Origin of the sequence: Nonomuraea sp. NPDC050202 (genome assembly GCF_040656115.1) — a bacterium.
In the GTDB taxonomy this organism is placed as follows: Bacteria; Actinomycetota; Actinomycetes; order Streptosporangiales; family Streptosporangiaceae; genus Nonomuraea.
On the sequence record NZ_JBFALF010000011.1, the window covers coordinates 1 to 111,532 of the forward strand.

General features: G+C 72.4%; 102 protein-coding genes (1 of these 102 cut by a window edge). 34 read left to right on the plus strand and 68 right to left on the minus strand.

Annotated elements, in window-relative coordinates; translation table 11 throughout:
- Positions 1-273 precede the first annotated feature (273 nt).
- On the minus strand, positions 274-882 hold the full coding sequence (locus AB0I79_RS27560) for a carboxymuconolactone decarboxylase family protein (RefSeq protein WP_357878275.1): 609 nt from the start codon (positions 880-882) through the stop codon (positions 274-276).
- A 71-nt stretch (positions 883-953) separates the two neighbouring features.
- The gene (locus tag AB0I79_RS27565) at positions 954-1,817 is read right to left on the minus strand and encodes an alpha/beta hydrolase (RefSeq protein WP_357878278.1); all 864 of its coding nucleotides are present in this window, start codon (positions 1,815-1,817) and stop codon (positions 954-956) included.
- Positions 1,818-1,988: 171 nt separating this feature from the next.
- Here AB0I79_RS27565 and AB0I79_RS27570 point away from each other — a divergent pair, with 171 nt between their 5' ends.
- On the plus strand, positions 1,989-3,074 hold the full coding sequence (locus tag AB0I79_RS27570) for a prephenate dehydrogenase/arogenate dehydrogenase family protein (RefSeq protein ID WP_357878281.1): 1,086 nt from the start codon (positions 1,989-1,991) through the stop codon (positions 3,072-3,074).
- A gap of 180 nt (positions 3,075-3,254) precedes the next feature.
- On the opposite strand, the gene AB0I79_RS27575 is transcribed toward AB0I79_RS27570, so the two are convergent.
- A complete protein-coding gene (locus tag AB0I79_RS27575; protein ID WP_357878284.1) occupies positions 3,255-4,406 on the minus strand; it encodes an acyl-CoA dehydrogenase family protein in 1,152 nt (383 codons plus the stop codon).
- 435 nt (positions 4,407-4,841) lie between these two features.
- Between AB0I79_RS27575 and AB0I79_RS27580 the strand changes: the two genes are divergently transcribed.
- From AB0I79_RS27580 to AB0I79_RS27590, 3 genes are all read left to right on the plus strand, one after another.
- Entirely contained in the window at positions 4,842-5,456 is a 615-nt protein-coding gene (locus AB0I79_RS27580) for an isochorismatase family protein (protein ID WP_357878287.1), read from the plus strand.
- A gap of 67 nt (positions 5,457-5,523) precedes the next feature.
- Positions 5,524-6,066 (plus strand): hypothetical protein, encoded by a 543-nt coding sequence (locus tag AB0I79_RS27585; protein WP_357878290.1) that lies wholly within the window; start codon positions 5,524-5,526, stop codon positions 6,064-6,066.
- A 7-nt stretch (positions 6,067-6,073) separates the two neighbouring features.
- Entirely contained in the window at positions 6,074-6,574 is a 501-nt protein-coding gene (locus tag AB0I79_RS27590) for a hypothetical protein (RefSeq protein WP_357878293.1), read from the plus strand.
- A 78-nt stretch (positions 6,575-6,652) separates the two neighbouring features.
- Here AB0I79_RS27590 and AB0I79_RS27595 read toward each other — a convergent pair whose 3' ends face one another.
- The 5 genes from AB0I79_RS27595 to AB0I79_RS27615 form a co-directional block, all read right to left on the minus strand.
- Entirely contained in the window at positions 6,653-7,405 is a 753-nt protein-coding gene (locus AB0I79_RS27595; protein ID WP_357878296.1) for a 4'-phosphopantetheinyl transferase superfamily protein, read from the minus strand.
- An 8-nt stretch (positions 7,406-7,413) separates the two neighbouring features.
- Entirely contained in the window at positions 7,414-7,695 is a 282-nt protein-coding gene (locus AB0I79_RS27600; RefSeq protein ID WP_357878299.1) for a hypothetical protein, read from the minus strand.
- Positions 7,696-8,055: 360 nt separating this feature from the next.
- On the minus strand, positions 8,056-9,666 hold the full coding sequence (locus AB0I79_RS27605; protein WP_357878302.1) for an acyl-CoA carboxylase subunit beta: 1,611 nt from the start codon (positions 9,664-9,666) through the stop codon (positions 8,056-8,058).
- Positions 9,667-9,753: 87 nt separating this feature from the next.
- On the minus strand, positions 9,754-10,740 hold the full coding sequence (locus tag AB0I79_RS27610) for a helix-turn-helix transcriptional regulator (RefSeq protein WP_357878305.1): 987 nt from the start codon (positions 10,738-10,740) through the stop codon (positions 9,754-9,756).
- A gap of 83 nt (positions 10,741-10,823) precedes the next feature.
- Positions 10,824-11,846 carry a hypothetical protein gene (locus AB0I79_RS27615; RefSeq protein WP_357878308.1) on the minus strand — a complete coding sequence of 341 codons (1,023 nt, stop codon included), beginning with the start codon at positions 11,844-11,846 and terminating at the stop codon, positions 10,824-10,826.
- Between the two features lie 197 nt (positions 11,847-12,043).
- Between AB0I79_RS27615 and AB0I79_RS27620 the strand changes: the two genes are divergently transcribed.
- Positions 12,044-13,540, plus strand: coding sequence for a benzoate-CoA ligase family protein (locus AB0I79_RS27620; protein ID WP_357878311.1), 1,497 nt, complete (start codon positions 12,044-12,046; stop codon positions 13,538-13,540).
- Between the two features lie 53 nt (positions 13,541-13,593).
- On the opposite strand, the gene AB0I79_RS27625 is transcribed toward AB0I79_RS27620, so the two are convergent.
- The 5 genes from AB0I79_RS27625 to AB0I79_RS27645 are packed head-to-tail and all read right to left on the minus strand — an operon-like array spanning position 13,594 to position 18,359.
- Positions 13,594-14,400, minus strand: coding sequence for a TIGR03084 family metal-binding protein (locus AB0I79_RS27625; RefSeq protein WP_357878314.1), 807 nt, complete (start codon positions 14,398-14,400; stop codon positions 13,594-13,596).
- Positions 14,397-15,629 (minus strand): carboxymuconolactone decarboxylase family protein, encoded by a 1,233-nt coding sequence (locus AB0I79_RS27630; RefSeq protein WP_357879032.1) that lies wholly within the window; start codon positions 15,627-15,629, stop codon positions 14,397-14,399. The genes AB0I79_RS27625 and AB0I79_RS27630 overlap by 4 nt, the downstream gene beginning before the upstream one ends.
- Before the next feature lie 10 nt (positions 15,630-15,639).
- Entirely contained in the window at positions 15,640-17,277 is a 1,638-nt protein-coding gene (locus tag AB0I79_RS27635) for a GMC family oxidoreductase N-terminal domain-containing protein (protein ID WP_357878317.1), read from the minus strand.
- A complete protein-coding gene (locus tag AB0I79_RS27640; protein ID WP_357878320.1) occupies positions 17,274-17,846 on the minus strand; it encodes a DUF5987 family protein in 573 nt (190 codons plus the stop codon). The genes AB0I79_RS27635 and AB0I79_RS27640 overlap by 4 nt, the downstream gene beginning before the upstream one ends.
- Before the next feature lie 9 nt (positions 17,847-17,855).
- On the minus strand, positions 17,856-18,359 hold the full coding sequence (locus AB0I79_RS27645; RefSeq protein ID WP_357878323.1) for a SigE family RNA polymerase sigma factor: 504 nt from the start codon (positions 18,357-18,359) through the stop codon (positions 17,856-17,858).
- A gap of 440 nt (positions 18,360-18,799) precedes the next feature.
- Here AB0I79_RS27645 and AB0I79_RS27650 point away from each other — a divergent pair, with 440 nt between their 5' ends.
- Positions 18,800-19,567 (plus strand): AraC family transcriptional regulator, encoded by a 768-nt coding sequence (locus AB0I79_RS27650; protein WP_357878326.1) that lies wholly within the window; start codon positions 18,800-18,802, stop codon positions 19,565-19,567.
- A gap of 72 nt (positions 19,568-19,639) precedes the next feature.
- On the opposite strand, the gene AB0I79_RS27655 is transcribed toward AB0I79_RS27650, so the two are convergent.
- From AB0I79_RS27655 to AB0I79_RS27715, 13 genes are all read right to left on the minus strand, one after another.
- The gene (locus AB0I79_RS27655; RefSeq protein ID WP_357878329.1) at positions 19,640-21,013 is read right to left on the minus strand and encodes a cytochrome P450; all 1,374 of its coding nucleotides are present in this window, start codon (positions 21,011-21,013) and stop codon (positions 19,640-19,642) included.
- On the minus strand, positions 21,013-21,531 hold the full coding sequence (locus AB0I79_RS27660; RefSeq protein ID WP_357878332.1) for a flavin reductase family protein: 519 nt from the start codon (positions 21,529-21,531) through the stop codon (positions 21,013-21,015). The genes AB0I79_RS27655 and AB0I79_RS27660 overlap by 1 nt, the downstream gene beginning before the upstream one ends.
- A 21-nt stretch (positions 21,532-21,552) precedes the next feature.
- The gene (locus AB0I79_RS27665) at positions 21,553-21,981 is read right to left on the minus strand and encodes an acyl-CoA thioesterase (protein ID WP_253744904.1); all 429 of its coding nucleotides are present in this window, start codon (positions 21,979-21,981) and stop codon (positions 21,553-21,555) included.
- A 2-nt stretch (positions 21,982-21,983) separates the two neighbouring features.
- Positions 21,984-27,830 (minus strand): SDR family NAD(P)-dependent oxidoreductase, encoded by a 5,847-nt coding sequence (locus AB0I79_RS27670; RefSeq protein WP_357878335.1) that lies wholly within the window; start codon positions 27,828-27,830, stop codon positions 21,984-21,986.
- Positions 27,827-28,801, minus strand: a complete 975-nt coding sequence (locus tag AB0I79_RS27675; protein WP_357878338.1) for an enediyne biosynthesis protein — start codon at positions 28,799-28,801, stop codon at positions 27,827-27,829. The genes AB0I79_RS27670 and AB0I79_RS27675 overlap by 4 nt, the downstream gene beginning before the upstream one ends.
- Before the next feature lie 4 nt (positions 28,802-28,805).
- Complete coding sequence (locus AB0I79_RS27680; RefSeq protein WP_357878341.1) at positions 28,806-30,776, minus strand: CRTAC1 family protein; 1,971 nt, start codon at positions 30,774-30,776, stop codon at positions 28,806-28,808.
- Positions 30,773-31,819: a DUF1702 family protein gene (locus tag AB0I79_RS27685; RefSeq protein WP_357878344.1), complete on the minus strand. Its 1,047-nt coding sequence runs from the start codon at positions 31,817-31,819 to the stop codon at positions 30,773-30,775. Before AB0I79_RS27685 ends, AB0I79_RS27680 begins: the two co-directional genes overlap by 4 nt.
- A gap of 166 nt (positions 31,820-31,985) precedes the next feature.
- Positions 31,986-32,951 (minus strand): DUF1702 family protein, encoded by a 966-nt coding sequence (locus tag AB0I79_RS27690; protein WP_357878347.1) that lies wholly within the window; start codon positions 32,949-32,951, stop codon positions 31,986-31,988.
- An 11-nt stretch (positions 32,952-32,962) separates the two neighbouring features.
- Positions 32,963-33,880, minus strand: a complete 918-nt coding sequence (locus AB0I79_RS27695; protein ID WP_357878350.1) for a hypothetical protein — start codon at positions 33,878-33,880, stop codon at positions 32,963-32,965.
- A 79-nt stretch (positions 33,881-33,959) separates the two neighbouring features.
- Positions 33,960-34,184 carry an acyl-CoA carboxylase epsilon subunit gene (locus tag AB0I79_RS27700; RefSeq protein WP_357878353.1) on the minus strand — a complete coding sequence of 75 codons (225 nt, stop codon included), beginning with the start codon at positions 34,182-34,184 and terminating at the stop codon, positions 33,960-33,962.
- A gap of 156 nt (positions 34,185-34,340) precedes the next feature.
- Positions 34,341-37,109, minus strand: a complete 2,769-nt coding sequence (locus AB0I79_RS27705) for an AAA family ATPase (protein ID WP_357878356.1) — start codon at positions 37,107-37,109, stop codon at positions 34,341-34,343.
- 16 nt (positions 37,110-37,125) lie between these two features.
- The gene (locus tag AB0I79_RS27710; protein WP_357878359.1) at positions 37,126-38,898 is read right to left on the minus strand and encodes a 2-isopropylmalate synthase; all 1,773 of its coding nucleotides are present in this window, start codon (positions 38,896-38,898) and stop codon (positions 37,126-37,128) included.
- Positions 38,899-38,903: 5 nt separating this feature from the next.
- Positions 38,904-39,248: a hydroxyisourate hydrolase gene (locus AB0I79_RS27715; protein ID WP_357878362.1), complete on the minus strand. Its 345-nt coding sequence runs from the start codon at positions 39,246-39,248 to the stop codon at positions 38,904-38,906.
- Positions 39,249-39,547: 299 nt separating this feature from the next.
- On the opposite strand from AB0I79_RS27715, the gene AB0I79_RS27720 reads away from it, so the two are divergent.
- Both AB0I79_RS27720 and AB0I79_RS27725 read left to right on the plus strand, forming a co-directional pair.
- Positions 39,548-39,769, plus strand: a complete 222-nt coding sequence (locus AB0I79_RS27720; RefSeq protein WP_357878365.1) for a hypothetical protein — start codon at positions 39,548-39,550, stop codon at positions 39,767-39,769.
- A 331-nt stretch (positions 39,770-40,100) separates the two neighbouring features.
- Entirely contained in the window at positions 40,101-43,130 is a 3,030-nt protein-coding gene (locus tag AB0I79_RS27725) for a BTAD domain-containing putative transcriptional regulator (protein ID WP_357878368.1), read from the plus strand.
- 3 nt (positions 43,131-43,133) lie between these two features.
- Here AB0I79_RS27725 and AB0I79_RS27730 read toward each other — a convergent pair whose 3' ends face one another.
- From AB0I79_RS27730 to AB0I79_RS27775, 10 genes are read right to left on the minus strand one after another with little or no spacing between them, the layout of a single operon-like run.
- On the minus strand, positions 43,134-44,288 hold the full coding sequence (locus tag AB0I79_RS27730; RefSeq protein ID WP_357878371.1) for an aminotransferase class I/II-fold pyridoxal phosphate-dependent enzyme: 1,155 nt from the start codon (positions 44,286-44,288) through the stop codon (positions 43,134-43,136).
- Positions 44,288-45,028 carry a class I SAM-dependent methyltransferase gene (locus tag AB0I79_RS27735; RefSeq protein WP_357878374.1) on the minus strand — a complete coding sequence of 247 codons (741 nt, stop codon included), beginning with the start codon at positions 45,026-45,028 and terminating at the stop codon, positions 44,288-44,290. The genes AB0I79_RS27730 and AB0I79_RS27735 overlap by 1 nt, the downstream gene beginning before the upstream one ends.
- A gap of 10 nt (positions 45,029-45,038) precedes the next feature.
- A complete protein-coding gene (locus AB0I79_RS27740) occupies positions 45,039-46,310 on the minus strand; it encodes a class I SAM-dependent methyltransferase (RefSeq protein ID WP_357878377.1) in 1,272 nt (423 codons plus the stop codon).
- 18 nt (positions 46,311-46,328) lie between these two features.
- On the minus strand, positions 46,329-47,312 hold the full coding sequence (gene rfbB / locus AB0I79_RS27745; RefSeq protein ID WP_357878379.1) for a dTDP-glucose 4,6-dehydratase: 984 nt from the start codon (positions 47,310-47,312) through the stop codon (positions 46,329-46,331).
- 32 nt (positions 47,313-47,344) lie between these two features.
- Positions 47,345-48,697 (minus strand): nucleotide disphospho-sugar-binding domain-containing protein, encoded by a 1,353-nt coding sequence (locus AB0I79_RS27750; protein ID WP_357878382.1) that lies wholly within the window; start codon positions 48,695-48,697, stop codon positions 47,345-47,347.
- Positions 48,698-48,702: 5 nt separating this feature from the next.
- A complete protein-coding gene (locus AB0I79_RS27755) occupies positions 48,703-50,070 on the minus strand; it encodes a condensation domain-containing protein (RefSeq protein WP_357878385.1) in 1,368 nt (455 codons plus the stop codon).
- A complete protein-coding gene (gene hppD / locus AB0I79_RS27760; RefSeq protein WP_357878388.1) occupies positions 50,067-51,146 on the minus strand; it encodes a 4-hydroxyphenylpyruvate dioxygenase in 1,080 nt (359 codons plus the stop codon). The genes AB0I79_RS27755 and hppD overlap by 4 nt, the downstream gene beginning before the upstream one ends.
- A gap of 3 nt (positions 51,147-51,149) precedes the next feature.
- Positions 51,150-51,362 carry an MbtH family protein gene (locus tag AB0I79_RS27765; protein WP_357878391.1) on the minus strand — a complete coding sequence of 71 codons (213 nt, stop codon included), beginning with the start codon at positions 51,360-51,362 and terminating at the stop codon, positions 51,150-51,152.
- A 10-nt stretch (positions 51,363-51,372) separates the two neighbouring features.
- On the minus strand, positions 51,373-53,136 hold the full coding sequence (locus AB0I79_RS27770) for a non-ribosomal peptide synthetase (protein ID WP_357878394.1): 1,764 nt from the start codon (positions 53,134-53,136) through the stop codon (positions 51,373-51,375).
- An 11-nt stretch (positions 53,137-53,147) separates the two neighbouring features.
- Positions 53,148-54,365, minus strand: coding sequence for an NAD(P)/FAD-dependent oxidoreductase (locus AB0I79_RS27775; protein WP_357878397.1), 1,218 nt, complete (start codon positions 54,363-54,365; stop codon positions 53,148-53,150).
- 147 nt (positions 54,366-54,512) lie between these two features.
- Here AB0I79_RS27775 and AB0I79_RS27780 point away from each other — a divergent pair, with 147 nt between their 5' ends.
- From AB0I79_RS27780 to AB0I79_RS27795, 4 genes are all read left to right on the plus strand, one after another.
- Positions 54,513-55,805, plus strand: coding sequence for an extracellular solute-binding protein (locus AB0I79_RS27780; RefSeq protein WP_357878400.1), 1,293 nt, complete (start codon positions 54,513-54,515; stop codon positions 55,803-55,805).
- A 66-nt stretch (positions 55,806-55,871) separates the two neighbouring features.
- A complete protein-coding gene (locus AB0I79_RS27785) occupies positions 55,872-57,359 on the plus strand; it encodes a multicopper oxidase family protein (protein ID WP_357878402.1) in 1,488 nt (495 codons plus the stop codon).
- A 17-nt stretch (positions 57,360-57,376) separates the two neighbouring features.
- On the plus strand, positions 57,377-57,784 hold the full coding sequence (locus tag AB0I79_RS27790) for a DoxX family protein (protein ID WP_357878405.1): 408 nt from the start codon (positions 57,377-57,379) through the stop codon (positions 57,782-57,784).
- Between the two features lie 76 nt (positions 57,785-57,860).
- The gene (locus AB0I79_RS27795) at positions 57,861-58,331 is read left to right on the plus strand and encodes a DUF1579 family protein (protein WP_357878408.1); all 471 of its coding nucleotides are present in this window, start codon (positions 57,861-57,863) and stop codon (positions 58,329-58,331) included.
- A 56-nt stretch (positions 58,332-58,387) separates the two neighbouring features.
- Here AB0I79_RS27795 and AB0I79_RS27800 read toward each other — a convergent pair whose 3' ends face one another.
- Positions 58,388-59,668 (minus strand): acyltransferase, encoded by a 1,281-nt coding sequence (locus tag AB0I79_RS27800; protein ID WP_357878411.1) that lies wholly within the window; start codon positions 59,666-59,668, stop codon positions 58,388-58,390.
- Between the two features lie 182 nt (positions 59,669-59,850).
- Between AB0I79_RS27800 and AB0I79_RS27805 the strand changes: the two genes are divergently transcribed.
- Both AB0I79_RS27805 and AB0I79_RS27810 read left to right on the plus strand, forming a co-directional pair.
- Complete coding sequence (locus tag AB0I79_RS27805) at positions 59,851-60,636, plus strand: tryptophan 2,3-dioxygenase family protein (protein WP_357878414.1); 786 nt, start codon at positions 59,851-59,853, stop codon at positions 60,634-60,636.
- The gene (locus tag AB0I79_RS27810) at positions 60,636-61,832 is read left to right on the plus strand and encodes a kynureninase (RefSeq protein ID WP_357879035.1); all 1,197 of its coding nucleotides are present in this window, start codon (positions 60,636-60,638) and stop codon (positions 61,830-61,832) included. The genes AB0I79_RS27805 and AB0I79_RS27810 overlap by 1 nt, the downstream gene beginning before the upstream one ends.
- A 43-nt stretch (positions 61,833-61,875) precedes the next feature.
- Here AB0I79_RS27810 and AB0I79_RS27815 read toward each other — a convergent pair whose 3' ends face one another.
- The 3 genes from AB0I79_RS27815 to AB0I79_RS27825 are packed head-to-tail and all read right to left on the minus strand — an operon-like array spanning position 61,876 to position 64,885.
- Positions 61,876-63,441 carry a CoA-transferase gene (locus AB0I79_RS27815; protein WP_357878417.1) on the minus strand — a complete coding sequence of 522 codons (1,566 nt, stop codon included), beginning with the start codon at positions 63,439-63,441 and terminating at the stop codon, positions 61,876-61,878.
- An 8-nt stretch (positions 63,442-63,449) separates the two neighbouring features.
- A complete protein-coding gene (locus tag AB0I79_RS27820; protein ID WP_357878420.1) occupies positions 63,450-64,196 on the minus strand; it encodes an enoyl-CoA hydratase/isomerase family protein in 747 nt (248 codons plus the stop codon).
- Positions 64,193-64,885 carry an FkbM family methyltransferase gene (locus AB0I79_RS27825; protein ID WP_357878423.1) on the minus strand — a complete coding sequence of 231 codons (693 nt, stop codon included), beginning with the start codon at positions 64,883-64,885 and terminating at the stop codon, positions 64,193-64,195. Before AB0I79_RS27825 ends, AB0I79_RS27820 begins: the two co-directional genes overlap by 4 nt.
- Before the next feature lie 164 nt (positions 64,886-65,049).
- On the opposite strand from AB0I79_RS27825, the gene AB0I79_RS27830 reads away from it, so the two are divergent.
- Positions 65,050-65,922, plus strand: coding sequence for an arylamine N-acetyltransferase (locus AB0I79_RS27830; RefSeq protein ID WP_357878426.1), 873 nt, complete (start codon positions 65,050-65,052; stop codon positions 65,920-65,922).
- A gap of 76 nt (positions 65,923-65,998) precedes the next feature.
- Here the strand turns inward: AB0I79_RS27830 and AB0I79_RS27835 are convergent, their stop codons facing one another.
- Positions 65,999-67,381, minus strand: coding sequence for a cytochrome P450 (locus AB0I79_RS27835; RefSeq protein ID WP_357878429.1), 1,383 nt, complete (start codon positions 67,379-67,381; stop codon positions 65,999-66,001).
- A complete protein-coding gene (locus AB0I79_RS27840) occupies positions 67,378-68,370 on the minus strand; it encodes a methyltransferase (protein WP_357878432.1) in 993 nt (330 codons plus the stop codon). Before AB0I79_RS27840 ends, AB0I79_RS27835 begins: the two co-directional genes overlap by 4 nt.
- A 136-nt stretch (positions 68,371-68,506) precedes the next feature.
- Here AB0I79_RS27840 and AB0I79_RS27845 point away from each other — a divergent pair, with 136 nt between their 5' ends.
- Together AB0I79_RS27845 and AB0I79_RS27850 are read left to right on the plus strand one after the other, a co-directional pair.
- Positions 68,507-70,036 (plus strand): 4-hydroxyphenylacetate 3-hydroxylase N-terminal domain-containing protein, encoded by a 1,530-nt coding sequence (locus AB0I79_RS27845; protein WP_357878435.1) that lies wholly within the window; start codon positions 68,507-68,509, stop codon positions 70,034-70,036.
- A gap of 14 nt (positions 70,037-70,050) precedes the next feature.
- On the plus strand, positions 70,051-71,193 hold the full coding sequence (locus AB0I79_RS27850; protein WP_357878437.1) for an epoxide hydrolase family protein: 1,143 nt from the start codon (positions 70,051-70,053) through the stop codon (positions 71,191-71,193).
- A gap of 52 nt (positions 71,194-71,245) precedes the next feature.
- On the opposite strand, the gene AB0I79_RS27855 is transcribed toward AB0I79_RS27850, so the two are convergent.
- From AB0I79_RS27855 to AB0I79_RS27865, 3 genes are read right to left on the minus strand one after another with little or no spacing between them, the layout of a single operon-like run.
- Positions 71,246-72,607: an FAD-dependent oxidoreductase gene (locus AB0I79_RS27855; RefSeq protein WP_357879038.1), complete on the minus strand. Its 1,362-nt coding sequence runs from the start codon at positions 72,605-72,607 to the stop codon at positions 71,246-71,248.
- 1 nt (position 72,608) lies between these two features.
- Complete coding sequence (locus AB0I79_RS27860) at positions 72,609-73,013, minus strand: SgcJ/EcaC family oxidoreductase (protein ID WP_253744941.1); 405 nt, start codon at positions 73,011-73,013, stop codon at positions 72,609-72,611.
- 20 nt (positions 73,014-73,033) lie between these two features.
- Positions 73,034-74,215: an acyl-CoA dehydrogenase family protein gene (locus AB0I79_RS27865; protein WP_357878440.1), complete on the minus strand. Its 1,182-nt coding sequence runs from the start codon at positions 74,213-74,215 to the stop codon at positions 73,034-73,036.
- Positions 74,216-74,381: 166 nt separating this feature from the next.
- Here AB0I79_RS27865 and AB0I79_RS27870 point away from each other — a divergent pair, with 166 nt between their 5' ends.
- On the plus strand, positions 74,382-75,584 hold the full coding sequence (locus tag AB0I79_RS27870) for an acyl-CoA dehydrogenase family protein (protein ID WP_357878443.1): 1,203 nt from the start codon (positions 74,382-74,384) through the stop codon (positions 75,582-75,584).
- 263 nt (positions 75,585-75,847) lie between these two features.
- Here the strand turns inward: AB0I79_RS27870 and AB0I79_RS27875 are convergent, their stop codons facing one another.
- From AB0I79_RS27875 to AB0I79_RS27890, 4 genes are all read right to left on the minus strand, one after another.
- Complete coding sequence (locus AB0I79_RS27875) at positions 75,848-77,401, minus strand: MFS transporter (protein ID WP_357878446.1); 1,554 nt, start codon at positions 77,399-77,401, stop codon at positions 75,848-75,850.
- Between the two features lie 25 nt (positions 77,402-77,426).
- On the minus strand, positions 77,427-78,482 hold the full coding sequence (locus tag AB0I79_RS27880) for a glucose-1-phosphate thymidylyltransferase (RefSeq protein WP_357878449.1): 1,056 nt from the start codon (positions 78,480-78,482) through the stop codon (positions 77,427-77,429).
- Positions 78,483-78,562: 80 nt separating this feature from the next.
- Entirely contained in the window at positions 78,563-79,342 is a 780-nt protein-coding gene (locus AB0I79_RS27885; RefSeq protein WP_357878452.1) for a thioesterase domain-containing protein, read from the minus strand.
- Between the two features lie 120 nt (positions 79,343-79,462).
- On the minus strand, positions 79,463-80,236 hold the full coding sequence (locus tag AB0I79_RS27890; RefSeq protein WP_357878455.1) for an alpha/beta hydrolase: 774 nt from the start codon (positions 80,234-80,236) through the stop codon (positions 79,463-79,465).
- Between the two features lie 224 nt (positions 80,237-80,460).
- Here AB0I79_RS27890 and AB0I79_RS27895 point away from each other — a divergent pair, with 224 nt between their 5' ends.
- Positions 80,461-80,769, plus strand: coding sequence for a hypothetical protein (locus AB0I79_RS27895; RefSeq protein WP_357878458.1), 309 nt, complete (start codon positions 80,461-80,463; stop codon positions 80,767-80,769).
- A 320-nt stretch (positions 80,770-81,089) separates the two neighbouring features.
- Here the strand turns inward: AB0I79_RS27895 and AB0I79_RS27900 are convergent, their stop codons facing one another.
- From AB0I79_RS27900 to AB0I79_RS27910, 3 genes are all read right to left on the minus strand, one after another.
- Entirely contained in the window at positions 81,090-82,403 is a 1,314-nt protein-coding gene (locus tag AB0I79_RS27900; protein WP_357878462.1) for a cation:proton antiporter, read from the minus strand.
- A gap of 77 nt (positions 82,404-82,480) precedes the next feature.
- Positions 82,481-83,935, minus strand: coding sequence for an AMP-binding protein (locus AB0I79_RS27905; RefSeq protein ID WP_357878465.1), 1,455 nt, complete (start codon positions 83,933-83,935; stop codon positions 82,481-82,483).
- Positions 83,936-84,045: 110 nt separating this feature from the next.
- Positions 84,046-84,939, minus strand: a complete 894-nt coding sequence (locus AB0I79_RS27910) for a DMT family transporter (protein ID WP_357878468.1) — start codon at positions 84,937-84,939, stop codon at positions 84,046-84,048.
- A gap of 252 nt (positions 84,940-85,191) precedes the next feature.
- On the opposite strand from AB0I79_RS27910, the gene AB0I79_RS27915 reads away from it, so the two are divergent.
- From AB0I79_RS27915 to AB0I79_RS27945, 7 genes are all read left to right on the plus strand, one after another.
- On the plus strand, positions 85,192-85,602 hold the full coding sequence (locus AB0I79_RS27915; RefSeq protein ID WP_357878471.1) for a hypothetical protein: 411 nt from the start codon (positions 85,192-85,194) through the stop codon (positions 85,600-85,602).
- A 104-nt stretch (positions 85,603-85,706) separates the two neighbouring features.
- Positions 85,707-85,976, plus strand: coding sequence for an acyl carrier protein (locus AB0I79_RS27920; protein WP_357878474.1), 270 nt, complete (start codon positions 85,707-85,709; stop codon positions 85,974-85,976).
- A complete protein-coding gene (locus AB0I79_RS27925; RefSeq protein WP_357878477.1) occupies positions 85,973-86,347 on the plus strand; it encodes an ectoine synthase in 375 nt (124 codons plus the stop codon). The genes AB0I79_RS27920 and AB0I79_RS27925 overlap by 4 nt, the downstream gene beginning before the upstream one ends.
- 15 nt (positions 86,348-86,362) lie before the next feature.
- Positions 86,363-87,517 (plus strand): acyl-CoA dehydrogenase family protein, encoded by a 1,155-nt coding sequence (locus tag AB0I79_RS27930; RefSeq protein WP_357878480.1) that lies wholly within the window; start codon positions 86,363-86,365, stop codon positions 87,515-87,517.
- On the plus strand, positions 87,514-88,185 hold the full coding sequence (locus AB0I79_RS27935; RefSeq protein WP_357878483.1) for a transglutaminase family protein: 672 nt from the start codon (positions 87,514-87,516) through the stop codon (positions 88,183-88,185). Before AB0I79_RS27930 ends, AB0I79_RS27935 begins: the two co-directional genes overlap by 4 nt.
- An 8-nt stretch (positions 88,186-88,193) precedes the next feature.
- Positions 88,194-89,570, plus strand: a complete 1,377-nt coding sequence (locus tag AB0I79_RS27940; protein ID WP_357878486.1) for a TrpB-like pyridoxal phosphate-dependent enzyme — start codon at positions 88,194-88,196, stop codon at positions 89,568-89,570.
- Between the two features lie 144 nt (positions 89,571-89,714).
- Complete coding sequence (locus AB0I79_RS27945) at positions 89,715-90,908, plus strand: flavin-dependent oxidoreductase (protein WP_357878490.1); 1,194 nt, start codon at positions 89,715-89,717, stop codon at positions 90,906-90,908.
- Between the two features lie 36 nt (positions 90,909-90,944).
- Here AB0I79_RS27945 and AB0I79_RS27950 read toward each other — a convergent pair whose 3' ends face one another.
- From AB0I79_RS27950 to AB0I79_RS27985, 8 genes are all read right to left on the minus strand, one after another.
- Positions 90,945-91,406: a DUF1772 domain-containing protein gene (locus tag AB0I79_RS27950; protein ID WP_357878493.1), complete on the minus strand. Its 462-nt coding sequence runs from the start codon at positions 91,404-91,406 to the stop codon at positions 90,945-90,947.
- Between the two features lie 49 nt (positions 91,407-91,455).
- Positions 91,456-91,911 carry an SRPBCC family protein gene (locus AB0I79_RS27955; RefSeq protein ID WP_357878497.1) on the minus strand — a complete coding sequence of 152 codons (456 nt, stop codon included), beginning with the start codon at positions 91,909-91,911 and terminating at the stop codon, positions 91,456-91,458.
- A 1-nt stretch (position 91,912) separates the two neighbouring features.
- Positions 91,913-92,188 (minus strand): acyl carrier protein, encoded by a 276-nt coding sequence (locus AB0I79_RS27960; protein WP_357878500.1) that lies wholly within the window; start codon positions 92,186-92,188, stop codon positions 91,913-91,915.
- A 92-nt stretch (positions 92,189-92,280) separates the two neighbouring features.
- Positions 92,281-92,733 (minus strand): DUF1772 domain-containing protein, encoded by a 453-nt coding sequence (locus tag AB0I79_RS27965; protein WP_357878503.1) that lies wholly within the window; start codon positions 92,731-92,733, stop codon positions 92,281-92,283.
- Positions 92,733-93,668 carry an NAD(P)-dependent oxidoreductase gene (locus tag AB0I79_RS27970; RefSeq protein WP_357878506.1) on the minus strand — a complete coding sequence of 312 codons (936 nt, stop codon included), beginning with the start codon at positions 93,666-93,668 and terminating at the stop codon, positions 92,733-92,735. The genes AB0I79_RS27965 and AB0I79_RS27970 overlap by 1 nt, the downstream gene beginning before the upstream one ends.
- Positions 93,665-94,045 carry a SchA/CurD-like domain-containing protein gene (locus AB0I79_RS27975; protein ID WP_357878509.1) on the minus strand — a complete coding sequence of 127 codons (381 nt, stop codon included), beginning with the start codon at positions 94,043-94,045 and terminating at the stop codon, positions 93,665-93,667. The genes AB0I79_RS27970 and AB0I79_RS27975 overlap by 4 nt, the downstream gene beginning before the upstream one ends.
- Positions 94,046-94,060: 15 nt before the next feature.
- Positions 94,061-94,918 (minus strand): LLM class flavin-dependent oxidoreductase, encoded by an 858-nt coding sequence (locus AB0I79_RS27980; RefSeq protein WP_357878512.1) that lies wholly within the window; start codon positions 94,916-94,918, stop codon positions 94,061-94,063.
- Positions 94,919-94,922: 4 nt separating this feature from the next.
- A complete protein-coding gene (locus AB0I79_RS27985) occupies positions 94,923-95,660 on the minus strand; it encodes an SDR family NAD(P)-dependent oxidoreductase (RefSeq protein ID WP_357878515.1) in 738 nt (245 codons plus the stop codon).
- A 216-nt stretch (positions 95,661-95,876) separates the two neighbouring features.
- Between AB0I79_RS27985 and AB0I79_RS27990 the strand changes: the two genes are divergently transcribed.
- Positions 95,877-96,884 carry a methyltransferase gene (locus AB0I79_RS27990; RefSeq protein ID WP_357878519.1) on the plus strand — a complete coding sequence of 336 codons (1,008 nt, stop codon included), beginning with the start codon at positions 95,877-95,879 and terminating at the stop codon, positions 96,882-96,884.
- Here the strand turns inward: AB0I79_RS27990 and AB0I79_RS27995 are convergent.
- A complete protein-coding gene (locus AB0I79_RS27995; protein ID WP_357878522.1) occupies positions 96,861-97,259 on the minus strand; it encodes a SchA/CurD-like domain-containing protein in 399 nt (132 codons plus the stop codon). The two genes, AB0I79_RS27990 and AB0I79_RS27995, sit on opposite strands and share 24 nt — an antisense overlap.
- Positions 97,260-97,465: 206 nt before the next feature.
- On the opposite strand from AB0I79_RS27995, the gene AB0I79_RS28000 reads away from it, so the two are divergent.
- The 3 genes from AB0I79_RS28000 to AB0I79_RS28010 are packed head-to-tail and all read left to right on the plus strand — an operon-like array spanning position 97,466 to position 99,944.
- Entirely contained in the window at positions 97,466-98,524 is a 1,059-nt protein-coding gene (locus AB0I79_RS28000; protein WP_357878525.1) for a methyltransferase, read from the plus strand.
- Between the two features lie 23 nt (positions 98,525-98,547).
- Positions 98,548-99,744, plus strand: coding sequence for a cytochrome P450 (locus tag AB0I79_RS28005; protein WP_357878527.1), 1,197 nt, complete (start codon positions 98,548-98,550; stop codon positions 99,742-99,744).
- A 2-nt stretch (positions 99,745-99,746) separates the two neighbouring features.
- On the plus strand, positions 99,747-99,944 hold the full coding sequence (locus AB0I79_RS28010; protein ID WP_357878530.1) for a ferredoxin: 198 nt from the start codon (positions 99,747-99,749) through the stop codon (positions 99,942-99,944).
- A gap of 64 nt (positions 99,945-100,008) precedes the next feature.
- Here AB0I79_RS28010 and AB0I79_RS28015 read toward each other — a convergent pair whose 3' ends face one another.
- The 5 genes from AB0I79_RS28015 to AB0I79_RS28035 all read right to left on the minus strand — a co-directional run bounded on the left by AB0I79_RS28015 (position 100,009) and on the right by AB0I79_RS28035 (position 103,838).
- Positions 100,009-101,010: an NAD-dependent epimerase/dehydratase family protein gene (locus AB0I79_RS28015; RefSeq protein ID WP_357878532.1), complete on the minus strand. Its 1,002-nt coding sequence runs from the start codon at positions 101,008-101,010 to the stop codon at positions 100,009-100,011.
- Positions 101,011-101,025: 15 nt separating this feature from the next.
- Complete coding sequence (locus AB0I79_RS28020) at positions 101,026-101,226, minus strand: ferredoxin (RefSeq protein WP_357878534.1); 201 nt, start codon at positions 101,224-101,226, stop codon at positions 101,026-101,028.
- Positions 101,227-101,248: 22 nt separating this feature from the next.
- On the minus strand, positions 101,249-102,436 hold the full coding sequence (locus tag AB0I79_RS28025; protein ID WP_357878537.1) for a cytochrome P450: 1,188 nt from the start codon (positions 102,434-102,436) through the stop codon (positions 101,249-101,251).
- A 43-nt stretch (positions 102,437-102,479) separates the two neighbouring features.
- Positions 102,480-103,271, minus strand: a complete 792-nt coding sequence (locus AB0I79_RS28030) for an SDR family oxidoreductase (protein WP_357878540.1) — start codon at positions 103,269-103,271, stop codon at positions 102,480-102,482.
- Positions 103,272-103,355: 84 nt separating this feature from the next.
- A complete protein-coding gene (locus AB0I79_RS28035) occupies positions 103,356-103,838 on the minus strand; it encodes a hypothetical protein (protein ID WP_357878543.1) in 483 nt (160 codons plus the stop codon).
- Between the two features lie 184 nt (positions 103,839-104,022).
- Here AB0I79_RS28035 and AB0I79_RS28040 point away from each other — a divergent pair, with 184 nt between their 5' ends.
- Complete coding sequence (locus AB0I79_RS28040) at positions 104,023-105,051, plus strand: LLM class flavin-dependent oxidoreductase (RefSeq protein WP_357878546.1); 1,029 nt, start codon at positions 104,023-104,025, stop codon at positions 105,049-105,051.
- 5 nt (positions 105,052-105,056) lie between these two features.
- Positions 105,057-106,544 (plus strand): DHA2 family efflux MFS transporter permease subunit, encoded by a 1,488-nt coding sequence (locus AB0I79_RS28045; protein ID WP_357878549.1) that lies wholly within the window; start codon positions 105,057-105,059, stop codon positions 106,542-106,544.
- Here AB0I79_RS28045 and AB0I79_RS28050 read toward each other — a convergent pair.
- Positions 106,492-107,511 (minus strand): methyltransferase, encoded by a 1,020-nt coding sequence (locus tag AB0I79_RS28050; RefSeq protein WP_357878552.1) that lies wholly within the window; start codon positions 107,509-107,511, stop codon positions 106,492-106,494. The genes AB0I79_RS28045 and AB0I79_RS28050 overlap by 53 nt on opposite strands.
- A gap of 167 nt (positions 107,512-107,678) precedes the next feature.
- Here AB0I79_RS28050 and AB0I79_RS28055 point away from each other — a divergent pair, with 167 nt between their 5' ends.
- Together AB0I79_RS28055 and AB0I79_RS28060 are read left to right on the plus strand one after the other, a co-directional pair.
- A complete protein-coding gene (locus AB0I79_RS28055; protein ID WP_357878555.1) occupies positions 107,679-108,809 on the plus strand; it encodes a cytochrome P450 in 1,131 nt (376 codons plus the stop codon).
- A gap of 14 nt (positions 108,810-108,823) precedes the next feature.
- The gene (locus tag AB0I79_RS28060) at positions 108,824-110,836 is read left to right on the plus strand and encodes a carbamoyltransferase C-terminal domain-containing protein (protein WP_357878558.1); all 2,013 of its coding nucleotides are present in this window, start codon (positions 108,824-108,826) and stop codon (positions 110,834-110,836) included.
- Between the two features lie 9 nt (positions 110,837-110,845).
- Here AB0I79_RS28060 and AB0I79_RS28065 read toward each other — a convergent pair whose 3' ends face one another.
- Positions 110,846-111,532, minus strand: the 3' portion of a protein-coding gene (locus tag AB0I79_RS28065) for a nucleotide disphospho-sugar-binding domain-containing protein (protein ID WP_357878560.1). The gene runs 534 nt beyond the window's last position; the window shows 687 of its 1,221 coding nt (coding positions 535-1,221); its start codon lies off the right edge, out of view; it ends in the stop codon at positions 110,846-110,848.

A 111,532-nucleotide genomic window follows, 5' to 3' on the forward strand; every position in this document is an offset into this window, starting at 1 on the left:
GGGGGGGGGGTTTTTTTTCGCGGGGGTGCGTTTCTCCCGCACCCTCCACATCTCTGTGCTTGTTTTTTCCGGGGGGGGGGGGGGGGGGGGGGGCGGGGGGCCCCCCCCCCACGGCCCTTTCCATGGCCTTCCCATGGCCTTCCCCATGGCCTTCCCCACGGCCCTCTCTGTGGCCGATTCTGTGGCTGACTCCGCGACCGCCTCCGTGACCGTCCCGGCGGCCGTGTCTGTGGCCCGTCTCCGTGCGGTCGTCTTCGCAGCCCTCTTCGCGGCTCAGCAGGCCTCCTCCAGCGCGTCGTTCCACGTGGCCACGTACCCGCCGGTGAGCCGGGCCCGCTCGGCGTAGTGCTCGGGGTCGTCACAGGCCAGCGTGGCCAGGCCGTCCACGTAGCGGTTGTACATGCAGAACGCGGCGGCGATCAGCACCGTGTCGTGGATCTCCTCGTCCGTGGCCCCTTCCCGCCTGGCGGTGTCCACGTGCTCGGCCGTGACGTCCTGGCCGCTGCGCTGCACGGCCGCCGCGATCGCCAGCAGCGCCTTGAGCTTGCCCGGGACGGGGGCGTTGTCGAGGTCGGCGCGTACCTGGTCGACCAGGTCCATGCCGCCCGGGACGCGGACGGCGGCGAAGGCGGCATGCGTGTGGTAGCAGAACCGGCAGCGGTTGAGCGACGACACGTACGCCGCGATCAGCTCGCGCTCGCCCCGCGTCAGCGGGCCGTCGCCGCAGAGGAGCACTTCGGAGAGCAGGGTCAGCGGCTGCGCCGCCTCCGGACGGTAGCGGAACAGGCCGCGGATTCCCGGCTCGTCCGAACGTAACGTGATGTGCGCGGAGCCGCCGCCCGCGTGGTTGACGAATTCCCGCCAGCGCGGTGGCCAATTCACGGTATTGGGCTTATCCAAAAAAGCAACGTTCGTCATTTTGTCCCTTTCGGACTCGTCGATGTTCGGCTCTTTCAGTGTGCGGTGGTCACCTCCGCTGAGGCCTGTCGTGCGCGGCCAGCAAGGTGCAGGACGCTGGCCGCTTCCTGCCAGGCGGCCAGTGGCCGGGCCAGTGACAGGGCCGGTGACAGGGCGCGGGTCACCGCGGGCCAGGCGGCGGAGAGCGGGTCGATGAGGGCGAAGTGCCCGGCGTCCTGGATCTCGGTGAGCGCGGCGCCCGTCCGCGCGGCGAACCTGCGGCTCATGTCCACGGGCACCAGCCGGTCCCGGACGCCGTGCACGAGCGCGAGCCGGGTCGCGGGGGCCGGCGGCAGCAGCCGTACGGGGTCGGTCAGGTCGAGGAGCTCGGCGCGGCCGTCCACCAGACGCGCCGCCGCCCCGTCGCCGAGGCCGGCGGTGAACGCCTCCCCCAGGTCCGACAGCGCCGCCAGCGCCACCACCGCGTCGATGGCGGGCTCGCCGTGCCAGGGGCAGGACGCGGGCAGGCGGTGGCGCGCGGCCGACCACAGGGCCAGCTGGCCACCCGCCGAGTGACCGGCCACGACGATCCCGCCGCGCTCGCGCCGTTCGGCGATGACGAGATCGACCGCGGCGGCCACGTCGTCGAAGGTGCCCGGGTAGCCGCCGCCTGCCTGGCCGAGCCTGCGGTACTCCGGCACGTACACGGGGTGCCCCAGGTCGGCCAGCGCGGCCGCCATGGGGCGCGTGTGCGACCTGTCGTACCGGGACAGCCAGAAGCCGCCGTGCAGCAGGACCACCGCCGGTGAGGTCTCCCGCGGCGGGAGGTAGACGTCGATGACCTGGTCGGGGTGCGGGCCGAAGCGGATGACGCGGTCGGGGGCCCTGACGGCTCTGGTCAGCAGCTCGTGGAAGGACATGCCGCGAGCGTAGGCCGGGCCGGGGGCCGCGGCCCTGGCCCGGCATGGCAGGAAGGTGCCGTCCCTGTGCAGCAAGGGGACCCGGCGGGGCGCTGCCCGCCGGCGTGGGAGTCGCGCACCATGGTCGGGAACGTGAAGCCACGTCAGGGAAGGCCCAGGGAAGGCGCTGCCATGTCAGGATCTGGCACCTCAACGACGCCCGGGTGGGCGGTCCGCAAGGTCACGGTGATCGGGTGCGGGTTGATCGGCACGTCCGTGGGGCTCGCCCTGCGGCGGGCCGGTGTGCGCGTGGCGCTCGCCGACCGGGACCCGCGAGCGGTGGAGACTGCCGCACGCAGAGGCGCGGGTGTGCCGTTGGCCGGGGAGGCGGCGTTGGGCGTGGGCGGGCCGTTGGCCGGAGAAGCGCCGCTGCGCGCGGGCGGGCTGTTGAGCGTGGGCGGGCCGTTGGCCGGGGAGGCGGCGTTGAGTACGGGCGGGCCGTTGGATGCGGGCGGGCCGTTGAGCGGGGAAGCGCCCTGGGGGCAGGGACCCGCCGATGTGGTGGTGATCGCCACGCCGCCCTCCACCGTCGTGCCGGTGTTGCGGTGGGCGCAGGAGCGTGGGCTCGGCGTGCTTTACACGGACGTGGCCAGCGTCAAGGCGCGGCTGCTCGCGGGGGCCGAGGCCGCCGGGTGCGATCTGGCGTCCTTCGTTCCCGGGCATCCGATGGCCGGGCGCGAGTCGTCCGGGCCCGCCGCGGCGAGTGCCGACCTGTTCGAGGGGCGGGCGTGGGCGGTGTGTCACCATCCGGCGCTGTCGCCGCAGGCCGTACGGGCCGTGACCACGCTGGTGAGCACGTGCGGTGCGCGGGTGGTGCCGATGGAGGCGGAGGCGCACGACCGGGCCGCCGCCGCGGTGTCGCACGCCCCGCACGTGGTGTCGTCGTCGCTGGCGGCGCGCTTCGCCGGCTCGGGGGAGGCGGCGCTGATCCTCGCCGGGCGCGGGCTCCTGGACGTCACGCGCGTGGCGGGCGGGCCTTCCGGGCTGTGGCGCGACATCCTGGAGCACAACGCCGAACCCGTCGCCGACGTGCTGGAAGCCGTCGCCGATGACCTCAGCTCCGTGGTGGCCGCGCTGCGCTCGGGTGACCCCGCACGCCTGCGTGCCCTGACCGACGTGCTCGGGGCCGGCAACGCGGGCCGCTCCCGCATCGTCAGGTCATGGCCCGGCACGGCGGGCGACCCGCACGGCAGGCGCGAGACGGCCGCGACCGGCTGACCCAGGAACGCGCCCAACGTGGGTCCTGGCCCGGCCCGGCGTGGAACGGACCGGCGCAGGACCCTGGCCCGGTGTAGAACCGACCGGCACAGGACCCGGCCGGAAGAGGGCGGGCCCGCCCGCTTGCGACAGGCCCGTGTCGGGCACTCGCGGTGGTCGCCGCGGTGCCCCGGGACGCTGTCAGACGTAGAGCGTGTGAGGGGGGAGGCCGCACAGGGTCCGGCCGTACAGTTCGGCACCGGTCGCGGGATGGGTCAGGCTGTGCAGGGACATGGTGGCCAGGTCGCGGGCGATGCGGTGGAGGGGCTCGTCGTCACGGATCGACGTCTCGTCGCCCGCCGCGGCCAGTGTGTCGGCCGCCCGCCTGGCGAGCCTGCACACCTCTCCCGCCTCCCCCCGCGCCCGGGCGCGCTCGGCCAGGCTCCACGCCTCCGCCCGCGCCGCCTTGCCGTCGATGAGCCCGGCCAGGCGGCGCGTGTGGAACTCCGCCTCGTCGATCTTCATGGTGGCGTCCGCGACCTGCAGGTGGGTCATGGGGGCGGCGGCCCGGCTCTCGTAGTCGGTGTCGGCCAGCCGGCCGTACGTGACGCGCTCGGAGAACGCCTCGCCGGCGGCGCGCGCGAGGCCGACTGCCGCGCCGGCCGCGCAGACGGAGGCGAAGGGCACCAGCGGGGCGCGCGGCGCGGCACCCCGCAGGGCGTCGCGCAGCGGCAGCACGCGGTGGGCGGGGACGAACAGGTGGTCCGCGACGGTGCCGGCGCCGCCGCAGCCGCGCAGGCCCGGGGCGTCCCACCCGTCCACGAGCCGCAGGTCGGACGTCCGCGCCAGGGCCAGGACGTGCGTGGGCCTGCCGTCGGCGCCCACCCGCATCGCGGCGATGAGCTGCCACTGGCTGTGCGCCGCACCGGCGATCTGTCCCCACCTGCCGTTGATCTCGATGCCGTCACCGGTCTCGAAGGCCATCGCGGTGGGGCGCAGGGTGCCGCACATGCGCACGTCCGCGTCGTGGAACACGTCCTCCTGCGCCTGGCCGGGGAACATCGCGCAGGCCCACGCCGCGCTCCACGAGGCCGCGGCGGCCCAGGAGGCGGCGCCGTCGGCCCTGGCCAGCTCGGCCCCGACCGCGGCCACGGTGGCCGCGTCCGCCTCGTAGCCGCCGAAGCGCGCGGGCACGCACAGCCGGTACACGCCCGCCAGCGTCATGGCCTCGACGGTCTCGGCGTGCAGCGTGCCGTTGCGCTCGGCCCACGCCGCCTTGCCGCGCAGGGCCCGCGCCAGATCCGCCGCGCGGGCGACGAGCTCCGCTCCGCTGGGCGTCGGGAGATTCAGCATCGCGCCTCCTCGTCGGCCGCTGGGATCGCGTCGCCACCGTCGCCGGCGCCCTGCGTGCCCGTCGTCAACGAGGCTCGCACTCCCCCGCCGCGCGTACATCTCCGAAAGTGCGCTCTTCCGCGCTGGGCAAGACATGAGAACACCGCGTTCGCGCGGGCGGTTACCGTCGCTGGCAGGGAATCCGAACGGAGTTCATCATGCGACGTATTCGCGTTTCCAAGCCCACCAAGAAGCCTGCGCCCACCCAGCTCGACCTGCGCACACCCGCCGGCAGGAAGCTGCCTTTCTAGGCTGGCAAGAAACGGCGACAGGAAGGCAGCTTCCTGCCGCCGTACCACCTTTCCGCGGCATTCACCTGAGGGCGATCATGAAAGAAAGTCGAGATTCGACGGGTGATCTGAAATGACGATTGTTGCGGAATTCGAGCCTTATCCGATGCCGGACACGGGCGAGCTGCCCGACAACACCCCGCCGTGGACGCCCGATCCGCGGCGTGCCGTCCTCCTGTTGCTCGACATGCGCAACACCGTGCTGGACGCCTTCCCGCACGGCGAGGCCCCGCTGCGCGACCTGCTGAGGAACGTGGCGGAGCTGCGCGAGCGGTGCACGCGGTTGCGCATGCCCGTGGCGTACGCGGCGCAGCCCGGCCTCATGACCGAGCAGCAGCAAGGATTGCTCAAGGACTTCCAGGAGGAGCGCGGGCTCAGGCTGGATCCCGCGCAGCGGCGCTTCCCCGAGTGCGTGGCACCGAGGTCGCACGACTGGCTCATCGCCAAGAAGCGCTACAGCGCCTTCCACGACTCCACGCTGCTGTGGCGGCTGCGCGAGTCCGGCCGCGACCAGCTCATCATCGCGGGCGTGTACGCCCACGCCGGCGTGCTGGCGACGGCGCTCGACGCCTTCACCCACGACGTCCAGCCCTACATCGTGGCCGACGCCATCGCGGACCGCACCGCGGCCGAGCACCTGCAGACGCTCCGCTTCGTGGCCGGTTCCTGCGGCGTCACGATGACCACCAAGCAGCTCCTGACCCAATTGCGCACGCTCTGAGATGCCGCCTCCCGTGCCTCGATTCAGGCTGGGGTGAAGATCCCCAGGTCAGAATCGAGGTACGCGCATGCGCACTGAAGCGGTGCCCGCCGGTCTCAACGCGCGGCATCACAAGGCCGCGCTCGGAGCGTTCATGGTCGTCGTGGTCGCCCACTGGGGCGAGCACATCGCGCAGGCCGTCCAGGTGTACGCGCTGGGCTGGCCGCTGAAGGAGGCGCGTGGCCTGCTGGGCGTGCCGTTCCCGTGGCTCGTCTCCTCCGAGTGGATGCACTACGGCTACGCGTTGCTCATGCTGATCGGCCTGGTCCTGCTGCGGGGCGGGTTCGTCGGCAGGTCCCGCACGTGGTGGAACGTCTCCCTCGGCATCCAGGTGTGGCATCACCTGGAGCATCTGCTCCTGCTCGTCCAGGCGCTGGCGGGCGCGAACCTGCTGGGCCGTCCCGCGCCGACGAGCCTCGTCCAGCTCCTCGTGCCGCGCATGGAGCTGCACCTGTTCTACAACGCGCTGGTGTTCGCCCCGATGGTGGTGGCGGTGCTCCTGCACCGGCGTCCCCGCGTGTCCGAGGGCGCCGGCATGCGGTGCACGTGCGCGGTGGCGCCGAGCTGGTGACGAGCCGATGACGACGCCGATGACGACGCCGCCGACGCCGACGCCGGTGACGACCAGGCGCGCGCGCCCGTCCGCCTTCACCGTGACCCTCACGCTCTTCGCGGGCCTGCTGGTCTTCCTGGGGGCGCAGAACGCCGGCACGGTCCTGCGCGCCGCGTTCGCGGACGGCGAGCCCGGCCGTTTCGTGCCGCGCGCGCTGAGCTGCGTCCAGCACCCCGGTCACGAGTCGTGCGTGTGGACCGGCGACTTCGGCTCCCACGACGGGACGGTCCTGCTGCGCGGCGTCGAGCTGTACGGCAGCGACCGCACCACGCACCGGGCCGGCCTGCCCGTCCCCGCCGTCGACGTGGGCGCGCCCGCCCGCGTGTACGGGCCCGGCGGCTCCGGCGAGTGGATGTTCCGCGCGCTGCTGCTGGCCGCCGCGGCGGCCATCCTGTGGTCCCTGTACGGCAGGCGGCCCCGCCGCACCCCTGCCCCTGACCCGGCGCCGCCTGCCACGCGCTCGTGACAGGCGGGACACGGCGGGGCCCCGCCCTCCGGCTGCCACACGGTCCGTGACAGCCGGAGATGGCGGGGCCCCGCGCCTTCAGGCCGCCACGAGCAGGGCGTCGTCCGCCACGCGCGTCGTCCGCCCCGGCAGCGCCCGCCTCTCGGCGACGGTGATGGCGCTCTCCTCGGTGATGACCGCCACCGTGGCGACGTACCCCTCTCCGGGATGCAGCGAGCGGAAGCGCACGTGCGCGGGCGGGATGTCGAGCGGCCAGCTCAGCAGCGCCGGCTCGGCGAAGGGGCCGCTGACCTCCACGTCCTTGGGCGAGACCCGCAGGCCGTGCCCGGTCGCCTTGAGCGCCGCCTCCTTGCGCACCCAGAGCCTGACGAAGGCCTCGTAGCGCTCGTGCCGCGGCAGCGACTCGAGCTGGGCCTGCTCCCACGCCGTGAGCGCGCAGCGCGCCAGGTCGTCCACGGGCTCGGCGGGAACGGCCTCCACGTCCACGCCCAGCGGGCCCTCCTCGGTCAGCGCCACCACGACCCTGTCACCGGAGTGCGAGATCGACACGTGCAGGTGGGCGCCGTCGCCCTTGAGCTCCGGCTTGCCGTGATAGCGGTCGCAGTCCGGGCATGAACGGTCGACCGCCACCTCCTGCGGGCTGGTGCCGAGCTGGGTGGCGCTCGCCGTCCGCAGCAGCCACGCTCCCGTGACGAAACGGCGGCGGTCGGCCGCGCGGCGGAACCTGGCGGCCCTGCCCAGCTCGCGCTCGCTCAGCACCACGGCCATGCTCTCCTCGGTCCGGTCGTCCGGACCCGCCCACCAGATCTGGCACTGTCCCTGTGTCAGCACCGAAGCAATCATCTGTCGTCCTCCCTGGCGTTACGCGTGACAAGGCGGTGGCAGCCCACCAGTTCCCACCGGTTCACTTCCGGGCTGGCGAGGATCTCCCGCACCCGATCGCCCACCTGCGCGCTCGTGAGCGGCTCGTCGGGGCGTACGCGGATGACGATGGCACCGGTGGCCTGCGCGAGGTCCTTGTGCCATCCGGCGGGCAACAGCGCCATGATGCGAATGCCGTCCACCGGCGAGGCCGGCAGCGGCAGGCCGTGCGCCTGGCGCATCGTCAACTGGATCACCATGGCGGCATGCACCTCCGTCTGCGGAGGAAAGTGCGCTTCATGTCGTGCCTCCCTGCTCTGAGCCATGTCTTCACAGCTCTACTGTGCGGTCGCGGAGGCGGCCGATCGAGGCGTAGGGGAGGCAGGAAGCTGCATGCCGGGCACCGCATGCTGTCAGGAGGCCCGGAGCGGCCCGTCAGGAGCGGCCCTCATGAGGGGTCCTCAGGGAGGGCTGTGAGGAGGGGCCCTCATGAGGGCTTGGGCAGCCGGTCACGGAGGCCGGCGAGCACGCGAAAAGCCCGGCCTCGGGCACGCCGGGGCCGGGCTGGAGCGCGGCTCGTCAGCCCCGCCGGTGGGCGGGGCCGGGGAAGGACGGGATGGTCAGAGCGGGACGTTGCCGTGCTTGCGCGGCGCGCTGTGCTTGCGCTTGTCGCGGAGCATGGCCAGGCCGCGGGCGATCACGGCCCTGGTCTCCACGGGGTCGATCACGTCGTCGACGAGCCCGCGCTCGGCGGTGTAGGTCGGGTGGATGAGCTCGCGCTTGTAGCGTTCGAGGAGCTCGGCGCGCTCGGTGACGGGGTCGGCGGCCGCGGCGAGCTGCCTGCGATGGATGATGTTGACGGCGCCCTCGGCACCCATCACGGCCACCTCGTTGGTCGGCCAGGCCAGCGACAGGTCGGTGCCGATGGAGCGGGAGTCCATGACGATGTAGGCGCCGCCGTACGCCTTCCTGACGATGACCGAGATACGCGGCACCGTCGCCTCGCAGTAGGCGTACAGCAGCTTGGCGCCGTGCCTGATGACGCCCTCGTACTCCTGGTCCTTGCCGGGCAGGAAGCCGGGCACGTCCACGAGCGTCACCAGCGGGATGGAGAAGGCATCACAGAATCTCACAAAGCGCGCCGCCTTCTGGGCGGCCTTCGCGTCAAGCACGCCGGCCAGCACGGTCGGCTGGTTGGCCACCACGCCGACCACCTCACCGTCGATCCTGGCCAAGGCGCAGATCACGTTGCCCGCCCAGTTCCGGTGCGTCTCCAGGAACTCCCCGTCGTCCACCAGCTCCGCCAGCACCTCACGCATGTCGTACAACTTGTTCTGCTCAGCGGGGACGATCTCGGCAAGCCTGGGGCGCAGGTCGGTGGTCGCGCCGCAGGGCGGCGCCGCGGGCGGCCTGCCCAGGTTGTTGCTCGGCAGCATCGACAGCAGGTCACGCACCGAGGCCAGGCACTCCTCCTCGTCGTCGTGGACGAACGTGGCCACGCCCGAGCGGCTGCCGTGCACCTGGGCGCCGCCGAGCTCGGCGTGCGTCACCCGCTCGCCCGTGACCGCCTCGACCACGTCGGGCCCGGTCAGGTAGAGCTGCGCGGTGTCGCCGGCCATGAACGTGAAGTCGGCCAGCGCCGTGGAGTAGGCCGCGCCACCGGCGCACGGGCCGAGCACCACGCTGATCTGCGGGATCACGCCGGACGCCTGCACGTAGCGCTGGAAGATGCCGCCGTAGCCGTTCAGCGACATGACGCCTTCCTGGATCCTGGCGCCGCCGCTGTCGTTCAGCCCGATGAACGGCGCGCCCGTGGACAGCGCCAGCTCCATCACCTTCTGGATCTTCAGGGCGTGCGCCTCGCCGAGCGAGCCGCCGTAGATGGTGAAGTCCTGCGCGTAGACGAACACGCGGCGGCCGTCGATCGTGCCCGAGCCGGTGACGACCCCGTCGGTGTGCGGCCGCTGCCGCTCCATGCCGAGCCCCTGCGCGCGGTGCCTGCGCATCATGTCGAGCTCGACGAACGAGCCCTCGTCCAGCAGGAGGTCCAGCCGCTCGCGCGCGGTGCGCTTGCCCAGGGCGCGCTGCCGCTGCACTCCCCGGTGGTCGCCGTCGGCGATGTCCTGGCGCAGCCTGCCCAGGTCGTCGCGGAGCCGGTCCATCGAGGGGGGCGCCGGCCGTACGGCCCGTTCGAGTTCTTCTGCGGTGATGTCCAGCTCAGAGATGCTCATCGTCTTCTCCTAACAGGCGTCTCCGATTCCTTCAGTGAAAGATCGGAGCGCGCCTGGTGTCACCTCTTCGTGTGCCGGACCGCACCGTCAGATCCAGTTCTCCTCCTTGGCCCGCAGCGCCGCCTGGAAGCGGTTGTTCGCGCCGAGCCTGGCCATGAGGTCGGCGACGTAGCGGCGGTAGGTGCGTACGGAGATGTCGAGCTCGCGGGCGGCGATCTCGTCCTTGTCGGCCGTCGCCATCACGGTGAGGATCCGCTGCTCCATCTGGGACAGCGCCGGCTCCTCCTCGGGCGGGTCGAGGTGGTGGCGCAGGTCCACGGCGCCCTTCCACAGGCCCTCGAAGTAGATGCAGAGCTGCGAGATCAGCCCCGGCTCGCGCACCAGGAGCGCTCCCGCGGAGTGGTGCGAGGGGTCGATGGGCACGACGGCCACGCTGCGGTCGTACATCAGCATGCGGTCCATGTGCTGGTCGGTGACGCGGATCTCGGCGCCGAGGTTGACCAGCTCGCGCAGGTAGGACAGCATGCGCGGGTCCTCGACCGCCTTGGGGTGGAAGATCTGCTTGAGCGCCAGGCCGCGGCGCAGCGACCGCTGGTCGAGCGGCAGCGCGGACTCGATCATCACTTCGGTGAACGGGCCGCCGGGGTGCAGGCAGAGCGTCTCCTTGTAGCAGAAGAACGCCAGGTCGTCGAGGCGCTGGCGGACGCGTGCCCCGTCCTCGACCCGCTCGATGTCGAGGATCGAGGCGACCTTGTCGCCCTCCCGCTTGTCCTCCTGGAAGGAGGAGATGGCGTCGCGGGCGCTGAACACCCGGCGGATCTCCGCGTTCAGCTCCTCCAGGCGCTGCTCCACCAGGCGCTCGATGGCGACGCGCGGATCGGTGGCGGTGACGCGGTAGCGGTCGGTGAGATCGAGCATGGACAGCCTGCCGAGCAGGTCCACGGCCTCCTCGACCGTGTCGGGGTCCATGCCGAGCGCCTCGGGCACGGAGCCGACGCCCTCGCCCTTGTGCTTGAGGAAGAAGCGGTAGACCTGTTCCGCCTGCGGGGTGATGCCGATGACCGAGAGATCCATCGCGCGCCTCCTGCCTGCACATGGAGCTCCTGACTCCATCATCGGAGCCGGGGACGCGCCGCGTCCCCTCGCAGCGTGCGGTGTCAGGGAATCGGGCAGGGCAGCACGGTCGCCGACCGGGTGGCGCGGTAGCAGGCCGCGCCAGGGCACACCACCTTGACCACCTGCCCGGCCGGCTCCGGCTCCACCGCGACGGGCTCGTGGCCGAACCGGTGGCCCGCGATCTCCGGCCAGCTCGCCGGGCGCAGCCCGCCGAGCTCGTGCACCAGCGACGTGTCGGCCTCGACGGCCATACTCTCCAGGTAGGCCGCGTAGTCCCCCTCGCGGTGCCACACCGCGAAGCGCCGCATCGAGTCGGGCAGGGGGAGCGTGTGCCACGGCTGCGCCCTGGACGCCATGGCCGCCAGGAACGCCTCGCTCACCGCCGACTTCACCGTACGGTCGGCGGCGACGGCCAGCGCGCCCGCGTCCCCGCCGACGGTCACCAGGGCGACGCTGGCGTCCTGCGCCGACAGCACGAACGCCGACACCCGCAGCCCCAGCCCGGTGGCCGCCGCCATCACCCCTGGTGGCAGCAGCCGGTCGAGCTGCTCCGAGACCCGCAGCAGCGGCCGGCGCGGGTCGGCCCACCACCGCGCGACCACGTCGTGGGCGAAGATCTCCGCGATCGCCTCGGCCACGCCGTGGTCCACCACCCCGCTCGTGGCCGGCTCGACCCGGCACTCCTGCCGCTCCAGCCACACCACCTCGGCGGGCAGCAGGTAGCGGTTGCCGCTCAGCAGGCCCACGCCCGGCACCATGACGCCCGCGCCCTCGGGCGGGCCGTCGACGAAGTCGTCCAGCCGCAGCTCCTTGCCGGAGCGTGCCCGCGTGCCCCGGTCCGGCCGCTCGGCCAGCTCGCGCAGCGCGCGCACCGCCGCGGCCCTGGCCCGTGCGCGGGCCCGCGTGCGCGTCTCGTGCCCGGAGAAGCCGGCCACGATCACCGCCACCTCACCGGTGCCCTCGCCGGCCGCCTCCGCGTAGGCCAGGTGAACGGCGCCGCCCAGGCAGTCGACCACCTCGCCCACGCCGGCGGTCGACCACGAGCCTGCGGACATGGACGCCATTGCCACTCCTCAGCCGGGAACAAGGGATGCCTGCGTGCCTTCAGTACAGGTGGCGCCCGCCACGGCAGTCAACGTGCCGCCCCGCATCGAGCAATCGCAGAGAAGCCCGGCCGCTGACAGCAACCTGCCAGCCACGCCCAGCTTGCTGCCCGGTCCGCCGCTGTCGTTGCGCGGGCGCCCGCGTGCACCGTGGAGGCATGGAATCCTTCAACATCACCACGCGGTTCCTCGGCGGAGGCCGGGCGGACGCCACCGCGCTCATCACCCGTGCCGGCCCGATCAGCTACGGGGAGCTGCGGGCCCTGGCCGGCCAGGCCGGCAACGCGCTGCGCGCGCTCGGGGTGCGCCGCGGCGACCGCGTCCTCATCGCGGCCGGCGACGGCCCGGAGTTCGTCGCCACCTGGTACGGCGCGCAGCAGATCGGCGCGATCACCGCCGAGGTCTACACCTACCTGCGGCCCAAGGACTACCGCTACTTCGTCGGCTACACCAGGCCCAAGGTCATCCTGGCCGACCCCGCCGTCCTGGAGAACCTGCGCGCCGCGGGGGCGAGCGACCTGCTGGTGACGGGATACCCGCGTGGCGGGCTGCGCGCCGGCGAGCACCACTTCGACACGCTCGTCGGCGCCCAGTCCGACAGGCTCGACCCCGTGCGCGTGGCGCCGGAGGACCCGGCGATCTGGAAGTTCACCACCGGCAGCACGGGAGCGCCGCGCGCGTGCGTGCTGCCGGCGCGCAGCCCGCACCGCAGCTTCGAGTGGTACGCGCGCGGCGTGCTCGGCATCCGGGAGGACGACGTCGTGCTGCCGGTGCCGAAGCTGTTCTTCGGCTACGCCCGGGACCTGGCCGCGCTGTTCCCCTTCGGCGCCGGCGCGGCCGGCGTGGTCTTCCCCGAGCGGAGCAGGGCCGAGACCATCTTCGAGCTGATCGCCGAGCACCGCCCGACGATCCTCGTGAACGTCCCCACCATGATGAGCGCGATGCTCGCCCACCCCGATGCCGCCAGGCAGGACCTGAGCTGCCTGCGGCTGTGCACGTCCGCGGGCGAGCCGCTGCCTCCCGAGCTGCACCGGCGCTGGCTCGACACCTTCGGCGTCGAGGTGGTCGACGGGATCGGCTCGTCGGAGGCGTACCACATCTACCTGTCGAACCGGCCGGGGCGGGTGCGTCCCGGCACGCTGGGCGAGCTGGTGCCCGGTTACCGCGCCAGGGTGGTGGACGAGCACGGCGCTGAGGTCGGCGACGGGCAGGTCGGCCGGTTGGAGATCACCGGTGACACGGTGGCGGCGGAGTACTGGCAGGAGCCGGTCAAGTCGGCGCGCACGTTCGTGGGCGAGCGCACCGTCCTGTCCGGCGACCTGGTCAGCAGGGACGCCGACGGGTTCTACCGCTTCCACGGCAGGGCCGACGACATGCTGAAGGTGGGCGGGGTGTGGATCGCGCCGGCGGAGATCGAGAACTGCCTGCTGACGCATCACGCGGTGCGCGAGTGCGTGGTGGTCGGCGAGCAGGCAGGCGGCCTGAGCAGGCCGCGTGCCTACGTGGTCGCCACCTCGCCGGTCTCCGCGGAGGAGCTGAAGGCGTACGTGCGGGGCAGGCTGGCGCCGCACAAGTTCCCCAGGGAGATCACCCTCGTCCCCAGCCTGCCGCAGACGGCCAACGGCAAGGTCGACCGCCGCGCCCTCGCCGCCTGACCCGCGCCCGCCGCAGGCCCCGAGCCCACGACGTGCCGGAACAGGGAACGCTCTCAGGCCGCGTTCCGGCGCGGGAACTGGCCGGGACGGCGCCCGGCGCCCGCGGGACCGCGGTAGGCCTGGGCGATGTCCAGCCACCGGTCGGCCTCCTCGCCCACCGCGGTGACCGCGACGTCGGCGCGGTGCCTGCGCCTGGTCACCAGCAGGCAGAAGTCCTCGGCGAGCCCGCTGACACGCTGGTCCGCGTCCTCCGGCCCGTAGGCCCACAGCTCGCCGGCGGGGCCGGTGATCTCGAAGCGGAACTCGGTGGCCGGCGGGGTCAGGCCGCGCGACAGGTAGCCGAAGTCCTTGGTGAGCACGGCGAACACCACCAGGTGCTGGAGGCTGGCGCCGCGCCGGAGCGACACGCCGAGCGCGTCGGCGATGTCCTGCCCGTGCGCGAACTGCTCCATGATGCCCGCGCAGGCGAGCACGATCGGCGGGAGCGGGTTGACCAGCCACGGCACGGTCAGGTCCGGCGGCACCGCGCCCAGCCCGGTGACCGCGGCCGCGCGCTGCGCGCGCCACTTGGCCAGCAGGGTGCCGGGCGTGTCGTCGGCGAAGGCCTTGAGCGCGGCGTTCACCGCGCCGTCGAAGTTGTGCTGCGCGTCCTTGGTCATGGCCTGGAACGCCTCGGCGTCCGTGGCCGCCGTGGCCGCCAGCCGGAACACGAACGTCAGGTGCGCGATCTGGTCGGCGATCGTCCACCCTGGAGCGGGCGTGGGTAGCTGCCACTGGGCGGGTTCGAGGCCCGCCACCAGGCTGTCGAGCTGGTCGCCGTCCGAGGCCAGGTCGCCGAGCACGGCGTGGAGTTCGCTCACGGGTTTGTCCTTTCCACCGATGAACCGTTGACTGGAGAAGGCGCGGGCTGCCGGCCGCCGACGCGGCGCGCGGCTGACAGGCTCGCCCACGCGGTGAGCTCGATGAGCGAGCGGTCGTCCTGGCCGGCCCTCCGGCAGGCCTCGACGACGCCGTCGTCCACCTGGTACGGGGCCAGCGCGGTCAGCAGGGCCAGCGTCGCGGCCGGGCGCAGGCCGCCCGGCAGGGCAGCCGTCGCCTCGGTGACCCAGGCCCGGCTCGGCGGCCCCGCCTCTTGAGCCCGGGCGCGGCCGGGAGGTACCGGGGGTGGGCCGCCCGTCCAGGCCGCCAGCCGTTCCGTCACCAGGTCGCGTACCGGGCCGGGCACCGAGCGCAGCCCGCACGCCTCGATGGCGGCCGACGCCCTGGCGAACGCGTCGGCCAGCGGGCCGCTGCCCGCCCACGCCAGGTCCGGCGGCAGGGGGGCGGCGGGCAGCAGCGGCAGCGACGCGCCGGCCGGCACCGTCCTGCGCGCGGCCGGGCGCATGAGCCGGCCGAAGGCCCACAGGGCGGGCCCGCGCGCGCGGCGGGGCACCTCCGGAGGCAGCGGCGAGTCCCCGAGGAACACCGTCACCATCCTGTTGAGGTAGTGGAAGGTGACCGCCACCGCGATGAGCTCGGCCTCCAGCGCCGCTGACCGCTCTCCCACCGCCGTGAGCCCGGCCCCCGGTGGCGGCCACTCCCTCTCCGCGAGCAGCCGTGGCTGCAACGCCGGCAGCCGCTGCCCCACCGCGACGGGCTCGCAGGACGGCTGCTGCCCCGCAGCGAGCGGGCCGGCCCGCGACGCCGGCGGCTGCTCCGCCACCGATCGCCGCTCGCCCGTGGCCCGGGCCCACGCCGCCACCGCCGCGAGCCGGGGGTCGTCGTGTCCCCGCAGGCCGCGCAGCGTGGCGTGGTGCACGTCCACGCAGTACGGGCAGGCGTTGGCGGCCGAGACCTCGCTCGCCACGACCTCCTTGACGACCCGCGCCGCCGCGTCCCCGCACAGCAGGGACTCGCGCAGCATCATCCAGCACGCCGCCAGCGCCTCGGGCGCGGGTGAATGCAGCAGCACCGGCGGGGCGGCCATGCCGAAGTCCCGTACGAGCTGCGCGTACACCCGCGCCACCAGGCCGCGTGCCGCGCGCGGCGGCACGGGGGACACGTGGCGCACCTGAGCGAGCACGCCGCGCGCCGTCACCAGGGCGAGCATCCTGCCCACGTCACCCTCCCAGGGCGGGCACCAGCGGCGCGGTGCCACGACGGCCGCTGGTGGAGCCGTCGGGTGCCGGCGCGCCGTACGCGACCTCGACCCCGCGTTCCCGGGCCGCGCGGACGATCGCGGGCACCGCGCGCTCGGCGAGCGCGGAGATGGTCATGGCCGGGTTCACCGTCAGCGCGGCCGGCACGGCGGAGCCGTCGGTGACGAAGATCCCCGGGTGGCCGCGCAGCTCGTGCCGGTCGTCGAGGGCGGAGGTGCGCGGGTCGTCGCCGATGCGGCAGGAGGCCAGCGGGTGCACCGTGTACGCGCCGACCAGGTCGTTCGTCCACGGCGTCACGGTGGCCAGGCCGTCGCGCTCCAGGATGTCCTTGCACTCGGCGTCGGCCATCGCCCACGCGGCCTGCGTGTTGAGCGTCGGCTTGTAGCTGAGCGTGCCGAGGCCGAGCATCTGCTGCGAGAGCCTGTCGGCGTTGCCGCGCGCCGGCGGCGGGCCGAACACGCCCTCGTTGTCGTCCTCGATCATCTGGAAGATGATCAGCCACTTCTGCCAGTGGCTCAGCATCTCCTTCTTGCTGAGGCCGAACCAGCGCGGGTCCCGGCCGCCGGGCATCGCGAGGATCGTGCCGAGCCCCGGCGGGAAGTAGAGCTGCTCCAGCGAGAAGCGGGTGTACTCGGGCAGCGAGCCGTCCAGCCGGTCCCAGTTGGCCACCGTGGGGCCCTTGCCGATCTGGAACGCCGCCGGGTCGAGCTCCAGCCCGAGCACCTCGCGGACGCGCTCCTCGTTCAGCACGGCGGTGTTGAGCCGCTCGCCGTTGCCGGAGAAGTAGCGGCCCACGGCGTGCGGCATCGGGCCGAGCGCGGCGGCGCTGCGCTGCAGGATGACCGGCGTGGCCGCGGCGCCCGCCGCCAGCACGACCACCTTGGCGTCGATGCTGCCCTCGCCGGCCGTGATCCGGTAGTCCTCGGCGTCGACGAGCTGGTAGTGCACGCGGTAGCCGCCGTCGGGGCTCTTGGCGATGCTCTGCACCTCGTGCAGCGGCCTGATCCGCGCCCCGTGCGCGAGCGCGGCCGGCAGGTAGTTCAGCAGCAGCGACTGCTTGGCGTCGAAGCGGCAGCCGGCCATCATCCAGTTGCAGTTGGTGCAGGCGGCGGTGTCCACGGCGGCGGGCACGGGGTTGGCGGTGCGGCCGGCGTGGCGGCAGGCGGCGGCCCAGAGCCCGCCGGAGTACGACACGTCCTCCCAGCCCTGCCGGGTGATCGCGATCGACTCCGCCACGCGGTCGTACCAGGGGTCGAGCGTGTCCCGGTCGATGGACGACGGCCACATGCGCCGGTTGACGCTGCCGCGGCGCTCGAACACGAAGCGCGGCGCCCTCGGCATCGCGGCGAAGTAGACGACGCTGCCGCCGCCCACGCAGTTGCCGCCGAGCACGCTCATCCCGTCGCCGACCGTGAAGTCGAAGATGCGCGTGTAGGACGAGCCGAGCTTGAAGTCGTGGTCGTACTCGTCGGCGGTCAGCCACGGGCCGCGCTCCAGCATGACCACGCGGGCGCCGCCCGCGGCCAGGTGGTAGGCGGTGATCGCGCCGCCGAAGCCGGTGCCGACCACGAGCACGTCGGTGCGCTCGACGCTGTTCATTCGGGACTCCCTGTGTCGGTGGTGCGGGGGTGCAGGTCGGCGAGCTGCCTGCCGTACGACCAGGAGGAGAAGCGCCACAGGCCGTCGGCGCCCGGCCGGGCCAGGCGCATGGAGGTCAGGCCGGGATGCCCGGCGGCGAGCGCGGCGGCGGTGCTGGTGTGCGCCGCCGAGTCGTAGGCCATGTAGCAGAACAGGGACAGCAGCACCCACAGCGACTTGTCGGGGTGGCCGGGCGCGGTGAGGACGCGGACCAGGTCGGTGCGCTGCTCGAAGCTGAGCGCCACGAACGGCGGGACGTCCCCGTCGAGGCCGAGCCCGTGCTGCCCGGCGTGCTCGCGGGCGTGGTCGTTCAGCGCGCGGGCGTAGTCGTCGAGGCTCTGGCTGATGCCGGTGGCGTCCCAGCGGATCAGCTCCATCGCGCCCGCGGCCACCGCGCCGCCGGTGGGGCTGGCGCCGGCCACCGCCCTGTCCTGGCCGGAACGCTTGGCGCCGGGGATGATCGTGTCGGCGAACGCCTCGAGCGTGGTGACGACCGTCGTCTCGTGGTCCGCGGGGAGCTGTGCGCTCATGGGCCTTCCTTAGGTGGATGAGGCGTCCAGCGCGTCCCTCAGGGTGTTCAGCGCGCGGACGGTCTGGCTGCGTACCGTGGATGACTCGTTGCCCAGGACCTGCGCGGTCTCCTCCACGCTGCGGTCCTCCCAGAAGCGGAGGAAGATCGTGGCGCGCTGCCGGGGGCCGAGCCTGGCCAGCGCGTCCCTCAGCACCATGCGCTGGCTCACGGGGATGTACGGGTCGTGGGCGGCGCCGGCCTCCGGCGGCACGCCGAACAGGACCTCCCTGGTCCACCGCGACGACCTGCGGTCGCTGATGAGCAGCCGCGTCATGACGCGGCGCGCGTAGGGCGCCATCCTGTCCCGCCGGTCGAGCTCCCGCCAGCGCAGGAAGATCGTCATGAGTGTCCGCTGGACCAGGTCGTCCGCCTCGTGCCAGTCGTCGGACAGCGCGAAGGCGATGCGTCTCAGCGTGGGCCTGGTCTGCTGGACGAAGCGCGTGAATTCTTGTTCGCCCCGCCCTTCAGCCATAATCGCTCCCCCGGTTTTTCCCGTCGGTGATATCCAGAGAATCGATCGGCGTACTGTGCGGCACAACCCCTATCCGCGCGCCTCGCGCCCTTATTCGGGCGGGCACCCCTAATTGCGACCGCTCGACCCCTAATTTCACGCCGTGGCCGCATCTTCCCGCAGAGGGCGCTCATACGCTCGGATGATGGGCACCTTGCCGGGCCGCCACCGCGGCCCTCCCGCGCGCTCCGGCCTTCTCCGCCAAGTTGACAACAATCAACAGGGTTTTGCAAGGAAAAACCACCGCGAGATACCGGACAATGACCCAGCGATTTTCCCCGAAATAATTTCGCGAACCATGCAGCATTGCCGCGGGCTCAGCGCGTGTACCTCCGAAAGGCATTTATCGACGCGTTTCCGGAAAGCACGCCTCACCGGCCGATCCGGAAGCGGGAGGCCACATGGACGACGTCATTGAACGAGCGGTCATGCGAGTGATCGAGGACATCCAGCAGAACTTCGGTGAGCAGATCACCATCGACGACATGGCGCACACCGCGATGTTCAGCAAGTTCCACTTCTCGCGGGTCTTCCAGCGGGTCACGGGGCTGTCGCCCGGCCGGTTCCTGTCGGCGGTGCGGCTGCGGGAGGCCAAGCGGCTGCTCGCCTCGACCTCGCTGAACATCGCCTACATCAGCCACCAGGTCGGCTACTCCAGCGTCGGCACGTTCAGCAGCCGGTTCACGCGGAGTGTCGGCCTGTCACCCAGCCGGTACCGCCAGGTCCTGAGCGTCTCGGGGAGGAGCCTGGTGGGCGGGGCGAGCCGGTCGCGCGGCGGCGGCACCGCCACCGTCCACGGCACGGTCACCTCGCCGCTGCCCGACAGGCCGGTCTTCGCGGGGATGTTCGTGGGGCAGCTCCTGGAGGGCAAGCCGGCCAGCTACACCGTGCTCAGCCGTCCCGGCCCCTTCGTCATGGACGACGTGCCGGCGGGCCACTGGTACCTGCTGGCGCAGTCGGTGGCCGAGGGCTGCGACGACGCCGTCAACCGGCCGCCCGGCGCCGAGGGCTCGCTGTGCGTGGCGCGCCGCGGGCCGATCGCGGTCGGCGAGCACGGCGACACCCACCGGGCCGACATCACGCTCCGGCCCATGAGCAGCTTCGACCCGCCCCACCTGCTCGCGCTGCGCGACGTGCTGTCCGCGTGGAACCAGGAGGGCGGCGGGTGAAGGCGATCGCTGACGCGCGGGGCCGCGGGCGGTGAGGAGATCACCGCCCGCGGCCCTTTTCAGCACCCGTTCTCAGAGGATCCCGACGGTCATCGGCAGCCCGCCGCGCACCCGCAGCGACAACATCGCCTCGGGCACCGCGGGCCGCCCGGGCAGGCCGGTCAGGCGCAGCTCGCGCGCCACCGAGGCCAGCACGAAGACGGCCTCCATCATCCCCAGGTGACTCCCGACGCAGAACCGCGGCCCGGCGCCGAACGGGATGTAGGCGTACCTGGGCCGGTCCGACCGCGCCTCCGGAGCGAACCGCTCGGGGTCGAACCGCTCGGGCTCCCGCCAGCAGTCCGGATGCCGGTGCAGCGTGTACGGGCTGATCAGCACGTCGGCCCCGGCGGGCACCCGGTACCCGCCCACCTCGTCGCCCGTCACCGCCACGCGGGTCAGCGCCCACACCGGCGGGTAGAGCCGCATGACCTCCTCCAGCACCATCGTGGTGTAGGTGAGCCTGGGCAGGTCGCCGACGGCCGGCGGCCGGTCGCCGAGCACGGAGACGGCCTCCTCGCGCAGCCGCTCGCGCACGCCGGGATGGCGGTCGATCAGGTGGAAGGCCCACGACAGCGTGCTGGCCGTGGTCTCGTGCCCGGCCAGCAGGATCGTGATCAGCTCGGCGCGCAGGCGGTCGCGGGCGGGCGGCGCCTCGGGGGCCGGGTCCGCGGAGGCGATCAGGCGGGACAGCAGGTCGTCCCCGCCGGTCGGATGCTCGATCCGGTGGGCGATCAGGGCGTCGGCGATCCTGTGCAGCGCGCGGCGTGAGCGGCGGAAGCGCAGGTGGAGCGGGAGCGGCAGCCACAGCGGCACCGCGCCGAGCGTGACCATCTCGAACATCGCCTGGTCCTGGACGCCCTCGAAGGCGTGCCCGATGGACTCGTACGCGCCGAGATCGGCCTCCAGCAGCGTCCTGCCGAGCACGCCGAGCGTGAGCGCGGTCATCTCGTGCGCCACGTCCACCGGCCCGGCTCCGGCCCGGGCCCGCAGCCGCGCCACGAGCCTGCCCGTCTCCTCGGCGATGACCGTGTCCTGCCTGGCCAGCCGCTTGTTCTGGAAGAGCGGCTGGATCGACTTGCGCTGGTCGCGCCACACCTGGCCGTGGCTGGTCAGCAGGCCGTCGCCGAGGACCCGCCTGGCCTCGGCCAGGCCGAGGCCCTTGCGGTAGCCGGCGTTGTTGTCGGCCAGCACGTGCTTGGCGTGGTCGGGGTGGTTGAACAGGTAGAGGCTCTTGGGGCCGATGGTGAGCTTCACGGCGTCGCCGTACCGGGACACGGCGCCGGACAACATCCCGAGCCGGTCCGAGACGAGCTGCCTGAACAGGGCGGGGCCGGCCCACAGCGGCGGGCCTGGCGGCGCGGCACGCACGCGTGCCCGCGCCGCCTGCGGGAGTTGGGCGACCATCACGCCGCGACCTCTTCGAGCGAGGCGAACCTGCCCCGGTACACCAGCAGCCCGTCACTGCCGGGGCGCTGCCGCATCGACAGCACCTTGCCCAGGAAGATCGTGTGGTCGCCGCCGTCGTAGGCGCGCCACAGGTCGCACTCGAAGCACACGGCGGCGTCCGCGATGAGCGGGACGTCCGTGAGCTCGCCCGGCACCACGTCCACCGCGGCGAACTGGGCCGCGCCCGTCTCGCGGTAACGGTTGGCGAAGTGCCTGGCCTCGTCTTCCTGGTGGGCGGCCAGCACCGAGACGCCGAAGAAGGAGCTGGCGCCGAGGAAGCGGTGCATCGAGGCCGATTTGGCGACGCAGACCAGCAGCAGCGGCGGGTCGAGCGAGACCGAGGTGAAGGAGTTGGCCGTCATGGCATGAGGGACCGGACCGCCCGTCGTCACCACGGTGACGCCGGTGGCGAAGGCGCCGAACGCGTGACGCAGCGCCGCGGTGTCCGTCAGTGCGGTTGATGAGGAGACGTGCACGCTGACCTCCTGGATCGGCGTCTAGGCTGCGTACGGTTCGAGCGCGCCGACCAGGGCGGGCGGGACCCTGGCCGGGACGGTCCTGGTGTTCGGCCCCCGCATGCAGGCGACCCGCTGCCGGCCACGCGCGACGAGCAGCTCGCCGTCGCCGGGGCCGACACGCACGTAGTCGAAGCCGAACTCGAGCTGGGTCTGGGCGAGCTCGATCAGGCGCATCCTGATGGACAGCTCGTCGAAGGCCGTGATCTCCGCGAAGAACTCGCAGTCGACCTTGAGGGTGAACAGCTTGAGGTCGTCCTGGAGGTCGGCGAGCACCTCGGGCGCGCACTCCTTCAGGAAGATCTCCCTGCACCTGCCCTGCCAGCGCAGGTAGTTGACGTAGTAGACGTTGCCCACGAGGTTGGTCTCCTCGAAACCCACCGTGTGGCGATATTCGAAGTACTTCTCCATCGTCAGGACCGCCCTTCGGTGAGAACGGCGACCACGACGGGGTCGTTCAGGCCCCGTACGGTGGTCGCCAGGGTCGCGATGCGCGTGCCCGCGGCGGCCAGCACGATCCAGCCGTCGCCGGCGTCCGCGTGCAGTTCCGGCGGCCCGTCGGGCTGGGCCGCGGTGAGCTCGGCACCGCGCAGGCAGGCCACCGCGGCGCGGACGCGGGCGGCGGCGACGTCGCCGCTCTCCCCCGCCTGCGCGGCGATCCGCTCGGCCAGCGCCGCGTGCGCCGCGGCCTCCGGCTCCGCGTGCTCCTGCGCTCCGGTGCCGACCGGGGTGATGGCGCAGGCCACCGGCTGCGCGGCGGCGACGCAGAGCGTCAGGCCCGGCACGTGGGCGAGCGCGCTGTTGGCATGCGGCGTGCCGGCGGGCGCACTGCCGCCATCCGGCCTGCCGGCGACCGCGGTGGTGCCATGCGGCGTGCCGGCGAGCGCGCTGCCATCCGATCTGCCGGCGACCTCGGTGGTGCCGGCGGGTGCGGCGTGCAGGCGCTGCCGGGCGAGGTCGGTGAGCTCGTCGCCGGGTTCCGTGACGACCGCGACGCTCGCGCCGACCAGGTCGCCGAGCCGCCGCTCGACGTACGGGCCGAGCAGCGGCGCCGTCCACGGCCCGCGGCCGTCCTGCTTGCGTACGGCCTGCAGGCGCAGCCCCTCCCAGCGCTCGACGAGCTCGCCGGTCTTGGTGCGCACCGCGATGTCGTAGACGTAGGTGTCGCCGTCCCTGCTCCGCTCGGCGGCGCAGTAGCGCACCTCGTCCAGGTCGTCCAGCGCGCGACCGCCGGGACGTACCCGGTCGATGGCGGTCGGCAGCAGCGTGGCGTCGGGCACGCAGACCTGGTTGCCGTGCATCAGCGCGTCCCGCATGCCGGGGTCGCCGAGCAGCAGCTCGCCCGGCAGGTACCCGGCGAACCACGAGCCGTCCCGCTCCACCGCGAGGTCGGCGTCCACGTGGCGGGCCGCGGCCCGGTGGTAGCGGCGCAGCCGCTGGAAGCGGCTGCCCTGGAAGAGCACCTGGCCGTACAGGTCGGCGTCGGGTTCGAGCGCCACCGGGGGCAGCCCGTCCGGGATCTGGCCGGGCGGCCCCTCCGGGCAGGGCTCGGCGTCGAAGCGGAGCACGGCGCTGAAGTGGTCCACCTCGAACCCGGTCTCCGCGCTGCGGATCGTGACGGCGACCGTGTCGTCGCCGGTGGCGGCGGCGGCGATCCTGAGCGTGGTGCTCCCCTCGGGCGGCACGATGATCGGCCGGGTGAAGGCGGCCCGTTCGATGACGGGCGCCTCCTGGCGGCCGGTGGCGGCGCACGCCACCTGGCTCATGGCCTCCATGCCGATCACGGCGGGGAACAGGAGGTTGCCGTCGAGCAGGTGGTCGGCCAGGTAGAGGTCGGTGCCGGCGTTCAGCTCGACCTCGCTGACCAGCTCCACCCCGTGGTAGCGGATCAGCGGCGTGCCGACGAAGCGCAGCAGCGGCAGCTCGGGTTCGTCGCGCCTGACGGTGGCGACGCCCTCGGTGCGCCCGCTGATCACCACGACGCCCTCGGTGGCGGGGTCGGTGACGAGCCTGCGCATGATCTCCACGCCCTGCTCGACCGGGATGGGCGTGATGCCCTGCTCGGTGAGCCGGTCCACGACCGACAGCCGCTCGCCCATGCCGACGTCGGACCACACCGACCATTCCAGGCACAGGCTCCTGCAGGCCGGGTTGGCCGCCCCGGCCTCGGCGGTGAGCTCGGCCAGCCACTCGTTGGCCGTGGCGTAGTGCGCCTCGCCCTGCAGGCCCGCCCTGCCGATGATGCTGCCCAGCGTGACCAGCAGGCGCAGCCGGCCGGGGTCCACCGCGGCGAGCACGTTGCGCAGGCCGTCCACCTTGGGGGCGAACGTGCGGGCGAAGTCGTCCAGGCCGAGGCCGGCGATGCCGGCGGGGGCGTTGTAGCCGGCGCCGTGCAGGATCGCGGTCACCGGGCCGAGCACCTGCTCGGCCTCCTCGACGGCCTGCCGCACCTGGCCGGGGTCGGCGGCGTCGGCTCTGGCGTAGTGGACGGTCAGGCCGCACTCGGCCATGCGGCGCAGGTTCGCGGCCAGCTCCTCGTCCTGGGCCGGGTCGGAGCGGCCGAGCAGGGCCAGCTTGGCGCCACCCGCCCGACCGCCTGCCGCACCGCCTGCCGCACCGCCTGCCGCACCGCCTGCCATGGCGATCGCGCACTCGGCGGTGATGCCCTTGCCGCCGCCGGTCACCAGCAGCACGTCGTCCGGTGAGAGCGGGTGCTCCTCGCGCTCCTGGCGGGCGGGCATCGCGCGCAGGGTGGGGACGCGCCGCACGCCGTCGGCGTCGTAGCAGACCTCGGAGAAGTCCGAGGTGGCGGCCACCTCGGCGACCACCTGCCCGATCATCTCGGGTGCCTGCGGTACGTGCACGACGGTGGTGCGCAGCCCGGCGGCCTCCAGGTGGAGCGTCTTGGCCAGCCCGGCGGCGCCCCTGCCGTGCTGGACCAGGACGAACCGGGTGCCGGGGCCCGCCGCGAGCGCGGCCTTGGCGCCGAGCAGTGCCTGCTCCAGGTCCTCCATCGCGCAGTGCGGCGGTAGGCACACCAGCACACCTGAACCGACCTTCTCCTGTTCGAGCGCCTCCCGCAGCGGCTGCGCGAGCGCGGAGCCCGCGGGCGCGAACACCTCCCACCGGCCCTGCTGCTCCTTGGCCACCCGCTTGGGCGCCGGCAGCTCGTCCAGGTCGACCGTGAACGGCCGCACCCACGTGGCCGCGGCGGCGACGCCGCGGGCCCGCTGGTCGCGCGGCTCGGCCGCGAGCCGGTCCAGCGCCTGGCCGAGCTCGCCCAGGGTGGCGGTGGCCACGTTGGGCAGGTGCACGGCGGGCATGCCGAGGTGCTGGGTGGCCTGGTCGAGGATGTGCATGACGGTGACCGAGCTCAGGTGCAGGCCGTCCAGCGGCTTGCTGTCCGCGGTGACCATCTCCAGCGGGAGCTCCACGCGCTCGGCGGCCAGGCGGCGCAGCAGGTCCGTGGTGGACTCACCGGTCCGCTCCGCGCTCTGCTGCGCGGGCTGCTCCTTGGTGACGGGTCGGGCGACCGCCTTGACGACGGTTTTCGGCGCGGACTCCGCGGGGCTGGCGAAGAACGAGAACTCCGTCCCGATCTCCAGGGGGTGGACGAGGCGGCCGTGGAACAGCTCCTCGTGCGCGACGGGCACGCCGCTCACGTGGGCGGCGGCGACCACGCCGAGCAGCCCCGTCAGCGACTCGCCATCGGTGTCCAGCGCGACCGCGGGCACGTCGGTGAGCTCTCCGGCCAGCCCGCTGAGCACCCGTCCAGGCCCCACCTCGACGAGCAGGTCGAGCCCGGCGGCGGCGACCCGTACGGCCTGGGTGAACAGCACGGGCGCGGTGATCTGGCGCAGCAGCAGCGCGGTGACGTCGGTGTCGCCGTTCAGCTCGGCGCCGGTGACCGTGGAGACCACCCGGCGGGCCGGCGGCGTGAACCGCTCGCCCTCCAGGGCCTGCTCCAGCGCCTGCGCGGCGGGTGCCACCAGCGGCGAGTGGAAGGCGTGCGAGACGTTGAGCTTGGTCCAGGTGAGGCCCTCGCGCGTGGCGGCCTGCCCGACCCGCTCGACCGCGTCGACGGGCCCGGCCACGACGGTCTGGCCGGGCGAGTTGTATCCGGCGATCACCACGGGCAGGTCGCCGATCAGCCGGCGCGCGGCCTCGGGACCGGCGCGCAGCCCGGCCATGGTGCCGGAGTCGCTGTGCCGCTCCATGGCCTTGCCGCGCTTGCCGGCCACGCGCAGCAGCGCGCCCTCGTCCATCGCGCCGGCCCAGCACAGGGCCGACAGTTCGCCCAGGCTGTGCCCGACGCCGACCTCCGCCTCGATGCCGAGCGCGGACAGCGCGCGGACGCCGGCCATGGAGCCGGTGGCGATGCGCGGCTGGGCGACCGAGGTGGCGACCATGTCGCCGGTGGCGGGCAGGGCGGCCGTCCGGTAGAGCTCGTCCACGCACGGCAGGCGCCTGCGCAGCGCGCCGCCGCCCGTCCCGCGTCCCGAGCCCTGGCCGGGGAAGAGGAAGCCCACGCGGGGCCTGGCCGCGGCGCGGCGCAGCCACGCCTTGCCGTCCGGCGTGAACAGCTCGCTCTCGCCGGAGTCGAGCGCCGTCAGCACCCGCCCGAGCTGCCGCTCGGCGTCCTCGGGCGAGGCGACGACCGCCGCCGCCCGGTACGGCAGGCCGCGCAGCCTGCCGCGCAGCGTCTCGGCCAGGTCGCCGAGCTGGGCGTAGGACACGGCGGGCACGAACGCGGCCGCCTCGGCCACGTGGCCGCGCAGCTCCTCCCAGGAGGCCGCGTCGAAGAGGAAGAGCTCCGCGTCCTGCTGGGCGGTGGCAAGCGCCCTGGTCCTGCTGGACATCCGCCGCCTGGGCGCCTCGGCCTCCAGCACGACGTGGGTGTTGATGCCGCCGAACCCCATGGCGGTGACGCCGGCGCGCAGCGGGCGGCCGTCGGGCCACGGCTCGGCCTGGCGCAGCACCCGCAGCGCGGCGGGCTCCTCGGCGAGCACGGGGTGCGGGTCGACGCAGCCGATGGTCGGCGGCAGCACCTGCTCGTGCACGGCCATGGCGGCCTTGATGAGGCCGGCCACCCCCGCAGCCGCCTTGGCGTGGCCGATCATGCCCTTGATCGAGCCGACGGCGGCCGGCGGCGCCGCCGGGTCGGCGGCGGCCCTGGACTGCGACAGCGCGGTCAGCTCGGTCGCGTCGCCGATGGCCGTCCCCGTGCCGTGCCCCTCGAACAGGGACACGGTCTCGATGCCGAACCCGGCCCGCTCGTACGCGCGCTCCAGGGCCAGCCGGTACCCCTTGACCTCGGGGCGCGTCATCCCGCCCTTGCCGTCGGAGGAGATGCCCCACCCGGCGACCGTGGCGTAGATCCGGTGCCCGGCCGCCAGCGCGTCGGCCTCGCGCATCAGCACCACGATGCCGCAGCCCTCGCCGGGCCAGAACCCGTTGGAGTGCCGGTCGTAGAGCCGGAACTCGCCCTTGGCCAGCGCGCCGGTCTTGGCGAAGCCGATCACCTCGAACGGGTCGATGGACAGGTCGACGCCGCCGGCGACGGCCACGTCGAGCTCGCCGTCACTGAGCGCCTTGGCCGAGGTGACGACCGACAGCAGCGAGGAGGAGCAGGCGCCGTCCACGATGTAGCCGCCGCCGTGCAGGTCGTAGTGGTTGCAGATGCGCCCGGCGATGGTGTTGGCCAGCCCGCCGGCGAGCGTGTCCTCGTCCACGGGCGGGAACGGGTCCTTGTAGACCTCCTCGTAGCCGGCCAGGAACGTGGCCAGCCGGTCGTCGTCCCAGCCCTGCTCCTTGAGCGCGGCGGCGAGCGTGCGCCTGACGTACGGCCAGCGCAGCCGCATGACGTTGGCGCGGGTGAACTCGCCGGTCAGCGTGTTGCCCATGACGACGCCCGTGCGGGCCCGCGGCAGCCCGCTGCCCTCGGGGAAGCCGGCGTCGGCCAGGGCGCGGCCGGCCATGTCCAGCGCGAGCCAGTGGGTCAGGTCGGTGGAGCGGTACGTACTGCCCGCGATCCGGTGCGCCAGCCTGTCGAAGGTGTACCCCTCGATGACCGCGGCCGTCCTGGCGTAGAAGGTGTCGGGCGCGGCGGGATCGGGGTTCCAGTAGTCCTCCAGCCGCATGCGCGTGTCGGGCAGCCGGCGGAAGGCCCGGCGCCCGGCGACGGCGTTCTCCCACAGCTCGCGAGGGGAGGCCGCGTCGGGGTAGCGGCAGGCCATGCCGACTATCGCGATCTTCGTCATGCCTTCGCGACCTCTCTCCCTGTGGCGGCGACCGCCTGCTCGGCGGCTGCGGTCACCCTGGCGGCGTCCAGCGCCCTGGACTGGTCCACGATGTGCAGCGCCCAGAGGAAGCCGCCGCGGATCAGGCAGACGGCCGCGGTGGCGAAGAAGATCCCGTAAGGGATGTTCATGCCCATCAGCAGGCCGTACACGAGGGCGACGCCGCCGCCGAAGGCCACCTGGGACAGCGGCCTGGACGGCGTGGTGCCCGGGTCGGTGATCATGTAGTTGGTGAAGAGGATGAACGCGACCCCCGTCATCATGGACAGGCCGCCCAGGATCGAGATGTCGTCGATGAGCAGCCCGCGCACGATCGCCTGCAGCGCGAAGCCGCCCACCCACGCGCCGATCAGCCACATGCGGTTGGTCAGCTTGCCGTTGAGCATGGTGCCGCCGACGATGATGATCGCCGGGATGATCCAGTCGATCGGGTTGTAGACGTTCTCGGTGAAGTGGTACGGCGGCGCGATGCTGGCCCAGGGGAAGACGAGCAGAATCACCGCGATGCCGAGGTTGGAGGGGTTCATGAAGTGCCGCAGCCGGCCGCGGACCGGTGCTCTGAGCACCCACTTGGCCCCGACGGCCACGGTGACGCCGAACATCATGACCAGCACCTGGTCGTTGACGTAGGTCAGCATGTTGAGGGCGATCGAGGTGATGTGCGCGGGCAGGAGGAACTCCATGAGGCCGCGCGCGCCGTTGCCGAGGAAGCGCGGCGCCCTGCCCTCGGCCCGGGCGCCGATGATCTCCAGCACGATCTCGACGGTGTAGCCCGTGGCCAGCGCCACGAACGGCCAGGTCCACGGCTGCTCGAAGCCGAACCAGGTGTAGCCGAGGATGTTGAACACCGTGATGGAGATGGCGAACCTGCGCAGCGCGGTGATGACCTTCGGATCGTGACCCGGCTTTTTGGTGACCGCCTTGTCTGCCATGTCGTCACTTCTCCTTCGCGGACGTGCCGAGCTGGACGGCGTGCCAGCCGGGGGTGAGCTGGAGGTCCTGGCTGCGCGGCTGGCCGGTGCGGTCGCGCCAGGTCAGGCGCACCTGCAGCGGCCCTGTCACGTTCTGGCCCAGGCCGAGGTGGATGGCGTGCGCGCGCTTGCCGGAGTGGCCGCTGCCGCCGTCCACGCGGCCGACGAGGGTGCGCCCGTCCTGGGTGGTGACGGTGGCCTGCGCGCCGATCGCCGGGGAGCCGGCGGCAGATCCGGCGGCAGATCCGACGGCGGGGTCCTCGTGGGTGAGCCGCAGCCCGAGGAAGGCGCCCTTGGAGGTGCTGGTGTTCTGGTAGAAGATCGGCGCGTCGAACTGCCGCGCCACGGCGAAGTCGATCAGGCCGTCGCCGTTGGCGTCACCGGTCGCGATGCCGCGCGTGGGCACCGGCACGGCCAGCCCGAGCTCCTGCGACAGGTCGGCGTAGCGCCCCTTCCCGTCGGGCGCGAAGAACGCCAGGTGCTGGCTGCCGGCGATGTCGCCGCCCTCGGTGACGTTGGGCCACGACTTCGGGTTGCTGGTGATCTGGTCGTTGGCGGCCGCCAGCTCCTGCAGGGGCGGCCAGCGGTTGACGTCGCCCTTGACGAAGCCGGTCGCCTGGACGATCTCGAGCTCGCCGTCGTTGTCGAAGTCCTCGATCTTGGGGTCCCAGCCCCAGCCCGACCAGGCGGTACGCAGCTCGGCGCTGAGGTCCTGCCAGGGGGCCGCGCCGCTCTTGAGCTGGGCCCGCAGGTCGTCCTTGCTCTTCGCCGTGGAGATGAACTGGAAGTTGCTCTCCTGGATGCCGTACGGCGTGGTGATGTTGCTGACGAAGAAGTCGAAGATGCCGTCGTGGTTGAAGTCGCCGGCGTCGGAGCCCATGCCCTTGAAGGAGTCGTCGCCGAGGACCTTGGACTTGGGCACGCCGGGGCCGCGCACGGCCTCGACCCGGGAGAAGGAGATCGTGCCGGGCTTGGAGGTGTTGTAGAGCAGGTGGTCGTGGCCGAAGTCGTTGTTCAGCATCAGCTCGGGCAGCGTGTCGCCGTCCAGGTCGACGGAGGTCGCGCCGAGCTCCCAGCCCGTGGACAGGTCCTTGGGCAGCACGTCGCCGAGCGTGGTGAAGCTCGCGGTGGGCCGGTCGCCTGACGTGCCCGCCGTCCACCGGAAGAAGTAGTTCCTGCCGCCGTTGACCGCGTTGGACAGCGAGTCGTTCATCTCCACGCCGCCGTCCTTGCCGCTGTCGAGCACGGGGCTGCCGTCGGGGAAGTAGTTGCCGACGAAGATGTCGGGCCTGCCGTCGCCGTCGAAGTCGGCGACCGTGGCCACGTTGCTGTTCCACAGCTCGCCGCGGTAGGCGCCGCCGCCCGGGGACGCGGGCACGAGCTCGGTGGCGTGGAAGGCGTCCGCGCCGAGCGTGGTCGCGGTCGAGCGCTGCAGGTGCAGCGTCGGCGTGCGGCCCCACCAGTACACCAGCAGGTCCATCCTGCCGTCCTGGTTGTAGTCGGCGGGGACGGCGCCCATGGGGGCCATGGCCTCGTTCATCGGCAGGGAGCCGTAGGCGAGCTCGAACGGCTGGTACCGGGCGGTTCCCTGGCCGGGGGCCGGGGTGACGACCACCTGGTCGGTACGGGTGTCGACGATGACGAGGTCGTCGTCGCGGCCGTTGCCGTCGAGGTCGTTCATCGCGATCGCCGCGCCGACCGAGGAGATCCACGCGTCGATGTGCTTGTAGGCCTTGTTCACCTTGCGGATCGTCTGCTGGGGAGCCCCGCCCGGCATCGCGATGCTCATGGGCGCGAAGCCGTACGCGCCGGCCAGTTGCTCCCGGTCCGCCTGCGACGCGAAGGTCGGGCGGCCCACGAGGAACACGGCGATCATCAGGACCAGGGCGATGACGCCCGCGAGCTGCTTGCGCAGCCATGCGGCCACCACTGTCACGGGGTAACACCTCCAAAGGAGTGAAGACTGTCGGCGATGCGCGCGCGCCACGTCTCGTACGCGGGCAGGGCGCCGGGCGCCGGCGCGACGCCGGCCTCTCGCACGGCGGCGGGCTCCGGCGCGACGCCGGGCTCCCGCACGGCGGCGGACTCCCGCACGGCGGCCGGTTCCGGCGCGGCGGGCCGGGTCTCGCGGCAGAGCGTGGCCGCCCGCAGCGCGCTCGTCCCGCACAGCACGTGCGCGGCCAGCTCGTTGTGCGGGGACAGCAGGCCGGCGCGGATCCTGGCCTCGGCGGCGAACGCGCTGCCCTGGGCGAGCTGGGGAGCGTGCTCGCCCGCCCGCCGGCGCAGCTCGCGCAGCTCGGACTCGCCGGCGCCGCCGGCGTAGGTGGCCGCCAGGCCGGTCCCGCTGTACAGGTCGGCCCTGCGCTCCCGGGGGAAGCCCTCGATCAGGGAGGTGACCCTGTCCACGTCCGTGCCGCCGACGAACCACAGCGCACGTCCGATGCCCTGGTCGATGGCGCGGGCGGCGTAGCTCTCGTACCCGGGCGGCCAGGAGAAGCGCGGCTCCTGGTACTGCTCGTACACGTACCGCCGGGTGTGGAAGTAGGCCTGGTGGAAGCCGTAGCCGTCGTGCACGAGCCACAGCAGCAGCGGGTCGAGCCGCCGGCTCGACGGCCACAGGAAGCGGGGCAGCCGCGCCATGGCCCACCCGATCCCGACGTAGATCATGTAGTTGTGCCTGTCGCCCGCGCCGCTCAGGAACTGCCGGGTCCTGCGCAGGTCGGAGAAGGCCAGGCAGTCCAGGACGGCCAGGCCCATGCCCGCGCCCTCGTAGGCGAAGCCCTTGAACCTCGCCGGCACCTGCTCGAGTCGCTGCTCGGCCTCGGCGAGGCTGCCCGCCCCCACGGCGTGGGCGTAGCCGGCGAGAAAGCTCTCGCCGACGGTCTCCAGCAATTCTTTGGCCGCCGCGTCCTTGACCGGGAAACCACGCCTTTCGAGCGTGGTCTCCCGGACGTTGGGCGTCAGAATTTTCTGCCTCAATGACCGCAACACACTGGCCAAAATCGCCCTCCAACCTTGTGGTCAGATAAACTCTTACTAATTAGCCCATCCGGTCCAACAGTCGGACAACTCCGGATTTGCTCAGCTCAGAGGGCGTTTCCGCGCAGCGTCGAGCCACGCACCGAGCCAGGTGGGAATGTCGCGGTCAGCGGCCGGCTTTTTCCGTGGAGAAATGCGCGCGGATGCGGCCGCGCCAGATCTCGTAGTCGTCATCGGCCGTGTCGTCCGCGAGCGCGACTGTGTCCGGCACGGAAAGGCCGGTGAGCACCGCGCCCGCCGCTTCGCTGTGCGCCGGCAGGAAACCCGCGTAATGGCGCGCCTTCACCGCGAACACCGATCCCTGGGCCAGGTGCGCCCGGTGCTCGCCCGCCTCCTCGCCCAGCGCGTCCAGCGCCGCGCCGTCGCAGCCGCCCGCGAACGTGGCGGCCAGGCCGACGCCGCTCCACAGGTCGGGCTGCCGGTGGGAGGCGAAGGCCCGCACCGCCGCCGACACGTCGCCGGCCCGCGCCCCGTGGATGAACCACAGCGCGCGCCCGATCCCCTGGTCGGCCGCGCGCGTGAAGTAGCCGGGATCGCCCAGCCACGGGTACGGCTCCGGCACCCGCTGCCCCTCCACCCACGTGCGGGTGTGGAAGTAGGCCAGGTCGAAGCCGTACCCGTCGACCGCCAGCCAGCTCATCGTCGGGTGGTACGGCGTGCCGGACAGGTCGGGCAGCACCTTCTTCCACAGCGGCCTGGGCAGGCGTGCCATGGCGAAGCCGATGCCGATGTAGGCCAGGAAGATGTGCGGCTGGCCGGGGCCGAGCAGCAGGTCGCGGGTGCGGCGGGCGCCGCCGCCCGGCATGACGTCGCGCACGGTGAACGCCATGGTCGCGCCCTCGTAGGCGAAGCCGCGCAGCTCCGGGTCCACCATGGCCAGCCTGCGCTCCACCTCCCACTGGTCACGGGCGTCGATGCCCCATTCGAAGCCGCACACCACGGCCTGGGGGATGGCCTCCAGGCGGGCCGTCGCCGCCGAGGTCGCGCCGGGGAAGCCGCGCCGGGCGAACGTCACCTCTTCCAGGGAAGGGGCCAGGACGAGCCTGCGCAGCGAGCCGAGCAACGTGGACATGGTCGCCTCCTTTAGGACCACGGCGCTACGGGGTACCAGGGGATGATCTCCCTGCGGGCCAGCAGCCGCAGGTCCCAGTACAGGAAGGTGAACACGCCCGCCACGATCAGGGTGGCCGCGGTCACCGCGGCGACGCGGCCCGGCCTGGCCTGCAGCCAGCGCCGAAGGCCGCCGCCGAACCGCGCCACGATCAGGAACAGCACCGCCATGAGCACGACGTTGCCCAGGGACTGCAGGGTGAAGGCGGCCGCGCCGTACAGGGGGTTGCCGCCCTCCGCCGCGTGCCTGAACAGGTGTCGGAACAGCGGGAAGGGACGCCCGATGAGGAAGCCGCCGATCAGCGCGCCCAGGAACACCAGGCGGGCGCGCGGCGCGCGGGCGAACGGGTCGGGCACCAGCCCGATCGCGGCCAGGCCCAGGTAGAGCATGGCCAGGCCGATGACGCCGAAGACCACCATCGACTGGATGCTGCGCGGCGACAGGGCGCCGGCGACGTTCTGGGCGGTGGAGAACTGCGGCATCGCGACGCCGACGGCGCCCACGACCGCGCCGTAGAGCGCCGACACGGCGGTCATGCCCGCGCCCAGCCACCCCAGCGGCGCCAGCAGGCGCCTGGTCTGCCCGCCCTCCGACACCATCGGCGCCACCGCGCCGAAGACCGCGATGTTGCAGGCGGTGAACGTGCCGGCCAGGCCGCTGACGAAGGCGAAGACGACACCGGCCGCGACGCCCGCGAGGGGCCGCTCCCCCGCGCCCTCGCCGAGCAGGGTGTCGGTCACGGTGCCGCCGATGGTGGTGTCGACGAAGCTCGCCGACCACACGACGGTGAGCAGGAACCCCGCCAGGCAGCTCATCGTGACCAGCAGCCATCTCCTGCGCGGCGCCTGCGCGCCCGCCGGTGGTGCCTCGACCCTCGCCGTCTCGCTCATCCCGGACCTCCGCGGTTGCCGATCGTCGCTCTCAGGATGAGCCGGAAGGTGATCTCGGGCAACGGCCCGCCACTGCTGATCACCACAGATCGCGCCCGGCTGACCAGCCGCTCAGCCGCCAGCCGTCGCGCCCGCCCGCGGGCAGCGGCCCGCGCGACGGCCGCCCGGACGCGGCCCATCGCGTGTCCCGGTCCTCCTCGCCCCGCGCCGCGCGGGCGTTCCGCGTCACGCACCGGGCGATGGCGGCGGCGATCGCCTCCAGCTCCTCGGGGGTCGCCATGCCCCGCACCACGGTCAGCTCCATACCATCGACGATCACCCGCGCGGGCGGGCGGCGGCAACTTCCCGCATGCCCTGCCGCCAGGGCCCTGCCATCGGGGACCCTGCCATCGGGGGCCCTGGCGTCGGGGACCTGACTTCAGGACCCTGCCGTCAGGACCCTGCCGTCAGGACCCTGCCGTCAGGGCCGGGGCTGGTTGCCGAACTCCTGGATCAGGGGGAGGTCGGCGCGCCCGGTGATGTTGAGCTTGCGGTAGGTCCTCGTCAGGTGCTGCTCGACCGTGCTGACGGTGATGTACAGCTTGTCGGCGATCTCATGGTTGGTGTATCCCGCCGCCGCCAGGGCCGCCACGCGCCGCTCGGCCCCGCTCAGCGCGCCGATCATGGCGCCGGACAGCGGCGCCGGCACGTCGTCCGACTCCGTCGCCCGGCTCAGTGCGGCGAACATCGGGGTGGCGTGGCACTCCTCCGCCGCGGCCAGGGCCCGGCCGGCGATGGTGCGGGAGCGCCTGCTGTCGCCCAACGCGTCGTAGGCCTCCGCCAGGTCGGACAGGGCTCTGGCCAGCTCGTACTTGTCGCCGGCCAGTTGCAGGTACTCCGTGGCCTGCCTGAGCAGCGCGGGGCGGCGCTGCGGCTCGGCGCCCGCGGCCCGCAGGCGCAGGCCGATGCCCCTGGCGCGGTGCGCGGCGTGATCGCAGGCGTCCAGGTGAGCCTCGATGAGGTGCATGGCCTCCTCCGCCTGGCCCACGCGCAGGCACGCCTCGCCCGCGTCCGCCCGCCACGGGATCATGGACGGGTTGTCCAGGCCCCAGGCCGTCATCAGGTCGCCGCAGCGCAGGAAGTCGTGGATGGCCAGCGTGAAGCTCTCGGCGGCCAGGTTGTAGCGGCCGCGGGCGTGCAGGTAGTGCAGGCCGTACCGGGTCTGGAACATCGCCTTCGGCACCGGGCGGTCGAGGTACTCGCGCACCGCGTCCTGGCGGCCCATCGCCGTGAGCGCGTTGATCATGCTCGCCAGCGGGCCGCCGATGGCCACGCCCCAGCTGCTCATCGGGATCGTCTCCAGCGCGGTGCGGGCGTGCCGCTCGGCGGCGGGCAGGTCGCCCTGCCGGATCGAGATCTCGGCGCGGATCGCCGCCAGCCTGGCCTGCCTGCTCGGCGCCTGCCTGGCCGAGGCCTCCGCGCTGAACTGGTCGCACAGCGGGGCCGCGCGCCCGCAGCGGCCGGCGTAGGTGAGCGCGAGCAGCGAGTTCTCCACCACGTCCATGGACATCTCGTCCAGGTGGGTGTTCTCCAGGATGCGCTCGACGGTTGCCAGGCTGGCCTCGCGCGGGCCGCGGGTGACCACCTCGGCCAGGGCCAGGGTCGACTCCATCCGCCTGCTGACGGCCCCCGACACCATGCCGGCCAGCACGTCCGCCTTGCGCGGGTAGCGCGTGTGCGCGACGAGCGGCGGGTGGGTGGCGCGCAGCCAGAGCTGGGTGACCAGGAGCTCGGCCCGGGTCTCGTGGTCGGCCGCGTCCATCTCGCTCGTCAGGCGCTCCAGCACCTCGCGGGCGTCCTCGAAGCGCCCGTGCCACAGCAGGGCGCGGGCCAGCACGATCGCGTCGCTGCCGCGCAGGCTGCCCTTGGTCAGGGCCTCGGTGAGCAGGTCGAGGTTGCCCGCGGAGGCGGCGGGGTTGAGCCGCCACTGCGCGCGGACGAGCATCGTCATGATCTTGGCGCGGCGGGACTCGTCCGCGCACTCGCGCCAGGCCAGCTTCAGGTAGGAGATGGCCTCCTCGACCCGGCCCTCGCGCAGGGCGATCATGGCGGCCTCCTCCAGCGTGGGCACCACCCAGGAGGCGTCGATCGCGGTGGCGTGCAGCAGCAGGTCGGCGACCACGCACGGCGGCAGGCCCCTGGTGTAGGCGAGCTCGGCCGCGCCGCGGTACAGCTCGCGCCGCCGGGCGAGCTCGGTGCCGGCCAGGACGGCCGACCTGACGGCCTCGTGCCGGAACGCGCCGGAGTCCAGCAGGCCGATCGCCGCCATCGCGGCCAGCTCCCTGCTGACGTCGAAGCCGGGCAGCCCGAGCAGCTCCTCCAGCCCCTCGTGCCCGCCGAGGATGGCCAGCCCCTGCGCCACCTGCGCCGTACGCGGATGGCCGCGCCGCAGGCACTCGCGCACGGCCTGGTCGAACTGCTCGCCGACGACCAGCTCGGCGGGTGGCGCGTCGGCGGTGCGCAGGAACCTCCGGTAGTCCTCGGCCAGCGCGCCGGCCAGCAGGGGGTTGCCACCGCTGAGCGCGTACCAGCCGTCGATGAAGCGGTCCACGGCGCCCAGGCCCACCCGGCCCGCCATCAGCGCGGCCACGCCGCGGCGCGACAGCGGCGACAGCCGCAGCCGCCGGCAGTGCGGCAGGCGCAGCACGTCGGTGCCGAACATGTCGTCGTGCGGGAAGCCGTCGTTGTGCGCGAAGACCGTCACGGCCTTGGAGCCCCTGACCCTGCGCGCCATGTAGGCCAGGCAGATGAGCGAGGCGCGGTCGGCGTGGTGCACGTCGTCGACGAGGATGACCAGCGGGTAGCGCTCCGACTGCTCCAGCAGCACCGTGATCAGCGCGTGCACCACCTGCTCCTCCAGGAGCAGCTCGCTGCCGGCGCGCTCGGTGGCGCTCCTGCGGCCCTCCTCGATCAGGCGGTCGGCGCGCTCGCGCTCCCCCCGCACCAGCGGCGCGTCCTGGATGAGCTGGCGCAGCACGCCGAGCTGCAGGCCCTGCTCCATCCTGGACGCGGTCGCCGTGATCGCCAGGGCGCCCACGTCGATCGCCCGCTCGGCCAGGGCATCCAGCAGCGCGCTCTTGCCCATCGCCGGCGGGCCGCTGACGAGGGCGATCTTCCCCTCGCCCAGCGCCGCGCCGGCGATGAGCGTCTCAAGACATGACAGCTCTTCCTGCCGCTCGATCAGTGCCATGGCCGGATCCCGATCTCTATCGTTTCGCCATCACGCGTCTGAGCCTGGGCGGCCCGAGACGCCGGCCACGGCGCCCGTCCTCATGCCCGTCCACATTCCCGTCCACATGCCCGTCCACGCGCCCGTCCTCGCACGCGCCACCGGGGAGCAGCCCGTCACGCCGCGCCCTGGCCACCGAGGAGCCGACGGCGGCCAGCGCCGCGGCGCACACGTCCGGCTCGATCCCCACCCCCCAGACCGGGTCACCGTCCAGCTCGCACTCGGCGTACACGGTGATCTCCTCGCCCCGCCGCACCGACGCCCCGCCCATGAGCCGCACCACCCGCGTCACCAGGCCGTGCCGCTCGAGCGCCGACCGCAGCGACGCGACCGTCTCGGTCCAGTCGGCGCCGTCGGGCTCGCCGTCGATGTGCAGGGTGGCCACCGCGCCGGGAGCCTCGAACGCGGGGACGCAGGGCACGACGTACTCGTCGGCGAACGCCTCCATGATCCGTTCCGGCGCCACCTCGCCACCGGCGTCGTCGGCCAGCGACTGGACGAGCCCGGCGAACTCGGCCTGCAGCCCTCGGGGCAGGTTCATCCCGTAGCGGGAGCTCATCACGTACGCGGCGCCGCCCTTGCCGGACTGGCTGGTCACCCGCACCACCGCCTCGTAGGTCCGGCCCACGTCCTGCGGGTCCACCAGCAGGTACGGCACCGCCCACGGCAGCTCGGACCGGTCGCGCCCGGCGACCGCCGCCTGCGTGGCCATGGCGTCGAAGCCCTTCTTGATCGCGTCCTGGTGGCCGCCGGAGAAGGCCGTGTAGACCAGGTCGCCGCCGTAGGGGTGGCGCGGCGAGATCGCGATGCCGGTGCACTCCTCGACGATGCGGCGCACACCGTCCAGGTCGCCGAAGTCGATGCCGGGGTCGATGCCCTGGGCCGCCAGGTTCAGCCCCAGGGTGACCAGGCAGACGTTGCCGGCGCGCTCGCCGTTGCCGAACAGGCAGCCCTCGACGCGCCCGGCGCCCGCCAGCATGGCCAGCTCCGCCGCCGCCACGCCCGTGCCCCTGTCGTTGTGCGGGTGCACCGACAGGCAGCGGAAGGCGCGGCGGCTCAGGTGGCGGTCCATCCACTCGATCTGGTCGGCGAACAGGTTCGGCGACCAGCGCTCGACGGTGGTCGGGAAGTTGAGGGTGATCGGCCGGTCGGGGCCCGGCTGCCAGGCGTCCATGACGGCCTCGCAGATCTCCACGGAGAAGTCCAGCTCGGTGTCGCTGAAGTGCTCGGGCGAGTACTGGAAGCGCAGGTCGCACCCGTCGAGCAGGGAGTCGGCATATTTCATGACCAGGTGGGTGCCGTGGACGGCCAGGTCCTTGCACTCCTGGCGGTTCACGCCGAGCACCAGCCGCCTGACGGCCGGCGAGGTGGCGTTGTAGAGGTGCAGCGTGGCCCTGGAGGCGCCGCGCAGGCTCGCCATCGTGGCCTCGATGAGCTCCTCCCGCGCGGGCGTCAGCACCGAGATCACCACGTCGTCGGGGATCAGGGCGCGCTCGATGAGCAGGCGCACGAAGTCGTGCTCGTCCCGGCTCGCCGCGGGGAAGCCGATCTCGATCTCCTTGTAGCCCATGCCCACGAGCAGGTCGAACATGACCAGCTTGCGCTCGGGCGACATGGGCCTGGACAGCGCCTGGTTGCCGTCACGCAGATCGGTCGAGAGCCAGCGAGGCGGCGCGCTGAGGGTGGCGTCCGGCCAGGAACGGCCGTCGAGCGGGATCCGCGGGGGCGAGCTGTACCTGGTGGCTTTCATGTCGATCAGATCCTCGAGCCGAAGTTGGTCGAATAGGAATACGGCGAGAGCCAGACTTGAATCTTGTACACGCTCGCGTCCTGATCACCCAGCAGGCGGAAGACCACGCTTATCTCCGGATAAGCGGAGCTGAGCCCGAGCGCCCCGAAATAGCGCTCTCCGCTGAACACGAGGCGGTAAAGGCCGCGGCCCAGATCGAGCGCCAGCCATTCCGGGACATAGCCCTCGTGGCCGATCTCGGATTTCCCGTCGAGCACCCATCGGGCGTCGGCCATGCGTTCGAGGCGCACCTCCATGCCGGCGGCGGGGCGGCCGTACACCGCGTCCTGCGCCTCCACCGAGATTCCCATGTCACCACACCCATCAGGGCTAGAAACCAGCTGCCGCGGGCCTGTCACCCGCGGGTACTCGTTCACCATGCAGAGCGCGGCTATCGCGGCTCCTTTCGCGTTCTATCGAGCCGCTATCGCCTGGCGATAGCGGCGCGAAGGCGGGCCGATGGATCGCCATCGCAAAGCGATGGTGCGCCGCGCCGACCAGCGCCGATATCACCCCGAAAGCCGCGCGATGCGAAGTGAATTGCGCCCTCCGTGAGCGTCATCGGCGAACGCATCGACCGATGCGGATCACGACTCGGAGGTAGGTCGAAATGGCTACTCGCATCAGCAGGACGGCGGCCCTGGTTCTCGTCTCGATCATCGCGATCTTCGGCTCCATCGCCGGCCTGGCCTCCCCCGCCTCCGCCGACTCGCCCTGGGAGACCCCCTCCGCCGGCGACTCCCCGTGGGAGACCCCCTCCGCCGGCGACTCGCCCTGGGAACTGACCGGCGACTCCCCCTGGGAGCTGACGGACGACTCCCCGTGGGAGTGAACGTCAGGCCGTCAAGTAGCTGGTAACACATCGCCCAGCGATGTACGATCCTCCACAACCAAATCAGGGTCCGCCCAAGGCATACAGGTGTCACGCTGCGAGCAGTTGCTGCCCGATCGCCTCGGCCGCCCCATTGGCGGGCGGCCGTACGGGGGGTGCTGGACCGCTGGTCTTACTTTTGTCGTGAGAATTTCGGACCACGCACGTCAGAACGGCAACCGTTGCGGACAATCTCTTCGAGGAGATATGCGTGGAATTTCGTGTACTGGGGGCCCTCGAAGTATCCGCGAACGGTCGGCAACTCGGCCCTGGCGGAGCGCGACAACAAATCGTGCTCGCGGTCCTGCTACTCAACGCCAACCGCTCGGTCACGCTTGATCGCCTGGTCGAGGCGATCTACGACGACGAGCCGCCTGCGACCGCGCGCGCGCAGGTGCAGATCTGCATTTCCGCGCTGCGCCGGCTGATCAACAAAGACGGTCATCCCGAAATGATCGTCACGACGCGGCAGGGATACACGTTACGCGCCCCGGCCGAGTCCATCGACGCGCACCGCTTCGACAATCTCGTCGGCAGGGCGCGCAAGGCGCGCGAGCAGAAGCACTTCGAAGAGGCGATCAGCCATTACCGCAGCGCGCTGGCGCTGTGGCGCGGGCCCGCTCTCGACGGCATCGACAGCAGGTACGTGCAGGCGCTGGCGAGCTGGCTCACCGAGCAGCGGATCACCGCCAACGAGGAGTGCGTGCAACTGGAGCTGGACCTGGGCCGCCACCAGGAGCTGGTGGGCGAGCTCAGCCGGCTCGTCAAGGAGAACCCGCTGCGCGAAGGGCTCATCGCCCAGCTCATGACCGCGCTGTACCGCTCAGGCAGGCAGGCCGAGTCGCTCCAGGTCTTCCGCGACGCCAGGCGCAGTATGGTCGACGAGCTGGGCATCGAGCCGAACGAGCGGCTCCAGCAGCTCGAGGCCGCCATCCTCAGCGCCGACGACAGCCTCGCCGCGCCCGCCCCGCCGGCGGTGCCCGCCGCCGAGCCGGTCGCGGCCACGCCCATCTCCACGGTGCCGCGCATGCTGCCCGCGGACATCGCCGACTTCGTCGGCAGGCACGACCAGATAGAGAAGATCAGCAAGCGGCTGACCATGCCGCTGGACGGCGACGCGCGCTTCGCCGTCCCCATCGTCGCCATCGCGGGACGTCCGGGCATCGGCAAGACGACCATCGCCATCCACGCGGCGCACACCATCGCCGAGCACTTCCCCGACGGCCAGCTGTTCGCCAACCTGCACGGCGCCCTGGCCAGGCCGGTGAGCCCCATGCAGGTGCTCGACCGCTTCCTGCGCGCGTTCGGCGTGCGCGGCTCCGAGCTGCCCGAGACGCTGGTGGAGCGCGCGGAGATGTTCCGCATGCTGCTGGCCGACCGCAAGGTGCTGATCGTGCTCGACGACGCCGAGTCGGAGAGCCAGGTGCTGCCGCTGATGCCGGGCAACCCGCCGTCGGCGGTCATCGTGACCAGCCGGCACCGCCTCGGCGGCCTGGCCGGCACGACCCAGGTGAGCGTGACCGAGTTCGACGTCTCGCACGCCGTCGAGCTGCTGTCGCACATCGCGGGCGAGGACCGGGTGCTGTCCGAGCCCGAGTCCGCCGCCGCGCTGGCCGAGCTCTGCTGCTGCCTGCCGCTGGCGCTGCGCATCGCGGGCGCGCGGCTGGCCGTCAGGATGCACTGGGGCGTGGACCACCTCGTGGACCGCCTGAGGGACGAGGCCCGCAGGCTCGACGAGCTCAGCCACGGCGACATGGGCATCAGGGCCAGCCTGTCGCTGACCTACGAGAACATCAGCGCGCCGGCCCGGTGCCTGTTCAGGCGGCTGGCCCTGCTCGACTCGCCCGTCTTCTCCGCCTGGGCGGGCGCCGCGGTGCTCGCCGAGCCGCTGACCACCGCGCAGGACCTGTTCGACGACCTGGCCGACGCCCACCTCGTGGAGGTCATCGGCACCGGCGGCGCCTCCAGGGTGCAGTACCGCTTCCACGACCTCATCAGGGTGTACGCCCGCGAGCGCCTGGCCGCGGAGGAGGACCCGGCCGAGCGCAGCGCGGCGCTGACCCGGGTGCTGCACGCACTGCACGCCCTGCTGATGGCGGCCCACGACCGCGAGTACGGCGCGTCCGACCAGGCGCGCAAGAAGCGGGCCGAGATCGATGCCTGGCTGCCCGACGCGCTGGTGGAAAGGCTGGTCTCCAACCCGATCGCCTGGTTCGAGCGCGAGCGCCACCTGCTCGTCTCCGGCATCCGGCAGGCCGCCCAGGCCGGCCTGATCGAGCTGTGCTGGCGCATGGCCAGGAACGCGGAGCCCTTCTTCGAGCTGCGCGGCTACCTCGACGACTGGCGCGAGACCCACGAGATCGCCCTGGACGCCGCCCGCCAGGGCCACGACGAGCGCGGCCAGGCGGAGATGCTGATCGTGCGGGCCTCGCTGGCCCAGACCGAGCAGCGTTTCGACGACGCCAGGCGCGACTTCGAGGCCGCCCTGGCCATCTTCGAGCGCATCGGCGACGTGCCCCTGGTCGCCAGGTCCACCCGCAACCTGGCCTTCCTCAAGCGGATCGACGGCCAGCTGCACGAGGCGATGCACCACCTGGAGCAGGCGCTGGCCATCTTCAACGACATCGGCGACCAGCTGGAGGCGGCGATCACGCTGCAGAACCTCGCGGCGATCAGGGCCGAGTGCGGTGACATCGACGAGGCCAAGGTGCTGCTGGCCGAGGCGCTCGTCCGCGGGCGCGACGGCGGCAGCAGGCGCATCGTCTCGCAGGTGCTCCACCGGATGGGGCGCATCCACCTCCAGGCCAACGAGTTCGGCCTGGCGGCGGGGGCCTTCGAGGAGTCGCTCACCATCGTTCAGGAGATCGGCGACACCACCGGCGAGGCGTACGCCCTGCACGGGCTCGGCGTCGCCAACGTGCGGCGCGGCCGCCTGGCCGACGCCGACGCCTTGCTGGACAAGGCGCTGACGCTGGCCAGGCGGTCGCGTCACAAGCTGGCCGAGGCGCACGCCCTGGCGGGGCTCGGCGAGCTGGCCCTGGCCACCGACCGGCCCCGCGACGGCGTCGAGCACCTGCGCAAGGCCGCCCTGCTGTACCGCCAGACGCGGATCCCGCTGCTGGAGGCGCGCACGCTGATCAAGCTGAGCGACGCGCTCTGGTCGATCGGCGACACGACCGCCTCGGACCGGGCCGTGACCCGGGTGATGGAGCTGGTCGAGCACGTGGACGACAGGACGGGCAAGCTGGTGCTGGAGCACCTGTCCTCGGTCAACAACCGGGCGGGTCCGCTGATGCTGCCGACCACCGGGCCCACGGTCTGACCGTCACGCGACGAGGCGGCGCCCCGCGCGGGAGATCGAGTCCCTGATGGCCCGGCAGACGGCCGCCACGTCGTCCGGCTCCACGGTGGGCCCGGTGGGCAGCGAGAGCACCCTGCTCGCCAGCGCCTCGGCGCGCGGCAGCGGCAGCGGGACGTGCCGCTCGGGCGCGGACCGGTACGGCTCCACCTGGTGGCAGATCGGCGAGAAGTAGCGCCGGGCGTGGACGTCGTACCTGAGCAGGTCCTCCAGCACGGTCTCGCGGGAGATCCCGGCCCGCGCCTGCTCCACCTCGATCACGAGGTACTGGTGGTTGGCGCGCTCGCCGGGCGCCTGCCCGCGCACCGTCACCCCCGGCACGCCGGCCAGGTGCTCCTCGTAGAGCTCGTGGTTGCGGCGGTTGGCCGCGACGATCGTGTCGATCGCGTCGAGCGAGGTCAGGCCCATGGCCGCGCAGAACTCGTTCATCCTGGCGACCGTGCCGGGCCCGGCGATCCGGCCGGCCGGGTCGATGCCCTGGTTGCGCAGGGCCCTGACCCGGGCGGCGTACGCGTCGTCGTCGGTGACGATCACGCCGCCCTCGACGCTGTTGACGAACTTGGTGGCGTGGAAGCTGAAGATCTCCGCCGTGCCGAACCCGCCGACCGGCTTGCCCCGGTAGGTGCAGCCGAGCGCGTGCGCGGCGTCGAACAGCAGGACCAGGCCGTGCTCGTCCGCGAGCCGCGTCAGCGCGTCCACCTCGCACGGGCGGCCGAAGACGTGCACGGCCAGGATGCCGCGGGTCCTGGGCCCGATCAGCCGCGCGACGTGCTCGGGGTCGGCGTTGGCGGTGGCCTCGTCCACGTCGCAGAAGACCGGCACGATGCCGATCCACTCCAGCGCGTGCGCCGTGGCGACCCAGGTGAAGGAGGGGACGATGACCTCGTCGCCGGGCCTGATGCCGGCGGCCCTGGCGGCGATCTGGATGCCCGTGGTGGCGTTGCAGGTGGCCACGGCGTGCCTGGTTCCGGCCACCCGGGCGATGCGTTCCTCGAACTCGCGCACCAGCGGGCCGTTGTTGGTCAGCCAGAGCCGGTCGAGCACGCCCTCGAGCCGCCGCAGCAGCCGCTCGCGCTCGCCCACGTTGGGCCGCCCGACGACCAGGGAGTCCCAGGACGCCATCACGCCACCCCGTCGAGCATGCCGACGAAGAGCCCTGGGCTGTTGGGGCGGCCGTTGGCGAGCCGGAACCCCGGCAGGAACTCGGTGCGGCAGCCGGCCGCCTCGAAGGCCGCCGTGTACTGCTCGCGGGTGAACAGGCTGGAGTACAGCACCTCGGAGAAGTCCTTGAACCCCGAGGAGTCGGCGATCCTGAAGCGCACCTCCAGCCGGCTCTTGCCGCCCTCGCGGCGCGAGTGCGTCATCCTGGAGACGACGCGCTCCTCCTCGACCAGCAGGTGCCCGCCGACGTGGCCGTCGAGGAAGTTGTCGGGGAAGTACCACGGCTCGACGACCAGCACGCCAGCCGGCGCCAGATGGGCTGCCATCGTGCCGACCGCCGCCCGCAGCTCCTCGGGCGAGCCCAGCTCGCCGACGGCGTTGCCCATGCAGGTGATGGCGTCGAAGACGCGGCCGAGGTCGAAGTCGCGCATGTCGCCGGGGTGCACGGGGACGCCGGGCAGCCGCCCCGCGGCCACCGCCCGCATGTCCGGCGACAGCTCCAGGCCCTCGACGTGGTCGAAGAGCTTGACGAACGTCTCCATGTGCGCGCCCGTGCCGCAGGCCACGTCCAGCAGGGACGTCGCGCGGGGCGTGCGGGAGCGGATGATCTTGGCGAGGTCCTGCGCCTCGCTCTCGAAGTCCTTGCCGCGGCTGCGGAAGATGAGATCGTAGTACTCGGCGTGTTCGGATCCGTATTCCATCGAGGCTCCTTCAGGCCACTGCGGCGGCGGGCTGTGCCGCGACGACTCTCGGCTGCGGGATGGGGATGATGAACCGCCCGCCCCGCCGCAGGAAGTCCTCCTCCTTGGACAGGATCTCCGCGGCGTAGTTCCACGCCAGCAGGAGGTAGTAGTCGGGCGCCTCGGCGCGCGCCTGCTCGGGAGAGCGCACCGGGATGCGGGTGCCCGGCAGCAGCTTGCCGTGTTTGAGGCTGGTGGTGTCGCTGCAGAAGCGCAGCTCGGCGGGCCCGAGGCCGCAGAACTGCAGCAGCGTGGTGCCCTTGGACGGCGCGCCGTACCCGGCGACGACCTTGCCCTCGGCGGCCAGGCCGCGCACCAGGTCGCGCACCTGCCCGATCACCTCGTGCGCGCGGCGGGCGAAGTCCAGGTAGACCTCGTCGTCCTCCAGGCCGAGCTGCCGCTCCAGTGAGTGGAGCTGCGCCACGACCGGTGCCGGCGCGCGCTCGGCGTCGGCCCTGGCCGCGAAGACCACGACGGAGCCGCCGTGCACGGCGGCGCGCTCGACGTCCACCAGCCGCAGGCCGTGCGACTCGAACAGGCGTCCCAGCGTGTGGACCGAGTAGTACGACAGGTGCTCGTGGTAGATCGTGTCGAACTGGTTCTCCTGCAGCAGGTCCACCAGGTAGGGCACCTCGATCGCCAGCACGCCGTCCGGCGCCAGCACCGCCGTCGCCCCGTCGAGCACGTTGTGCACGTCGTCGATGTGCGCGAAGCACTGGCGGCCCAGGACCAGCTTGGCCTGGCCGAGCTCCGCCGCCACGCGCCTGCCCTGCTCGCCGCCGAAGAACTCGGGCAGCGTCCTGACGCCGCGGGCGTTGGCGATCGCGGCCAGGTTCTCGGCCGGGTCCACGCCCATCACCCGCTGCCCGCGCTCCTGGAACATCGCGAGCTGGAGGCCGACGTTGCTGCCGAGCTCGACCACCAGGTCGCCGGGGGCGAGCCCGGCGCGGCTCTCGCACCACCCGACGATGCGGCGCATGTGGCCGATCATCTGGTCGGACTCGGAGGTGACGTACACGTAGTGGCGGAACAGCACGTCGGGCCGGATCACGTGCCTGATGGCCATGAGCCTGCAGCCGCGGCACACGATCACGTCCACCGGGTAGGCGGGCTCGTGCGCGGGCACCTCGCCGGGGTCGAGGAAGCCGTTGGCGAGCGGCACCGAGCCGAAGGAGGTGACCTCCAGCCAGTCGTCCCCGCCGCAGACCCGGCAGGTGTCGAGCCGTCGGACGATGTCCTGCATGACTACTCCTAGTGATCTTCAGCGGATGGCGGCCGCGAGCTCGCGGTGCTTCAGCGGCTCCCACCAGGACCGGTTGTTCCTGTACCACTCGACGGTCGCGGCCAGCCCGTCGGCGAACGCGACCGCGGGCGCGTAGCCCAGCTCCCGCTGGATCTTGGCGATGTCCAGGGAGTAGCGCAGGTCGTGGCCGGGGCGGTCGGGCACGTGCTGGACCAGGTCCCAGTCCGCGCCGCACGCGTCGAGCAGCAGGGCGGTCAGCTCCAGGTTGGTCAGCTCGCAGCCGCCGCCGATGTGGTAGACCTCGCCGGCGCGCCCGCGTTCGAGCACCATGCGGATGGCCCTGCAGTGGTCGGAGACGTGCAGCCAGTCGCGCCGGTTGTCGCCGTCGCCGTACAGTGGCACCGGGCGGCCCTCCAGCAGGTTGGTGACGAACAGCGGGATCACTTTCTCCGGGAACTGGTACTGGCCGTAGTTGTTGGTGCACCTGGTGACCACCACGTCCAGGCCGAGCGTCCGGTGGAAGGCCAGGGCCAGCAGGTCGGAGCCCGCCTTGGACGCCGCGTAGGGCACGTTGGGCGCCAGCGGCGACTCCTCGGTCCACGAGCCCCGCGCGATGGAGCCGTAGACCTCGTCGGTCGAGACGTGCACGAACCGGCCGACGCCGTGGCGCAGCGCCGCCTCCAGCAGCGTCTGGGTGCCGAGCACGTTGGTCCGCACGAAGTCGGTGGCGCTGATGATCGACCTGTCGACGTGCGTCTCGGCGGCGAAGTGGACGATCGCGTCCTGCCCCGCCGTCACCTCGTCGACCACGAGCGGGTCGGCGGTGTCGCCGTGGACGAAGCGCAGCCCGGGGTGGCCGGCGACGGGGTCGAGGTTGGCCAGGTTGCCGGAGTAGGTGAGCTTGTCCAGGACGGTGACCCGGGTGGCCGGCGCGTCGCGCAGCGTCGCTCTGACGAACTCCGAGCCGATGAAACCGGCACCGCCGGTGACCAGGATCCGCACTGTTGGTCTCCTCTGGGTAGGGGAAGTCGCGGTCACCTGGCGGCGGCGGTCAACCGCTCCAGGTCGGCGACGATGTCGGTGGGGCTGGGCGTGGCCAGCCAGTCCTCGTGGATGTCCTGCGCGCCCTTCTGGAAGGAGGGGTCGCCGAGCACGCGCCGCAGCTCCTCGCGGATCTGCGAGGCGGACTGCGTCTGGTGGTTCAGGCGGACGCCCGCGCCGCGCTCGGTCACGTACCGGGACGTGCGGCCCGCGGTGAGCTGCTTCTGGCACTTCAGGTCCCAGTCGATGCCGCCCTCGACGGGCGTGCCGACGATGCGGCTCGGCTCGTCGGTGTCGCAGATGAGCTGGGGCACGCCGGCGGCGGACGCCGCCACGAAGGTGCCGATGGAGCCGTGATGGATGATCGCCGAGCAGGTCGGCAGCAGCTGGTCCAGCGGCACGTACTCCACCACGCGCACGTTGTCCGGTGGTGGTTCCCGCAGGTCGAGGAGCTGGTTGGCGTCGAGCGTGGCGATCACCTCGATGTCCAGGCCGCCCACGGCCTCCATCAGCTTGGCCAGGCGGCCCCAGTCGCCCTTGAAGAACGTCCGCATGGACACGCCGAGCGACAGCGCGACCCGGGGCCGGGACGGTGGCCTGCGCAGCCAGCCCTCCATGAGGCCGCCGCCGGTGTAGGGCACGTACCTGACGGGCAGCCGCTCGACGCCGGTGGGCAGGCGCATGCCGGCCGGGAACGGGTCCACGGTCCAGTGGCCGAACAGCAGCTCCTCGTCGACCTGCTGGCCGTACTGCTCCGCCAGCGGCTCGATGACGCCGACGAGGGGGTTGCGCTCGCCGGTGCCCGCGAGCTTCTCGGCGGCCCAGGCGGTGTAGTCGGGCGAGTGCAGGATGCGGGCGTGGGCGGCGCCGCAGGCGCGGGCCGCCACGGCGCCGCAGGGGAACCACGGGTCCCACAGCACCAGGTCGGGCCGCCATTCGCGGGCGAACTCGACGACGGCCGTGATGTCCTGCCGCGGCACGGGCGGGTGGTAGTTGCGCATGGTGAGCAGCGCGAAGTGGTGGAAGACGTCCCAGGGGGCGCGTTCCGCCTCGCTCAGCCCGAGCGCGGCCACCAGCCGCTCGCTCTCCTCGATCGTGGGGATGAGGCCGGCGAAGCCCGGGTATCCGCGGTCGTGCACCGACAGCCGTTCCGGCTCGCCGCACGACACCGCCGTCAGCCCGGCGGCGGTGACCGCCCGGTGGAAGTCGGGCACGGCCACCCCCGTCGCGATGCCCGGCGGCGCGGCCACGCAGACCTGGTGCCCGGCCGCCTGCAGCGCCCACGCGTAGGGCACGACGGGCAGGAAGTGCGCCGGCGCGGGGAAGACGGTGAACATGACGCGCATCGCGATCACTCCATCGGGGAGTCGGGCGCGGCGACGCCGTAGCGGAGGATCCCGGAGAACTCCGCCACCATCGACATGATCGAGCTCTCGGTGAACAGGTTGCTGTTGTAGGCGAAGTTGCCGTAGATCTCGCCCGAGGGGTCGATGTCGAAGGTGAGCAGCGCGCCGTCCGGGATGTCGGTGCCGTTGGGCTGGGAGAACAGCCGCCCGCGCACCTCCTCGACCGCCAGGTCGCCGATCTGCTCCCCCTCCATGACGGTGGCGAACTGCCAGACCTGCAGCGCGCACAGCGCCCTGTCGTCCAGCGCCGCCTCGGCCATCAGCTCGGGCGACTCGGCGGCGATCTGCAGGAACGGGATCTCCCGCGCGTACGCCTCGACGCAGGTGCTCCTGGTCCTGTCGACCACCTGGCGGAAGCTCTCGCAGCCGGTGATGTCGGTACGCAGCGGCAGGAAGTTGAAGAACGGCCCGACGGTCTCCTGGAACTCCGGCTGCCCCCGGCCCGAGGTGATGGCCGGGATGACCAGGTCGGTGGCGCCGGTGAGGCGGTTCAGCAGCACGTTGTAGGCGGCCAGCAGCACCATGAAGGGGGAGCTGCGGTTGCGCTTGGCGAACGCCAGCGCCTCCTCCGACAGCTCCTTGGTCAGCGTGAACCGGTAGACCGGGCAGACCTTGCCCAGCCCCTCCGACCGGGCGTGGTCGGTCTTGACCGCCAGCATGCGGGCGCCGCGCAGCTTCTTGCGCCAGTAGCCGCGGGCGGCCACGGCGCCCGCGGAGCCGGCGTTCTCCTGCTGCCAGGCGGCGTACTCGTGGTACGGCCGCGCCACCGGCTGCTCGGGCACGTCGTGGCCGCGCCTGCGGGCGTAGCAGGTGACGATGTCGCGGATGAGCAGCTGCATGGACCAGCCGTCGCCCGCGGTGTGGTGCACGATCAGCGCGAGCACCGCGTCCTCGTCGTCGAACCGGCCCAGGACCGCGCGCAGGTGCGGCAGCTCCTGCAGGCTGTAGGAGCCGGACTCGATCTCGGTCAGCAGCTCCTCGGCCTTGCGCCCGCGGTACTCCTGCGCCGCCTTCGGCAGGTCGACCACGAGCAGCCGGGCGGGCGAGGGCGGCTGGATGGTCTGGTGCGCCACGCCGTCGCCCCGGGTGATCGTGGCGTTGAGCGAGTCGTGCTTGGCGGCGACCTCGTTGATCGCCTGGTGCAGCGTCTCGACGTCGAGCCGGCCGCGGACGCGCCAGCCCACGACGATGTTGTAGCGGGCGCTGAAGGGGCCCTGGCCGTCACCCTGGTCGAACAGGCGCAGGAACTGCTGGGTGAACGACAGCGGGTGGTGGGTCGTGGGCGGTGCCGAGGTGGACAGGGAAGTGGTCATGCTGCCGCCTCCGTACGGGCGTCGCGGTGGTTGGCGCGCTGGAGCTCCACGGCCTGGTAGAGCGCGGCGATGTTGCCGCTGCCGAAGGATCGGGCTCCCAGCCGCTCGATGAGCTCGAAGAAGAAGGTGCCGCGCGGGTGCGCGGAGCGGGCGAAGATCTGGTAGAGCTGGCCGTCGTGGTCCTCGTCGACGAGGATGCTGCGCTCCCGCAGCTCCGCCAGCGGGTACTTGACGGGCCGCACCCGGTCGGGGAGCAGGTCGTAGTAGGTGGCGGGGGTGGGCAGGAACTCCACTCCCCCGGCCCCGGTCGTGTCCACGGCGGCGGTGATGTCGGCGGTGCTCATCGCCAGGTGCTGCACGCCCGCGCCGCCGTGGGCGGCGAGGAACTCGTCGATGTGGCCGGGCTCCTTGGAGACGTCCGGCTCGATGAGCGTGAGCGTCACCGACCCGCTCTTGACGACCTCGGTCGTCATGGCCTGGTCGCCGACGGTGATGCGCTCGGCGAAGATGAGCTGGAAGTCCAGGACGTGCCGGTAGAAGTCCACGGTCGCGCCGAGCACGCCGGACGGCACGCACACGGCCAGGTGGTCCACCTCGGCCAGGCCCGCGTCGAGCCCCCCGGCCGTTGCGGGCATGGGCGCCGGCGTGGGCGCGAAGCCGGGCAGCGCGCGCTCGTCCAGGCCCTCAGGGCGCTGCACGAACGTGTGCACCACGTCGCCGACGCCCTGGACGGCGGCGGTGACGAAGCCGTCGCGGGCGCACGGCGGGGACACCGGCCGGGCGCCCCGGTTGACCGCGCTGCGGAAGGCGGCGGTGGCGTCGGCGACGCCGAGCGCGATGTCGGCCACGCCGTCGCCGTGCCTGCCGAGGTAGGCGGCGCCCGGGTGGTCACCGGCGGTGGGCTGGGTCAGCACGAACCTGACCAGGCCGGCGCCCACGGCCACGGAGCGGCAGCCCCAGGCGGTGGCCTCGGCGTAGGGGGCGAGGCCGTAGCCGCGGCTCAGCCGGGCCGCCTCCGCCGTCAGGTCGGCGACGTAGAAACCGATGTGGTCCAGGCGCAGGTCGTCTTTTGTCATGGCCTATCCCGCCTCCATCCGGGCGGCGAGGCTGCGGGGGCGCAGATCGGTCCAGTGCGCCGTGACGTACTCGACGCAGGACGGGCGGCCTGCGGGCCCGTACGCGCTCCGCCACCCCTCGGGCACGTCGGCGAACGCCGGCCACAGGCAGTGCTGGCCCTCGTGGTTGACCAGCACGCGGAAGGTCGTGTCCTGGTCGTCGAAAGGATTGTCCATCTCAGCTCTCTCACTGGCTGGTCACGGCGGACTCGAGCCATTCGTCCAGGCTGGCCACGGTGGGGGCGTCGAACAGGTCCCCGATGGTGAGCTCGACGTCCAGCGTCGTGGAGATGCGATTGACCAGCCGCATCGCCAGCAGCGACTGCACGTCGAGGTCGAAGATGCTGTCGTCGATCCCGATCCGGTCGACGCCGAACACGTCGGCGAACACCGAGCACAGGACCTCCTGGCGGGGGTTGAGCGGCGCCCGGTAGGTGGTCTCCGTGTCCGGCTCGGGGTCGGGCAGCGACGCGCGGTCCACCTTGCCGTTGGCGGTCAGCGGCAGCGCGTCCAGCAGCACGAACGCCGCGGGCACCATGTAGTCCGGCAGCATCGTCTTGACGTGCGCGCGCAGCGTGCCCACGGCGGGCGGCTCGCCGGCCGGCACGACGTAGGCGACCAGGCGTTTCTCGCCCTCGCGCAGCTCGCGCGCGACCACGGCGGCGTGGGCCAGGCCGGGGAAGCTCGCGACCGCGGCCTCCACCTCGGCCAGCTCCACGCGGAAGCCCAGGATCTTGACCTGGTCGCCGGCCCGGCCGATGAACTCGATCTGCCCGTCGGCGTTCCGCCTGACCAGGTCGCCCGTGCGGTACATGCGCTTGCCGGAGCCGGCGAACGGGTCGGCGACGAAGCGCTCGGCGGTCAGGTCGGCCCGGCCGAAGTAGCCGCGGGCCACGCCCCTGCCGCCGATGTAGAGCTCGCCCTCCAGATCGCCGGGGACGGGGCTGAGGCGGTCGTCGAGGACGTACAGCCTGACCTCCTCCATCGGCCCGCCGACCGGCACGCTCGTGACCGGCGCGGCGCCCGCGCGCAGCTCGGCGGTCGTCGAGAACAGGGTGACCTCCGTGGCGCCGTACATGGCGCGGACCACCGTGTCCGGGCAGGCGGCGTGCACCTGCCTGACCGCCGACGGGACGATCACGTCGCCGCCGGTGAGCACCTCGCGCACGCCGGACAGCCAGCCGGGGCCCTCCTCCGCCACGACGCGGAAGAGCCCGGCGGTCAGGTGCAGGGCGGTGATCTCCTCGCGGGTCACCAGCTCCTTCAGGCCGGCCAGGTCCAGCTCGCCGGGCGGCGCGACGACGATCCGGCCGCCGTGCAGCAGCGGCACCCACAGCTCGTACGTCGAGACGTTGAAGGCGTACGGGGCGACCATGAGCACGCTCTGGTGGTTGCCGGTGTCCCAGCACCGGTCCAGTGCCAGGCCGAGCACGTCCCCGTGGGTGACGGCCACGCCCTTGGGGCGCCCGGTCGAGCCGGAGGTGTAGATGACGTAGGCCAGGTTGCCGGGCTGGGTGGCGTCGGCCAGGGCCGCGGACGGCTGCGCGTCCGTCCTGGCCCGCTCGCCGGGCTCGTCCAGGACGAGGGTCCCGGGCGCGGACGGCAGGCCGGCGCCGGCCTTGGCGCGGTCGGCGAGCAGCACGGGGGCGCCCGACGAGTCGATGATCCACTGCTGCCGGTCGGGCGGGTAGGCGCTGTGCACGGGCAGGTAGCAACCGCCCGCCTTGAGGATCCCGAGCAGCGCCACGACGAGCTCGGCCGAGCGCTCCATCAGGACCGCGACCGGCGTCTCCGGCCCCACGCCGAGGCCGCGCAGGCGGTGGGCCAGGCGGTTGGCCCGCTCGTCGAGCTCCCGGTAGGTCAGGGCGGCGGGGCCGTCGGACACGGCGATCGCGTCCGGCGTGCGCGCTGCCTGCTCGGCGAGGTGTCCATGAACAGATGTCGGCACCATCAGGCACTCCGTCAGTCGGTGTGGAAGATGTCGTGGACGCCCGAGACGCCGGACAGCATCGTCGCGAAGTCGATCTTCCGCGGGCGCAGCCTGCGCGGGTCGAGCAGCTCCTGGGCCTTCTCCCAGTACTCCTCCTTGTGGCGGGTGCGGTCGTAGAAGAAGCGCACGAAGGCCAGCAGGGAGTTCAGGAAGGTGCGGTAGTCCTTCTCGTAGCGCGCCAGCACCTGCTCCTCGCAGGACGGGTCGCGCAGCGCGGCGTCCAGGGCGCCCGCCAGCCCGAGCGAGCCGCGCAGCGCCAGGCCGACGCCCGTGGACAGCAGCGGGTCGATGAAGGCCGCCGCGTCGCCCACCAGGGCCCAGCCGGGCCCGTGGAAGCGTTTGCAGGTGTAGGACCAGTCGCGGATGCTGCGGAAGGCGCTCGCCCGGGTGGCGCCCTCGGTCAGCGCCCTGACCTCCTCGGCCGCGGCCAGTTCCGAGGTGAACAGCTCCTCCAGGCTCTTGCCCGACTTCTTGTACTCGTCGATCGGGGTGACGTAGCCGACGCTCACCGTGCCGTCGTGCAGCGGGATGAACCAGAACCAGCCGTTCGGCCTGTTCTCGGTGACCGTGTCGCCCGCCCTGGTGCCGCCGTAGCGCTTGCAGCCCTGGAAGTAGGACCAGACGGCGATGTTGCGCAGGTCGTCGTGCCACTCGACCAGGTCGAAGTGGCGGGCCAGCACGTGCTGCTGCCCCGAGGCGTCCACCAGCAGGCGGCAGCGCGCGGTGCGCGGCTCCTGGTCGCCCTTGACGGTGTAGGTGACGCCGCAGATGCGGTCGCCCTCGAACAGGAAGTGCTTGACGGTGGCCTCCTCCAGCACCGTCGCGCCCAGCTCCCTGGCCCTGGCCAGCAGGACGGAGTCGAAGTCGGCCCGCCGCACCTGGTAGGTGTGCTCATAGTTGGCCGCCTCGGCGAACCGGAAGTCCCAGGTGCCCTGGTTCTTGCCCCACAGCAGCGTGCCGCCGTACTTCTTGACGAAGCCCATCTGGTCGAGCCGCGAGCGCAGGCCCAGCTCCTCCAGCGTGGGCATGGACCCCGTGATCAGCGACTCGCCGATGTGGTAGCGGGGGAACTTCTCGCGTTCGAGCACCAGCACGCGATGGTTACGTTTGGCCAGCAGTCCGGCCGTGCTCGATCCGCCGGGGCCGCCACCGATCACGACAACATCGAACTCGTCATGGGTACTGATCACCGTGCTCCTCCATTCGCCGCCATGCGACTCAGGAGTCAGGGTCACATCTCCCTGTTGGATCACTCATCCTCTGAATTGCTGTGTGGCTTCGCGCAACAGCGCACGTCACGAGATGTGCGGGCGCGGGGGCGTGGTCATGCTGAGGCGATGACAACGGTCGTCGACGTCTGGCTCGCGGAGCATCCGCTGCCGGGCTACCTGGATCCGATCAAGAAGCTGGCCGCCGGTTTCGAGGCCGCCCATCCGGGCTACCGGATCGAGGTCACCGGGTACGGCTTCCGCGAGCTGCCCGCTGAGGTGGCCAGGGCGGCCGGGCGCGGCCGGCCCCCGGACCTCGCCGAGTACTACGCCACCGCCACCCGGCTGGCCCTGGACACGCGGGGGCCGTCGGGCGCGCCGCTGTTCGTCCCGATCGAGCGGGCCGTCGCCGGTCGCGGCGAGATCCTCGGCGAGCGCGTCGTCCTCGCCGGCCTGGAGCCCGCCGTGCGCGGCTACTACACCTACGCGGGTGAGCTGGTCGCCGCGCCGATGACCGCCACCACGGCGGTGCTGCTCGGCAACACCGCGATGCTGGAGGCCGCGGGCGTCACCGCGATGCCGCGCACCTGGGGCGAGCTGGAGTCGGCCTGCGCCGCCGCCGGCTCGCCCGCCACCTGGGCCAACCACGGCTGGCTCGTCCAGCAGGCCGTGGCCGGTCAGGGCGGCCTGCTGGCCGACCACGACAACGGCAGGTCGGGGCGGGCGGAGAAGGTGGACCTGGCCTGCGAGGAGCTGCTGGCCTACGCCACCTGGTGGCAGCGCCTGCGCGAGCGGGGTCACTACCTGGACACGGGGACGCCGGAGGACTGGGGCGGCACGCTGCGCGCCTTCACCGAGCAGCGGGCGGCCTTCACCATCGCCTCCTCCGTCGTCGCCGGGATGGTCGCGAAGTCCTGCTCCGAGGCGGGCTTCGAGGTGGCGGCCTGCCCGCTGCCGTACAACGAGGGGGCGCCGCGCGCCGGGCACCTGGTCTCCGGGCAGGCGTTCTGGCTCGCCGCCGGGCTGCCGCGCGAGAAGGCGGACGGCGCGCTGGCGTTCCTGCAGTACCTGCTCGACGCCCGCAACGTGGCCGGGTGGCACCGCGTCTCCGGGTTCCTGCCGGTCACCGGCGCCTCGGTCGAGCTGCTGGAGCGGGAGGGCTGGTACGACCGGCACCCGATCCACCGGGCGGCCACCGACCAGCTGCGCGCGGCCGACGGCTCGCCCGCAGCGCTCGGCGCGATCGCGGGCGACCTCGCCGGGATCCAGGACCACATGACGGGCGCCATGGCCGGCGTCCTGCGCGGCGCGGACCCCGGCGCGCTGCTGGCCGAGGCGACGGTGCAGGCGCAGCGCCTGCTCGACGCCTACAACGACGACTGCGCCCGCGGGCTGACGCCGCGGCGGCTGGCCGTCAAGTGAGCAATACGGAAGATGACCGCTCCGGCGTGCGATGCCACCCTCGGAGCTGGCGATAGGAGTTCAGCCATGTTGAGCCGACGGCGCTTACTCGTTCTCGGCGGGCTGACGGGAGGCGTCGCGCTGGCCCCGTTCGTCCAGTCTGGGGACACGCGGAACGCGCAGCCGCAGCACGTGCACGGCCCCATGCACGGTGCTGTGCACGACCATGCGGGCCGCGTCCCCGCGGTCAGGTCGGGCCCGGCCGTCACCCCCTTCTCCGTCAGGATGCCGGTGCCCGCCACCCGCATCCCGTCGGTGCAGACCGCCGACACCGACATCTACCGGATGTCCGTCCAGCCGGCGACGGCCCAGATCCTGCCGGGGCTGAGCACGCCCGTGCTCACCTACGGCGGCGCCTTCTGCGGGCCCACCATCCGCGCCCGGCGCAACCGCAGGACGCTGATCACCTTCGACAACAAGCTCGGCCACGAGACCAACGTGCACCTGCACGGCGGGCGCGTGGCCGCCGCGCACGACGGCTACCCGACGGACGTGATCGCGCCGGGCTCGGGCAGGGCGTACCTGTACCCGAACGCCCAGCCGGGCGCGACGCTCTGGTACCACGACCACGCGCACCACCTCGAGGCCGAGAACGTCTACCGCGGCCTGCACGGGTTCTACCTGATCGACGACGAGGACGAGCGGCGGCTCGGCCTGCCGTCAGGCGGCTACGACGTGCCGATCATGCTGCGTGACGCGCTGTTCGACGACGCGGGAAACCTGGTCTTCGACCCCGCCGACCCCTACAACCGCCCCACGCTGCTGGCCAACGGCAAGCCGCAGCCCTACTTCGAGGTCGCCGCGCGCAAGTACCGGTTACGCCTGCTCAACGGCTCCACCCACCGCGTCTTCGAGCTGACGCTCGACGGCGCGCAGATGACGCAGATCGGCACCGACGCCGGTCTGCTGCCCGCGCCGGTGCCGGTGGACAGGCTGGTGCTGTCGTCGGGCGAGCGCGCCGACATCGTCGTCGACTTCGCCCAGGCCCCGCTGGGCGGCCACGTGACGCTCAACGACGTGGCCGGCGCGGTGCTGCGCTTCGACGTCGTACGCAAGGCCGCCGACCGCAGCAGGGTGCCCGCGCAGCTCCGCCCGCTGTCCCCGATGCCGACGGCCGTCCAGGACCGCAAGCTCGTGCTCAGCCTGGACCCGGTCAACATCAGGGCGCTGATCAACGACCGGGTGTTCGACCCGGCCAGGGTGGACATGCAGGTCAGGCGGGGCACCACCGAGATCTGGGAGGTCACCAACAGCGACACGAACGTCGGCGGCTCCGGGTTCGGCGTCCCGCACAACTTCCACACCCACCTCTCGCACTTCCTGCTCCTGTCCCGGGACGGCAAGCCGCCGCTGCCGGGTGAGGGCGGCTGGAAGGACACCGTACTCATCCAGCCGGGCGAGACCGTTCGCCTACAGGTCGATATCGGCTCCCACCTGGGCCGATACGTCTACCACTGCCACATGCTGGAGCACTCCGCCCTCGGAATGATGGGCCAGATGGAGATCGTCAATTAGTTCTCAAGGAGGACTGGATGAGCACCACAGAAAGCATCACCGCGGCGCAGAAGAAGACAGGCCGCGGCAAGAACATCGCCCTCTGGGTCGCCCAGGTTCTCCTGGCGTACCAGATCGGGCTGGGCGGCGTACTGAAACTCATCGGCGACCCCACGATGGTCGGCATGTTCGAGGCCATCGGCGCCGGCCAGTGGTTCAGGTACGTGGTCGCCGTCATCGAGATCGCCGCCGCGATCGGCCTGCTGATCCCGCGCCTGACCGGCGTCGCCGCCCTCGGGCTCGTCGGGCTGCTGGTCTGCGCGGCCGGCACGAACGCGTTCGTCCTCGGCGGCCCGCCGATCATCGAGGCCGTCCTGCTCGTCATCGCCGGCCTGGTCGTCTGGGGCCGCTGGTCCCGCGTCAAGGCGTTCTTCGGCGCCAAGTGAGCTCCTGACGCCCGGTACGCGACGCGGCGTACCGGGCGTCACCCTGTCCGGCAGAAGACCGATGTCTGGAGGAAACATGACAGAGACCGTCGCAGAGACCGTCACCGACAACCCGCAGAACCAGATGCCCACCCCCGACCCCGCGCTCAAGGCCCTGGAGCCGCTCGTCGGCGCCTGGGAGATGACCGGCAAGGACCTCAACTCCGGCGACCCCCTGGGCGGGCGGCTGACCTTCGAGTGGATGGAGGGCGGCTTCTTCCTGGTCCAGCACCACGAGATGGACCACGGGCACGGCACGATGAAGGGCGTGGAGTACATCGGCTACGAGGCCGAGAGCCAGGCGCTGCGCTCGCGGTACTTCGACAGCACGGGCAACGCCTTCACCTACACCTGGAAGCTCCAGGACGGCGACCTCAGCATCTGGTTCGGCGAGGAGGGCTCCCCCGCCGGCTTCACCGGCACGCTCAGCGCGGACGGCGCCACCATCTCGGGCCGGTGGGCATGGCCGGGCGGCGGCTACGAGGCCACGATGACCAAGGTGGGCTGAACACGCGAAGAAGTGGCGGCGGGCCGGGCCCGCCGCCACTTCCGTGTGCCGCGTCTCTAGGCGGGAACCCTGGGCTTCTCCTCCCGCACGGCCGGCTGCCGGCCGGAGGAGACCAGCCGCTCGCGCAGCCGCATCGCGGGCAACTCGACCAGGTAGTAGCTGATCGTGGCGATGAGCACGGTGCCGACCAGCACGACGGCGAGCAGCTCCCAGAAGCCGGCCTTGCCCATCACCGCCGGCATCGGCAGCGGCGCGGCGCCGAAGATGCTGCCGTTCTGCAGCCACAGGTACTGCAGCACGAAGTGCCACAGGTAGACGCCGTAGGAGATGCGCCCGAAGAAGCGCATCGGCCGGTTGGTGAGCACGGCGTCGATGAACGCCGAGCGCACGCCGGGGATGACGACGGGCGCGATGATGAGCAGGGCGAAGATGAGGAACAGCACCATCTCCGCCAGCGCCTCCGGCACGGTGGCGTAGTCGGCCATGCCGGGCTTGCCGAACGGCCTGATGCAGTTGATCACGTACACCACCAGCGCGCCGAGCCAGAACAGCAGCGGGCGGCGCTGTGCCGCGCGGTAGAGGCGCGGCGTGGAGCCGGTGGCCTCCGCGTACGCGGCCAGGATCGCCAGCCCCATGCCGATGGCCAGGAAGCCGGTGAAGCCGATCACCCAGAAGTACTCGTACGGGAACGGGCCCATGAACTCCAGGTGGGTGTAGACGGTCCAGGCCAGGCCCACGAGCACGAAGACGGCGAGCGGCACGATCAGGCGGCGGGCCTTGCCGCCGGGGGTGTCGGCCTTCCTGGCGTACCTGTCGAAGATCCAGGCCAGGATCGGGAGCGCCAGGTAGAAGGTGACCTCGGCGGGGACGGTCCAGGTGGGTTCGAGGCCCGCGTATCCCAGCTCGGGGCCGGGCACGTAGTTGTGCATGAGCAGCAGCGGGCTGAGGACGTACCAGATGCCGTCCACGCTCTTGGCGTTGAGCAGCAGCAGCGCCGCCACGGCCACCAGCCAGTAGGCCGGCAGGATGCGCAGCATGCGCTTGATGAGGTAGCCCCCGATGGCCGGGCGGGGCGTGCCGACGATGGTCGCTCTGGCGAACGGCCGGTACAGCAGCAGTCCGGACATCACGAAGAAGGGCGGCAGCAGCACGTTGAATCCCTGGACCAGGACGGCCCAGATGCTGTCGGCGGGCTTGTCGTAGAAGCCGATGACGCCGGCGGCGAAGGCGACGTGCACGATGATCACGCCGAGCGCCAGATATCCGCGCAAGCCGTCGAGCCGTGGCGCGCGTTTCCCGCCGCCACCGCTGTTGCTGATGATTTCCGGTGATGTCATGGCATGCTTCCTCGCAGTCCGTTCGCTGATGGGACCTGGCGTTATCGTCACGCCGCGCTCTTCATGGGCGCATCTCGTGGCGTGCTGAATTCGGGTGAATGGCAGGAAGCGGTCGATTCCGCGCAGGTAGCTGCTGCGTACCGGCATGGTGCCGGCTTTCGCGAAGGCGCACCGTTATGCACATGACGGAAAAAACTGTTCTCACGTATTCCTCGTACTTGGCGCTCGACGAAATTCTCGGGGCGCAGCGGCCGGTCTCCGACAGCCATGACGAGACGTTGTTCATCGTCATCCACCAGGTGTACGAGCTGTGGTTCAAACAGACGTTGCACGAGATGGCGGAGCTGCAGCTGGAGCTGGCGGGCGGGTTCACCGCGCACGCCATGCGGACCCTGCACCGGCTGCTGCGGATACTGAAGCTGGCGGCGGCCCAGATGGACGTGCTGGAGACGATGACGCCCGGCCAGTTCTCCGCGTTCCGCGGCAAGCTCGGCACCAGCAGCGGCTTCCAGTCGGCGCAGTTCAGGGAGATCGAGGCGGTGCTCGGGCGGCGCGACGAGCGCGTCCTGCTCGGCCAGCCGGAAGGCAGCCCGGCACGTGACAGGATCGCGGCCGCGATGGCCAGGCCGTCCCTGTACGACTCCCTGCTCACCTACCTCTACCTGCGCGGCTACGAGGTGCCCAAGGACAAGCTGTACAGGGACGTGACCGAGCAGCTCGGACCGTCGCAGGACCTGCAGGAGCTGCTGCTGCGCGTCTACCAGGACGACACCGGGGCCGCGCAGCTGTGCGAGCGCATGGTGGACCTGGACGAGTGCGTCCAGGAGTGGCGTTACCGGCACCTGAAGATGGTGGAGCGGACGATCGGCGCCCGGCCGGGCACCGGCGGATCCAGCGGCGGCCACTACCTCATGAGCTCGCTGGCCCCCTGCTTCCCCGACCTGTGGGCGGTCAGGAGCGCGATGTGATGGACCAGTCCGCGCGGCTCGCGCCGCACTACTCCCGCTTCCGCGTCACCGAGCGGCTGCTGCTCACCGGCCACTCCCACCAGGCCTGGCCGGACGTGGCGCTGGCCGGGCAGATCGACGCGTTCATGGACGCGGCCAGGGACGCCGACGGCAAGTGGGCGCTGGCGTTCAAGCAGGCCGACCGGGTCAGGGACGGGCTGCGCCGCTTCCTCGGCGACCCGCACGCGCAGCTCGCGCTCGGCGCCAGCACGCACGACCTGGTGCTGCGCTTCCTGTCCGCGCTCGACCTGCGGCGCCGCCCCCGGCTGGTCACCTCCGACGGGGAGTTCCACACGCTGCGCAGGCAGCTCGCCCGGCTGGCCGAGGAAGGGGTGGAGGTGACCGTGGTGCCCGCGCGGCCCGCGGACACGCTCGCCGCGCGGCTGGCCGGCGCGGTGGACGGCGGGACCGCGGCGGTGCTGGTCTCCGCGGTGCTGTTCGAGGACGCCCGGATCGTGCCCGGGCTGGACGCGCTGGCCGGGACGTGCCTGCGCCACGGCGCGGAGCTGCTGGTGGACGCCTACCACGCGCTCGGCGTGGTGCCCTTCAGCACCGCGGGCATCGAGGAGGCCTGGGTGGTCGGCGGCGGGTACAAGTACCTGCAGCTCGGCGAGGGCAACTGCTTCCTGCGGCTGCCCGGCCACGCCGACCGGCTGCGGCCGGTGATCACCGGGTGGTTCTCCGAGTTCGGCGAGCTGGCGGGCGAGCCGCTTCCTGGCGGCCCGGTCGTGTACCCTCCGGGCGCGCCGCGGTTCGCGGGCGCCACCTACGACCCGACCAGCCACTACCGTGCCGCGCGGGTCTTCGACTTCTTCACCGGGCACGGGCTGACGCCGGAGTTCCTGCGGGCGGTCTCGCTGCGCCAGGTGGGGCTGCTGGCCGCCCGGTTCGACGCGCTGGACGTGCCCGAGCACCTCGTGACCAGGGACAGGACGGGGCGGGCCGAGGACTTCGGCGGGTTCCTGGCGTTGCGGTCGCCGTACGCCGGGCGGCTGCGTGCCGGTCTCGCGGCGCGCGGCGTGCAGGCGGACAGCCGGGGGGACCACCTGCGGCTCGGTCCCGCGCCGTACCTGTCGGACGAGCAGCTGGAGCGGGCGGCGGAGCTGCTGGCCGGGGAGATCCGCGAGCTCGTGCGCGCGGCCGGCCGGCGGCCATGAACCCGCCTCACGGACGGAACAGGGCGGCGGCCATGAACCCGCCTCACGGACGGAACAGGGCGGCGTCCATGAGCGTGACGTCGCGCGCCCGCCTGACGGGGAAGCCGACGTGCGCGAGCACGTCGCGCTCGACGTCCACGCCCGGGGCGACCTCGGCCAGCACCAGCCCGTCCGCGGTGACGTCGAAGACCGCCCGCTCGGTGACCACCAGGGCCGACTGGCCGGCGGCCACCCCCTCGCGCAGCCGGTACGTCACGTGGTCCACCCGGGGCACGAACTTGGCCACCCGGCCCTCCTCCAGGATCCGCAGGCGGCCGCCCGCGCAGTCCGCCCTGAGCCCGCCGGTGGTCATGGTGCCGGCGAAGACCAGGCGGGCGGCGCCGTGAGCGATGTCCACGAAGCCGCCGGCGCCGGGGTTGGCCGCGCCGAAGCGGCTGACGTTCACCCGGCCGAGCGCGTCGAGCTGCGCGAAGGCCAGCGCGGCGAACGGGCAGCCGCCCCCGTCGATGAAGTCGAACTGGGCGGGCCCGTCGAGCAGCGCGCGCGGCGCGTAGTTCGCGGAGAACTGCCAGCCGCTCATCACGATGCCGCCGAAGGAGCCGTGCTCGGTGGTGAACAGGTAGTCGTTCAGGCCGTCGCCGTCCAGCGCGCCGTCCTCCGCCATGACGAGCACGGTGTCCGAGGAGGCGCCGAACCCGAAGATCGAGGTCTCCCCCTTGCGCACCTCCCTGGCCACCCGGCGCGCGATGACCTTGTCGGGCCCGGCCGGCAGCCGGGGCACGCGCGCGACCGCGCCGGGCACGTGACCCAGGTAGCCGGGGTCGTCGCGGACGCCGGTGCCGGTGGGCGCGTCGGGCACCACGACGACCCGGTCGACGAGCGAGCCGGGCACGCGTACCTCGCGCGCCGGCCGCTCCCCCGGCGCCACCAGCCGCGACACCTGCGCGATCACGGTGCCGCCGCAGGCCTTGACCGCCAGGGCGATCGCCAGCGCGCTGGACAGCAGCGGCTGGTCCTCGAACGACAGGTTGCCGTCCGGGTCGGCGCTGCCCGCGCGGATCAGGCCCACGTCCAGCGGCCAGGTCGGGTACCACAGGTACTCCTGGCCGCCCAGCTCCACGAGCTCGACCAGGTCGTCGGCGGCCAGGCGGGTGAACTTGCCGCCGCCGTGCCGCGGGTCGGCGTACGTGCCGAGGCCGACGCGCGTCAGGTAGCCGGGGCCGCGCCTGGCCACCTCGCGCAGCCAGTGCATGGTGGCGCCCATCGGCCAGGTGTAGGCCTCGACGAGGTCGTTCTGGATCAGCTCCGTCAGCGCGGGCCGCGCGCCCGTCTCCGGGTGGCGCGGGTTGATGAACGAGCCCGACACGATGCGGCGCATCAGGCCCTTCACCGCCACGTGGTCCATGCCGCGGATGCCCACGCCGTCACCGGTGGCGCAGGGGAAGTAGAAGGTCAGGTCGCGGGGCGCGCCGCCGGCCCGGTAGCGCTCGCCGAGCGCGGCCAGTAGGGCGTCGGGCGTGAGCCAGCCGATGACTCCGGTGCTCGCGACGGCCTGGCCGTCGCCGATGAGCGCCACCGCCTGCGCCGCGTCGCACACCTTACCGATCATGGAGTGCCTCACACAGGTGTACGGAATCGTGCCAGGCTGCGCCGGGCGGCCTCGGAGCCGCAGTCCGCGCCGAACATCCAGGCGGTACGCGCGTCCAGGGTCTCCGCGCGCTCGGCGACGGCGTCGGCCAGCGCGCGCTTGGCCGAGGCGACCGCGTGCGCGGGCAGCCGCGCCAGCCCGGCGGCCACCTCCAGGGCGCGGGCCAGCGCCTGCCCGGGGGCGGTCAGCTCGTCGGCGGCGCCCAGCGCGTACAGCTCGCCGCCGGTGAGCGGGCGCTCGCCCCACACCAGGCGCCTGGCGGTCACGGGCCCCACCCTGGAGACCAGGCTCTGGACGCCCCACGGCGGCACCCAGCCGAGGCCGACCTCGGGCAGGTGCCAGCGCGCGTCCCCGGCCGTGACGACGAGGTCGCAGCCGGTGGCCAGCAGGAAGCCGCCGCCCATGGCGAAGCCCTCGACCGCGGCGATCACCGGGATGCCCAGGTGCTGGATGTCCCTGGCCAGCCGACCCGTGGCGGCCTCGTGCCGCACCATGGCCGCGCCGCTCATGCGGGACAGCTCCTTCAGGTCGGAGCCCGCGCAGAACCCCGGCGGCGTGCCTGTCAGCACGGCCACGCGCACGCCGGGGTCGTCGTCCAGGTCGGCGAGCGCGGCGCCGAGCGACTCCACCAGCTCGGCGCCGAGCGCGTTACGCACGTGCGGCCGGTCCAGCCGCAGGACGGCCACCCCGTCGCCGTGCTCCCGCAGCAGGCTCATCCGCGCGCCGGCTCGGAGGCCGGCCGCTCGGGGGCCAGCCAGGCCACGTCCACGACGTCGGGACGCTCGTGCGCCCACGAGGCCACCGCGCGCCAGCCGTGCCCGGTCATGTGGGCGGCGATGCTGTCCAGCGTCGAGCCGCCGCTGTAGCGGGCCGACACGCTGCCCTCGATCACCGCCAGCCGCAGCCTGCCCAGGTCGGTGCCCTCCAGGACGTCCAGCTCGGCGCCCTGGGCGTCCACCACCAGCACGTTGCAGCCGTGCTGCACCTCGCTGACGGGGATGACCGGCACGCTCACCTGGCGCACGACGGCCATCGGCTGCAACGGCTCCAGCATGCTGGACTGCTTGTCATAGGGGGTGATGTTCAGCGTGGCCCGGCCGCGCTTGCGGCCCGCCGCCGCGGCCACCACCACGCGCGGCAGCTGGCCGTCCGCGGGCTCCGGCAGCCCCGCGGCCAGATGGTGCACGCGCAACTGCTCGCGCAGCGCCGACAGATGATCGAGGTTCGGCTCCATCATGACCAGGCGGCGGAACCCGCACGCCGTGAACGCCGACACCTCCTGCCCCCGGTGCGCGCCCACCTGCACCACGCCCTGTGCCGGCACCCCCACCTGTCCGAGCAGGCCGGGCAGGTGCTCCTCCCACCGGGCGGTCATCTGCTCCCGAACGATCACCTGGTTGCGCATCTGCTCGTCTCCTCCCGGTGGATGGCTCAGGCCAGTGTCATCGTCGATCACGCCCGGAGCCCGCCGCATCTTGCGTATTGCGCGGTACGGGCAGCATTCCGCGAGATGCGGCCGGGCTCCTCAGCCGCGCACGATGGAGGAACTCGACCGAGGGAGGAGGAGCCATGCGGCGACCCCACGACCGTGACCTGAACACGTACCTGGACCGGCTGGAGATCCGCGACCCCGGCGAGCCGTCGCTCGACGCGTTGCGCGCGCTGCATCGCGCGCACGTCGAACGGGTGCCGTACGAGACGCTGGAGGTCCAGCTCGGCCGGAGGATCACCCTGGATCCGCGCGAGTCGATCGACAGGATCCTGCGCGGGCGCGGCGGGTACTGCGTCCAGCTCAACGGCGCGTTCGCCACGCTGCTGACCGCCCTGGGGTACGAGGTCACCTGGCATCGCGCCGGCGTGCAGGCCGGCAGGCGGGCCCCGGCGAGCGGCGTCTCCTTCGCGCCGCATCTGGCGCTGAGCGTCACGCTGGAAGGACGGTCCTGGCTGGTCGACATCGGGCTGGGCGACGGGCTGCTGGAGCCGCTGCCGCTGCGCGAGGGCACCTACCGGCAGGGGCCGTTCGAGTTCCGGCTGTCGGCGTCGGCCGTGGAGCCCGGCGGGTGGCGGTTCGACCACGATCCGCGCGGGTCGATCGCCGGGCTCGACATGGAGACCGAGCCCGCCACGGCGGTGGACTTCGTGGAGTGGCATCCGTACCTGTGCACCTCGCCCGAGTCGCGGCTGGTGCGTGCCGCCGTCGTGCTGCGGCGCGACGCCACCGGCGCGGACGCGCTGGTGGGGTGCATGTTGCGGCGGGTGAGCGGTGCGGGGACGAGCGAGGTGGAGCTCGCCACCCAGGCGGAGTGGTACGACGCGCTCAGCTCGGTGTTCGGGCTGCACCTGGGGGATGTCAACGCCAAGGACCGGGCCGCGCTGTGGGCGAAGGTGCGCGGGGCGCACGAGGCCTGGCAGCAGCGCAAGGCGGCTGTGGCGCTCGCCTGAGCGGTGTTCTCCCGGCCCGCCCCTCGTAGCAGGGGCGGGCCGGGAGGCGTTGCGGGGCGGGCTCAGGAGACGGTGATCAGGAGACGGTGATCAGGAAGCGGCGCAGGCCGCGGCCGACCCAGCGGTCCCGGTGGTCGGGCGGCTCGGCGGCGGCCAGCGCGGGGAACCTGCGCAGCAGCAGCGGGAGCGCGATCCTGGCCTCCATGCGCGACAGCGGCGCCCCCAGGCAGAAGTGCGGCCCCGCGCCGAAGCTGAGCGGCTGGATGTCCGGCCGGTCGGGGTCGAAGCGGGTGGGGTCGGGGAAACGGCGCGGATCCCGGTTGCCGGCCCCCAGCATGAGCACCACCTTCGTCCCGCCCTCCAGCGGCGTGCCCAGGAGCTCCATGCCCGTCCCCGCCCACCTGCTGGTGGCCTGGACGGGCGTCTCGTAGCGCAGGACCTCCTCGACGTACGCGGTGGCCCGCTCCGGGTCGGCGCGCAGGCGCGCGGCCTGGCTCGGGTGCTCGAAGACCAGCCTGAGGCCGTGCCCGAGCAGGAAGCTGGTGGTCTCGAAGCCGGCGGTCAGCAGCAGCATCAGGTTGCCGACCAGCTCGTCATGGCCGAGCCCGGCGCCGCCGCCGTCGTGCGCGCGCACCAGCGCGGTCAGCATGTCGTCGGCGGGATGGCGGCGCCGGTGCTCGATGAGGTCGCCGAAGTAGCCGGCCAGCTCGTCCATCGCCTGGTCGGCCGCGCCGAGCCTGCCGACGTTGGTGATGCCTTCCAGGGCGATCGTCAGGTCGGAGGCCATCGCGCGGAACCACTGCTGGTCGTCCTCGGCGACGCCGATCAGCGCGCTGATGACCGCGATCGGCAGCCTGGAGGCGAACTCGGCGACGTAGTCCACCGGGGCGCCGCCCGCGCCGAGATCCGCCAGCCTGTCCAGCAGGCGGTGCACCATCCGCTCGACCGACTCGCGCATGGCCGACACGCGCGCGGGCGTGAAGCCGCTGCTGACCAGCCGGCGCATGCGCGCGTGGTCGGGCGGGTTGCGGTAGAGCATGGAGTCGGTGTAGCCGCGCAGCGACGCGTGCGAGCGCCAGCGCGGGTAGATCACGTCGTAGCTGGCCGCGTCCTGGACGCGGAGCCGGTTGTCCCGCAGCGCGCGGGAGATCTCGGCGTACCCGACGACGACGGTGAGGCCCGGCCGTACCGGGATCACCGGGCCGTGGGCGCGCAGCGCCTCGTAGAGCGGGTACGGGTCCCGGCGGCCCGCGCGCGACACCAGCGCCGCCACCGCCTCACCCGGCACCATGCCGGTCACGCCGTCAGCGCCCGCCAGGCCTGCCACGCCGGCAACGCCAGCCGTGTCCGCCGTGCCCGCCACGTCCGCAACGCCAGCCGTGCCCGCCACGCCCGCAGCGCCCGCATTCCCCGCCGCGCTCATCTCCTCGACCGTGCTCATCTCCTCGACCGTGCTCATGAGCGGGCCGCCAGGCGCACGATCTTCAGCGTGTCCGCGGGATGCACCGAAGCGATCTCCAAGCCGGCGTCGTGAGCCAGCGGGCGCAGGTCGCCGATGCCGCGCTCCCTGCCGCCGTAGTACACGAGCATGCGCAGGTCCATGCCGGTACGCGGGGACTCCCCGTCGGGGCCGAAGTCCTCGACCACGAACACCGAGCCGCCCGGCCGCACCGCCTCGGCACAGCGCGCCAGGATGGCGCGGGCGTCGTCGTCGCTCCAGTCGTGCAGGATCCACGACAGCAGGTACCCGTCGGCGCCCTGCGGCAGCGGGTCGAAGAAGCTGCCTCCCACGGCGCGGCCGCGCTCCGACAGGCCGGCCGACTCCAGCGCCGCCTGCGCGGCACGCGCGGTCTCCGGCTGGTCGAGCACCGTGCCGCGAAGGGCGGGGAAGGCGGTGAGCAACGCGATGAGCAGCGACCCGTCGCCGCCGCCGACGTCCACGAGGTGGCCGAGCGTGCCCCAGTCGTAGCCGGCCACGATGGCCGGCGCCCTGGCGGGCATCTCGGCCGCCATGCGCGCGTCGAAGGCGGCCGAGCGTGCCGGGTCGGCGGCGAGGTCGTCCCAGAAGGAGCGGCCGAACTGCCGGGGGAAGGCCGCCTCACCCGTGCGGACGCTGTGCAGCAGGTGCGCGAACGACAGCTCGGCCCGCCCCTCCCATCCTTCGAGGTCGAGCATGGCCCGCATGCCGGCCGGATGGTCCTCGCGCAGCTCCTCGCCCAGGGGGGCCAGCGTGTAGGCCCCCGCGGGGTCCCTGCGGAACACCCCCCTGGCGGCCAGGTACCGCATGAGCCGTTCCAGCGCGCCGGGGTCCGCGCCCACCGCGCCGGCCAGCTCCTTGCCGGTGACCGGCCCCTCGGCCAGCCGGTCGGCGATCCTCAGCGTCGCGGCCACCCGGAGGGCCATCGGAGTTCCCAGATGGGCCAGCGCCCACAGCCGTTGCTCGCTCACGCGGCCATCGTCACACCGGCGCCCGCGGGCCGGCACCTCCCAGAGTGCCGCAACAGCGCACGGCGTGAGATGGCCGGGCCGGGCCCGGATGCCAGGCTGGAGGGGCGCAAACGCCGCCTGGAGCAGGGAGATGCCGATGCCCGCGACGCGCCCGATGACCGGCAGCGAGTACGTCGAGAGCCTGCGTGACGCCCGCGAGATCTACCTCTACGGTGACCGGGTCAAGGACGTCACCGAGCATCCGGCCTTCCACAACCCGGTGCGGATGACGGCCAGGCTGTACGACGCCCTGCACGACCCGGCGACCCGGGACCAGCTCACCTGCCCCACCGACAGCGGCGGCGAAGGCTACACCCACCACTTCTTCACCACGCCCCGCAGCGTGGAGGACCTGGTGGCCGACCAGCGCGCCATCGCGACCTGGGCCAGGATGAGCTACGGCTGGATGGGCCGCAGCCCCGACTACAAGGCCTCCTTCCTGGGCACGCTGGGCGCCAACGCCGACTTCTACGCGCCGTTCGCCGACAACGCCCGCCGGTGGTACCGCGAGTCGCAGGAGAAGGTCCTGTACTGGAACCACGCGATCGTGCACCCGCCCGTGGACCGCAACCTGCCGCCCGACCAGGTCGGCGACGTGTACGTGCACGTCGAGCGCGAGACCGACGCGGGCTTGGTGGTCAGCGGCGCCAAGGTGGTCGCCACGGGCTCCGCGCTGACCCACTACAACTTCCTGGCCCACTACGGCCTGCCGATCAAGAAGCGCGAGTTCGCCCTGGTGGCCACGGTCCCGATGGACGCGCCGGGGCTCAAGCTGATCTGCCGGCCCTCCTACACGGCGGCCGCCGCGCTGACCGGCAGCCCGTTCGACTACCCGCTCTCCTCCCGGCTGGACGAGAACGACAGCATCCTCGTGCTGGACCAGGTGCTCATCCCGTGGGAGAACGTCTTCATCTACGGCGACCTCGGCAAGGTCCAGCTCTTCACCGGCCGCTCCGGCTTCATCGAGCGTTTCACCTTCCACGGCTGCACGCGCCTGGCGGTCAAGCTGGAGTTCCTGGCGGGCCTGCTGCTGCGCGCCCTGGAGATCACCGGCACCAAGGACTTCCGCGGCGTGCAGAGCCGCGTCGGCGAGGTGCTGGCCTGGCGCAACCTGTTCTGGGCGCTGTCGGACGCCGCCGCCCGCAACCCCGTGCCGTGGAAGAACGGCGCGCTGCTGCCCAACCCGCAGTACGGCATGGCCTACCGCTGGTTCACGCAGATCGGCTACCCGCGGATCAGGGAGATCATCCTGCAGGACGTCGCCAGCGGCCTCATCTACGTCAACTCGGGCGCGGCCGACTTCAAGAACCCCGACATCCGCCCCTACCTGGACAAGTACCTGCGCGGCTCGGACGGTTCCGGGGCCGAGGAGCGGGTCAAGGTGATGAAGCTGCTGTGGGACGCCGTCGGCTCGGAGTTCGGCGGCCGGCACGAGCTGTACGAGCGCAACTACGCCGGCAACCACGAGAACACCAGGATCGAGCTGCTGTTCGGGCAGATGGCCTCCGGCCAGCTCGAAGAGTACGCGGCGTTCGCCGAGCAGTGCCTCAGCGAGTACGACCTGGACGGCTGGACGGTGCCCGACCTGTCCTCGTTCGCCGGGCTACGACAGACAGAGACCCTCTGAGAAAGGGCGGAAGCATGAGGCCGTTTCGCATCGAGATCCCCGACGGCGACCTGCGTGACCTGCATCGCAGGATCGACGACACCCGCTGGCCCGACGAGCTGCCCGGCACCGGCTGGGAGCGCGGCGTGCCGCTGACCTACCTCAAGGAGCTGGCCACCTACTGGCGGCACGACTTCGACTGGCGCGCCGCGGAGGCGGAGCTCAACGGCCATCCCCAGTTCGTCGACGAGATCGACGGCGCCACCGTGCACTTCCTGCACGTCAGGTCGCCGGAGCCGGACGCCGTCCCGCTGCTGCTCACCCACGGCTGGCCGGGCTCGGTGGCGGAGTTCCTGGACGTCATCGGGCCGCTGACCGATCCGCGCGGCCAGGGCCCCGCCTTCCACCTGGTGATCCCGTCCATTCCCGGCTTCGGGTTCTCCGGTCACACCAGGGAGGCCGGGTGGCATCCGTACCGGGTGGCGCTGGCCTGGGCGGAGCTGATGCGGCGCCTGGGCTACGAGCGCTACCTGGTGCAGGGCGGCGACGCCGGCGCGGTGATCTCCCTGGAGCTGGCCAGGCTGGCCCCGGAGTCCGTCATCGGCGCGCACGTCAACATGCTCATGGCCTTCCCCTCCGGCGACCCCGCCGAGCTGGCGGGCCTGTCGCCGTCGGACCAGGGGCGGCTGGCCGGGCTCGCCCGCTTCGACCAGGAGCTGTCCGGCTACATGAAGCTGCAGTCCACCCGCCCGCAGACACTGGCCTACGCGCTGACGGACTCGCCGGTCGGGCAGCTCGCCTGGATCGTGGAGAAGTTCCGCGACTGGACGGACTCCGGCCAGGTGCCCGAGGACGCCGTCGCCAGGGACCGCATGCTGACGAACGTGTCGATCTACTGGCTGACCGCGACCGCCGGCTCGTCGGCCCGGTTCTACTACGAGGGCGCGGCGGGGCTGCGGCAGGCGGCCGAGGGTCACCGGCCGCCGCCGATCACCGTGCCCGTCGGGGTGGCGGTCTTCCCCCGGGACATCTTCGTCCCCGTCCGCAGGCTCGCCGACCGGGACATCCCGACCATCACGCACTGGACCGAGTTCGACCGCGGCGGGCACTTCGCCGCGCTGGAGCAGCCGGAGCTGCTGGTGGGCGACGTCAGGACGTTCGCGCGTTCGCTCGCGTGACACATCGGAAGGCGCCGGCGGCACAACCGCCGGCGCCTTCTCGTGTGTCCCGTCAGCCTCTCAGCACCGGGAGCGGCTGGACGGTCTCCTCGCCGGTGGCGGGCCTGCCGTTGGCCAGGACCCGCAGCATCAGGCCTGGACGCATGAGCGCCTGCGGCGGGTCGACGAGCCCGGCCACCCGCATGAAGGCGGCGGTGACCGCGCCGTCGCGGGCCGCCGCGGCGTGCAGCCGGCCCATGTAGGCGTTGGCGAGCCGTACCTTCAGCGTGCGCGGCCCCTGCACGCCGGGGAAGGCCAGGTCGGCGCCCGCGGAGATCTCCCACGGCACGTCGATGACGCGGGAGATGTCCTTGAAGAACGGGCGCCACCGGGGCTCGGTGCCCTGGCGCAGGTGCTGGCGCAGGATGACGGACTCCATGGCGGCCACGGTCATGCCCTGGCCGTACACGGGGTTGAAGCTGCACGCGCCGTCGCCGAGCACCAGCAGGCCGTCGGGGAAGCCGGCCAGCCGCTCGTAGCGGCGCCGCACGCTGGCGGGGAAGGTGAAGGTGACACCGTCGTCCAGCGGTTCCGCGTCCCGGATCGCCTCGTAGACGTCCGGGACGGGCAGGGACTTGGCGAAGGCCAGGAAGCCGTCGTAGTCGGCCGGCGGGTGGTCGCCGAGTATGCCGGTGAGCGAGAGCATGCTCACGTCGCCGGGCAGCTTGGGGAAGAAGGCGCCGCGCGGGTTGGCCGGGGAGGCCACCGGGTTGATCGACAGGTCGTCGCCGTACGGGTCGCAGCGCAGCCGGAAGTGGCGGGTGGTGTAGGCCAGGCCGATCTTCACCCGGTCCTCTTCCGGCCGGTCGTAGCCGAGCTCCCGCAGCCACGCGGGCGTGCGCGAGCCCCGGCCGGTCGCGTCGATCAGCAGGTCGGAGGCCAGGTGCTCCTCGTCGCCTTCGCTGTTGCGCACCCGCACGCCGGTGACGCGGGCGCCCGAGGTGGTGGGGCCGAGGATGTCGGTACGCTCCAGGAAGCGCACGTTGTCCAGTGCCGCCACCCTGAGCCTGACCTGCTCCTCCAGGACGGGTCTCGTGGCCGACACGCTGACCAGCCCGCTGGGCGCCTGCCGCAGCCTGCGGCCGTTGAAGTACCAGCGCAGCCGGGTGGCCATGTCGCCCGCGGGCACGCCCGCGTCGATGAGCTGCCGGGTGAGGCCGGGGAACAGCTCGTCGAGTATCTGCTGGCCGCGGGCCAGCAGGGCGTGCGCGTGGCAGCCGTGGGGGACGCCCCTGCGCGGGCCGCTCGCCCCTGTCAGCGTGTCCCTGTCGATCACCAGGACCTCGGTGTAGAACTCCGACAGCACGCGGGCCGACAGCAGGCCCGCCATGCCGCCGCCGAGCACCACCGCGCGGTCCCCGACGTGGCCAGCCATCTCAGTCACGCGGGCTGTTCTGGTAGGCGGCCAGCCGCCACTGCCCGTCCTGGCGCACGACGAGCCAGGACGCGCGGATGGCGCGCTCGGCCGGGACCTCGCTCTCCCCGGGGGCGAGCACGCCGCCCTGGGTGATCAGGACGCCGCAGTCGTCGTTGAAGAAGCGCACGTCGATGGGCGTTCCGGTGACCCTGGTGCCCTGGTAGGGGCCGGCGAAGGCGGCGGTCATGAACGCGCGGATCTCCTCGCGTCCCTTGCGGTACTGGCCGGGGAGGATCATCGAGCCGTCCTCGGTGAAGACCGCGGCGAAGGCGTCGGCGTCGTGCGCGGCCCAGGCCTCGATCACACGCTGCGGCAGCGCGGCCACGGCGGCCTGGTCGGGGGCGTGTGCGGGTGCGGTGGTCATGGTGTCTCCTCCAGGCGTGTTCAGATGTAGAGCGTGTCGGGCTCGAGGCCGCACAGGATGCGCCCGTACAGCTCGGTGTTGGTGTTCGGGTGCATGAGCGCGTGCTGGTTGACCGCGTGGACGTCGCGGGCGATCCGCTGGATCGGGACGTCGCTGTAGATGGACGAGCCGCCGCTCGCGGTCGCCAGGATGTCCACGGCCTCCTTGCCGAGCCTGCACACGGCGCCCAGGTCGGCGCGGGCGCGCACCCGCTCCTCGACGCTCCACGCGGCGCCCCGCTCGCCCTTGTCGTCGACGGTCGCGGCCAGGCGCCCGGCGTGGAACCCGGCCTGGTCGATCTTGAACGTGGACTCGGCGACCTGCAGGTGGGTCAGCGGCGCGGCGCTCTGGCTCTCGTAGCCGGTGTAGGTGATCTTCCGCTGGGGCAGCCGCTCGAAGAACGCCTGCCTGGCGGCCTCGGCCAGGCCGAGCACGGTGCCGACCGAGGAGGCGGAGGCCACGGGCAGCAGCGGCTGCCGGTAGATCGGCGAGCCGGCGTTGGCCCCGTCGGCGTGCGCGCCCTCCAGGATGGCGCCGAGCGGCATGACCCGCTCGGCGGGGACGAACAGGTCCTGCGCCACGGTGCTGACGCTGCCCGTGCCGCGCAGGCCGGAGGTGTGCCAGTCGTCGATGACGATCAGGTCCGACATCGGGACCAGCGCCATGATCGGCTCGGGTGGCGCGTCCTCGCTGACGATGACGGCCACGATCTCCTGCCAGTGGCTGTGGTGCGCGCCGCTGACGAAGCCCCACTTGCCGTTGACGACGATGCCGCCGTCCGTGCGGGTGGCCATGGCGGTCGGGCTGAGCGTGCCGCAGATGCGCACGTCCGGCGTGGCGAACACCTCGTCCTGGACCGCCTCGGGGAAGTGGCAGGCCATCCAGGTGGGGATCCAGTAGACGGAGGCGACCCAGGCGGTGGAGCCGTCCGCCCTGCCCAGCTCGGTGGCCACCTCGACCAGCGTCCGGGTGTCCGCCTCGTGACCGCCGTAACGGCGTGGCGTCCTCAGCCTGAACACGCCCGCGTCTGCCATTGCTGCTATCGACTCCTCATGGAGCCTGCGGTTCTCCTCCGCCCATGCCGCGTGCCCGCGCAGGACGGGCACGATCTCCGAGGCGCGGTGAACCAGGTCTTCCCGCGCCGGAGCATCGGTCACCAACACGATGTCCTCCCAGACGTCAGTCGAGGAACTGCCCACCTGAACGTCCCATTTGGACGTTGACGTGCGCATCTCCTGACGTGCGTGATTGCGTGGCACGCCAGGAGATGCGGGGCGGGCGGATGCGGGCGACGCTGGGGAAAAACCCGAGACGAAGGGTTCGCGCAGCATGACAGCCGTCACTCATGCCCCCGGAGCTCCGCCCGAGCCCGCTCTCACCCCCGACGAGATCGTCGCGCGCGCGGAGGCCATGGTGCCCGCCCTGGTCGCGCGCCAGGCCGAGACGGAACAGCGCACCTACTACGCGCGGGACACCCACGAGGCCTTCGCGCGGGCCGGCTTCTACCGCATCCTGGTGCCGCGCCGCTTCGGCGGCTACGAGTTCGGCGTGGAGACGTTCCTGCGCGTGTCGATGACGCTCGCGCGGGGATGCCCCTCGACCGGATGGATGTACTCGCTCGGAACGGCGCACGCGCTCGCGGTCGCCACCCTGTTCGGCGAGCGGGCGCAGGCCGAGCTGTTCGCCACCGGCGACTTCGTCTGCCCCGCCACCGTGGCGCCCAGCGGCGCCGCGACGCGCGGCCAGGACGGCCAGTGGATCCTCGACGGGACCTGGAACTACTGCTCGGGCGCCCCCTACGCCACCCACTTCATGGGTCACGTGGTGGTCGACGGCGCGCCCATGCTGTTCGTGGCGCCGCGCGACCGGTGGCGCCGGCTGGACGACTGGGGCAACCAGCTCGGCCTCAAGGGCAGCGGCTCGCACAGCGTCGTCTTCGAGCACGCCTCGATCCCCGGGCACTACACGCTGCCCCTGCACCTGAGCCAGACGTCGGTGGCCGGCGGCACGCCGGGCCTGTCCCTGCACGGCAACCCGGAGTACGGCGGCGGCCCGCTCAGCTTCATGCTGCTGGACAGCGCCACCGTCATGCTGGGCATGGCCAAGGGCGCGCTGGACGCCTACGAGGAGCTGATGCGGGTCAGGACGACCGTGTTCCCGCCGTTCTCGCTGCGGGCCGAGGACCCGGACTACCAGTTCTGGTACGGCGAGGCCGCCGGGCTCCTGGCCACGGCGGAGGCGGCGTGGTCGGACGCGATCAGGCAGTGGCAGCGGGCCTGCGTCCAGGGCGCGTTCACCAGGGAGCGCGACCTGCGGATCGCCACGATCAGCAGGGAGATCGCCCGGCTGTCGTGGCGCGCGGTGGAGCGCTGCCTGTTCCCCACCGCGGGGTCCAGCGCGGTACGCAACGGGGAGCGGATCGAGCGGATCTGGCGGGACATGTCCACGCTGCACAGCCACGCCGGCTTCGCCATCTTCCTGTCCACGGTGGCCAACCGGGAGCTGGCCCGCGCCCACTTCGGCCTCGGCTGACACCGCCCGCGGGCCTCGGCTGACACCGCCCGCGGGCCTCGGCTGACGCGGCCCGCGGAAAGAGGGGTCCGCCCTGCGGGGCGGGCCCCTTCTCCTTGTGCGCTCATCCGGCCGGTGCGGTCACCCGGCGAGAGCGGGTCCCCGCTCCCGGCCGGTCACCCGGCGCAAGCGGGTCCCTGCTCCCGGCCCGGTCACTCGGCGCAAGCGGGTCCCTGCTCCCGCCCCGGGCACTCGGCGCAAGCGGGTCCCTGCTCCCGGCCCGGTCACTTGGCCAGGGCGGGCTCCTGCTCCTGCCCCTGCTCCGGCTCCGGGTGGTGGTGGCCCGCGAAGGGCGCCAGGTGGCGCAGCTGGGTCAGGGCCAGCAGCGCGAGCCCGGCGAACAGGACGGCGTTGACCGCGCCGACCACGTGCAGGCCCGTGGTGAAGGCCGCGCGCGCGGCGTCCAGCAGGTCCGCGGCCTGGGCGGCGGGCAGCCCCGACGCCGCGCCGACGGCGCCGTTGATGCTGTCACCGGCCGCCGCCGGCGCGCCCGCCGGCAGGACCAGCTCGCTGCGGTAGACGGCGGTGCCGAGCGTGCCCAGCGTCGCGATGCCGAGCGCCACGCCGAACTCGCCGCCGGTGGCCACCATGGACGCGGCCGAGCCGGCCTTCTCCGGCGGGCTGCTGGCCATGGCCACCTGGTTGACCAGCCCGCCCACGGGGCCGACGCCGAAGTAGCACACGGACAGGAAGACGATCAGCAGGGTCACGGCGCCGACCGCGACCTGGGTGATCAGGAGCTGGCCGAGCACGGCGATGAGCATGCCGCCGCCCAGCACGTACGCGGGCCGCACCTTGGCGGCCACCCGCGGCGTGAGGTTGATGGAGACGATCAGCACGAGGGAGGGGATCAGCAGCCACAGCCCCGCGACCAGCGGGGACAGCCCCTCCACGGTCTGCAGGAACAGGGCGACCTCCATCCCGGTGCCCGTCTGCAGCGAGCCGCACAACATCCCGATCAGCACCGCGGCGGTGAAGGCCCGGTGGCGGAACAGGCGCAGGTCGAACAGCGGATGCTCCAGTGCCCGCTGCCTGCGTACGAACACCACGCCCACGACCAGCCCGGCGACGATCGCGACCAGCGGTCCCGCCGCCCAGCCGTCCCGCGCCACGGCCTTGAGCCCGTAGATCAGCGGCAGGATCGCGCCCAGGGACAGCACGACGCTGAACAGGTCCAGCCGCCCGCCGCCCGGGTCGCGGAACTCCGGCAGCAGCGGCAGCGCCGCGAGCAGCAGCAGCATCACCGGCACGCCCATCACGAAGACCGAGCCCCACCAGAACCGTTCGAGCAGCGCGCCGCCGACGGCGGGGCCGAGCGCGATGCCGACCATGAACGCGGTCCCCCACACGGCCATGGCCTGCCCGAACTGCTTGGGGTCGCGGAACATGACGCCGATCAGCGACAGCGTGGACGGCAGCAGCGTCGCCCCGGCGATCCCGAGCAGCGCCCTGCACACGATCAGCATCTCGGGGCTGGTGGACATGGCCGCCACCAGGGAGACGACGCCGAAGGCCGCCCCGCCGACCAGCAGCAGCCTGCGCCTGCCGATCCTGTCGCCCAGCGAGCCCATGGTGACCAGGAAGCCCGCGGTCATGAAGCCGTAGATGTCGGTGATCCAGAGCTGCTGCGTGGCGTCCGCGCCCAGATCGACGCTCAGGTGCGGCAACGCCAGGAACAGCACGCTGATGTCCAGCGACACGAGCATGGTGGGCAGGGCCAGCGCGGCCAGCCCCATCCATTCCTTCCGCCCCGCGCGCGGGGCGCCGTCGTGGGTCACGTCCTCACTCCTCATCTCTTGCCGGTCAGGTGGTCAGCTCGATCCGGGTGTGGTCGCCCACCACGAGCCGGTGGTGCGCCTGTGCCGGCGCCACGGTGGTGAACCGTCCGATGAGCGAGCCGCGCAGGCTGGCCTCCTCGATGGAGGCGCCGTGCAGCACGATGGAGTCGGCGATGCGGGTGGCGCGCACCACGCAGCCCGTGCCGATGGAGGTGTTGGGACCGACGTGGCTGTCCACGATGAGGGTGTCCGCGCCGATGATCGCCGGCCCCTCGATCGTGGAGGCGACGATGCGCGCGCCGGGCTCGATGACCACCTCGCCGCGCACCTCGCTGAGCCCGTCGAGGTGGCCGGCGATGCCGCGCGCCTGCGTGGCCAGCATCCTGCGGTTGCAGTCGAGGACGTCGTCCACCCGGCCGGCGTCGGTCCAGTACCCGTCGTACACGCTCGCCCGCACCTCGAGGCGGTGGTCGATCAGCCACTGGACGGCGTCGGTGATCTCCAGCTCGCCGCGCCGTCCCGGCGCGATGCACTCGACGGCCTCGTGGACTGCGGCGGTGAAGAAGTAGACGCCGACCATCACCAGGTCGCTGGCGGGCCGTTCCGGCTTCTCCGTCACGCGCAGGACCGCGCCCGCCGCGTCGAGCTCGGCGACGCCGAACGCCCGGGGGTCGGCTACCCGGCGCACCACGAGCTGCGCGGCGGGGCGCAGGGCGCGGAACTCCTCGGCGATCGGCCCGATCCCGCCTGCCAGCACGCAGTCCCCGAGGTACATGACGAAGTCGTCGTCACCGAGGAAGCCGCGGGCCAGCTTGACGCAGTGGGCCAGCCCCAGCGGCCTGGGCTGGCGGATGTAGGTGACGTGCGCCCCGAACCTCGAGCCGTCGCCGACGACCTCGGCGATCTGCGCCTGCCTGTCGCCGACCACGAGACCGATCTCGGTCACGCCCAGCTCTCGCAGGCTCTCCAGCACGTGCTCAAGGACCGGCTTGTTCGCGATCGGGATGAGCTGCTTCGGCATGGAGTGGCTCAGGGGGCGCATGCGGGTGCCTGACCCGCCGGACAGCACCAGAGCCTTCATGGTGGCCAGAATCCCAACGTCGGGGTCCCGGCAGCATCTCTGACCGTGCTGGATGACAGGTGGTGGCGACCCTCAGCAGGTCAGCTCGCCAGTCCGGCTCTCCGGCCGGCCAGCTCCGCGGCCAGGACGGGGCCGATGACGCTGAGGGGGCCCGGCCGCATCATGTCCACGTGCCGGCAGTCGACGCGGCGCACGTCCAGGCGTCCGTCGACGTGGCGCGCCCAGGCGCGCGGCGTCAGGGTTCCTCTGCTCTCCCTGGCCGCCTCCAGGTGGAGCACGTCGCCGCGGAAGGTGCCGGGCAGCGCCCGGCGTACGGCGGCGCGGGTGCCGAGCGCGGTCTCCACGAGCTCCGCCAGCAGCCGCTCGCTCAGGCCGCTGTCACGGGCCAGGCGCCGCAGCACGGACGCGGCGTCCCCCTCCGGGTCGCCCGGGTGGTGGCGGGCGCCCAGGTCGCTCGCGATCGTGCGGGCGAGGTCCAGCCTGTCGCACTCGGGGTCCGCCGGCTGCGTGTCCTGCCCCGTGCTCGGGAAGGAGTCGAGCAGCGCCAGGAAGCCGACGTCCGCCCCCTCCCGCTGCAGCCCGCAGGCCACCGCGTGCGCGATGCTGCCACCCGCCGACCAGCCCATGAGCTGGTACGGCCCGTCCGGCCGCACCGTGCGGATCCGGGCGATGTAGCCGGCCACCATCGCGGCCAGGTCGCGTGCGGGCGGCCGCCACGCCTGCAGGCAGTAGAGGGGACGCCGGCCCAGGTAGGGCACCAGGCCCGCATAGCACCAGCCGAGCCCCGACAGCGGATGGACGCAGAACAGCGGCACTCCGGAGCCGGTCGTCCGCAGCGGCAGCAGCACATCGGTGTCCATGAGCGGCCAGTGTGCGCCCGCCCCGCCGCCCACGCACCTTCGTCCGTGCGCCGCCGCTCCCGCGCCGTCCCCACGCGTCCCCATGCGTGCGCCGCCACTCCCTCGCCATTCCCCCACCGCTCACGCGTCCTCATGCGTACGCCGCCGCTCCCCCGCCGCCCCGGGCACGGCGGCGGCGCCGTCCGCGATCCTGGCCAGCAGGTCGGCCAGCGGGCCCGGCGTGGAGATCATCGGCCAGTGCCCGGTGTGCAGGGTCTCGAAGTCCCACGTGGGCGCCATGCGCATGGCGGCCACGTCGGGGGCGATCCGGCCGCCCACGTGCTCCATGGAGCAGATGACGTACGTGGCGCGCTGGTCGGCGAGCGGCCGGTTCATCTTGGCGGGGTCGGCCAGGGTGCGTCCCGGGTGGCCCACGAAGCGCCGCGCGAGCGAGTGCGCCTGCCGCGCGGTCAGCCCCTGCCCGTCGCCCACCACGGCGGCGTCGGGGGCCGGCCACCGGCCCGCGTTCTCGGCGATCTGCCTCAGCTCGCTGCCGCGCACCCGCTCGGGGAAGGCGTGCAGCATCGACTTGCCGTCATGCGGCAGGAACCCCTCGATGAACACCGTGTGCGCCACCCGGTCCGGCGCCCGGTCGGCGACCTGGCCGACCACGAGGCCCGAATAGCTGTGCCCGGCCAGCACCACCTCGCGCAGGTCCCGCTCCTCCAGCAAGGCCATGACACGCTCCACGTGGGTCTCCAGCCCCACGTGCGAGACGTCCTCCCCGGCGCCGGCGAGCCCGGGCAAGGTGATGGCCAGCGCGTCGTGGCCGTGCCCACGCAGGCGCTGCTGCACCGCCTCCCAGCACCAGGCTCCCATCCACGGACCGGGCACGAGGACGATCTGTCTCTTCATGGCGCTCTCCATTCACCAACCACGTTCAGGTCACGTCAATGCCTGTCCTCTCACTGTCGGGCCGGCCGGGGCGGCGCTCCATGGAGGCGCGTGGCAGGAAGGTGCAACGCGCCTGCAGCTTGCTGACTCGGTTTTATCTGGTTTGCCGGGCGCCGGGATCGCAAAGTTGGAAGTGCAAGCGAGAACGGCTCCGAAAAACAAATGACTGAGAAAGAGGCAGCGAAATGACGAACTCCATTCTTTCCCCGCGGATTTCCGGCAGGATTGTCAAGCTTGCGGCGGCTGTTGCGACCTTCGGTGCGGCTTTCGGATTGGGCGCCGGCGCGCTGGACCTGGTTGCGGACCGGGCGGCCGGCTCGGTGCTGGCCGACCCGAACACCTGGCCGGTCCCCGCCGCCAACCCTGGCAACACCTGGCCGAAGGTCGTCGCGGCCACCGACCCCGGCAACACCTGGCCGGTGCCCGCCACCACCCCCGGCAACACTTGGCCGGCCCCTGTCGCCGACCCCGACAACACCTGGCCGTCCGCCTAGAAAGGAGAGCCCCGAAAATTGCGCCGGCCGTTGACGAGGAAAGGAGCGACATAAAACGAACACCACGGAAAGACCCCCGCGGAGGCCGCGGGGGTCTTCGTTTTCGTGTGCGTGGCGCGGGCTGTCACCGGGGGCCGATTTCGCGTGTGGCGAGGCGAGGAAGGAAGGCGGCGACGGCGGCGGTGTCACCGGCGTGCCCGGCGGCCGGTCGCGGCCGGCCTCTCCGTCCGAGCGCATGGCATCATCATGCAGCCGCACACCGCACAGGCGACGGGGACATCGTCCGGGCGTCGCCCGGACGATGTCCCCGTCGCGCGCCGTCACGCCGACGGCTGCCTCTCCCAAGCCCGGTACGCCGTCTCGCGGAGCTCTTCGTCGGCGGTGCGCTCCACCCGGGCCATGGCCAGGCGCAGGATGGGCGGCGCCATGACCGAGGTGACGACGGCCACCAGGATGATCATGGTGTAGACCTCTACGCTCAGGATGCCGAGCCGCAGCCCCACCATCGCCACCACGACCTCGATGACGCCGCGCGCGTTGAGCCCGGCCCCCAGGGCGAGCGCCTCCCACCGGTTGAGCCTGCTCAGCTTGGCGCCCGCGTACACGCCGAGGAACTTGCCCAGGATGGCGATGGCCAGGATCGCCAGCCCGGCCAGCAGCACCGGCGGCTCGCCCAGCGCGGTCAGGTCCATGCGCAGGCCCGCCGTGGCGAAGAAGATGGGGGCGAGCGCGCCGAGCACCACCGTACGCAGCGGCGCGAGCTTGGCGGCGTCCACCTTGCCGGCGCTGCCGATGAGGATGCCCATCACGAACGCGCCGAAGACCGCCTCCAGCCCGAGGGCGTGCGTGGCCGCCCCGGCGAGCACGATGAGCACGACCGTGGTGGCCACCGTGGGCCCGGCCCCCTCCGACCTGGCCGCCAGCCTGAGCGAGCCACGCACCAGCGGCCTGCCGACCGTGAGCGCGAACGCGACGATCGCCACGAGGTAGGCCACGGACGTCAGCACGGTCCCCGCCGACACCGCGTGCACGGCCATGGCGCTGACGATCGACAGCATGACCCAGCCGAACGCGTCGTCGATCATCCCGGCGGTGAGCGAGAGCTGGCCGACGTTGCGGTGGATGAGCTTCATGTCCATCAACGTCTTGGCCAGCACGGGGATGGCGCTGACGCACATGGCCACGCCGAGGAAGAGCGCGAAGACCGTGCTGTCGGCCCCGTCGGGGATCAGGGACCCGGGAACGAGGAACCCGGCCGCGACGCCGAACCCGAGCGGTACCACGAGCCCGCCCACGCTGACTCCCGCCGCCGTCCCCGCGCGCCTGCGGACCAGCCCCATGTCCATGTGCATGCCGGTCAGGCCGACCAGCAGGATCACGCCGATCTGCCCGACCGCGTCGAGCAGGTGGAACTGGCCGGCCCGCGCGGGGAACAGCCACTGCTGGAAGTCCGGCGCGAGATGCGCCAGCAACGACGGCCCCACCAGCACGCCGGCGAGCAGCTCACCGACCACGGAGGGCAGTTTCAAGCGGGTCGCGAGCGAGCCCAGCGCGAGCGCCAGCAGCAGCAACGAGCCGACCTGGAGCAGGAAGATCAGTAATTGGTGGGCGCCGATGGGTGCAACGGGAGTCATGTCTTCTCCTCAGTGTTCAGGACGATCCGGTGGGGAAGGCGGCGCCGCGGTGCGCGGCGCCCGATGAGACGGCCTGATCAGGCGGCGATGCGCTTGCGGTCGACCTTGCCGGTGGAGGTACGCGGGAGCGGGTGCTCGACCAGCCGGATGGCCGAGGGGATGGCCGCCCGCGGCAGCCGGGTCGCGCAGTGCGCGCGCAGGCGCAGGCCCGACAGCCCGCTGCTGTGCGCCTTGCGGACGAAGGCGGTCAGCCGGACCTCTCCCCCGTCGCGTGCCGGCACGACGACGGCCTCGACGACGTCGTCGTGCTCCAGCAGGACGCGCTCGACCTGCTCGGGATTGACGCGGACGCCGCGCACCTTGAGCTGGAAGTCGTCCCGGCCGACCAGGAACAGCCGCCCGTCGGGGTCGCGGCGGACCAGGTCGCCGGTGCGGAAGTAGGCGCGCCCGTCGGCGCCGGTGACGAACCGGGCGGCCGACGTGCCGGGATCTGCGCTCAGGTAACCGGTGGTCTGGAACGGCGTCCGGACCAGGAGCTCGGCGGCCCCCGCCCGCTGCGGGCCGGAGGAGTGCTCGAAGACGGCGACGACGCCGGGCAGCGGCTCGCCGATCGGCAGGGGGCCGGGCGCGGCGGCCTCGGCCGCGTCGAACTCGTGCCAGAAGCTGTCATTGGTCTCGGTGCAGCCGTACACGTTGTAGTAGCGGGCCTTCGGGAACCTCTCCGGCAGCGTGGCGCGGACCGGCGCCGGCGCGTGGTCCCCGGTGACGATGACGTGCCGCACGCGGGGGAACACCCCCTCGCCCAGCAACTGGTACAGCATGGGCACGCCCTGGACCACGGTCACCCGCGAGGCGGCGAAGAAGTCGCGGACGTGCCGCGGGTTGGCTGCCACCGCGGGGTCGACCAGGGCGACGCAGCCGCCGTGCCGCAGCGTGGCCCAGATGTCGAGCAGGCACAGGTCGAAGTTGAGCGGCGCGTAGTTGAGCACCACCTCGCCGGGCCCGAGGCCGAAGGCGTCGCCCGCCCAGTCCGTGAAGCGGGTCACCGCGCCGGAGGAGAGCGGGACCAGTTTCGGCGTCCCGGTCGAGCCGGAGGTGGTCAGGACGAAGGCGGTGTGCGTGGCGGTGACGGGTGCGGGCTGGGGCAGCGGCGGGCCGTCGGAGCCGCCGGCGATGACCCGGGTGACGAGGTCCGGGTGTTCCGCGGCGTGCTCGGCGTCGGTGGCCAGCACCTGCGCGCAGCCGGCCCGCTCGCACAGCTCGCGGAGCGCGACCGGGCCCAGGTCGACCGGCGGGAGCAGCACCGGGCGGCCGGCGGCGAGGCAGCCGAGCACGAGCGCGATCGCCTGTGGTGACTTCTGGGCGAGCACCGCGACGGGGCCGGGGGAAAGGGTGGTCAGCTCCGCCTGGGCGTGCCCGGCGAGCGCGGCGAGCTCGCCGTAGCTGACCGTCCCGGTACGGGTCAGCAGCGCGGGCGCGGCGGGATCGGTCTTCGTCCGAGCGATGAATCCGGAAAGCAGGTCAGATGTCATGAAGGTCGCCCATCGGTAGTGGTGGATACCCACGAGCCTCTTCGATGGGCGACCTCGGAACCAGGGGGATCGGCGTCAGCTACGTGCCGGTGACCGGCAGCTTCCTGCCGTCAGGACCGCACGTCCTCCAGCTCCCGGGCCGGGGTGACCTCGCCCTCGGCGCGGGTGGCCAGGACGGATCCGGCCAGGATCAGCACGAAGGAGACGACGATCAGCGCGGTCAGCGGCTCCTGGAGGACGAGCACCCCGGCGGCGATCGCCACGGCCGGGTTCACGTACGTGGACACCAGCGCGCGCGACGGGCCGGCCTCCTTGATGAGCTCGACGTACACCACGAACGCCAGCCCCGTGCAGAGCACCCCCAGCCCGAGGAGCGCGACCAGCACCGCGCCGCTGGGCATGACGGTGGGCCAGGTCCAGGCGGCGGCGGGGGCGTAGACGAGCGCGGCGAAGGCGAGGCAGGCCGCGGTCAGCGGGATGGTGGGCACGTCCCGCAGGTAGCGGTCGGCGATCAGCGGGGCCACCGCGTAGGCGAGCACGGTCAGCAGCACCTCGGTGATCGACCAGGCGTCCCCGCCGTCGAGGTGCGGCCCGGCGAGCACGGCGGTGCCGACCACGCCGAGCGCCAGCCCGGCCCAGCGGGCCCTGCCGAGCCGTTCCTCGCCGCCGGTCATCCGGGCCAGCAGCACGCCGAGTATCGGCGCGGCGGCGATCAGCAGGCCGGCGGTCGAGCTGGAGAGCTGCCGCTCGGCGTCGGACAGCAGCCACCAGGGCGCGAGGATCTCCAGGAAGGCGAACGCGATGACCGGCCGCCAGTGCCGCCGCAGCGTTCCCAGTTGCCCGCCGCGCAGCGCCAGGGGCAGGAGCATCGCGGCGCCGATGGCGGTGCGGGCGAAGACCAGCACGGGTACCGACACCTCGGCCACCGCGACCTTGATCAGCAGGTAGGGAATGCCCCACATGACAGAAATCAGGGCGAACAGCACCCAGCCACGGCGGCTCATATGCAACTCCTTCCGAAATTCGCCTCGGTGGCGAATTCCTGCGGGCAGGCACTTCTTTCGAGTACTAGCACGGCCGCCCGTTCCGGGTCTTCTTCCAGCGTGCTCACTTTCGCGCGGACAGCGCACTTGACTTTATTTGCGAAGAGCGGTCAGGATCGGCATTGCGCATGTATTGGCGGCCATCCGGAGGCAGTGTACGATCTGGCCCGTGGCCCCCGCCACACCACGTCGTGAAAAACGGAGGAATGCGCGATGGCCGACAAAATCCCGAATCCCGCGATGCGGCAGCTCGACGTTCTCGTCGGCACCTGGAAGGTGACGAACTTCGAGGACGGCAAGGAGACCGACCAGGGCACCGTCAGGTTCGAGTGGCTGGAAGGCGGCTTCTACCTGATCCAGCACGTCGAGCTGGGCGTCAGCAGGTCGGTGGAGTACATCGGCTACGACCCGGAGACCGGCACGCTCAAGTCGCACCTGTTCGGCCAGTCCCACGAGATCCTCAAGTACACCTGGGAGGTGAACGGCGACACCCTGACCATCTGGTACGGCGACCCGGGCTCGCCCGCCCGTTTCGTCGGCAAGTTCAACGAGGACCGCAGCTCCAACACCGGGGCCTGGGAATGGCCGGGTGGCGGCTTTCAGTCGACCATGGTCAAGGCCTAGCCCGTTTTTCCCGTCCGCTGCCGGCGCGCGGTGCCGGGCAACCGTCCGGCACCGCGCATTCTCAAAGATGCGTCCGCCTGCGCGCAGAGGTGATGCTGCGATTCGTGGACATCACACAGGTGATTAGAGAATTCGTGGTGACCGAGTATCTTCCGGATACTCCGCCCGACGAGCTCGAGGTCGGCTACGACCTTTTCCGCAACGGGGTCGTCAACAGCCTCGATCTGCTGAGGCTCATTTCCTGGCTGAAGGATCATTTCGGCATCCCCGTCGACGAGCTCGACATCGTCCCGGAGAACTTCCGCACCGTGGCGGCCATCCGCGATTTCGTCGAGTCAGCCCTGCCGGCACCAGCAGAACGGACATTCAAATGATCATTCGCAAGATCTCCGAGGTGGAGCCGGTCGAGTGGGGGAACGGGCTCAGCCACCGCTTCCTGGTCGAGGACGACGGCATGGGGTACACGCTCACCGACACGACCGTCTGGGCCGGGACCAGCTCCCCCCTGGAGTACCGCAAGCACCTCGAGGCCTGCTACTGCATCAGCGGCACGGGCGCGGTGGTCGACGCCGACGGCCGCACGCACGACCTCGAGCCGGGCACCATGTACGCCCTCGACCAGAACGACCCGCACCACCTGATCGCGGCTCCCGGCGAGGACCTGCGCCTGATCTGCGTCTTCTCGCCCGCGCTGCGCGGCGACGAGCGCCACGCGCTCGACGAGGCCGCGTTCTCCTGCTACTGACGGATCTGATCTCGCATGTACGAGTGGAGCGAAGAGCACCGCGAGCTCAGAGCCGAGTTCGCGCACTGGTACGAGGCGCTGGCCGAGGGCCACCTCGAAGCCGACAGGGACGCCGGGCTGCCGATGCGCGCGTGGGAGCGGGTGCGCGCCTCGGGGCTGCTGCGGCTGCCGTTCCACGCCGAATGGGGCGGCCGTGGGCTCGACCTGCTCAGCACCATGTACGTCCTGGAGGGGCTGGGCGAGGGCTGCCGGGACGGGGGCCTGTGCTTCTCGATCTGCACCCAGATCGTCAGCGCCGGGATCCCGCTGCAGCGCTTCGGCAGCGCCGAGCTCAAGGCCCGCTACCTGCCGGGCATCTGCGACGGCGGCACGATCACCGCGCACGCGATCACCGACCCGCGCGGCGGGTCCGACGTGCTGGGCATGGGCATGACGGCCAAGCCCGACGGCGACCACTGGATCCTCGACGGGGACAAGGTCTTCGTGACCAACGGCCCGGTGGCCGATCTGATCGTGGTCTACGCGCTGACCGACGCGAGCCTGGGCCCGTTCGGCCTGACCGCGTTCCTGGTGGAGCGCGGCACCGAGGGTGTGCTGGCCGGCCCGGACGTGCCGAAGATGGGCCTGCGCACCTCGCCCCTCGGCGAGCTCTCCCTGCGCGGCTGCCGGATCCCGGCGGCGAACGTCCTGGGCCGGCCCGGCATGGGCTTCACGGTGCTGGACCACGTGATGCGGTGGGAGATCCTGTGCTCGTTCATCGTCCAGGTCGGCGCGATGCAGCACCGGCTGGACCGGTGCGTCGAGCACGCCACGCGGCGCCGCCAGTTCGGCCGCCCCATCGGCTCCTTCCAGATGATCGCCGACCAGATCGTGGACATGAAGATCGGGGTGGAGACCTCCCGGCGCTGGCTGTACGACGCGGCGGAGGGGTTCGTCCGCGGCAGGGACGTCACCACGGACATCGCGATCGCGAAGGTGCTGGCCAGCGAGGCGAACGTCAAGTCGGCGCTGTCCGCCGTGCAGATCTTCGGCGGGCGCGGCTACCTGACCGAGACCGGCCTGGAGAAGGACCTGCGGGACGCGGTCGGCGGCACCATCTACTCCGGCACCTCGGAGATGCAACGGATCCGCATCGCGCGGATGCTCGGCCTCAAGGAGTCACAGACATGACCGCTGACCTGGCCGCCACCGCGTTCCTGGACGCCGGCCACCCCGTGGTGCGGGACTTCGCCGCCCGCGCCGCCGCCGGCGCCGAGACCCCCGCCGACCAGGCGGTGCGGCTCTACTACGCGGTCCGGGACGACATCCTCTACGACGTCTACGACATCGACATGTCCCGCGACGGGCTGCGGGCCAGCACGATCATCTCCCGCGGCAGCGGCTTCTGCCTGCACAAGTCGATCGTGTACGCCGCGGCCGCCCGGTCGCTGGGCATCCCGGCCAGGCTGGTCTTCGCCGACGTGCGCAACCACCTGGCCTCCGGGCGGCTCAAGGAGCTCGTCGGCGGCGACGTGTTCCGCTTCCACGGCCTGGTCTCGATCCGGCTGGACGGCCGCTGGGTGAAGGCGACCCCGGTGTTCAACAAGACCCTCTGCCGGCTGTACCGGCTCAGGCCGCTGGAGTTCGACGGCACGGCCGACAGCGTCTACCACCCGTTCGACGAGTCCGGGCGGCGGCACATGGAGTTCCTGCGATGGCACGGGGAGTTCGACGACTTCCCGTACGAGCTGGTCCTGGACGCGTTCAGGACGGCGCACCCGCGGCTGCTGGACGGCCACGACCAAACCGTGAAGGGCTCGCTGACAGCCGAGGCGAGTGCCCAGATCTCGATCGTGTGAGGTTCACCTTGAACGAACGCGTCAAGTACACCCTGTCCGAGGACGACATCCCCTACTCCTGGCTCAACATCGCCGCGGACTTCGGGGCCGCGGCGCCCATCCTGGACCCCGCGACGGGCGAGCCTGTCAGCCGGGCGGAGCTCGCCAGGTCGATGGCGGAGCCGCTGATCGAGCAGGAGCTCAGCACCGAGCCGGAGTTCGAGATCCCCGGCCCGGTCCGCGACATCTACCGGCAGTGGCGCCCGACCCCGATGTACCGGGCCCGCAGGCTGGAACGGGTGCTGGACACCCCGGCCCGCATCTACTACAAGTACGAGGGCGTCGCGCCGAGCGGCAGCCTCAAGCCCAACTCGGCGGTCCCGCAGGCGTACTACAACAAGCAGGCCGGCAGGACCGGCCTGGTCACGGAGACCGGCGCGGGCCAGTGGGGCACGGCGATCGCCTCGGCCGCCGCGATGTTCGGGATGACCGCGAAGGTGTTCATGGTCGGGGTCAGCTTCCGGCAGAAGCCGTACCGGCGGGCGCTGATGGAGTCCTACGGCGCCGTCTGCTCGGCCAGCCCCAGCCCGGAGACCGCGGCCGGGCGGGCCGTCCTGGCGGAGAACCCGGACCACCCGGGCAGCCTGGGCATCGCCAAGTCCGAGGCGATGGAGGTGGCCTGGGCCAACTCCGAGCTGGGCTACACCCGCGGCAGCTCGCTGAACCACGTGTGCGCGCACCAGACCGTCATCGGCCAGGAGGCGATCGCCCAGATGGCACTCGCCGACGACTACCCCGACATCGTGGTCGGCCCGTGCGGCGGCGGCAGCACGCTGGCCGGGATGTGCTTCCCGTTCCTGCGCGACAAGCTTCGCACCGGCCGCGACATCCGGCTCATCGCCGCGGAGCCGGTCGCCTGCCCCACCCTGACCCGGGGCCGGATCGCCTACGACCACTCCGACGCGGCGCGGCTCACCCCGCTGTCGCGGATGCACACGCTGGGCCACAAGTTCGTGCCGCCGCCGGTGCACGCCGGCGGGCTGCGGGCGCACGACAGCTCGCCGCTGATCAGCAGGGCCGTCGAGAACGGGCTGATGGAGGCGGTCGCGCTGCGGCAGGTCGCGGTCTTCGAGGCGGGGATCATGTTCGCCCGCGCGGAGGGCATCCTGCCCGCTCCCGAGTCCAGCCACGCGGTCAGGGCGGCCATCGACGAGGCGCTGCGGTGCCGCGAGGAGGGGCGCTCCAAGGCGATCCTCATCGCGCTGTCCGGGCACGGGCACTTCGACCTGACGGCGTACGAGAGATACCTGAACGGCACGCTGCCCGACGACGAGCCCGGCGAGGAGGTGTTCCAGCAGGGGCTGGCGAGCATCCCGCAGCTCGCGGCGGTCGCCGGCGGGGCGTGAGAACCGGTGTGGGCGGCTCCCCCGCCCACACCATTGTCCGCCCGCGAGCGGGGCCGGCCGGGCTCTGGCCGATCAAGTTTCGCTCAAGTATCTTTGCGATCAGATTGACCGTGTCCCGCCAGACGGCTTCGAGGAGACCGTTCCATGCGCGTGGTCATCGCCGGCGCCGGCATCGCCGGGTTGACCGCGGCCCTGAGCCTGCACGCCGCCGGCATCACCGACGTGACCGTGCACGAGGCGGTGGCGGAGCTCCACCCGCTCGGGGTCGGCATCAACATCCTCCCGCACGCCATCCGCGAGCTCATCGAGCTCGGCCTGGCCGACCGGCTCGCCGCGATCGGCGTGGCGACCGCGGACCTGACCTTCCTCACCTCGCGCGGGCAGCGCATCTGGTCGGAGCCTCGCGGGCTGGCCGCGGGCTACCGGTGGCCGCAGTACTCGATCCACCGGGGGCGGCTGCAGATGATGCTGCTGGAGGCCGTACGCGAGCGCCTCGGCCCCGGCGCGGTGGTGCTGGGCTCCCCCGTCACCGGCCTCGACCACGACGCGGACCTGCTCGTCGGCGCCGACGGCATCCGCTCCACCGTCAGGCAGGCGCTCTTCCCCGGCGAGGGCGAGCCGCTGCCGGGCGGCGACGTGTTGTGGCGCGGCACCACGTACGCCAGGCCGTTCATGACCGGCAGGTCCATGCTCATGGTCGGCGACAGCACGCAGAAGCTCGTCATCTACCCCATCGCCCCGCCCGAGGACGACGGCACCCAGCTCGTCAACTGGGCCATCCAGCGCGCGGCGCACGTCGAGGGCGTGCCCCGCGGCGACTGGAACCGGCCCGTCGGCGTGGAGAAGGTGCTGCCCCACGTGGAGGGCTGGCACTGCGACGAGCTGGACGTGCGCGCGCTGATCGCGAACGCGCACCAGGTGCTGGAGTACCCGCTCGTCGACCGCGACCCGCTGCCGTACTGGTCCACGGACAGGGTGACGCTGATGGGCGACGCCGCGCACCCGATGTACCCGACCGGCTCCAACGGCGGCACCCAGGCCGTCATCGACGCGCGGGTGCTGGCGTACGCGCTGGCGAACGGCCTGGGCCTGGAGTTCTACGAGGAGCAGCGCCGGCCGGTCACCAGCAACGTCGTGCTGGCCAACCGCGGTGACGGGCCCGAGGTCATCCTGCGGCTGACGCACGAGCGGGCGCCGCACGGGTTCGGCGACATCGAGGACGTCATGCCGCTGGCCGAGCGCGAGGAGATCGCGCTGCGCTACAAGAAGCTGGCCGGGTTCGAGCCGGCCACGCTCAACGCGCGCCGGAGCTGGTCGGTGCACCCTCGGCGGCCCTGAAGCTCCGCCGGCGTCTCCTCGCCGTCGCGGTGCTGGTCACAGGGCCAGTCCGACGACGGCGCAGTTGATGAACAGGGCGAGAGTGGACAGGGCGGTCCGGATGCGGTTCCAGGTGCCCCAGCGCCGCCGCGGGTCCCGCTCGGCGAAGTCCTCGGGGAGGTTGTCCGGGTCCAGGTCCCGCACCCACCGGTTGACCGGCACGTTCTGGGTCAGCGAGATCGCGATCGTGCCCAGGCAGAGCGCGGCGGCCACCAGGTACGACACGCGGGCGACCGGGCTCACGGCGAGCAGGCCGAGAGCCAGGTCCCCCAGCGTCGTGATCAGCAGGCAGGCGGGCATGAACGGGTCGTAGCGGGTGGAGAAGAACGCGTGCGCGTGCACGTAGCGATCCGGTGGCAGGCTGGCCAGCAGCGGCCAGCCGCCGAGCTGGGTGCCCAGCAGCACCCCTGCGGCCAGGCCGTTGGCCAGTAGGACGAGCGAGACGACGATCTCCAGCACGGGCCCTCCAGTCAGCCGGCCACCTGTCGATTCCGCCTGGCGGTTTCCATCAGCTCCGCGCCGCGGCGGCTTCCACCTTCTCCTTGATCAGTCGCATCTGGACGGGCGTGTTGCGGTTGAGGCGCTCCTGCATGGTGGCGTCGTCGACCGGCGCCTCCGCCTTCATCTCGAAGTCCTGCACCCAGCGCATGCGCACGCCGCCGTCCTCCTGCAGGTACTCCCAGTAGATCCACATGTACTTGAACGGCCCGGTCTCCACCCGCTGCGAGCGCACGGTGCGGGTGGCCTCGTCGGGCCGCCGCGCCGACACCCAGCTCCACACCTTGCCGTTCTCGTCGGGGTGCAGCGCGAGCCGGAAGAGGATCGTGCCGTCCCGATCAGAAATGATCTTGGCTTCCGAGTACTCGCTGAACAGCTCGGGCCAGGACTCGATGTCGTTGGTCATGTCCCAGACGAGCTGCATCGGCGCGGCGATGACGATCTCGTTGTCGGTGTGCCCGGCCATGTCACGCCCCCGCCTTCGCCGTCAGCAAGTTGTTGATGTACGCGACGGCCTTGGCGGGCGTCGGCATGTCCAGCACGGCGTCGTCGCTGATCTGGACGCCGTAGCGGCGTTCCACCTGGCTGCACAGCTCCAGCAGGGCCAGGGAGTCGTAGCCGAGGTCGCCGAAGCCCGTCTCCGCGATGTCGCCGTCGAGGTCCGCCTGGTCGGTGTCCCCCATCTGGCGCAGGATCGCCCGCAGCTCGTTCAGGTCGAAGGCGCTCATGGTTCGTCTCTCCATTCCGTGTCCTTGTCCGTGCCGGAGTCCGGCGGCCGGGACCGTCCCAGGTTCGTGCATCCGTCTGAAGGGTTTCTCGAGCCGCGCTCGACGCCTCATGCCAGGACCACGGCGACGGCGTTCGCCGTCACCCCGAGCAGCGCGAGCGTGGTGCGCAGCAGGTGCCAGCGCCGCCACAGCGGCCTGGGGTCCCGCCAGTCGGGCGGCACCTCGTCCGGATCGAGGGACTTGACCACCCGGTTGATCGGGACGTTGCAGAAGTGCGAGACCACCGACACGCCCAGCAGCAGCACGGCGCCCGCGGCGAAGAGCAGGCCGGGCCCGGCCCTCGTCAGGAGGGCGAGCGCGATGTCGAGGGCCATCGAGGTGAGCACGATGATCGGCATGGTGGGGTCCCAGCGCCGGCCGACGAGCTGGTGGGTGTAGACGTAGCGGTCGGCCGGCATGGCGAACAGCGCGGGCAGCACGCTCAGCGCCACCGCGAACAGCACCCCTGCCACCACGCCGCTGCCCACCAGCGCCGCCACGGCCAGCAGGTCCGTCACCATCACGGCCCGCCCGCCGCGCTCTCGCCACCCGGCCGCGTCCCGGTACCCGCCGCGGAGTCGCCGTCGCCCGGGCGGGCCTCGGCGACGATGGCCGCGTCGTCGTCGCCGTGCCCCGCCGCCAGCACGGCGGCGTACGCGTCGAGGGCACGGGTGGTCAGCGGCAGCTCGGCCCCGTGCGCCAGCCCCTCCTGACTGGCCAGGCTGAGATCCTTGTGCATGAGCGTGGCGCGGAAGGCCGCGGGCCGGTACGTCCGCCCCCGCATGAACTGCGCGCGGAAGGACAGCACGGGCGAGCGCCAGCCGCTGTGGTCGAAGACGTCCAGCAGCACGCTGCGATCGATGCCCATCGCCTCGACGAACCTCACCGCCTCGGCCAGCCCGAGGATCTGCACGCCCAGCATCAGGTTGAACGCCAGCTTCAGCGCGCTGGCGTTCCCCGTCGGCCCGAGATGGCGGACCTCCTGCCCGATGGCGTCGAGCACCTCGCGCACCTCCTCCACCACCGGCTCCTCCCCGGCGGCGAAGACCCGCAGCGCGCCCGTGGCGGCCATCGCGGGGTTGCCCAGCACGCACGCCTCCACGCGCCGCACCCCCGCCTCGGCCAGCCGCTTGGCGGCGTGCACGGCGAACGTGGGCGTGACCGTCGAGGTGTCCACGACGATCGTGCCCGGCCGCAGCCGCCCGTCGAGCTCGCCGAACAGCACCTGCTCCACGGCGGCCTCGTCGGCGAGGCTGAGCAGCACCACCTCGGCGCCGGACACCGCCTCCGCCGCCGAGGCGGCGACCGTGGCGCCCGCCTTCCCCACCGGCACGGCCTTGTCCGGGCTGCGGTTGTACACGGTGACGCTCGCGCCGGCGTCGAGCAGGGCGCAGGCCATCCCGGCGCCCATGCCGCCCAGCCCGAGCACGGCGATCGGCTTCGGCTGCACGGTCACCGCTCCGCGGGGTGGGTCTGCACGGACAGCTGCGAGATGCAGCGCATCGTGGCGTCGCGGAAGTATCGGCCGAACCCGGCCGCGTCGCTGGTGTCCCGCTGCTCCTGCAGGTAGGGGGCGAGCTTCTCCTCGATCAGGTGCACGCCGCGCTGCGCGGCCATGTGGCGGGCGATGGCGGCGAACTCGCCCTCGTAGTGGATGACGCGCACCATCACGTCGTCCTTGATGAAGACGGCCGTGCCGAGCAGCCGGCCGGCCGCCGCGCCGTCGTCACCGGTGAACACGGGGGTGTCCACCCGCTGGAAGCCGGCGAAGATGTCGGCGATCTCGTCCTCGTGGCCGGGCTTGACTCGATAGGTGATGGCCGCGAACGGCATGGCGTCCTCCTTCTCTCACCCGAAGGCCACTTTGGCGATCAGGTCGAGCTGGTCCACATCGGGCGTGCAGGGAATCAGCATGAGCTCGTCGCATCCGGCGGCGGCGTAGCCGTCGATGGTCTCGCGCAGCCGGGAGTCGTCGGCGATCACGCTGTCGGCCAGGAAGCGGGCCTTCTGACCGGTGTAGGCGTAGTAGTCGAGCAGGTAGCGGGCGCCGGCCCGCTTGCGTTCCGCGCCGGGCGCGACGTAGGCGAGGGCACCCAGTCTCGGCGTGTCCGTCCGGCCCGCGGCCGTCCAGGCCCGCCGCACCTCTTCGGCGACCTCGGCGTAGCGGTGCAGCGGGGTGCTGCCGGAGATCCACCCGATGCCGTAGGTGGCGGCCCTCGTCAGCGCGGCGGCCGAGTTGCCGCCGACCCACACCGGGATGTGCCCGCGCTGCGGGCGGGGGCCGATGCCGGGGAGCGCGCCCTGGCCCGACCACACGCGTCTCATCTCGTCCAGCAGCTCGTCGAGGCGCCGCCCGCGCCCGCCGTACGGCACGCCGGTCGCGGCGAAGTCGTCCTCGCGCCCGCCGGCGGCGACGCCCACGACCAGCCGGCCGTTCGCCAGCCTGTCCACGCTGGCCAGCTGCTTGGCCAGGAGCGCCGCGCTCGGGCGGTAGCCGGCGAGCAGGATCGTGGGGGCCAGGGTGATGCGCTCGGTCACGGCGGCGGCGGCCGCGAGCGTCACCACGGGGTCGTAGCTGTCGTAGACCAGCCGGTCGAGCACGGCCAGCGTGCTGAAGCCGAGCCGGTCGGCCCTGCGGGCGAACTCGGCCAGCTCCCGGCCGTCCGCCCCGGGGACGGTGCTCGGCAGGCCGACTCCGATGTCCATCGGGTCAGATCCCGCCGTCGACGTTCAGCGTCACGCCGCTGATGTACTGGGAGGTGTCGCCGGCCAGGAACAGCACCGCGCCGGCCACGTCGTTGGGCCGGCACAGCCGCCCCAGCGCCGTGATCGCGACGACGCGCTCCACCACCTGCGGCGGCAGCCCCGCGCCCGGCTCCGTCTCGGTGAGCCCGGGCGCGACCAGGTTGACCCTGACGCCGCGCGGCCCCAGCTCCTTGCACAGCCCCCGGGTGAACCCGACCAGCGCCGCCTTCGAGGCGGAGTAGTGCACGCCGTTGACCCGCCCGCGCAGGGCCGCCGACGCCCCGATGTTGACCACCGAGGCCCCGTCTGCCAGCACGCCCAGCATCGCCTGTGTGACCAGGTAGGCGGAGGTCACGTTGTGGTCGAGCAGCCGCCGCCACTCCTCCCCCGAGATCTCGGCGAACGGCGCGGAGCCGTCCACGCCGACGTTGTTGACCAGGACGTCGAGCCGCCCGAACTCCTCCGCCACGGTGCCGGCCAGCCGGCGGTTGTCCGCGGAGTCGGTCACGTCCGCGCGCACCACCCGGTTGCGGTCGCCGAGCTCCTTCAGCTCCCTGGCCAGGCTCTCGGAGTCCTCGCCCTCGGTGTGATGACAGGCCAGGACGTGTGCGCCGGCCCCCGCGAAGGCGAGGACCGTGGCGCGGCCGATGCCCCTGGTCCCACCGGTCACCAGCACGCGCTTGCCGCGTAGCCCTTGATCCATCAGACCGTTCCTCTCCTTGCGACGTGCGGCTCTGCTGAGCCGGCCACGCCATCGTGGCGGCGGCGGCTGGTCCGTCCCTCGAAGCGCGGTCGAGAACGGCGGCCGCCCGCGGTGGCTCCAACCGGCTTCGAGCCCGGCTCCACCTCGTGATGGAAGCGTCGCCAGCGACCCGGCACGACCGTCGGCAACGCACGGGTGCGAGAAAGGAAGTTCCGAATGACGGGCATCGCTCCGGACGTCACCACCCCAGCCGGACTCATCCGGCTGTGCAACGCCTTCTGCGAATCGAAGGCGCTGCTCACCGCGGTGGAACTGGACCTGTTCACCGAGCTGCACGACAACCCGGCGACCGAGGAGGAGATCCGGGAGCGGCTCGGGCTGCACGGCCGCGGCCTGCGCGACTTCCTGCTCCTGCTGACCGCCCTCGGCCTGCTCGAGCGGCAGGGCGACAGCTTCCGCAACGCCCCCGGCACCGACCAGTACCTGGTGCGCGAGCAGCCGACCTACATCGGCGGCTTCATGCACCGGGCCAACGCCAACCTCTACCCGGCGTACGGCAGGCTGGCCGAGGCGCTGCGCACCGGGCTGCCGCAGACGCAGGGCGACTTCGAGGACGTGCTGCGCGACCCGAAGGTGCTCGGCCGCTTCATCCACATGATGGACGCGCTGACCCAGGTGCTGGGTCCCCAGCTCATCGAGGCGTACGACTTCTCCGGGCACGCGACGCTGCTCGACGTCGGCGGCTGCCGGGGCAACCTCGCCGGCCAGATCGTCAAGGCGCACCCGGAGCTGACCGGCACGGTGTTCGACCTGCCGCAGATGGAGCCGTTCTGCGCAGAGCACATGGCCGGCCTGGGCCTGACCGGGAAGGTGGCCTTCCACGCCGGCGACTTCTTCAAGGACCCGCTGCCGCAGGCCGACGTCGTGGTCATGGGTCACGTGCTGCACGACTACGACCTCGACCGCCGCCGGTTCCTGGTGGAGAAGGCCGCCGCGGCGGTCCGCCCCGGCGGCGCGCTGCTGGTCTACGACCGGATGCTGGACGAGGGCCCCGCCCAGGTGGAGAACCTGGTGATCAGCCTGGACATGCTGCTGGTCACCGAGGGCGGCTCGGAGTACCCGGTCGAGGAGCTGCGGCAGCACGCCGCGCTGGCCGGCTTCACCTCGCTGGAGGAGAAGCAGCTCGGGGAGTTCGACACCCTACTGATCTGCCGCAGAGGCTGAGGGGCCGGGGTGGCGGGGCACCGCGAACTGCGTGATGCAGCGCAGCTGGCTGGCGTGGAAGGTCTTCATGAAGCCCTCCACCGTGCCGGTGTCGCGCGGCTTGTTCAGGTAGGGGGCGAGCTTGCGCTCCACCTCCGCCACGCCCGGCTGGGCGGCCATGAACCGGATCACCGCGTCGAGGTCGCCCTCGTACTCGATGAAGCGCACCAGCGTGCTGTCCCTGATGAAGACCGCCGTCGCGAGGATGCGGCCCGCCCGGGCGCCGTCGGCCCCGGGGACCACGTTCCCCGCAGGCCGCCGGAAGTTCGAGAACACCTCGGCGACCTCGTCCTCGCATCCGCCCTTGATGTCATAAGTGATCGCCGCGTACGGCATGGCAACTCCTCGGGATCGCGGAAACGTCGTCCCAGGATGCGCACCGGGGCTCGAAGCACCCTCGCGAACCGCTCGCGAGCTTCGGCATCCGCTCCATGCCGGTTTGATCCGCCCTTGAGCCGCCGATGGGAGCTTGCCGGTAAGCGGCAGGACCCGGTCCGGCACAGGGCGGCCGAAGCAACCTGTCACCCAGAGGAGGATTCGGGATGACCACGACCTCGACCGACCGTGCCCCGGAGTCGCAGGGTCCCGGCGAGGAGCAGCAGGAGCTGCTCATGATGCTGGCAGGCAAGTGGGTGGCGGGCACCCTGAACGTGCTCGCCCGCCTCGGCGTCGCCGATCTGCTCGCCGACGGCCCGCGCGGCGTGGCCGAGCTCGCCGCGGCGACCGACACCCACGCGCCGACCCTGCACCGGTTCCTGCGCGCCGCCGCGTCCGTCGGCGTCTTCGCCGAGCGCGAGGACAAGCGTTTCGAGCTCACGCCGAAGGCGCAGTACCTGCGCAGCGACGTGCCGGGCTCGCTGCGCTACCTCGCCTACTTCTACGGCGAGACCACCGTCTGGAACTGCTGGGGCTACGCCATCGACACCGTGCGCACCGGCGAGCCGAACGGCCACAAGCTGCGTGGCGGCAAGAACTTCTTCGAGTATCTGGAGCAGGAGGCCCCGGAGTTCGCCGCGGCCTTCCACAAGGCCATGTCGGAGCTGAACGAGAGCCGCGCGCCGAAGATCGCCGACTCCTTCGACTTCGGGCGGTTCGCCACGATCGCCGACATCGGCGGCGGGCAGGGCCGGTTCCTGTCGGCGATCCTGCGGCGCTACCCCGGCTCGCGGGGCATCCTGTTCGACATCGAGACCGCCATCGCCTCGGCGCCCCCCGTCCTGGCCGCGCAGGGTGTCACCGACCGGGTCGAGCTGGTCAGCGGCAGCTTCTTCGACGAGGTGCCGTCCGGCGCGGACGCGTACACGCTCAAGGCCGTCATGCACGACTGGGCGGACGCCGAGTGCCGCAAGGTGCTGGGGCGGATCAGGCAGGCGATCGGCGACGACGCCGGCGCGCGCGTCCTCATCGTGGACGGGGTGGTCCCCGAGGGCAACGACCCGCACTACATCAAGCTGATGGACATCTCGATGGCGGTGACCAACGGGGGCCGCGAGCGGACCGTCGCCGACTGGACGAGCCTCGTGGAGGAGTCGGGCTTCGAGGTCGTCGCGATCCATCCGACGCTGCCGCCGCACAGCATCGTCGAGGCCCGTCCCGTCTGAGCGGCCCGAGAGAGGCGAGGAAGATGAGCAGCGAACAGGCGGTCCCCTACCCGTTCCCGCGCCCGTCGGCACTCGACGTGCCGGCCGAGCTGCGGGACCTGCGCGATCGGCCGGTGGTGCCCGTGGTGCTGCCGAGCGGCGACCGGGCGGTGCTGGTGACGCGGTACGAGGACGTGCGGTCCGTGCTGACGGACCTGAGGGTCAGCCGCAACCTCAACCGGCCGGACGCGGCCCGCATGACCTCGAACAACAAGATGTTCCAGGACGACAGGATGGACCCGGACCCGCCGGAGCACACCCGGGTCCGGCGGCTGGTGATGAAGGCGTTCACGGCCACGATGGTGGAGAACCTGCGCCCCAAGGTGCAGGAGATCGTGGACGAGCTGGTGACGAAGATGGAGAACGGGCCGTGCCCCGCGGACGTGTCGGAGGCCGTCGCGTTCCCGCTGTCCATCCGGGTCATCTGCGACCTGCTGGGCGTGCCGACGGAGGATCAGGACCGCTTCCGCGGCTGGACCGACCGGTTCCTGTCCACCGGCAAGTACTCGGGCCCGGAGATCGGCGCGGCGATGGCCGAGCTGGGCCAGTACATGGGCCGGCTGATCGAGAGCAGGCGGGCGGATCCCCGTGACGACCTGATCAGCGCGCTGACCCAGGTCCACGAGGACGACGACACCCGGCTCAGCGAGTACGAGCTGCACTGGTGGTGCCGGCTGCTCCTGCTCGTCGGCTACGAGACCACGGCCAGCCAGATCGGTTACATGGTGGCCAAGGTGCTGGCCCATCCCGACCAGCTCGCCCGGCTGCGCGCGGACCTGTCGCTGGTGCCGGCCGCCGTCGAGGAGGTGCTGCGCTGGAAGCTGCTCAACGGCTCGTTGTCGATGCTGCGCTACGTCACCGAGGACATCGAGGTCGGCGGGGTGACGGTGCCCAAGGGGACCAGCATCATCCCGGCCGTCGAGTCGGCCAACTGGGACGAGAGCGTGTTCTCGTGCCCGGGCGAGTTCGACGTCGCGCGGACGTACAACTACCACCTGACGTTCAGCGTGGGACCGCACTTCTGCATCGGCGCCTCGCTGGCGCGGCTGGAGCTGGGGATCGTGCTGGAGACGCTGCTGCGCAGGCTTCCGGACCTGCGGCTGGCCGTCCCCGCGGACGAGCTGGGGCGCAGCGAGGGCACGCTGATCGGGGGGCTGCTCGAGATCCCGGTGGAGTGGTGAGCATGCGCGTGACGGTCAACCGCGACACCTGCTGCGGCAGCGGCCTGTGCGTGGTCGCGGTGCCGCAGGTGTTCGGCCACGACGACGAGACCGTCGTCGTGGTGAACGAGCCGGAGCCGCCGGCCGCGCTCGCGGACCTCGTCCGCGAGGCGGCCCGGCGCTGCCCGACCGGGACGATCCTGCTGCTCGACGACGAGTGACACGACGCGGGAGAGCCGCCGGCGGACTGTGTCCGCCGGCGGCTCCTTCGCGTCGTGCCGTCCGTCAGCCCGCCAGGAGCTTGGCCTCCACGTCCGGGTCCAGGTCGACCAGTTCGTGTGCCACGCGGTAGCGCGACTGGGAGCCCTCGGGGACGTCCCCCTCCACCGCGCGCAGCCAGGCCCAGGTGTCGGCCACCGTCTCCTCGACGGGACGGCAGCGCAGCCCGGCGGCCACCGCCTTGGACACGTCGGTCCTGTGCAGCAATTCGTGCATCTCGCCGGGCGGCAGCCAGCCCGGCAGGCCGGTCCAGGGCCGGATCCCCGCCTTCAGGATCGGCTCGGGGTCGATCCAGCGCAGCTCGGCGCCGGCGCCGGTGACCTCGACGCAGGCGGTGAGGAAGTCCTCCGTCGTGGCGTGGCCGGGCGGGCACACCAGGTTGTAGGCGCCGTGCAGGTGGTTCCGCGCGGCGTCCAGGATCCAGGTGGCCAGGTCGCGGACGTCGATGTACTGCAGCGAGGCGGTCCGCGGCCCCGGCGCGAGCTGGAGGCCCCCGCGGGCGGCGCGGCGCAGCCACCACGGCACCCGTCCGGAGTTCTCCCTGGGGCCGAAGATCAGCCCTGGCCGCACGCGCAGGGCCCGGCCGCCGAGCGCCTGCTCCGCGGCCACCTCCCCGCCCGCCTTGGCGTTGCGGTAGTCGGTGTCGCCGTCGTCCGGCGAGCCGGCCACCACCGGCCGCTCCTCGGTGAGCGGCGCCGGGACGGGGAAGTCGTAGATTCCGCGGCTGGAGACGTAGGTGTAGTGGCCGATGCGGCCGTCGAGCAGCCGCAGCGTGTCGCGGACCACCTGCGGTGCGCCGGACCACGTGTCCACCGCCACGTCCCACTCGCCCTTCTGGAGCGGCGCCATGCCGTCCGGGAGGCTGCGGTCGCCGTGGAGCGCCTCGACGCCGGGCGGCGGCGCGTGCCGCCCCCGGTGGAACACCGTGACGTCCCAGCCTCTGGCCACCGCCGCCTCGCTCACCGCACGGCCGACGAACTCCGTACCGCCGAGCAGGAGTACGCGCATCTGATTCCTTTCTCTTCAGCCTGCGCTGCGGCCGACCCGCAGCGCCCCGGACGGGCAGAGGCGCTCCGCGCGGAGGGCCTTGTTCCGCGCGTCCCCGGAGGGCTCCGCGGTCAGCACCACGACCAGGCCGTTCTCGTCCTGGTCGAAGATGCCGGGTGCGGTCAGCGCGCACATGCCCGCGCCGATGCACACCTCCTGGTCCCCGTGGACCTCCATCTGCCTGCCTCCTCCCTCGCGCTCACCAGGTGACCGGCAGCGCGTCGATGCCCTGGATCGCGCCCGGCGGGCGGGCGGCCAGCTCGTCCGCGGGCACGGTCATGCGCAGCGTCGGGATGCGCTGCCACAGCGCCGTCAGCGCGATCTGCAGCTCCAGCCGCGCCAGGTTCTGGCCGAGGCACTGGTGGCGGCCGTAGCCGAAGGCGATGTGGCCGCCGGCGTCGCGGCCGGCGTCGAACGTGTCCGGGTTCTCGAAGACCTCCGCGTCCCGGTTGGCGAGCGAGCCCGGGATGAGGACGCCCTCCCCCGCCTTGATCACCTCACCGTCGATCTCGATGTCGGCGGTGGCGACCCGGATGTTGGCACTGTCGGCGATCGACTGGAAGCGCAGCAGCTCCTCCACGGCGGGCACGATCGCCTCGGGATCGGCCCGGATCGCGGCGAGCTGGTCCGGGTTCTCCATGAGCGTGACCGCGCCGAGGGAGATCATCGCCGCGGTGGTCTCGTGCCCCGCGATGAGCAGCGACATGGCCGCCAGCGCGAGGTCGTCGTCGGGGATCCGGCCGGTGCCGGCCAGTCGCCCGATGAGACCGGCACCGTCCGGGGTCTTCTTGTACTCGGTGACCAGGTGCTCGAAGTAGGCCAGCAGCTCGGCGCCCGCCTGGCGGCCCTCCGCGGTGGAGAAGGTCCGCACCAGCCGCCGGATGGCGTCCTGGAAGAAGTCGCGGTCCTCCCAGGGGGCACCGAGCAGGCGGCAGATGACCCGGAAGGGCACCGGCAGGGCGAACTCCCGGTACAGGTCGGCCGGCGGGCCGTGCTCCAGCATCTCGTCAAGGGCCTCGTGCACGATGCGCTCGATGTCGGCCCGCCGCTCGCGCACCTTCTTCAGCGTGAAGTCCGGCAGGAACATGCGGCGCTGGATGTCGTGCTCGGGCGGGTCCATCCCGATCAGGGCCTGGCGCTTGCGCTCGGTCAGCAGCTCCACCTGCACCGAGATGACCGGGAAGCCGGGACGCCTGCGGTCGGAGGACAGCCTCGGGTCCTTCAGCAGCGTCCTGGCCTGGTCGTACCGGGTCACCAGCCAGGCGAGCTGCCCGGCGTAGGTCGTCACCCGGCGCAGCGCCGGGCCCTGCCGCAGCTCCGCGTACGCCGGGGGTGGAAGGTGCGGGCAGACGCGGGCCTGGGGGAAGGCGGGCGGTGCTGTGGTCATCGCTTCTCCTGCTCGTGTCCTGAACAACCGGCCGGCGAGCGCATCAGTGTCCCCCGGCCACGTAGATCACCTGGCCGCTGACGTTCCCGTTGGCCTCCGAGCTCAGGAACAGCACGGTGTTGGCGACGTCCGCGGGCGTCGACACCTTGCCGACGGGGCGGTCCTGGTTGAGCATGCGCTTGATCTGCACGTCGTCGAGGCCGGCGAACGCCGCCTGCTTCTCCGCCGGGAACCGCCGCAGGAAGCCCCTGCTCACCGTGGCGCCGGGGGCGACCACGTTGACGAGGATGCCGTCGGGGGCCAGCTCGGTGGCGAGCGTGCGGCCGAGGCCGTGCAGCGCCGTCTTGCTCGCCACGAAGGCCTCGTCGCCGGTGGCGCCGCGGGTGACGATGTTCGCCGAGATGAGGATGATGCGGCCCCATCCCTGCCGCTTCATGGCCGGCAGCGCGGCCTGCACCGTGTGGAAGGATCCCTCGACGTCGGCGCGCAGCAGCGGCACCCACTCCTCGGGCGGGACGTCCTCGAAGGGCACGGGAGTGGTGCGGGTGCCCTCCTGCGCGGAGGCGCTGAGCACGAGGACGTCGAGCCGCCCCCACTCGTCGAGGACGGCACCCACGGCCGAGCGGATGGAGGCCGGGTCGGTGAGGTCGTACTTCACCACCAGCGCCTTTTCCTCACCGATGGCGCGCGCCAGCTCCTCCGCGCGGCCCGCGTTGTGCCGGAAGGTCAGCGCGACGCGGGCGCCTTCGGCCGCGAACGCCTCGGCCATGGCGGCTCCGATGGATCCGCTGCCTCCGGTGACCAGGACGACCTTGCCGGCGAGTCCGAGTTCCATGCTGGCTCCCTTCAGTGTGTAGCGTCGCGGTCGGGCGTCGATGTCGGCTCGAATCCGACTGAAGCCGGCGAAACGTGCACGGCGTCAGTAACGGGTCCCGGCGGTGGCGCTCTGGACCACCTGGAGCTGGTTGCCCTCGGTGTCGAAGGCGGTGCCCGTCCCCGACGCCGTCCAGGAGGCGGCCGAGGTGAACCGGCCGGCCTGCTGCACGCGTACCTCGCCGATCCAGCTTCCGTCGTCGTCGGCGTACATGAAATGGCGGAAGGTGAACTCGAAGCCCTGCGCGGTGGTGCGCCAGGAGCCGAGGCTCAGGTGACCCGCCCCGGTCGTGGTCGCCACGCAGATGCGGTCGGCGGTGAAGGCGAACAGGCCCGACTCGCCCGGCCTGTTCGGGATGGCGAAGGTCACCTGCACGGCCCAGGTGCCGAGCAGCGGGCTGAGCCGGCTCTCGCCGGTGTCGGTGTCGGCGGCGGCGGCCGTCGTGCCGCCGAGCAGGCCGAGGCCGACCAGCGGGGCGAGAGTGCCGCCGCGGCTGAGCAGGCTGCGGCGGTTCAGTTCCGTTCTCATGGCGGGCTCCTTCCGAGCTCCAGGGGGTTCTCCTTTATCCGGCGCCCTGCTCGAGCGGCGGTCCAACCTGGGTCGGCCGCCGCTCGGCCGCTGCCTGCTCCGTCTTCGAGGCGCACCTGTGAGCCTGGGCGCACAGGCACGGCCCTGCCTTACGGACGGGCCTCGCAGAAGGGACAACCCTGGCATGAAGCTCGGTGTCAACCTCTCCTACCTCGACGGGGTGGAGGTCGCGCGGGAGGCCGAACGGCTCGGCTACGACGTCGCGGTCGTCCCCGAAGGGTTCCGCGCGGACGGCGCGACCGTCCTCGGTGCCGTGGCCACCGCGACCACCCGGATCGGCCTGGCCTCCGGCGTCTTCCAGATCCCCGGCCGCACGCCGGCGATGACCGCCCTGACCGCCTCGACGCTCGACGCCCTGTCAGGGGGCCGGTTCCGGCTCGGGCTGGGGGTGTCGAACCCGGACATCTCGGAGGGCTGGCACGGCGTGCCGTTCCGTCGGCCGCTGGCCAGGGCCAGGGAGTACGTGGACATCGTGCGCCGCACGCTGGCCCGCGAGCCGGTCACCCACGACGGCGCCCACTACCGGCTGCCACCGGAGGGCTGCGCGGCGACGCCGCTGCGCCTGTACAGCGAGCCGGTGGCCGAGCGGATGCCGATCTATCTCGCCGCCGTCGCGCCCGGCGGCCTGGAGCTGGCCGGTGAGATCGCCGACGGCTGGCTGGGCGCGTTCTCCCCGCCGGACGAGCTGCCCAAGACCATCGAGTCGCTGCGCGCGGGACGGCTGCGCGCCGGGCTGCCGCTGGCCGGGTTCGAGGTGTCGTGCGGGGTGCCCATGGCGCTGGGCACCGACGTGGAGGCGGCCGCCGCGCCGATCAGGGGGTACCTGTCGCACTTCCTCGGCATGGGCGGCCGCAGCCGCAACGTCTACCTCTCGCTGTTCGAGCGGATGGGGTACGGCCGCCAGACCGGTGTCGTGCACGAGCGCATGGCCGCGGGCGACCCGCAGGGCGCCGCCGCCGCGGTCCCGGCCGGCCTGGTGGACCGCATCTCGCTGCTCGGCACGCCGGACCGGATCGCCGCCAGGATGCGGGCGTACGCCGATCAGGGCATCACCACGCTGGTGATCTCGCCCTTCGGCGGCACGACCGCCGAGCGGCTGCAGATTCTCCGGATCGCCGCGACGGCGCTCGGCCGCGCCGGGCTCGCGGCCTGACCGCCATGGACGCCGGCGGAAGGACGCGACGGTGGGGCGCGGCGCTGCGAGGGCTGCGCGGCAACCCGTGGGCGGTCATGACGACCACCTGCCTCGGATACTTCATCACGATCCTGAACTCCACGTCGGTCAGCATCGCCGTCCCCGAGATCCAGGCGGGGCTCGGCGCCGGCCTGAGCGAGGTGCTGTGGGTCGTCGGCGGTTACGTGCTGGCGCTCGCCGTGCTGACCGTCACCGCCGGCCGGCTGGGGGACGTGGCGGGCCCGCGCAACGTGTTCCTGGCGGGGATGGCGGTCTTCGCCGTCGCGTCGGCGCTGTGCGGGCTCGCCCAGTCGCCGTGGCAGCTCATCGGCGCCCGGCTGCTCCAGGGCGTCGGCGCCGCGCTGATCATCCCGCAGACGCTGACGATGATGACCCTCGTCTTCCCGCCGGAGCGGCGCGGGCGGGCAAGCGCGGTGTGGGGGGTCACCGCCGGGCTCGCCGGCGTGGCCGGCCCGACGCTCGGCGGCCTGCTGGTCTCGACCGCCGGATGGCGCTCGATCTTCGTGGTCAACCTGCCGGTCGGCGTGCTGATCGTGGTGCTCACCCTGCTGGTGGTGCCGGCCGGGCACGCCCGGCAGGCCAGGCGGCTGAACGGGCTGGGCGCCGCCCTGGCCGGCGCCGGGCTCGGCGCGATCACGTTCGGCCTGCTGGAGGGCAGGCACTACGGCTGGGGCACGGTCGTGTCGTTCGTGACCGTGCCGATGGTCATCGTGGCGGGGTTCGTGCTGCTGGCCGGGTTCGTGGTCCACCAGCACCGGGCGCGCGAGCCGCTGGTGCCGACGCGGCTGTTCGCCGACCGCACGTTCACGGTGATGACCGTCTCGATGGCGATCGTGTCGATGTGCGTGATCACGCTCTCCCTGACCATGACGCTCTACCTGCAGTCGGTGCTCGGCATGACGGCCGCGCAGGCCGGGCTCACGCTGGCGCCGTGGGCGCTGGGCATGACGTTCGGGTTCCCCGTCACGGGCCGCCTGGTGGACCGGTTCGGCGGTGAGCGGGTGCTGCTGGGCGGGCTCACCGTGTACGCCGCCGCCCTCGTCGCCGTCGGGCTGCTGTGCCGGCCGGGAGTCGGCGGGCACGTGCTCGTGGTGCCGCTCGCGGTGGCCGGGCTGTCGCAGTCGGCGGCGTTCGGCCCGATCACCTCGCTGGCGATGCGGGACGTCGGCGCCGACCTGGCGGGGGCCGCGTCCGGGGTGTTCAACACGATCCGCCAGACCGGCACGCTCGTCGGCGTCTCCGTGCTGGGCACGGTGCTGCAGGCGCGGCTGGACGCCGTCACCGCGTCGCCCCACGGGGCCGCCTTCGGCGACGCAGTCAGGTTCACGCTGTCCGGGTGCGCCGCGAGCGTGATGCTCGCGGCGCTGGCCTGCTACCTGAACGGGCGGGCGCGCACGGTCAGTGCGGAACCCGCGCCACGGCCAGATGCAAGTCGGTCCCCGTCGGCGTGATCCCGTCGAACTCCAGACCGGCCCGCTCGAACAGCGCGGCGTAGTCCTGCTCGGTACGCTCCCTGCCGCCCATGACCAGCAGCATGTGCAGGTCCATCGACGGCACGAACTTGCTCTCCGGCGGATCCTGCAACAGCGGGTCGGCGATGACGATGCGCGCCCCCGGCTTCGCCGAGGCGGCCACGTTGCGCAGGATCCGCTCGCAGTCGTCGTCCTCGTACATGTGCAGCGTCAGCTTGAAGACGTACAGGTCGGCGCTGAAGGGCACCTCCCGGAAGTAGTCGCCGGTCACCAGGGCGCAGCGGTCGGAGAACGGGCCGGACAGCAGCTCGTCGTCCACCACGGCCAGCGTGGCCTCGATGTCGAACCAGACGCCCGACAGGTGCGGGGCGTGGTCGAGGATCGCCCGCAGCAGTGTCCCCTCCCCCGCGCCCATGTCGGCGACCGTGTGGACGCCGTCCAGGGGCAGCGCGTTCACCAGCTTCGGGTTCATCTGGTCGGACCAGGACGTCATCCCGCGGAACATCCGCGCCTGCGCCTCGGGGTGGTCCTTGAGGTAGCCGAAGAAGTCGGTGCCGAAGACGTCGGGGAACAGGCACTTGCCGGCGCGTACGGCGTCGGCGAGCTTGCCCCACATCACCCAGCCCCAGTCGGACGGGGTGAGCAGGGTGTGGATCAGGCCGCCCGGGGCGTCCCTGCGCATGGCGCGGGACATGTCCGTGTGCCTGTACACGTCGGGGGTCACCTGCTCGAAGATGCCGTACGCGGCGAGCGCGCGCAGCAGGCGGGCCAGTGCCTTCGGCTCGGCCCCCACCCCCGTGGCGATCTCGGCGACCGGCGTGGGCCCGTCGCCGACCGCGTCCGCCAGCCCCAGCTCGGCCGCCGCCCGCACGATCGCGGCGTCGTGCACCGAGTTGGACAGACGGCGAACCCTGGCCGCGGGAGACGGTTCCGTTTTGCTGCTCATTTCCGCTTCCTCTCACCACCCGGTGGACGATGTGCCGCCTCATGCTGTTCTCGGCCGCTCGAACACCGAGCGAGACCAGGACGAGAGTCCAGCGCCGCTTGCGGGCGCCTTGAGCCCTGGCGCCCATCGTCGTCGGTGATGACTTCTCGGAGAGCAGGAGACCACCGATGACGCTCAAGTTCCCGTTCGACTGGCCGCCCGGGGCACAGCCGCCGGAGGAACTCACCAAGCTCCGGGACGAGCCGGTGGTGCGGGCGGTCATGCCGAGCGGCGACCCGGTCTGGCTGGTGACGCGCTACGCGGACGTCCGGGCGGTGCTGTCGGACCGGCGCCTGAGCCGTAACCGGGAGCGCCCCGGCGCGCCACGCATGACCGCGGCGCCGAGGACCAAGATGTTCCAGAACCCGAAGATCGACCGGGATCCGCCGGAGCACACCCGCATGCGCCGGCTGATGACCAAGGCGTTCACCCCGGCGCGGATCGAGCGGCTGGGCCCGTACGTCGAGGAGGTGGTGGCGGAGCTGCTGGACCGCTGGCGCAGGCCGCCGGTGGACCTCGTCGCCGAGTTCGCCCTCCCGCTGACGCTGCGGGTCATCTGCCGCCTGCTCGGCGTGCCGGTGGCCGACCAGGAGCGCTTCCGCACCGGCGTGGGCCAGGCGTGGCAGTACATCGGCGAGCTGATCGAGGCCAAGCGGGCGAACCCGGGCGACGACCTGATCAGCGAGCTGATCGAGGTGCACGACGACCAGGACGGCCGGCTGAGCACGCACGAGCTGCACGTCTGGTGCACGGTGCTGCTGATGGCCGGGCACGAGACCACCGCGGCGCAGATCGGCAGCGGGGCGGTGCTGCTCATGAGCCACCCCGACCAGCTCGCCCTGCTGCGCGCGGAGCCGGAGCGCATCCCCGGCGCGGTCGAGGAGCTGCTCCGCTTCCAGGTGGCGGGCCACTCGCTGTCGATGCTGCGCTACGTCACCGAGGACATCGAGATCGGCGGGGTCACGGTGCCGGCCGGCTCCGGCGTGGTGCCGGTGCTGGAGTCGGCCAACTTCGACGAGTCGGTCTTCCCCGACGCCCTGCGCCTCGACATCACCAGGGACGCGCGCGACCAGATCGCGTTCAGCGCCGGACCGCACTACTGCCTGGGGGCGGCGCTGGCCAGGCTCGAGCTGCGGATCGCGTTCGCCGCACTGATCCAGCGCTTCCCCGGCCTGCGGCTCGCGGTCGACGTCGACGAGCTCAGGCACCACGACAACCCGCTCGAACTCGGCTTCGTCGAGGTTCCCGTCACCTGGTGACCAGTGGAGGACAAATGCGAGACGGCTACTACCTTTCGAGCTATCTGACCATTCCGGGGCTGCACCGGCTGGCGATGGTGTCGTACCGGCACGACAACAACGTGTCCCTGTGGCGCAAGGACGGATCGCAGATCCAGCTCCTGGGTCACTGGGAGTTCGAGCGGATGAGCGGCCTGAAGCACCATCGCACGCCGTTCCTGAGCATGGAGGACCTGCGCACGTTCGTGAACGGCCTGATCCGCCCCTTCGGGGTGTCGCTCGACGACATGACGGAGGTGTGGGGCACGCCGGGCCTGGCCACCACGAACGACTACCACTTCGTGGAGGAGTACCCGGAGCTGTCCTTCCACAGCATCGCGCACCTCTACAGCGCGATGCTGCTGGACAGCGAGACGTTCTTCGACGGCGACATCCTGGCGCTCGCGGTGGACGGCGGGCCCGACCGCCTGCTCGACCAGCAGTACAAGCGTTACTGGTTCACCGGCGCGGTCAGCCGCCGCGGCGTCGTGGAGACCTTCCCCGTCGCCTCGCCCGGCCTGCTCTACAGCACCGCCAAGGACCGGTTCAAGATGCGCGAGGGCACGCTGATGGCGCTCGCGACGGCCACCACGGCCACGGGCCGGTGCGACCGCGAGAGCATCCTCGACAAGTTCGACTTCACCGGCCTGGCCGCGCTGGAGGGCGCGCCGCTGGCGTTCGAGGAGATCGTGGCCCAGGTCCGCGCGACGGCGACCACCGACCCGGACTTCACCGAGGAGGAGAGCTTCGTCAGCGCCGCCATGAAGGAGATCCAGGCGATCTCAGTCATGGCCATGGAGCGCAACATCGAGACCGCGCTGGAGCGCTACGACCTCGACCCTGCCCGGACGCATCTCGCGCTGGCCGGCGGTTACGCGCTGAACTGCCCGACCAACAGCCACCTCATGGCCAAGTACGGCTTCCGCGGCTTCCTCGCGCCGCCGTGCGTGGACGACGGCGGGCAGGCGGTCGGCATCGGCCTGGCCGCCTTCCACAAGAAGACCGGCGGCGAGCGGTTCACCTTCAGCTTCCCCGGCGCCTACCTCGGGCGCCAGGACGACGACCTCGACGGCGCCCTGGCGGAGTTCGGCGAGTACGTCGCCGACGTCCGCGGCCTCGACCTGGACCAGGCGGTGCGGGACATCCTCGCCGAGCCGATCGCCTGGTTCCACGGCCGCTCGGAGATCGGGCCGCGGGCGCTGGGCAACCGCAGCCTGATCGGCGACCCGACGTCGCGGGCGGCCAAGGACGCGCTCAACCAGTTCAAGCTGCGTGAGTGGTGGCGGCCCGTCGCGCCGGTGGTGCTGGAGGACCAGCTCGACGAGTGGTTCGAGGACAGCAGGCCGTCGCCGTACATGCTGGAGACGTTCACGATCCGCGAGGAACGCCGCCACCAGATCCAGGCGGTCGCCCACCTCGACTACTCCGCCCGGGTGCAGTCGCTCAACGCCGGGCAGAACCCGGCGCTGCATGCCCTGCTGACCGCCTTCCACCGGCACACCGGCGTGCCGATGCTCTGCAACACCTCGCTGAACGACAAGGGCGAGCCGATCATCGACACCATCCGCGAGGCGATCAACTTCTGCCTGCGCAGGAGGATCAGCGTCGGGTACTTCAACGGGCGCAGGGTGGCCTTCCGCAACTTCGACGCCTATCCCGCGGAGGGTCCGTATCCGCGCATGCGCCAGCCCTTCACCGACCTCTCGGAGAGCCGGGCCAGGGCCGTGCACGCCGAGCTGAACCCGCACGGCCTGCCCGAGCTGTACCTGCACGTGCTGTTCCTGGACCTCGCCCTGAGCGGGAAGTTCGACCTGCGTACCGAGGAGGGCGCGGCGGAGGCGTTCGAGGCGGTGGACAGCCGGCTGCGCGCCGACCCGTCGCTGCGGCAGGCCGCCGAGCGCAGCATGCGCCGCGCGGAGCACCGCTTCACCACGTTCGGGCCGGACGCGCTGCTCAACCTGGAACTGGGCGCCGTCCGCCAGATCACCGCGCCCGATCGGGCCCAGTGAGCATCTGACTCAGCCAGACACGAGGGAGGGGCGTAGCCCGGCCAGCGCGCCGGCCACCTCGGCCGGCGCCGCCTGGCTTCGCATCTCCTCCCTCAGCTCGCCGGCGGCGCGGCGGGGCTCGGGGTCGTCCAGCAGCCTGGTCACCTCGTCCCGCACCGCCGCCGGTGTCAGCTCGGCCAGGCTGAGCACCGCCGCCGCGCCGCCGGCCGCGACCCGCCCGGTGTGCCCGGCGTGGTCGGGCAGCTGCGGCACCAGCAGCATGGGCACGCCGTGGGCGAGCGCGGTGAGGATGCCGCCGGCGCCGCCGTGCCCGACGAACGCGTCGCAGTCGCGCAGCACGTTCCGCAGCGGCACGTCCACCACGACGCGCACGCCGTCCGGTAGCGCGCCCGGCAGGTCCCGCGCCACGCCGGAGGGCTCGCCCGCCGCGTCCCGCCGCGCGGCGAGCAGGTCAAGCTGGGCGGCCGAGACCGCCAGCACCACGTCCACGCCGGTCTCGGCGAGGGCGGCGGCGATCCCGTCGGCGATGAAGCGGGACGGGTCCACCTTGGCGATCGTGTGCCCCCAGCTCACGCAGACGCGCGGCCGCCGGCGCCTGCCGGGAGGCTCGGGCGGCTGCCACGGCGTGGTCTCCGGGCCGTTGTAGGGCAGGTACCGCATCGGCAGCAGCCGGTGGTCGCCCGGCACTTGCACGCT

Excerpts from the sequence above, each read along its gene's own strand:
- AB0I79_RS27565 (WP_357878278.1), bottom strand. The coding sequence starts at position 1,817 with ATGTCCTTCCACGAGCTGCTGACCAGAGCCGTCAGGGCCCCCGACCGC.
- AB0I79_RS27570 (WP_357878281.1), top strand. The coding sequence starts at position 1,989 with ATGTCAGGATCTGGCACCTCAACGACGCCCGGGTGGGCGGTCCGCAAG.
- AB0I79_RS27575 (WP_357878284.1), bottom strand. The coding sequence starts at position 4,406 with ATGCTGAATCTCCCGACGCCCAGCGGAGCGGAGCTCGTCGCCCGCGCG.
- AB0I79_RS27580 (WP_357878287.1), top strand. The coding sequence starts at position 4,842 with ATGCCGGACACGGGCGAGCTGCCCGACAACACCCCGCCGTGGACGCCC.
- AB0I79_RS27585 (WP_357878290.1), top strand. The coding sequence starts at position 5,524 with ATGCGCACTGAAGCGGTGCCCGCCGGTCTCAACGCGCGGCATCACAAG.
- AB0I79_RS27590 (WP_357878293.1), top strand. The coding sequence starts at position 6,074 with ATGACGACGCCGATGACGACGCCGCCGACGCCGACGCCGGTGACGACC.
- AB0I79_RS27600 (WP_357878299.1), bottom strand. The coding sequence starts at position 7,695 with ATGGTGATCCAGTTGACGATGCGCCAGGCGCACGGCCTGCCGCTGCCG.
- AB0I79_RS27605 (WP_357878302.1), bottom strand. The coding sequence starts at position 9,666 with ATGAGCATCTCTGAGCTGGACATCACCGCAGAAGAACTCGAACGGGCC.
- AB0I79_RS27610 (WP_357878305.1), bottom strand. The coding sequence starts at position 10,740 with ATGGATCTCTCGGTCATCGGCATCACCCCGCAGGCGGAACAGGTCTAC.
- AB0I79_RS27615 (WP_357878308.1), bottom strand. The coding sequence starts at position 11,846 with ATGGCGTCCATGTCCGCAGGCTCGTGGTCGACCGCCGGCGTGGGCGAG.
- AB0I79_RS27620 (WP_357878311.1), top strand. The coding sequence starts at position 12,044 with ATGGAATCCTTCAACATCACCACGCGGTTCCTCGGCGGAGGCCGGGCG.
- AB0I79_RS27630 (WP_357879032.1), bottom strand. The coding sequence starts at position 15,629 with ATGCTCGCCCTGGTGACGGCGCGCGGCGTGCTCGCTCAGGTGCGCCAC.
- AB0I79_RS27635 (WP_357878317.1), bottom strand. The coding sequence starts at position 17,277 with ATGAACAGCGTCGAGCGCACCGACGTGCTCGTGGTCGGCACCGGCTTC.
- AB0I79_RS27640 (WP_357878320.1), bottom strand. The coding sequence starts at position 17,846 with ATGAGCGCACAGCTCCCCGCGGACCACGAGACGACGGTCGTCACCACG.
- AB0I79_RS27645 (WP_357878323.1), bottom strand. The coding sequence starts at position 18,359 with ATGGCTGAAGGGCGGGGCGAACAAGAATTCACGCGCTTCGTCCAGCAG.
- AB0I79_RS27650 (WP_357878326.1), top strand. The coding sequence starts at position 18,800 with ATGGACGACGTCATTGAACGAGCGGTCATGCGAGTGATCGAGGACATC.
- AB0I79_RS27655 (WP_357878329.1), bottom strand. The coding sequence starts at position 21,013 with ATGGTCGCCCAACTCCCGCAGGCGGCGCGGGCACGCGTGCGTGCCGCG.
- AB0I79_RS27665 (WP_253744904.1), bottom strand. The coding sequence starts at position 21,981 with ATGGAGAAGTACTTCGAATATCGCCACACGGTGGGTTTCGAGGAGACC.
- AB0I79_RS27670 (WP_357878335.1), bottom strand. The coding sequence starts at position 27,830 with ATGACGAAGATCGCGATAGTCGGCATGGCCTGCCGCTACCCCGACGCG.
- AB0I79_RS27675 (WP_357878338.1), bottom strand. The coding sequence starts at position 28,801 with ATGGCAGACAAGGCGGTCACCAAAAAGCCGGGTCACGATCCGAAGGTC.
- AB0I79_RS27690 (WP_357878347.1), bottom strand. The coding sequence starts at position 32,951 with ATGTCCACGTTGCTCGGCTCGCTGCGCAGGCTCGTCCTGGCCCCTTCC.
- AB0I79_RS27695 (WP_357878350.1), bottom strand. The coding sequence starts at position 33,880 with ATGAGCGAGACGGCGAGGGTCGAGGCACCACCGGCGGGCGCGCAGGCG.
- AB0I79_RS27700 (WP_357878353.1), bottom strand. The coding sequence starts at position 34,184 with ATGGAGCTGACCGTGGTGCGGGGCATGGCGACCCCCGAGGAGCTGGAG.
- AB0I79_RS27705 (WP_357878356.1), bottom strand. The coding sequence starts at position 37,109 with ATGGCACTGATCGAGCGGCAGGAAGAGCTGTCATGTCTTGAGACGCTC.
- AB0I79_RS27710 (WP_357878359.1), bottom strand. The coding sequence starts at position 38,898 with ATGAAAGCCACCAGGTACAGCTCGCCCCCGCGGATCCCGCTCGACGGC.
- AB0I79_RS27715 (WP_357878362.1), bottom strand. The coding sequence starts at position 39,248 with ATGGGAATCTCGGTGGAGGCGCAGGACGCGGTGTACGGCCGCCCCGCC.
- AB0I79_RS27720 (WP_357878365.1), top strand. The coding sequence starts at position 39,548 with ATGGCTACTCGCATCAGCAGGACGGCGGCCCTGGTTCTCGTCTCGATC.
- AB0I79_RS27730 (WP_357878371.1), bottom strand. The coding sequence starts at position 44,288 with ATGGCGTCCTGGGACTCCCTGGTCGTCGGGCGGCCCAACGTGGGCGAG.
- AB0I79_RS27735 (WP_357878374.1), bottom strand. The coding sequence starts at position 45,028 with ATGGAATACGGATCCGAACACGCCGAGTACTACGATCTCATCTTCCGC.
- AB0I79_RS27740 (WP_357878377.1), bottom strand. The coding sequence starts at position 46,310 with ATGCAGGACATCGTCCGACGGCTCGACACCTGCCGGGTCTGCGGCGGG.
- AB0I79_RS27750 (WP_357878382.1), bottom strand. The coding sequence starts at position 48,697 with ATGCGCGTCATGTTCACCGTCTTCCCCGCGCCGGCGCACTTCCTGCCC.
- AB0I79_RS27755 (WP_357878385.1), bottom strand. The coding sequence starts at position 50,070 with ATGACCACTTCCCTGTCCACCTCGGCACCGCCCACGACCCACCACCCG.
- hppD (WP_357878388.1), bottom strand. The coding sequence starts at position 51,146 with ATGACAAAAGACGACCTGCGCCTGGACCACATCGGTTTCTACGTCGCC.
- AB0I79_RS27765 (WP_357878391.1), bottom strand. The coding sequence starts at position 51,362 with ATGGACAATCCTTTCGACGACCAGGACACGACCTTCCGCGTGCTGGTC.
- AB0I79_RS27770 (WP_357878394.1), bottom strand. The coding sequence starts at position 53,136 with ATGGTGCCGACATCTGTTCATGGACACCTCGCCGAGCAGGCAGCGCGC.
- AB0I79_RS27780 (WP_357878400.1), top strand. The coding sequence starts at position 54,513 with ATGACAACGGTCGTCGACGTCTGGCTCGCGGAGCATCCGCTGCCGGGC.
- AB0I79_RS27785 (WP_357878402.1), top strand. The coding sequence starts at position 55,872 with ATGTTGAGCCGACGGCGCTTACTCGTTCTCGGCGGGCTGACGGGAGGC.
- AB0I79_RS27790 (WP_357878405.1), top strand. The coding sequence starts at position 57,377 with ATGAGCACCACAGAAAGCATCACCGCGGCGCAGAAGAAGACAGGCCGC.
- AB0I79_RS27795 (WP_357878408.1), top strand. The coding sequence starts at position 57,861 with ATGACAGAGACCGTCGCAGAGACCGTCACCGACAACCCGCAGAACCAG.
- AB0I79_RS27800 (WP_357878411.1), bottom strand. The coding sequence starts at position 59,668 with ATGACATCACCGGAAATCATCAGCAACAGCGGTGGCGGCGGGAAACGC.
- AB0I79_RS27805 (WP_357878414.1), top strand. The coding sequence starts at position 59,851 with ATGACGGAAAAAACTGTTCTCACGTATTCCTCGTACTTGGCGCTCGAC.
- AB0I79_RS27810 (WP_357879035.1), top strand. The coding sequence starts at position 60,636 with ATGGACCAGTCCGCGCGGCTCGCGCCGCACTACTCCCGCTTCCGCGTC.
- AB0I79_RS27815 (WP_357878417.1), bottom strand. The coding sequence starts at position 63,441 with ATGATCGGTAAGGTGTGCGACGCGGCGCAGGCGGTGGCGCTCATCGGC.
- AB0I79_RS27820 (WP_357878420.1), bottom strand. The coding sequence starts at position 64,196 with ATGAGCCTGCTGCGGGAGCACGGCGACGGGGTGGCCGTCCTGCGGCTG.
- AB0I79_RS27825 (WP_357878423.1), bottom strand. The coding sequence starts at position 64,885 with ATGCGCAACCAGGTGATCGTTCGGGAGCAGATGACCGCCCGGTGGGAG.
- AB0I79_RS27830 (WP_357878426.1), top strand. The coding sequence starts at position 65,050 with ATGCGGCGACCCCACGACCGTGACCTGAACACGTACCTGGACCGGCTG.
- AB0I79_RS27835 (WP_357878429.1), bottom strand. The coding sequence starts at position 67,381 with ATGAGCACGGTCGAGGAGATGAGCACGGTCGAGGAGATGAGCGCGGCG.
- AB0I79_RS27845 (WP_357878435.1), top strand. The coding sequence starts at position 68,507 with ATGCCCGCGACGCGCCCGATGACCGGCAGCGAGTACGTCGAGAGCCTG.
- AB0I79_RS27850 (WP_357878437.1), top strand. The coding sequence starts at position 70,051 with ATGAGGCCGTTTCGCATCGAGATCCCCGACGGCGACCTGCGTGACCTG.
- AB0I79_RS27855 (WP_357879038.1), bottom strand. The coding sequence starts at position 72,607 with ATGGCTGGCCACGTCGGGGACCGCGCGGTGGTGCTCGGCGGCGGCATG.
- AB0I79_RS27860 (WP_253744941.1), bottom strand. The coding sequence starts at position 73,013 with ATGACCACCGCACCCGCACACGCCCCCGACCAGGCCGCCGTGGCCGCG.
- AB0I79_RS27870 (WP_357878443.1), top strand. The coding sequence starts at position 74,382 with ATGACAGCCGTCACTCATGCCCCCGGAGCTCCGCCCGAGCCCGCTCTC.
- AB0I79_RS27880 (WP_357878449.1), bottom strand. The coding sequence starts at position 78,482 with ATGAAGGCTCTGGTGCTGTCCGGCGGGTCAGGCACCCGCATGCGCCCC.
- AB0I79_RS27885 (WP_357878452.1), bottom strand. The coding sequence starts at position 79,342 with ATGGACACCGATGTGCTGCTGCCGCTGCGGACGACCGGCTCCGGAGTG.
- AB0I79_RS27890 (WP_357878455.1), bottom strand. The coding sequence starts at position 80,236 with ATGAAGAGACAGATCGTCCTCGTGCCCGGTCCGTGGATGGGAGCCTGG.
- AB0I79_RS27895 (WP_357878458.1), top strand. The coding sequence starts at position 80,461 with ATGACGAACTCCATTCTTTCCCCGCGGATTTCCGGCAGGATTGTCAAG.
- AB0I79_RS27900 (WP_357878462.1), bottom strand. The coding sequence starts at position 82,403 with ATGACTCCCGTTGCACCCATCGGCGCCCACCAATTACTGATCTTCCTG.
- AB0I79_RS27905 (WP_357878465.1), bottom strand. The coding sequence starts at position 83,935 with ATGACATCTGACCTGCTTTCCGGATTCATCGCTCGGACGAAGACCGAT.
- AB0I79_RS27910 (WP_357878468.1), bottom strand. The coding sequence starts at position 84,939 with ATGAGCCGCCGTGGCTGGGTGCTGTTCGCCCTGATTTCTGTCATGTGG.
- AB0I79_RS27915 (WP_357878471.1), top strand. The coding sequence starts at position 85,192 with ATGGCCGACAAAATCCCGAATCCCGCGATGCGGCAGCTCGACGTTCTC.
- AB0I79_RS27925 (WP_357878477.1), top strand. The coding sequence starts at position 85,973 with ATGATCATTCGCAAGATCTCCGAGGTGGAGCCGGTCGAGTGGGGGAAC.
- AB0I79_RS27930 (WP_357878480.1), top strand. The coding sequence starts at position 86,363 with ATGTACGAGTGGAGCGAAGAGCACCGCGAGCTCAGAGCCGAGTTCGCG.
- AB0I79_RS27935 (WP_357878483.1), top strand. The coding sequence starts at position 87,514 with ATGACCGCTGACCTGGCCGCCACCGCGTTCCTGGACGCCGGCCACCCC.
- AB0I79_RS27945 (WP_357878490.1), top strand. The coding sequence starts at position 89,715 with ATGCGCGTGGTCATCGCCGGCGCCGGCATCGCCGGGTTGACCGCGGCC.
- AB0I79_RS27955 (WP_357878497.1), bottom strand. The coding sequence starts at position 91,911 with ATGGCCGGGCACACCGACAACGAGATCGTCATCGCCGCGCCGATGCAG.
- AB0I79_RS27960 (WP_357878500.1), bottom strand. The coding sequence starts at position 92,188 with ATGGAGAGACGAACCATGAGCGCCTTCGACCTGAACGAGCTGCGGGCG.
- AB0I79_RS27965 (WP_357878503.1), bottom strand. The coding sequence starts at position 92,733 with ATGGTGACGGACCTGCTGGCCGTGGCGGCGCTGGTGGGCAGCGGCGTG.
- AB0I79_RS27975 (WP_357878509.1), bottom strand. The coding sequence starts at position 94,045 with ATGCCGTTCGCGGCCATCACCTATCGAGTCAAGCCCGGCCACGAGGAC.
- AB0I79_RS27980 (WP_357878512.1), bottom strand. The coding sequence starts at position 94,918 with ATGGACATCGGAGTCGGCCTGCCGAGCACCGTCCCCGGGGCGGACGGC.
- AB0I79_RS27985 (WP_357878515.1), bottom strand. The coding sequence starts at position 95,660 with ATGGATCAAGGGCTACGCGGCAAGCGCGTGCTGGTGACCGGTGGGACC.
- AB0I79_RS27990 (WP_357878519.1), top strand. The coding sequence starts at position 95,877 with ATGACGGGCATCGCTCCGGACGTCACCACCCCAGCCGGACTCATCCGG.
- AB0I79_RS27995 (WP_357878522.1), bottom strand. The coding sequence starts at position 97,259 with ATGCCGTACGCGGCGATCACTTATGACATCAAGGGCGGATGCGAGGAC.
- AB0I79_RS28000 (WP_357878525.1), top strand. The coding sequence starts at position 97,466 with ATGACCACGACCTCGACCGACCGTGCCCCGGAGTCGCAGGGTCCCGGC.
- AB0I79_RS28005 (WP_357878527.1), top strand. The coding sequence starts at position 98,548 with ATGAGCAGCGAACAGGCGGTCCCCTACCCGTTCCCGCGCCCGTCGGCA.
- AB0I79_RS28010 (WP_357878530.1), top strand. The coding sequence starts at position 99,747 with ATGCGCGTGACGGTCAACCGCGACACCTGCTGCGGCAGCGGCCTGTGC.
- AB0I79_RS28015 (WP_357878532.1), bottom strand. The coding sequence starts at position 101,010 with ATGCGCGTACTCCTGCTCGGCGGTACGGAGTTCGTCGGCCGTGCGGTG.
- AB0I79_RS28020 (WP_357878534.1), bottom strand. The coding sequence starts at position 101,226 with ATGGAGGTCCACGGGGACCAGGAGGTGTGCATCGGCGCGGGCATGTGC.
- AB0I79_RS28025 (WP_357878537.1), bottom strand. The coding sequence starts at position 102,436 with ATGACCACAGCACCGCCCGCCTTCCCCCAGGCCCGCGTCTGCCCGCAC.
- AB0I79_RS28030 (WP_357878540.1), bottom strand. The coding sequence starts at position 103,271 with ATGGAACTCGGACTCGCCGGCAAGGTCGTCCTGGTCACCGGAGGCAGC.
- AB0I79_RS28035 (WP_357878543.1), bottom strand. The coding sequence starts at position 103,838 with ATGAGAACGGAACTGAACCGCCGCAGCCTGCTCAGCCGCGGCGGCACT.
- AB0I79_RS28040 (WP_357878546.1), top strand. The coding sequence starts at position 104,023 with ATGAAGCTCGGTGTCAACCTCTCCTACCTCGACGGGGTGGAGGTCGCG.
- AB0I79_RS28045 (WP_357878549.1), top strand. The coding sequence starts at position 105,057 with ATGGACGCCGGCGGAAGGACGCGACGGTGGGGCGCGGCGCTGCGAGGG.
- AB0I79_RS28050 (WP_357878552.1), bottom strand. The coding sequence starts at position 107,511 with ATGAGCAGCAAAACGGAACCGTCTCCCGCGGCCAGGGTTCGCCGTCTG.
- AB0I79_RS28055 (WP_357878555.1), top strand. The coding sequence starts at position 107,679 with ATGACGCTCAAGTTCCCGTTCGACTGGCCGCCCGGGGCACAGCCGCCG.
- AB0I79_RS28060 (WP_357878558.1), top strand. The coding sequence starts at position 108,824 with ATGCGAGACGGCTACTACCTTTCGAGCTATCTGACCATTCCGGGGCTG.